Origin of the sequence: Glacieibacterium arshaanense (genome assembly GCF_004681125.1) — a bacterium.
In the GTDB taxonomy this organism is placed as follows: Bacteria; Pseudomonadota; Alphaproteobacteria; order Sphingomonadales; family Sphingomonadaceae; genus Polymorphobacter_A; species Polymorphobacter_A arshaanense.
On record NZ_SIHO01000003.1, the window covers coordinates 390,021 to 504,327 of the forward strand.

The 114,307-nt window shown below is 65.7% G+C and carries 103 protein-coding genes and 1 tRNA gene (2 of these 104 only partly in view); 50 read left to right on the forward strand and 54 right to left on the reverse strand.

Annotation, left to right across the window (positions count from 1 at the left end):
• Positions 1-178: the final stretch of a nucleoside deaminase gene (locus EUV02_RS13855; protein ID WP_424022198.1), read on the forward strand. Its footprint begins 302 nt before the window's first position; the window shows 178 of its 480 coding nt (coding positions 303-480); its start codon lies off the left edge, out of view; the stop codon is at positions 176-178.
• On the opposite strand, the gene EUV02_RS13860 is transcribed toward EUV02_RS13855, so the two are convergent.
• Entirely contained in the window at positions 169-1,086 is a 918-nt protein-coding gene (locus EUV02_RS13860; RefSeq protein WP_135246872.1) for an SMP-30/gluconolactonase/LRE family protein, read from the reverse strand. The two genes, EUV02_RS13855 and EUV02_RS13860, sit on opposite strands and share 10 nt — an antisense overlap.
• 237 nt (positions 1,087-1,323) lie before the next feature.
• On the opposite strand from EUV02_RS13860, the gene EUV02_RS13865 reads away from it, so the two are divergent.
• Positions 1,324-2,706, forward strand: a complete 1,383-nt coding sequence (locus tag EUV02_RS13865; RefSeq protein WP_243445926.1) for a DNA recombination protein RmuC — start codon at positions 1,324-1,326, stop codon at positions 2,704-2,706.
• Here EUV02_RS13865 and cuyB read toward each other — a convergent pair.
• The 8 genes from cuyB to EUV02_RS13905 form a co-directional block, all read right to left on the reverse strand.
• A complete protein-coding gene (gene cuyB, locus EUV02_RS13870; RefSeq protein ID WP_135246874.1) occupies positions 2,703-3,395 on the reverse strand; it encodes a cysteate racemase in 693 nt (230 codons plus the stop codon). The two genes, EUV02_RS13865 and cuyB, sit on opposite strands and share 4 nt — an antisense overlap.
• The gene (gene cuyA, locus EUV02_RS13875) at positions 3,392-4,402 is read right to left on the reverse strand and encodes a D-cysteate sulfo-lyase (protein ID WP_135246875.1); all 1,011 of its coding nucleotides are present in this window, start codon (positions 4,400-4,402) and stop codon (positions 3,392-3,394) included. Before cuyA ends, cuyB begins: the two co-directional genes overlap by 4 nt.
• A 43-nt stretch (positions 4,403-4,445) precedes the next feature.
• Positions 4,446-5,333, reverse strand: coding sequence for a copper resistance protein B (locus EUV02_RS13880; RefSeq protein WP_135246876.1), 888 nt, complete (start codon positions 5,331-5,333; stop codon positions 4,446-4,448).
• Positions 5,330-7,012, reverse strand: a complete 1,683-nt coding sequence (locus EUV02_RS13885) for a copper resistance system multicopper oxidase (protein ID WP_135246877.1) — start codon at positions 7,010-7,012, stop codon at positions 5,330-5,332. The genes EUV02_RS13880 and EUV02_RS13885 overlap by 4 nt, the downstream gene beginning before the upstream one ends.
• A gap of 66 nt (positions 7,013-7,078) precedes the next feature.
• Positions 7,079-7,321: a DUF2188 domain-containing protein gene (locus EUV02_RS13890; protein ID WP_135246878.1), complete on the reverse strand. Its 243-nt coding sequence runs from the start codon at positions 7,319-7,321 to the stop codon at positions 7,079-7,081.
• A gap of 41 nt (positions 7,322-7,362) precedes the next feature.
• Positions 7,363-8,175: a TrmH family RNA methyltransferase gene (locus EUV02_RS13895; protein WP_135246879.1), complete on the reverse strand. Its 813-nt coding sequence runs from the start codon at positions 8,173-8,175 to the stop codon at positions 7,363-7,365.
• A gap of 84 nt (positions 8,176-8,259) precedes the next feature.
• The gene (locus EUV02_RS13900; RefSeq protein WP_135246880.1) at positions 8,260-9,033 is read right to left on the reverse strand and encodes a PEPxxWA-CTERM sorting domain-containing protein; all 774 of its coding nucleotides are present in this window, start codon (positions 9,031-9,033) and stop codon (positions 8,260-8,262) included.
• A 126-nt stretch (positions 9,034-9,159) separates the two neighbouring features.
• Positions 9,160-9,777: a DNA-3-methyladenine glycosylase family protein gene (locus tag EUV02_RS13905; protein WP_135246881.1), complete on the reverse strand. Its 618-nt coding sequence runs from the start codon at positions 9,775-9,777 to the stop codon at positions 9,160-9,162.
• 90 nt (positions 9,778-9,867) lie between these two features.
• Here EUV02_RS13905 and EUV02_RS13910 point away from each other — a divergent pair, with 90 nt between their 5' ends.
• Genes EUV02_RS13910 through EUV02_RS13920 form a run of 3 tightly spaced genes read left to right on the forward strand, consistent with a single transcriptional unit; the run spans position 9,868 to position 12,204 of the window.
• Positions 9,868-10,185: a 2Fe-2S iron-sulfur cluster-binding protein gene (locus EUV02_RS13910; protein WP_135246882.1), complete on the forward strand. Its 318-nt coding sequence runs from the start codon at positions 9,868-9,870 to the stop codon at positions 10,183-10,185.
• A gap of 45 nt (positions 10,186-10,230) precedes the next feature.
• Positions 10,231-11,382, forward strand: coding sequence for a sensor histidine kinase (locus tag EUV02_RS13915; RefSeq protein WP_135246883.1), 1,152 nt, complete (start codon positions 10,231-10,233; stop codon positions 11,380-11,382).
• A gap of 21 nt (positions 11,383-11,403) precedes the next feature.
• Complete coding sequence (locus tag EUV02_RS13920; RefSeq protein WP_135246884.1) at positions 11,404-12,204, forward strand: LytR/AlgR family response regulator transcription factor; 801 nt, start codon at positions 11,404-11,406, stop codon at positions 12,202-12,204.
• A gap of 48 nt (positions 12,205-12,252) precedes the next feature.
• Here the strand turns inward: EUV02_RS13920 and EUV02_RS13925 are convergent, their stop codons facing one another.
• On the reverse strand, positions 12,253-13,656 hold the full coding sequence (locus EUV02_RS13925) for an APC family permease (protein WP_135246885.1): 1,404 nt from the start codon (positions 13,654-13,656) through the stop codon (positions 12,253-12,255).
• A gap of 97 nt (positions 13,657-13,753) precedes the next feature.
• Between EUV02_RS13925 and EUV02_RS13930 the strand changes: the two genes are divergently transcribed.
• Together EUV02_RS13930 and EUV02_RS13935 are read left to right on the forward strand one after the other, a co-directional pair.
• A complete protein-coding gene (locus EUV02_RS13930; RefSeq protein WP_135246886.1) occupies positions 13,754-15,016 on the forward strand; it encodes a chromate transporter in 1,263 nt (420 codons plus the stop codon).
• A gap of 94 nt (positions 15,017-15,110) precedes the next feature.
• A complete protein-coding gene (locus tag EUV02_RS13935; RefSeq protein WP_135246887.1) occupies positions 15,111-15,740 on the forward strand; it encodes an RcnB family protein in 630 nt (209 codons plus the stop codon).
• Here the strand turns inward: EUV02_RS13935 and ubiG are convergent.
• The gene (ubiG, locus tag EUV02_RS13940) at positions 15,737-16,492 is read right to left on the reverse strand and encodes a bifunctional 2-polyprenyl-6-hydroxyphenol methylase/3-demethylubiquinol 3-O-methyltransferase UbiG (RefSeq protein ID WP_135246888.1); all 756 of its coding nucleotides are present in this window, start codon (positions 16,490-16,492) and stop codon (positions 15,737-15,739) included. The two genes, EUV02_RS13935 and ubiG, sit on opposite strands and share 4 nt — an antisense overlap.
• 109 nt (positions 16,493-16,601) lie before the next feature.
• Between ubiG and EUV02_RS13945 the strand changes: the two genes are divergently transcribed.
• From EUV02_RS13945 to EUV02_RS13960, 4 genes are all read left to right on the forward strand, one after another.
• Entirely contained in the window at positions 16,602-17,825 is a 1,224-nt protein-coding gene (locus EUV02_RS13945) for an aspartate kinase (RefSeq protein WP_135246889.1), read from the forward strand.
• Between the two features lie 26 nt (positions 17,826-17,851).
• Positions 17,852-18,835 carry an NAD(P)H-dependent flavin oxidoreductase gene (locus EUV02_RS13950; RefSeq protein ID WP_135247029.1) on the forward strand — a complete coding sequence of 328 codons (984 nt, stop codon included), beginning with the start codon at positions 17,852-17,854 and terminating at the stop codon, positions 18,833-18,835.
• Positions 18,836-18,848: 13 nt separating this feature from the next.
• Entirely contained in the window at positions 18,849-21,116 is a 2,268-nt protein-coding gene (gene ptsP / locus EUV02_RS13955; RefSeq protein WP_135246890.1) for a phosphoenolpyruvate--protein phosphotransferase, read from the forward strand.
• Between the two features lie 328 nt (positions 21,117-21,444).
• On the forward strand, positions 21,445-24,333 hold the full coding sequence (locus EUV02_RS13960) for a TonB-dependent receptor (protein WP_166430636.1): 2,889 nt from the start codon (positions 21,445-21,447) through the stop codon (positions 24,331-24,333).
• Positions 24,334-24,538: 205 nt separating this feature from the next.
• Here the strand turns inward: EUV02_RS13960 and EUV02_RS13965 are convergent, their stop codons facing one another.
• Together EUV02_RS13965 and EUV02_RS13970 are read right to left on the reverse strand one after the other, a co-directional pair.
• On the reverse strand, positions 24,539-25,300 hold the full coding sequence (locus tag EUV02_RS13965) for a crotonase/enoyl-CoA hydratase family protein (protein WP_135246892.1): 762 nt from the start codon (positions 25,298-25,300) through the stop codon (positions 24,539-24,541).
• A 27-nt stretch (positions 25,301-25,327) separates the two neighbouring features.
• Complete coding sequence (locus EUV02_RS13970; RefSeq protein ID WP_135246893.1) at positions 25,328-25,612, reverse strand: YciI family protein; 285 nt, start codon at positions 25,610-25,612, stop codon at positions 25,328-25,330.
• A gap of 181 nt (positions 25,613-25,793) precedes the next feature.
• Here EUV02_RS13970 and rpmB point away from each other — a divergent pair, with 181 nt between their 5' ends.
• Positions 25,794-26,102 carry a 50S ribosomal protein L28 gene (rpmB, locus tag EUV02_RS13975; protein WP_135246894.1) on the forward strand — a complete coding sequence of 103 codons (309 nt, stop codon included), beginning with the start codon at positions 25,794-25,796 and terminating at the stop codon, positions 26,100-26,102.
• 88 nt (positions 26,103-26,190) lie between these two features.
• On the forward strand, positions 26,191-26,805 hold the full coding sequence (locus EUV02_RS13980; RefSeq protein WP_135246895.1) for a GNAT family N-acetyltransferase: 615 nt from the start codon (positions 26,191-26,193) through the stop codon (positions 26,803-26,805).
• A gap of 111 nt (positions 26,806-26,916) precedes the next feature.
• Here the strand turns inward: EUV02_RS13980 and EUV02_RS13985 are convergent, their stop codons facing one another.
• On the reverse strand, positions 26,917-27,951 hold the full coding sequence (locus EUV02_RS13985) for an esterase-like activity of phytase family protein (RefSeq protein WP_166430637.1): 1,035 nt from the start codon (positions 27,949-27,951) through the stop codon (positions 26,917-26,919).
• Positions 27,952-27,998: 47 nt separating this feature from the next.
• Here EUV02_RS13985 and recQ point away from each other — a divergent pair, with 47 nt between their 5' ends.
• Positions 27,999-29,795 (forward strand): DNA helicase RecQ, encoded by a 1,797-nt coding sequence (gene recQ / locus EUV02_RS13990; RefSeq protein WP_135246897.1) that lies wholly within the window; start codon positions 27,999-28,001, stop codon positions 29,793-29,795.
• Here recQ and EUV02_RS13995 read toward each other — a convergent pair.
• Entirely contained in the window at positions 29,792-30,649 is an 858-nt protein-coding gene (locus EUV02_RS13995) for a hypothetical protein (RefSeq protein ID WP_135246898.1), read from the reverse strand. The two genes, recQ and EUV02_RS13995, sit on opposite strands and share 4 nt — an antisense overlap.
• Before the next feature lie 208 nt (positions 30,650-30,857).
• Between EUV02_RS13995 and EUV02_RS14000 the strand changes: the two genes are divergently transcribed.
• Entirely contained in the window at positions 30,858-31,466 is a 609-nt protein-coding gene (locus EUV02_RS14000) for a PEPxxWA-CTERM sorting domain-containing protein (RefSeq protein ID WP_135246899.1), read from the forward strand.
• 147 nt (positions 31,467-31,613) lie between these two features.
• Positions 31,614-31,748: a hypothetical protein gene (locus EUV02_RS16030; protein WP_279379524.1), complete on the forward strand. Its 135-nt coding sequence runs from the start codon at positions 31,614-31,616 to the stop codon at positions 31,746-31,748.
• Here EUV02_RS16030 and EUV02_RS14005 read toward each other — a convergent pair.
• Together EUV02_RS14005 and cobT are read right to left on the reverse strand one after the other, a co-directional pair.
• Positions 31,745-32,590 carry a hypothetical protein gene (locus EUV02_RS14005; protein ID WP_135246900.1) on the reverse strand — a complete coding sequence of 282 codons (846 nt, stop codon included), beginning with the start codon at positions 32,588-32,590 and terminating at the stop codon, positions 31,745-31,747. The two genes, EUV02_RS16030 and EUV02_RS14005, sit on opposite strands and share 4 nt — an antisense overlap.
• A gap of 185 nt (positions 32,591-32,775) precedes the next feature.
• Complete coding sequence (gene cobT, locus EUV02_RS14010) at positions 32,776-34,647, reverse strand: cobaltochelatase subunit CobT (RefSeq protein ID WP_135246901.1); 1,872 nt, start codon at positions 34,645-34,647, stop codon at positions 32,776-32,778.
• Between the two features lie 176 nt (positions 34,648-34,823).
• Here cobT and EUV02_RS15815 point away from each other — a divergent pair, with 176 nt between their 5' ends.
• Positions 34,824-35,417, forward strand: a complete 594-nt coding sequence (locus EUV02_RS15815) for a glycine zipper 2TM domain-containing protein (protein WP_207790194.1) — start codon at positions 34,824-34,826, stop codon at positions 35,415-35,417.
• On the opposite strand, the gene EUV02_RS14020 is transcribed toward EUV02_RS15815, so the two are convergent.
• The 3 genes from EUV02_RS14020 to EUV02_RS14030 are packed head-to-tail and all read right to left on the reverse strand — an operon-like array spanning position 35,414 to position 37,465.
• Positions 35,414-35,863, reverse strand: a complete 450-nt coding sequence (locus EUV02_RS14020; RefSeq protein WP_135246902.1) for a DUF3291 domain-containing protein — start codon at positions 35,861-35,863, stop codon at positions 35,414-35,416. The genes EUV02_RS15815 and EUV02_RS14020 overlap by 4 nt on opposite strands.
• 2 nt (positions 35,864-35,865) lie before the next feature.
• Positions 35,866-36,879: a cobaltochelatase subunit CobS gene (gene cobS / locus EUV02_RS14025; RefSeq protein ID WP_135246903.1), complete on the reverse strand. Its 1,014-nt coding sequence runs from the start codon at positions 36,877-36,879 to the stop codon at positions 35,866-35,868.
• Positions 36,880-36,883: 4 nt separating this feature from the next.
• Positions 36,884-37,465, reverse strand: coding sequence for a J domain-containing protein (locus EUV02_RS14030; RefSeq protein WP_243445917.1), 582 nt, complete (start codon positions 37,463-37,465; stop codon positions 36,884-36,886).
• Between the two features lie 67 nt (positions 37,466-37,532).
• On the opposite strand from EUV02_RS14030, the gene EUV02_RS14035 reads away from it, so the two are divergent.
• From EUV02_RS14035 to EUV02_RS14045, 3 genes are all read left to right on the forward strand, one after another.
• Positions 37,533-37,805 (forward strand): BolA family protein, encoded by a 273-nt coding sequence (locus tag EUV02_RS14035; protein WP_135246905.1) that lies wholly within the window; start codon positions 37,533-37,535, stop codon positions 37,803-37,805.
• 147 nt (positions 37,806-37,952) lie between these two features.
• Positions 37,953-38,945, forward strand: coding sequence for a TerC family protein (locus EUV02_RS14040; RefSeq protein ID WP_135246906.1), 993 nt, complete (start codon positions 37,953-37,955; stop codon positions 38,943-38,945).
• A 43-nt stretch (positions 38,946-38,988) separates the two neighbouring features.
• Positions 38,989-39,064, forward strand: a tRNA-Thr gene (locus EUV02_RS14045).
• Between the two features lie 78 nt (positions 39,065-39,142).
• Here the strand turns inward: EUV02_RS14045 and EUV02_RS14050 are convergent.
• The 12 genes from EUV02_RS14050 to EUV02_RS14105 all read right to left on the reverse strand — a co-directional run bounded on the left by EUV02_RS14050 (position 39,143) and on the right by EUV02_RS14105 (position 52,193).
• Entirely contained in the window at positions 39,143-40,864 is a 1,722-nt protein-coding gene (locus EUV02_RS14050; RefSeq protein ID WP_135246907.1) for a complex I subunit 5 family protein, read from the reverse strand.
• 15 nt (positions 40,865-40,879) lie between these two features.
• The gene (locus EUV02_RS14055; RefSeq protein WP_135246908.1) at positions 40,880-41,212 is read right to left on the reverse strand and encodes an NADH-quinone oxidoreductase subunit K; all 333 of its coding nucleotides are present in this window, start codon (positions 41,210-41,212) and stop codon (positions 40,880-40,882) included.
• Positions 41,209-42,138: a hydrogenase subunit MbhD domain-containing protein gene (locus EUV02_RS14060; protein ID WP_135246909.1), complete on the reverse strand. Its 930-nt coding sequence runs from the start codon at positions 42,136-42,138 to the stop codon at positions 41,209-41,211. Before EUV02_RS14060 ends, EUV02_RS14055 begins: the two co-directional genes overlap by 4 nt.
• Positions 42,135-42,431, reverse strand: coding sequence for a monovalent cation/H(+) antiporter subunit G (locus tag EUV02_RS14065; protein ID WP_135246910.1), 297 nt, complete (start codon positions 42,429-42,431; stop codon positions 42,135-42,137). The genes EUV02_RS14060 and EUV02_RS14065 overlap by 4 nt, the downstream gene beginning before the upstream one ends.
• On the reverse strand, positions 42,428-42,703 hold the full coding sequence (locus EUV02_RS14070) for an MrpF/PhaF family protein (RefSeq protein ID WP_135246911.1): 276 nt from the start codon (positions 42,701-42,703) through the stop codon (positions 42,428-42,430). Before EUV02_RS14070 ends, EUV02_RS14065 begins: the two co-directional genes overlap by 4 nt.
• The gene (locus tag EUV02_RS14075) at positions 42,696-43,211 is read right to left on the reverse strand and encodes a Na+/H+ antiporter subunit E (protein ID WP_135246912.1); all 516 of its coding nucleotides are present in this window, start codon (positions 43,209-43,211) and stop codon (positions 42,696-42,698) included. Before EUV02_RS14075 ends, EUV02_RS14070 begins: the two co-directional genes overlap by 8 nt.
• Positions 43,208-43,765, reverse strand: a complete 558-nt coding sequence (locus tag EUV02_RS14080; RefSeq protein WP_135246913.1) for a hypothetical protein — start codon at positions 43,763-43,765, stop codon at positions 43,208-43,210. Before EUV02_RS14080 ends, EUV02_RS14075 begins: the two co-directional genes overlap by 4 nt.
• Positions 43,765-46,836, reverse strand: coding sequence for an efflux RND transporter permease subunit (locus EUV02_RS14085; RefSeq protein WP_135246914.1), 3,072 nt, complete (start codon positions 46,834-46,836; stop codon positions 43,765-43,767). The genes EUV02_RS14080 and EUV02_RS14085 overlap by 1 nt, the downstream gene beginning before the upstream one ends.
• The gene (locus EUV02_RS14090) at positions 46,833-47,936 is read right to left on the reverse strand and encodes an efflux RND transporter periplasmic adaptor subunit (protein ID WP_207790195.1); all 1,104 of its coding nucleotides are present in this window, start codon (positions 47,934-47,936) and stop codon (positions 46,833-46,835) included. Before EUV02_RS14090 ends, EUV02_RS14085 begins: the two co-directional genes overlap by 4 nt.
• Positions 47,937-47,948: 12 nt before the next feature.
• Complete coding sequence (locus EUV02_RS14095) at positions 47,949-49,409, reverse strand: Na+/H+ antiporter NhaC family protein (RefSeq protein ID WP_135246915.1); 1,461 nt, start codon at positions 49,407-49,409, stop codon at positions 47,949-47,951.
• 92 nt (positions 49,410-49,501) lie between these two features.
• On the reverse strand, positions 49,502-50,737 hold the full coding sequence (gene arcA, locus EUV02_RS14100; protein WP_135246916.1) for an arginine deiminase: 1,236 nt from the start codon (positions 50,735-50,737) through the stop codon (positions 49,502-49,504).
• A gap of 37 nt (positions 50,738-50,774) precedes the next feature.
• Positions 50,775-52,193 (reverse strand): basic amino acid/polyamine antiporter, encoded by a 1,419-nt coding sequence (locus tag EUV02_RS14105; protein WP_207790196.1) that lies wholly within the window; start codon positions 52,191-52,193, stop codon positions 50,775-50,777.
• A gap of 398 nt (positions 52,194-52,591) precedes the next feature.
• Between EUV02_RS14105 and EUV02_RS14110 the strand changes: the two genes are divergently transcribed.
• The 6 genes from EUV02_RS14110 to EUV02_RS14135 all read left to right on the forward strand — a co-directional run bounded on the left by EUV02_RS14110 (position 52,592) and on the right by EUV02_RS14135 (position 61,142).
• A complete protein-coding gene (locus tag EUV02_RS14110; RefSeq protein WP_135246917.1) occupies positions 52,592-53,773 on the forward strand; it encodes a TonB-dependent receptor in 1,182 nt (393 codons plus the stop codon).
• Positions 53,773-55,230, forward strand: a complete 1,458-nt coding sequence (locus EUV02_RS14115; RefSeq protein WP_207790197.1) for an efflux transporter outer membrane subunit — start codon at positions 53,773-53,775, stop codon at positions 55,228-55,230. The genes EUV02_RS14110 and EUV02_RS14115 overlap by 1 nt, the downstream gene beginning before the upstream one ends.
• A 91-nt stretch (positions 55,231-55,321) precedes the next feature.
• Complete coding sequence (purL, locus tag EUV02_RS14120) at positions 55,322-57,505, forward strand: phosphoribosylformylglycinamidine synthase subunit PurL (RefSeq protein ID WP_135246918.1); 2,184 nt, start codon at positions 55,322-55,324, stop codon at positions 57,503-57,505.
• A gap of 90 nt (positions 57,506-57,595) precedes the next feature.
• Positions 57,596-58,021 (forward strand): DUF4112 domain-containing protein, encoded by a 426-nt coding sequence (locus EUV02_RS14125; RefSeq protein ID WP_135246919.1) that lies wholly within the window; start codon positions 57,596-57,598, stop codon positions 58,019-58,021.
• 48 nt (positions 58,022-58,069) lie between these two features.
• Positions 58,070-59,344: an MgtC/SapB family protein gene (locus EUV02_RS14130; RefSeq protein ID WP_135246920.1), complete on the forward strand. Its 1,275-nt coding sequence runs from the start codon at positions 58,070-58,072 to the stop codon at positions 59,342-59,344.
• A 76-nt stretch (positions 59,345-59,420) separates the two neighbouring features.
• On the forward strand, positions 59,421-61,142 hold the full coding sequence (locus EUV02_RS14135; protein ID WP_135246921.1) for a DUF885 family protein: 1,722 nt from the start codon (positions 59,421-59,423) through the stop codon (positions 61,140-61,142).
• On the opposite strand, the gene EUV02_RS14140 is transcribed toward EUV02_RS14135, so the two are convergent.
• The 3 genes from EUV02_RS14140 to EUV02_RS14150 are packed head-to-tail and all read right to left on the reverse strand — an operon-like array spanning position 61,108 to position 64,540.
• Positions 61,108-62,562: a sodium:solute symporter family protein gene (locus tag EUV02_RS14140; RefSeq protein WP_135246922.1), complete on the reverse strand. Its 1,455-nt coding sequence runs from the start codon at positions 62,560-62,562 to the stop codon at positions 61,108-61,110. The two genes, EUV02_RS14135 and EUV02_RS14140, sit on opposite strands and share 35 nt — an antisense overlap.
• Positions 62,559-62,744: a DUF3311 domain-containing protein gene (locus EUV02_RS14145; RefSeq protein WP_135246923.1), complete on the reverse strand. Its 186-nt coding sequence runs from the start codon at positions 62,742-62,744 to the stop codon at positions 62,559-62,561. The genes EUV02_RS14140 and EUV02_RS14145 overlap by 4 nt, the downstream gene beginning before the upstream one ends.
• Entirely contained in the window at positions 62,744-64,540 is a 1,797-nt protein-coding gene (locus tag EUV02_RS14150) for a DUF885 domain-containing protein (protein ID WP_135246924.1), read from the reverse strand. The genes EUV02_RS14145 and EUV02_RS14150 overlap by 1 nt, the downstream gene beginning before the upstream one ends.
• A gap of 117 nt (positions 64,541-64,657) precedes the next feature.
• Between EUV02_RS14150 and EUV02_RS14155 the strand changes: the two genes are divergently transcribed.
• The 8 genes from EUV02_RS14155 (at position 64,658) to EUV02_RS14190 (ending at position 80,924) form a co-directional block, all read left to right on the forward strand.
• Positions 64,658-66,451: a DUF885 domain-containing protein gene (locus EUV02_RS14155; RefSeq protein ID WP_243445918.1), complete on the forward strand. Its 1,794-nt coding sequence runs from the start codon at positions 64,658-64,660 to the stop codon at positions 66,449-66,451.
• A gap of 24 nt (positions 66,452-66,475) precedes the next feature.
• Positions 66,476-66,826 (forward strand): TIGR04076 family protein, encoded by a 351-nt coding sequence (locus EUV02_RS14160; RefSeq protein ID WP_135246925.1) that lies wholly within the window; start codon positions 66,476-66,478, stop codon positions 66,824-66,826.
• On the forward strand, positions 66,823-67,896 hold the full coding sequence (locus EUV02_RS14165; RefSeq protein ID WP_135246926.1) for an aldo/keto reductase: 1,074 nt from the start codon (positions 66,823-66,825) through the stop codon (positions 67,894-67,896). The genes EUV02_RS14160 and EUV02_RS14165 overlap by 4 nt, the downstream gene beginning before the upstream one ends.
• Before the next feature lie 159 nt (positions 67,897-68,055).
• Positions 68,056-72,654 (forward strand): glutamate synthase large subunit, encoded by a 4,599-nt coding sequence (gene gltB / locus EUV02_RS14170; protein ID WP_135246927.1) that lies wholly within the window; start codon positions 68,056-68,058, stop codon positions 72,652-72,654.
• 23 nt (positions 72,655-72,677) lie between these two features.
• Positions 72,678-74,126: a glutamate synthase subunit beta gene (locus EUV02_RS14175; RefSeq protein ID WP_135246928.1), complete on the forward strand. Its 1,449-nt coding sequence runs from the start codon at positions 72,678-72,680 to the stop codon at positions 74,124-74,126.
• 75 nt (positions 74,127-74,201) lie between these two features.
• Complete coding sequence (locus EUV02_RS14180) at positions 74,202-77,525, forward strand: transglutaminase family protein (RefSeq protein ID WP_207790198.1); 3,324 nt, start codon at positions 74,202-74,204, stop codon at positions 77,523-77,525.
• Positions 77,515-80,043, forward strand: a complete 2,529-nt coding sequence (locus EUV02_RS14185) for a circularly permuted type 2 ATP-grasp protein (RefSeq protein ID WP_135246929.1) — start codon at positions 77,515-77,517, stop codon at positions 80,041-80,043. The genes EUV02_RS14180 and EUV02_RS14185 overlap by 11 nt, the downstream gene beginning before the upstream one ends.
• Positions 80,040-80,924 carry a transglutaminase family protein gene (locus EUV02_RS14190; RefSeq protein ID WP_135246930.1) on the forward strand — a complete coding sequence of 295 codons (885 nt, stop codon included), beginning with the start codon at positions 80,040-80,042 and terminating at the stop codon, positions 80,922-80,924. The genes EUV02_RS14185 and EUV02_RS14190 overlap by 4 nt, the downstream gene beginning before the upstream one ends.
• Before the next feature lie 64 nt (positions 80,925-80,988).
• On the opposite strand, the gene EUV02_RS14195 is transcribed toward EUV02_RS14190, so the two are convergent.
• Positions 80,989-81,816 carry a transglutaminase-like domain-containing protein gene (locus EUV02_RS14195; RefSeq protein WP_135247035.1) on the reverse strand — a complete coding sequence of 276 codons (828 nt, stop codon included), beginning with the start codon at positions 81,814-81,816 and terminating at the stop codon, positions 80,989-80,991.
• A 140-nt stretch (positions 81,817-81,956) separates the two neighbouring features.
• Between EUV02_RS14195 and EUV02_RS14200 the strand changes: the two genes are divergently transcribed.
• Complete coding sequence (locus EUV02_RS14200) at positions 81,957-82,763, forward strand: N-formylglutamate amidohydrolase (RefSeq protein WP_166430638.1); 807 nt, start codon at positions 81,957-81,959, stop codon at positions 82,761-82,763.
• Between the two features lie 138 nt (positions 82,764-82,901).
• Here EUV02_RS14200 and EUV02_RS14205 read toward each other — a convergent pair whose 3' ends face one another.
• From EUV02_RS14205 to EUV02_RS14225, 5 genes are all read right to left on the reverse strand, one after another.
• Positions 82,902-84,926, reverse strand: coding sequence for a M3 family metallopeptidase (locus EUV02_RS14205; protein WP_135246932.1), 2,025 nt, complete (start codon positions 84,924-84,926; stop codon positions 82,902-82,904).
• A gap of 169 nt (positions 84,927-85,095) precedes the next feature.
• Positions 85,096-85,521, reverse strand: a complete 426-nt coding sequence (locus EUV02_RS14210; protein WP_135246933.1) for a PaaI family thioesterase — start codon at positions 85,519-85,521, stop codon at positions 85,096-85,098.
• A 68-nt stretch (positions 85,522-85,589) separates the two neighbouring features.
• Positions 85,590-86,681 carry a DNA-processing protein DprA gene (gene dprA, locus EUV02_RS14215; protein ID WP_243445919.1) on the reverse strand — a complete coding sequence of 364 codons (1,092 nt, stop codon included), beginning with the start codon at positions 86,679-86,681 and terminating at the stop codon, positions 85,590-85,592.
• Positions 86,678-87,265, reverse strand: a complete 588-nt coding sequence (gene plsY, locus EUV02_RS14220) for a glycerol-3-phosphate 1-O-acyltransferase PlsY (RefSeq protein ID WP_135246934.1) — start codon at positions 87,263-87,265, stop codon at positions 86,678-86,680. The genes dprA and plsY overlap by 4 nt, the downstream gene beginning before the upstream one ends.
• A gap of 111 nt (positions 87,266-87,376) precedes the next feature.
• Positions 87,377-87,763 carry a DoxX family protein gene (locus EUV02_RS14225; RefSeq protein ID WP_135246935.1) on the reverse strand — a complete coding sequence of 129 codons (387 nt, stop codon included), beginning with the start codon at positions 87,761-87,763 and terminating at the stop codon, positions 87,377-87,379.
• 177 nt (positions 87,764-87,940) lie between these two features.
• On the opposite strand from EUV02_RS14225, the gene EUV02_RS14230 reads away from it, so the two are divergent.
• The 11 genes from EUV02_RS14230 to EUV02_RS14280 all read left to right on the forward strand — a co-directional run bounded on the left by EUV02_RS14230 (position 87,941) and on the right by EUV02_RS14280 (position 99,838).
• Positions 87,941-89,593 carry an NAD+ synthase gene (locus tag EUV02_RS14230; protein WP_135246936.1) on the forward strand — a complete coding sequence of 551 codons (1,653 nt, stop codon included), beginning with the start codon at positions 87,941-87,943 and terminating at the stop codon, positions 89,591-89,593.
• A gap of 125 nt (positions 89,594-89,718) precedes the next feature.
• The gene (locus EUV02_RS14235) at positions 89,719-91,074 is read left to right on the forward strand and encodes a glutamate--tRNA ligase (RefSeq protein WP_135246937.1); all 1,356 of its coding nucleotides are present in this window, start codon (positions 89,719-89,721) and stop codon (positions 91,072-91,074) included.
• A gap of 42 nt (positions 91,075-91,116) precedes the next feature.
• Positions 91,117-91,584, forward strand: a complete 468-nt coding sequence (locus EUV02_RS14240; protein WP_135246938.1) for a hypothetical protein — start codon at positions 91,117-91,119, stop codon at positions 91,582-91,584.
• Positions 91,581-92,576 carry a bifunctional diaminohydroxyphosphoribosylaminopyrimidine deaminase/5-amino-6-(5-phosphoribosylamino)uracil reductase RibD gene (gene ribD, locus EUV02_RS14245; RefSeq protein ID WP_279379525.1) on the forward strand — a complete coding sequence of 332 codons (996 nt, stop codon included), beginning with the start codon at positions 91,581-91,583 and terminating at the stop codon, positions 92,574-92,576. Before EUV02_RS14240 ends, ribD begins: the two co-directional genes overlap by 4 nt.
• 10 nt (positions 92,577-92,586) lie before the next feature.
• The gene (locus EUV02_RS14250; RefSeq protein ID WP_135246939.1) at positions 92,587-93,192 is read left to right on the forward strand and encodes a riboflavin synthase; all 606 of its coding nucleotides are present in this window, start codon (positions 92,587-92,589) and stop codon (positions 93,190-93,192) included.
• Positions 93,193-93,256: 64 nt separating this feature from the next.
• Complete coding sequence (gene ribB / locus EUV02_RS14255; protein WP_135246940.1) at positions 93,257-94,534, forward strand: 3,4-dihydroxy-2-butanone-4-phosphate synthase; 1,278 nt, start codon at positions 93,257-93,259, stop codon at positions 94,532-94,534.
• An 11-nt stretch (positions 94,535-94,545) separates the two neighbouring features.
• Positions 94,546-94,965, forward strand: coding sequence for a 6,7-dimethyl-8-ribityllumazine synthase (gene ribH / locus EUV02_RS14260; RefSeq protein ID WP_135246941.1), 420 nt, complete (start codon positions 94,546-94,548; stop codon positions 94,963-94,965).
• Positions 94,966-95,004: 39 nt separating this feature from the next.
• Entirely contained in the window at positions 95,005-95,472 is a 468-nt protein-coding gene (gene nusB, locus EUV02_RS14265; RefSeq protein WP_135246942.1) for a transcription antitermination factor NusB, read from the forward strand.
• A gap of 164 nt (positions 95,473-95,636) precedes the next feature.
• The gene (thiL, locus tag EUV02_RS14270; RefSeq protein ID WP_135246943.1) at positions 95,637-96,578 is read left to right on the forward strand and encodes a thiamine-phosphate kinase; all 942 of its coding nucleotides are present in this window, start codon (positions 95,637-95,639) and stop codon (positions 96,576-96,578) included.
• A 118-nt stretch (positions 96,579-96,696) separates the two neighbouring features.
• Positions 96,697-98,832, forward strand: a complete 2,136-nt coding sequence (locus EUV02_RS14275) for a sodium-translocating pyrophosphatase (protein WP_135246944.1) — start codon at positions 96,697-96,699, stop codon at positions 98,830-98,832.
• Positions 98,833-98,953: 121 nt separating this feature from the next.
• A complete protein-coding gene (locus tag EUV02_RS14280) occupies positions 98,954-99,838 on the forward strand; it encodes a PaaI family thioesterase (protein ID WP_166430639.1) in 885 nt (294 codons plus the stop codon).
• Between the two features lie 92 nt (positions 99,839-99,930).
• Here EUV02_RS14280 and EUV02_RS14285 read toward each other — a convergent pair whose 3' ends face one another.
• Positions 99,931-100,440: an outer membrane protein assembly factor BamE gene (locus tag EUV02_RS14285; RefSeq protein WP_243445920.1), complete on the reverse strand. Its 510-nt coding sequence runs from the start codon at positions 100,438-100,440 to the stop codon at positions 99,931-99,933.
• Between the two features lie 145 nt (positions 100,441-100,585).
• Here EUV02_RS14285 and EUV02_RS14290 point away from each other — a divergent pair, with 145 nt between their 5' ends.
• Together EUV02_RS14290 and EUV02_RS14295 are read left to right on the forward strand one after the other, a co-directional pair.
• On the forward strand, positions 100,586-101,131 hold the full coding sequence (locus EUV02_RS14290) for a ubiquinol-cytochrome C chaperone family protein (protein WP_135246946.1): 546 nt from the start codon (positions 100,586-100,588) through the stop codon (positions 101,129-101,131).
• The gene (locus tag EUV02_RS14295) at positions 101,128-101,664 is read left to right on the forward strand and encodes a YceD family protein (protein WP_135246947.1); all 537 of its coding nucleotides are present in this window, start codon (positions 101,128-101,130) and stop codon (positions 101,662-101,664) included. Before EUV02_RS14290 ends, EUV02_RS14295 begins: the two co-directional genes overlap by 4 nt.
• A gap of 100 nt (positions 101,665-101,764) precedes the next feature.
• Here the strand turns inward: EUV02_RS14295 and EUV02_RS14300 are convergent, their stop codons facing one another.
• The 3 genes from EUV02_RS14300 to ssb form a co-directional block, all read right to left on the reverse strand.
• The gene (locus tag EUV02_RS14300) at positions 101,765-102,283 is read right to left on the reverse strand and encodes a hypothetical protein (protein ID WP_135246948.1); all 519 of its coding nucleotides are present in this window, start codon (positions 102,281-102,283) and stop codon (positions 101,765-101,767) included.
• Positions 102,284-102,388: 105 nt separating this feature from the next.
• Positions 102,389-102,790, reverse strand: coding sequence for a GFA family protein (locus EUV02_RS14305; protein WP_135246949.1), 402 nt, complete (start codon positions 102,788-102,790; stop codon positions 102,389-102,391).
• Positions 102,791-102,793: 3 nt separating this feature from the next.
• A complete protein-coding gene (ssb, locus tag EUV02_RS14310; protein WP_135246950.1) occupies positions 102,794-103,321 on the reverse strand; it encodes a single-stranded DNA-binding protein in 528 nt (175 codons plus the stop codon).
• Between the two features lie 159 nt (positions 103,322-103,480).
• Here ssb and EUV02_RS14315 point away from each other — a divergent pair, with 159 nt between their 5' ends.
• A complete protein-coding gene (locus EUV02_RS14315) occupies positions 103,481-104,617 on the forward strand; it encodes a DUF3667 domain-containing protein (RefSeq protein WP_135246951.1) in 1,137 nt (378 codons plus the stop codon).
• A 109-nt stretch (positions 104,618-104,726) separates the two neighbouring features.
• Here EUV02_RS14315 and dksA read toward each other — a convergent pair whose 3' ends face one another.
• From dksA to EUV02_RS14350, 7 genes are all read right to left on the reverse strand, one after another.
• Positions 104,727-105,191, reverse strand: coding sequence for an RNA polymerase-binding protein DksA (dksA, locus tag EUV02_RS14320; RefSeq protein WP_135247039.1), 465 nt, complete (start codon positions 105,189-105,191; stop codon positions 104,727-104,729).
• Positions 105,192-105,414: 223 nt separating this feature from the next.
• Positions 105,415-106,254, reverse strand: a complete 840-nt coding sequence (locus tag EUV02_RS14325) for a C40 family peptidase (RefSeq protein WP_243445921.1) — start codon at positions 106,252-106,254, stop codon at positions 105,415-105,417.
• Positions 106,255-106,318: 64 nt separating this feature from the next.
• Complete coding sequence (locus EUV02_RS14330; protein ID WP_243445922.1) at positions 106,319-106,693, reverse strand: MarR family winged helix-turn-helix transcriptional regulator; 375 nt, start codon at positions 106,691-106,693, stop codon at positions 106,319-106,321.
• A gap of 89 nt (positions 106,694-106,782) precedes the next feature.
• Entirely contained in the window at positions 106,783-108,171 is a 1,389-nt protein-coding gene (locus EUV02_RS14335; RefSeq protein WP_135246953.1) for a leucyl aminopeptidase family protein, read from the reverse strand.
• On the reverse strand, positions 108,168-109,496 hold the full coding sequence (gene rimO, locus EUV02_RS14340; RefSeq protein WP_135246954.1) for a 30S ribosomal protein S12 methylthiotransferase RimO: 1,329 nt from the start codon (positions 109,494-109,496) through the stop codon (positions 108,168-108,170). Before rimO ends, EUV02_RS14335 begins: the two co-directional genes overlap by 4 nt.
• Positions 109,497-109,678: 182 nt before the next feature.
• Complete coding sequence (locus tag EUV02_RS14345; protein WP_207790199.1) at positions 109,679-111,712, reverse strand: NADPH-dependent 2,4-dienoyl-CoA reductase; 2,034 nt, start codon at positions 111,710-111,712, stop codon at positions 109,679-109,681.
• An 80-nt stretch (positions 111,713-111,792) separates the two neighbouring features.
• Positions 111,793-112,599: an enoyl-CoA hydratase/isomerase family protein gene (locus EUV02_RS14350; RefSeq protein WP_135246956.1), complete on the reverse strand. Its 807-nt coding sequence runs from the start codon at positions 112,597-112,599 to the stop codon at positions 111,793-111,795.
• A gap of 241 nt (positions 112,600-112,840) precedes the next feature.
• On the opposite strand from EUV02_RS14350, the gene EUV02_RS14355 reads away from it, so the two are divergent.
• A complete protein-coding gene (locus EUV02_RS14355; RefSeq protein ID WP_135246957.1) occupies positions 112,841-113,461 on the forward strand; it encodes a 2-hydroxychromene-2-carboxylate isomerase in 621 nt (206 codons plus the stop codon).
• Here the strand turns inward: EUV02_RS14355 and EUV02_RS14360 are convergent, their stop codons facing one another.
• Positions 113,462-114,277 (reverse strand): phytanoyl-CoA dioxygenase family protein, encoded by an 816-nt coding sequence (locus EUV02_RS14360; RefSeq protein ID WP_135246958.1) that lies wholly within the window; start codon positions 114,275-114,277, stop codon positions 113,462-113,464. It lies immediately after the preceding gene.
• On the reverse strand, positions 114,274-114,307 hold the 3' portion of the coding sequence (locus EUV02_RS14365) for a phytanoyl-CoA dioxygenase family protein (RefSeq protein ID WP_135246959.1). 812 nt of this gene lie beyond the right edge of the window; only the last 34 of its 846 coding nucleotides appear in the window; its start codon lies off the right edge, out of view — the gene reads right to left on this strand; the stop codon is at positions 114,274-114,276. Before EUV02_RS14365 ends, EUV02_RS14360 begins: the two co-directional genes overlap by 4 nt.

Sequence of the window (114,307 nt, forward strand, 5' to 3'; positions counted from 1 at the left end):
GCGGCTCGAACGGCTCTATTACGGCGCCCCCGACCCGAAAGGTGGCGGCGTCGACCACGGCGCCCGCGTCTTCAGCCACGCGACCTGCCACCACGCGCCGCAAGTCTATGGCGGCATCGCCGAAACCGACGCGGCGACGCTGCTTCGCGACTTTTTCGCGGCGCGGCGTCAGGCGTAAAACGCCAGCTTCAGGCCCGGCCGCGGCCAGCGGCACTTCGCCAGCTTGCCGGTGGTCGACAGGCAGACCCAGGCGTCCATCATGTCGGCGCCGCCGAACACGATGTTGGTGGTCAGCAGATCAGGGAAATCGAACCATTCGTGCGCGCCGGTGGTGGGGTGAATGCTGCAGATGCCGGGGTGATCGAGCAAAGTTGCCTGCGCGATATTGCCGTTGGCCTCGATCGCCATCGAATCGAGAAACACGCGTGTCGCATAGCCGGTGACGATGCGGCCCGGCGCAGCACCGAGCGGCGACGGCGCGACGGTACCCGGCCCGGTGATGTCGAACGCCAGCACCAGCCGCTCGGTGGTCAGCGCGGTGTAGACAGTCTTGCCATCGGGCGATAGGCCGACACCGTTCATGTTGGGTCCGCGCACCGCGCAGGTGATGCTGCTGCCATCGGCCTTGGCATAGTAGAGCCCGCCGTAGGTGGTGCCCATGTCGTTGTGCTTGCCGAGGTCGGTGAACCAGAAGCCACCGGTCGAATCGAAGACGATGTCGTTCGGGCCGCTCAGGCTGCCGCCCTCGATCTTCTGGTACAGCCGCTCGATCTTGCCGGTCGACAGGTCGATGCGTTCGATGCGGCCGGTTTCATAATCTTCGGCCTGGGCGCCGGGAATCCGCAGCCCGTCCATCATCGACCATTTGAAGCCGCCGTTATTGCACACGTACAGCGCGCCGTCGGGACCTATCGCTGCACCGTTGGGACCGCCGCCGGGCTTGGCAATGACCTGCTTGCGGCCGTCGGGCAGCACCCGCGTCACCTGCCCGAGCGCGATTTCAACGAGCACGATCGAGCCGTCCTCCATCCAGATCGGGCCTTCGGGAAAAGCGAGATCTTCGGCGACGATGCTGTGCGGATACATGGTGGTTCCTCCCAAGGTGTTGGTTTTTTTTCGATAGAAGCGGCGCAGGCAGGCGAGTGCAAGCAGATTCGACGAAAGAGCCTCCGGCGGGCAGGCCAGAGGCCTGCACCCGATTGAAGAGCGTTCAAAAATCGGGTGCAGGCCTCTGGCCTGCCCGCCGGAGGCCCTTCCTTCGTCTGCCGATCTGCATTAACTTAGTTCACGTTACGTTCGCATGAAGGATGCCCGTTGGACCCGATGATTTTGATTGCCGTCGCTGTCGTACTGGCGGTGACCGCGCTGGCCTGCTGGCTGCTGTGGGGTCGCCCGCTCGCCGCCGCACGCGCCGACACCGCGCGCCACGTCGCGACGATCAGCGCCGCTGCAGTCGCCGAGCGCGGCTATGAGGTCGAGCTGGCCAACTTGCGTGGCGTCGGCGAGCGGCTGACCAAGGTCGATAGCGAACGCGCCGCGCTTGCCGAGGAATTGGCGGGGTTGAAGGCGCAGGCCGACGAACGCGACCGCCAGCACCTGAGCCAGCTGGCATTGCTCAACGAGAAGTTCGCGGCAGTGGCGACACAGGCGCTTGATGGCGCGCAGGCGAAGTTTGCAGCGGCGGCCGAGGAAGCGCTGCTGCGTCACCGCGAGGCCGCCGGTGCGGGCCTCGAAATCAACCGCAACCAGATGGCCGAGCTGATCGCGCCGATGCGCGAGACGCTGGGCAAATATGAGGAGCAGCTCGCAGCCATCGAAAAGACCCGCGCAGAGGGCTACGGCCAGCTGACGCAGCTGCTCGACCAAGTGGCGCGCGGACAGGACCGCGTCGCTGGCGCGACGCAGAAGCTCGAAAACGTCCTGCGCTCGTCGGGCAAGGCGGCGGGGCGCTGGGGCGAAGAACAGTGCCGCAACGTCCTCGAGTTGGCGGGTCTGGTCGACGGCGTCGATTTCACCGCACAGACCTCGGTCGAAAGCGAAGGCGGCCGCCAACGACCCGATTTCACCGTCACGCTGCCCGGCGGCCGCAAGCTGGTCATCGACGTCAAATGCTCGCTCGACGCCTATGTCGCGGCGGTCGAGGCCGAAGACGGCCCCGAACGTGCGCGGCATCTGAAGGCGCATGCCGCCGCGGTGCGCACCCACGCCACCGGCCTTGCCAGCAAATCCTATGAAAAATCGGTCGAAGGCGCCGTCGATTTCGTCGTGCTGTTCGTGCCCGGCGAAAACTTCCTGTCGGCCGCGCTCGAACAGGACCGCGCGCTGATGAACGACTTCATGACGCGCCGCCTCGTGCTCGCTGGCCCGATCAACCTCATCGCCGTCGCGCGCACCGTCGCCGCGATGCGCGACCAGGCGCGGCTCGCCGAACAGGCCGCCGAAATCGCCAAGCTGGGCCGTGAACTCTACGACTCGCTGCGCATCATGGGCGGCAACTTCAGCGCCGTGCAGAAAAGCCTCGATGGCGCAGTGATGAACTGGAACAAGCTCGTCGCGCAGGTCGACAGCCGCGTCATGCTGCGCGCCAAACGCTTCGAACAACTCGGTGCGACCACTGGCCTCGAAGCAATCGCCGAGCTGAAGGCCATTGAAGCCGTGCCGATGTTGCCGACGCACACCGAACTGCTGCCACCGGCGAGCGACTAGCCGATTCGCGCCGCTGCCAGTGTCGCGTTGACCAGTGCATCGGTGGCGTCGACCAGCGGCACGGGCGCCTGTGTCAAAATCAGCGGCACTTCGGTGCACGCCGCGATCAGGACGTCGGCGCCCTGTGCGGCCAGTGCGCCGGCAATCGCCGCCATGGCTGCGCGCGTCGTATCATCATGGCGGCCAGCTTTGACGGCTTCGATGCAAGCGCCAAACGCCTCGCGCTCGGGCTCGAGGACTTCGATTCCAGCTGCCTGCAACGGTCGATGGTAGAGCCCGGCATCGAGCGTCGCCGCAACACCGAGCACGCCGACACGGCGCGCACCAAGCGCGAGCACGCGTGCCACCGCGGCATCGACGAGGTTGACGAAGCGTGCGGCGGGCGTTTCGGCGATAGCCCCGATAATGGCGTCGGCCCAGCCATGCGCCGCGTTGCACGGCATCGCCAGAACCTGTGCACCCTGCGCCACAAGGCCACGCGCCATTGCGGCAAGTGCCGGACCAGGCGATGCACCGCCGTGGCGGGCGGCGTTGCGATCGGGGACGTGGGGGTTCGAATCGAGCAGCAGACGCGGATAATCGCAGTCGCGCGTCGCGCCGCAGCCCAGTACCAGACGCGTGATGAAATCGGCGCTGGCGAGTGGCCCCATGCCGCCGATCACGCCGATCGGCCGCCAGTTGCCGGTCATTGCGGCTGCAGCACCGGGTCGCGCAACGCCGGCGCATAAGCGTGCAGCGACGGGCTGCCGCCGGTATGGATGAAAAGCACACGCTCGCCGCGACGCAACACACCTTCGCGCGCCAGCCCGATTAGCCCGGCCATCGCCTTGCCGGTGTAAACGGGGTCGAGCATAATCCCTTCGACCGACGCCAGCAGGCGCACCGCTTCGACCATCGACGGCGTCGGCAGTGAGTAGCCCGGCCCGACCCAGCGATCGAGCGCGCTGACGGCGCTGCGGTCCGGCACCGGCGTGCCCAGCAGTGCCGCGGTCGTCACCGCGAGCGCATGAACATTGGCTTCCTGCTCGGCCTGCGGGCGCCGCACATTGATGCCGGTGAGCGGGATGCCGGCATTGAGCGCGGTCAGCCCGACGAGCAGCCCGGCGTGGGTGCCGGCGCTGCCACTGGCGACGATGATCCGGTCGATTGCCACGCCCTGATCGAACGATTGCGCCATGATTTCCTGCGCACACGATGCATAGCCGAGTGCACCCAGGGGATTGGAACCGCCGCCGGGAATGACATAGGCGCGCCGGCCCAACGCTGCGACCGCTGCCGCTTCGGCGGCCATCGCTGCGCCGAGGTCACTGCCGAGCGCCACCGGCGTGATGCTTTCAACACCCATCAAATCGAACAGCAGGTTGTTTCCCAGCGCATCGGGGCTGTAAGTACCGGGCACACGTTCCTCGATGATCAGCCGGCAGTGCAGGCCTTCGCGCGCCGCAGCTGCCAGCGTCAGCCGACAGTGGTTCGACTGTGGTGCACCCACCGTGACCAGCGTGTCTGCCCCTTCGCGGAGCGCCTCGGCAACAAGGAATTCGAGTTTGCGGGTCTTGTTGCCGCCGCCGGCCAGCCCGAGCAGATCGTCGCGCTTGATCCACAATTCGGGGCCAAGCAATGCCGAAAGGCGCGGCAGCGGTTCGAGCGGGGTGAAGCCGGCGGTGTAGCGGCGACGCGGAAAACGAGCAAGGTTCATCAAGGTATCCTGCCTGCCGGGCGGGCAGCGCGCAACCTTTGAGTCAGAACCAGCTCCGCACCCCGACGACAAACCGCGTCGCCGTCGGCGCCTCGCCGTCGGCGCGGGCGTAGCTGGCCGTGGTGCCGGTCTTGCCGTCGAACGACAGGCCGATGTAGGGCGCGAATTTGCGGCTGATTTCGTAGCGCAGTCGCAGCCCGAGTTCGGCATTGACGAGGCCGGCGCCGACGCGCTGCGCCGGCATGTCCTGCGCCGATAGGTTGAACTCGGCGCGCGGTTGCAGGATCAATTTTTGCGTGATGCGCTGGTCATAGCTCAGCATCAGGCGGCCGAGCACGTCGCCGCCGGTGGATACAAAGCCAGAGGCTTCGACGTCGAACCAATAGGGGGCGAGGCCTTCGATGCCGAACGCGGCGTAAGTCAGTGGCGGGCCGGGTTCGAAGTCGTGGCGGACGCCGGCTTGCAGGTTCCAATACGGGTCGATAGCACGGCTGTAGAGCGCCTGGACTTCGCCGCTGTCGAGTGTCGCGGCACCTTCGCCCTCGCTCTTGATGACGAGCCGATTGATGTCGCCGCCGAACCAGGCTTGCGCGTCCCAGCGGTAGCCGGTCTGCCCATCGCCGAACTGCGCTTCGGCGAGGTTGAAGATGATCTGCGCGAAGCTGCCGCTGTGTTCGCGCATCATGTTCGCGCGGGCGGCTGCCATTTCGGCGGGCGGGAAGTCGCGGTCGGCCCAATGGTCGGTGGGCGGCGCGGGGGCGGGCGCATTGCCGACCGCGGAGGCGGGCGGCGGCGCGGCGGGTTCGGGCGCGCTGACCTCCATGTCCATTTCGCTCGGCACGGGGGTGGGCGCCACCGTGTGCCCGGCATGCGGATCCTGCGCCTGTGCGGCGGTGGCGGCGCAAAGCAGCAAGGCTGCGAGCACCCTCATGCCGGGCGCACGCTGACGATGCGCATCATGCCGGCGTGCATATGCAGCAGCATATGGCAGTGGAATGCCCAGTCGCCGAGCGCATCAGCGGTGAAATCGAAGCTGACCAGCCCGCCGGGTTGGACGTTGACAGTGTGCTTGCGCGGCGCATGGTCGCCATGGCCGGTCACCAGCTCGAAGAAATGCCCGTGCAGGTGGATCGGGTGGTTCATCATCGTGTCGTTGACCAGCGTGATGCGGACGCGCTCGCCTTCGATGAACGGGATCGGGTGGCGCGCGTCGGTGAAGGCGACACCGTCGAACGACCACATATAGCGTTCCATGTTGCCGGTCAGGTGCAGCTCCAGCGCCCGCGACGGCGCGCGCGTGTCGGGGTTGGGCGTCGCGGCCTTGAGGTCGCGATAGGTAAGCACCTTGTGCCCGACATCGGTCAGGCCGGTGCCGGGCTCGCCGGTGCGGTCGGTCGGCATCGGCGAGATCATCTGCACGCCGGGCCCCATCTTGACCTGCGGCGCGAAGCTGCCGTCGCGCATGTCGTGTTGCATTGAACCATGGTCCATGCCGGCCATGCCACCCATACCCATGTCGGTCATCGTCAGCAGCGGCCGCGCGCGCAGCGGCGGCACCGGCGCCACCATGCCGGGGCGCGGTGCCAGCGTGGCGCGCGCCATGCCTGACCGGTCGATGGTTTCGGCGACGATGGTGTAGGCGGTATCCGCGGCCGGGGTCACGATGATGTCAAAGGTTTCGGCCACCGCAATCTGCAGTTCGTCGACGGTCACCGGCTGGACATCGAGCCCGTCTGCTCCGACCACGGTCAGCGCTAGCCCGGGGATGCGCAGGTTGAAGATCGTCATGCCCGCCGCGTTGATGACGCGCAGCCGGACGCGCTCGCCGGGCTTGAACAGCGCCGTCCAGTTGTCTGCGGGGCCGTAGCCATTGACGACATAGGTGAAGGTCGTGGCGGTCGCGTCCGAAATGTCGGTCGGGTCCATGCGCATGCCGGCCCAGCCGAGGCGCTCGACCGCGGGCTGGTCCTTGCCGGCGAGCAGCCCGGCGAGCGTCTGCTTCTGCTCGTTATAGTAGCCCGGCTGGAGCTTGAGGTTGCGGTAGATGCTGTGCGGGTGCGTCACGCTATGGTCCGACAGCACCAGCACATGCTCGCGGTCATAGGGCGCGCGGTCGGCACCGGCGGGATCGATGACGATCGGGCCATAGTGCCCCATCATCTCCTGCAGCCCCGAATGGCTGTGATACCAATAGGTCCCCGACTGGCGGATGGGGAATTCATAGACGAACGTCGACTTGGGCTTGATGCCGGGGAAGCTGACGCCGGGCACGCCGTCGAACTGCGCCGGCAGCAGCAAGCCGTGCCAGTGGATCGAGCTGTCCTCGTCGAGATGGTTGGTCACGCTCAGCCGGACGTTCTGGCCTTCACGCAGCCGTAGCAGCGGGCCGGGCACACTGCCGTTGACGGCGACGGCGTGTGTGGTGCGGCCATCGACGCTGACCATAGCATGGCCGATGTCGAGCTTGATGTCGGTGCCGCTGACGCTGGTCAGCGCGGGGGCATCGAGGCCGGGACTGACGCGCTGCGCCCACGCCGGCAGTGCCAGCGCCCCGCCGGCGAACATGGCGCCGCGCAGCAGGTCACGTCGGTTGGGGGGGAAGCGGGTCACGCCCGGTCAAATAGTGACGAACGCGCAGCAACGCCAGCGACAGCGGTGCCGCACGTGCGTCGTGGCTCAGTTGTCCTTGACGACGGCTTCGGGGCGATCGTCGCCGTCGGCGGTTTCGTCGTGCCAGCGGCCCGCGGCATCTTCGAATTCAATCGGCACGGTATCGCCCGACAGGCCATGTTCTATCGCAGCGGCTTCGGCAGCGCGCGTTGCTTCGGCGTGCGTCGCATAGGTTTCGGTGAACACGTCGCCGACCTTGTAGGTCCAGCCGCCATCATGTTCGACAACTTCATAAACGATTCGGGTCATGTACGCGTCCTTGCAGCGGGTTGACCCGTTCAACGCTGCAACTACGCCACGGTTCCGCGGCGCTGCTGGTTGAGCACTTCGTAGAGCAGCACCGCGGTCGCCACCGCGACATTGAGCGAATCGGCCTTGCCGCGCATCGGCAGCTTGACCAGCGCGTCGCAGGCTTCCTCATATTCGGGCGGCAGCCCCGACTGCTCGTTGCCCATGAATACAAAGGTCGGCGCGGTGTACGTCACCGCCTGATAGTCGGTGTCGGAGTTTAGCGAGGCACCGACGAGCATGCCGGGGCCTTGGCGCAGCCAGCGGAAAAATCCTGGCCCGTCGCTCTGCACGATCGTCTGCGTGAACAATGCGCCCATCGAAGCGCGCACCGATTCGACGCTGAACGGATCGCACGATGCATCGAGCAGGATGACGCCGCCGGCGCCGACCGCATCGCAGGTGCGAAGGATGGTGCCGAGGTTGCCGGGGTCCTTGAGCGATTCGCAGACCACCCAGATCGACGCGCTGTTGCGGTCGACCGAGGCCAGCAGCGTCGGGTTCTGGCGATAGACGCCGACGACCGCCTGCGGATTGTCCTTCTCGGTAATCTTGTGGAGGATGTCGCGGCTGGTTTCGATGACCTGCCCGCCTGAGGCTTCGACGGCGCCGATCAGCGCCTCGACCAGCGGGTGGCCGTGTGCGCCCTCGGCAAACACCAGGATTTCGGGGACGACGCCGGCTTCGAGCGCTTCGGTCAGGATGCGCAGCCCTTCGGCAAGGAAGCGGCCCTCGAGGCGGCGGAACTTTTTGTCGCGCAAGGCGCGGATACGCTTGATGGTAGCGTTCGAATGGCTGGCGATGCGGTCGATCATGGCTGCTGTCCTGCACATAAAACTGCGGCGTGACCAGACCGGTCACGCCGCATGGATAGGACAGAAGCTGTCAGCCCGCGAAAATCAGGCGGTAACGACCTGCTTGCGGCGACGGCGCAACGCGACACCAAGGCCGCCGAAGCCGGTCACCATCAGCGCCCAGCTGGCGGGTTCGGGGATGGTCGCGGTGACCGTTGCCGAATCGCTGCCGAACGAGCCGCCGGTGGCGCCGCGGAAGCTATTGAGTGCCTTCTGAGCATTCGTCACGCCGAACGGGCTGGTCATCGCGTTGAAGCCGATCGAGAAATCGAAGTTGGTCGCGCCGCTGAAATCGAGGAAATCAGACGCCAGCGCGATGATGCTGCCGGCGCCGGTCGACGCCGAGAAGCTGCCCGAAGTGCCGCCGGTGCCGCCGACGATGGTGGCGTTGGTGAACGTTCCGCTGAGCAGGTTGGCGCCGGTGTTATACGTCGTAAAGCCCACGGTCAGCGGCGCTGCGCCGGCATAGGTGAAGGCAAAGCTGCCGTTCACCGGCGTCTGCGCGAGGAACGACGCCACCGGCGTCGCGGCGACCGACGACGTTGCGGTCAAGGTCAGCTTGGAGGCAACCGGGCCCAGTGCTGCGAGCACCGGCTTGAGGAAGCTGAAATCCACCGACGCGGCACCCGGTGTCGTGCTGCCCGATGAGGAGATAGTGTACAGCTGTCCGCCAACACCGCTGGGCGCGCGCACCCAGCGCATCGTCGAGCCGGTGACGACCTGATTGTAGATGGCAATCGTCGCAACCGTGGCGGTTGCCGGCGTGTATGCGACCGTTGACGAAGCCAACGCCGATGCGATCAAAATACGTTTACGCACAAATAACCCCTCCGTGATTCGAGCGCTTTTACGGTGGCATGATCAATCCACCGTGTAAATGCATGTTATCGTTAATATGATTTTACGGCGACCTGTGGCAAAGAGTCTACAGCCGCAAAATGTCGTTCATATTACCGCGGTCTTGTAGTGATGCCACATAAACACCGCGACCGATCCGCGGTGGGGGGCCCAGCTTTCGGCCAGCGTGCGCGTTAACTTTTCCGACGGTTTCGCATCGAGTCCGAGGATACGGCCGGTCTCGATCTGCACCGCCAGATCGCCCGCCGGCCAGATGTCGGTGCGGCCTTCGGAAAACAACAGATAGATCTCCGCCGACCAGCGTCCGATGCCTTTAACTTCAACGAGTTGCGCGATGGCAGCCTCGTCATCGGCGGGCAGTGCATCAAAGTCGAGTGCGCCACTGGCGGTGGCGTGCGCGAGGCTCTGCATATAGCCGATTTTCTGCCGCGACAGCCCGCCGGCGCGCAATTCCTCGTCGCTGCGCGCCAGCCAAGCGGTCGGATCCTCGACGTCGCCGACGATGCCGGCGCATTTCGCCCAGATGCTGTCGGCGGCCTTGAACGACACTTGCTGGCCGACAATCGTGCGCAGCAGCGTCACCATGCCACGGCCGCGGATACGTTCTTCGGGGTAGCCGACGCGGGCGATGGCGGCGGCGATTCGCGAATCGTCTGCCGCAACAGCATCGAGTCCGGCGCGCAATTGCGCAGCAGTCAGTCCCATCGGTCAGCCCTCGTTTGACTTGGCGACTTGAACAAGCCGCCCCGCGCGTTAATAGGCAATGCGCAACTTGCAGTCGACAGGACACCGAGCATGACCAAGATCACCGTCGTCAACCGGGGCGGCGCCGCCACCGAAGTCGCCGCGCAGCCGGGCCTGTCGGTGATGGAGATCATCCGCGACGCCGGCTTTGACGAATTGCTGGCGCTGTGCGGTGGCTGCTGCAGTTGCGCCACCTGCCATGTCGTGGTCGACCCGGCGTGGTCGGAACGCGTCGGCAAGCCGAGCCCTGACGAAGACGAGTTGCTCGGCAGCTCCGACCACCGCACCGCGACGTCGCGGCTGTCGTGCCAGATCAACTTCACGCCGGCGCTCGACGGCCTGAAGGTCACCATCGCCCCCGAAGACTAAGTCCGGGATTGGGCATTTCGGGCGTTTAGCTGCTAGCATTGCCGGATGGCGCTCGAACAGCTTCGCAACCAGGGCTTTTTCGCCGACAAGAACCGTGCGTTCTGGATCCTCCAGGGCGGCGGATGGTCGGCGTATCTACTGTTGCGCGCGCTGGGCGGGCTCGCCAACCGCATGGGGCTTACTTTCATCCTGCCGACGATCATCGTGACCGCGACGGGGTTTTCGCTGACGCTGTTGATGGCGGCCGCCTATCGCCGCATCATCCGCATGAAGCCGGTCTATGTGTGGACGCTGTCGCTGCTGATTCTAGGTGGCGCCTCGGCGCTGTTCTCGGTGATCGAGGTCTGGGCGCACGCGACCTTCTATGAGCCCGGCTGGCGACCGCAGGGCATCGAGTTTCTCGGCGCCATCCTGCTCGACTTCTCGGTGCTCGGCGCCTGGACCGGGCTCTATTACGGCATCAACTATTACCTGCTACTGTCGGCGCAGTCCGAGCGCATGCTCAAGGTCGCGGCGCAGGCCAACTCGGCGCAGCTCGAAATGTTGCGCTACCAGCTCAACCCGCATTTCCTGTTCAACACGCTCAATTCGATCTCGACGCTGGTGCTGCTCAAGGATACGGCGCGCGCCAATGCCATGCTGTCGCGGCTGAGCTCGTTCCTGCGCTACAGCCTCGTCGGCGAACGCGAGGGGCTGGCGACGGTGGCGCAGGAGATCGAGGCGCTCAAACTCTACCTCGAAATCGAGCGCACGCGCTTCGAAGATCGGCTGCGCACGCGCTTCGATGTCACCCCCGAAGCCTTGGAAGGCCGCATCCCGTCGCTGCTGCTCCAGCCGATCGTCGAGAACGCCATCAAATATGCGGTGACGCCGATGGAGGAGGGCGCCGAGATCCATATCGATGCCCGCGTTATGGGCGAACGGCTGATCGTCACTGTCACCGACACCGGCCCGGGCCTGGGCGAAGCGCCCTTGCAGGACGAGCTTCCCGCCACCACTTCAGGGACTGGTGTTGGCCTCGCCAACATTCGCGACCGTTTGCAGCAAGCCTACGGCAGCGACCAACGCTTTGAAATTGCGGAGAATGTGCCGCACGGTCTGATCGTGCTCGTCGATATTCCGTACCAAATCTTGGACACGCGGCCGAATTCGGCTAGTGTGGCCGCTGCAACGACCCCGGGGGGCAAACCCGAGTAACTGCACCCAAGGACGTCAATCATGCCAATCCGGACGATCCTCGTCGATGACGAGCGACTGGCCATTCAAGGGCTCGAACTGCGCCTCGGCGCATTTGAAGACATCGAAATCGTCGAACGCTGCGCCAATGGCCGTGAAGCGATCCGCGCCATCCGCACGTTGAAGCCCGATCTGGTGTTTCTCGACATCCAGATGCCGGGCTTCGACGGCTTTTCGGTGGTCAGCGGCCTCGCCGACATCGAGCCGCCGCTTTTCGTTTTCGTGACCGCCTACGGCGAGCACGCGCTCAAGGCATTCGAAGCCCATGCCGTCGACTATCTGATGAAGCCCGTCGACGAAGACCGGCTCGCCGCGACCATCGAGCGCGTCCGCCAGCGCCTGACCGAAAAGCGCAGCTGCGAGGAAAGCGGCCGGCTCAAGGAAATCCTCGAAGCCGTCGCTCCCGAAGCGCTGCCCGAAGACATGGCCGCCGCCGCCGACGAACCGGCATCGAGCCGCTTCGAAAAGGTCATCAACATCAAGGACCGCGGCCAGATCTTCCGCGTCGAAGTCGCCGACATCGAACGCATCGATGCGGCGGGCGACTATATGTGCATTTACACCGCCGACCAGACGCTGATCCTGCGCGAAACGATGAAGGACCTCGACAAGCGCCTCGACCCGCGCAAATTCCAGCGCATCCACCGCTCGACAATCGTCAACCTCGACAACGTCAAATCGGTCAAGCCGCACACCAATGGCGAATGCTTTCTGGTGCTGGGGTCGGGCACGCAGGTCAAGGTTAGCCGCAGCTACCGCGACGTCGTGGCGCGCTTCCTGTAAGGTTTAAGGGCTTCCGGCGGGCAGGGGCTTGCCCCTGCACCCGATAGTTTAGCGCCTTGCGCGGGCTGACAGCAGTAGCACGCCCAGCCCGATGACCTGCCAGCCGAGGATGCGCGCGACCGCATAGCCGCCCATGCTGGCGAGCAGGAACAGGCACGCGGCGATGCCGAGCGGCACGACGAGACCGACCAGCGGCACGCGGAACGGCCTTGGCCGATCGGGCTGGGTGCGGCGCAGCCACAGCACCGCGGCGCAGACGGTGGCGAACGCCATCAGTGTGCCGGTTGAAATCAGCTCGCCGAGCAGGCTGATCGGCAAGGTGCCCGCGACAATCATCGCCAGCACGGCGGTCAACCACAGGCTGGCGCGCGGGACTTTGCGCACCGGATCGATGGCGCCGATGCGCGCCGGCAGCAGGCCGTCGTTGGCAAAGTACATCAGCAGCCGTGAAAGCGCGAAGACCACCGCCCACAAGCCCGCCCACAGCCCGATCGTCACCGCGACGCCGACATAGGTCTTGAGCCAGGCGAGCGACGGTCCGGCGGCGGCAATCGCGGTGGTAATCGGCGCGTCGGTGCCCAATGTGCGGAAATCGGCTAGCCCGGTCATTGCGGCGGAAACCCCGATATAGAGCAAGGTCGAAATGCCGAGCGTCGCCAGAATCGCGATCGGCAGGTCACGTTGCGGGTTGCGTGTTTCCTGCGCGGCCGTGCCCAGTGCATCAAAACCGAGATAGGCGAAGAACACGATACCGGCGGCGGCAAACACGCCGCTTAGCCCATACGCGGTGCTGCCGTCGGGGTGCGTTTCGAGCGACGGCACGAACGGCACCCAGTTGTGAGGATCGGCATGCGCCAGCCCGAAGCCGATAAACAGCAGCACCGCCGACAGCTTGATCCACACCATGATGACGTTGAGCTTCCCCGACTCGCGCGTCCCCGCCAGATGCGACAGCGTCACCGCAAGGATGATCAGCACCGCTGGCAGGTTGACGATGGCGCCGGTCAGGCGCAGCGACTGGCCCTCCATCGTCAGCGGCGAACTCGCCCAGGCGGCGGGCAGATGGATGCCGAAATCGCCGATGACGCCCTGCATGTATGCCGACCAGCCGATGGCGATCGCGCAGCCGGCAAACAGATATTCCGCCACCAGTGCCCAGCCGATGAACCAGCCGGTGGCCCGGCCAAAGGCCTCCTTGGTGAAGGCATAGGCCGAGCCCGCGGTCGGCACCATCGCCGTCATTTCGGCGTAGCACAGGGCGCTGAACACGCAGACCAGCCCGGCGATGATGAAGCTGACCATGATCGCCGGGCCGGCATGCGCGGCGGCGGCCTGCCCGGTGATAACGAAGATGCCGGCGCCGATGACCGAGCCGATGCCGATCAACGTCAGCGCCCCTGCGCCGAAAACGCGTTCGAGTTCGGCCGGCTGTGCCGCAGTCTTGTTTGTCATGTGGAGCCCCCGCTGCTGACGCGAGACTGACTGCCGGCGCGACCGAAGTCAAATCGCCATCATGGCTCTGTCATCATTGCTGTGCCATGTCAGGTGCATGACCCGACCGTCACTTTCGGCGCTGACGCGCAGCTTCTGGCGCATCGGCTGGCTGAGCTTCGGCGGGCCGGCGGGGCAGATCGCGCAGATGCAGCGCGAGCTGGTCGATGGCCGCGGCTGGATTGAACAGGCGGCGTTCCTGCGTGCGCTCAATTTCTGCATGCTGCTGCCCGGCCCCGAAGCGCAGCAACTCGCGACATGGTGCGGCTGGCGTCTGCACGGGGTGCGTGGCGGGTTGATTGCCGGCGGGCTGTTCGTGCTGCCCGGTGCAGCGGTGATGGCGCTGCTGACCTGGGCCTATCTCAGTTTCGGCACGCTGCCGTGGGTAGCAGCGCTTTTCTACGGCGTGCAGGCGGTGGTGCTTGCGGTGGTGGCGCAGGCGCTGCTGCGGATTGCGCAGCGCGCGCTGCACGGTGTGCAGGGCTGGGCGCTCGCGGTCACGGCGTTTGTTGCGCTGTTCTTCTTCGATGCGCCATTTCCGCTGGTGGTGCTCGCCGCGGCACTGATCGGCGGCTGGCGCGGCCGTGGCAATCTGCATGATCCGACGCCGCTGCCGCCGGCGTCGTGGCGTGCGTCGCTCGCCACGGCGCTCGGCTGGGGCGCGGTATGGGCGGCGCCGATTTTGATGTCGGCGCTGGTGTTCGGGCCGGCGCATCCGCTGACTCAGATCGGCAGCTTCTTCGCGCGAATGGCAGCGGTGACGTTCGGCGGCGCCTATGCGGCACTGAGCTATGTCGCGCAGCATGCTGTGGAAGGGCAAGGCTGGCTGACGCCGGCACAGATGCTCGATGGCCTCGGCCTTGCTGAAACCACGCCAGGGCCGCTGGTGCTGGTGTTCCAGTTTGTCGGCGGCATTGCCGGCGCGGGGTTCGGTATCGCAGGCGGGCTATGGCTCGGCATGGGCATGGTGTTGTGGGTGACGTTCGCGCCGTCGTTCCTGTGGATTTTCACGCTGGCGCCGCACCTCGACCGGCTGACCGCGCGACCGGCGTTGGCGGCGGCGTTGGCAGCGATTACCGCGGCGGTGGTCGGCGTCATGGCCAATCTGGCGGTATGGTTCGCGCTGCATGTGCTGTTTGCCGAGGTCGATGCGCTGCGGGTCGGGCCGTTGCGGCTGTGGGTGCCGTCGGGTGGGTTCGACTGGGTTGCCGGTGCTCTGGCGTTGGCGGCGTTGCTGCTGTTGACACGCACCCGGCTCGGCATGGGCGCGGTGCTCGGCTTGGGCGCATTGGCGGGGGTGCTGATCAACTACGCTGGCTGACGGAACCGAATCCGGCATGGTGCGTTGAGCGCGAGCCGGCTGGCACAGGCGTGTCGCCATGGCACGCAACTGGCCGGCAGCTTCGGAGTATCCCATGCGTAAGATTTTCATTTCGGCGCTGCTGCTGACGACGATGGCCAGCCCGGTGCTCGCGCAGATCACCTATCAGGTCGGTCCTAACGGCATCCAGCAGGTCGATCCGCGTCAGAACGACCAGCGCGACCAGCAGCGTGACCAGCAGCGTGACGCCCAGCGCGATCCGCAGCGCGATGCCCAGCGTGACGCGCAGCGCGACCCGCAGCGTGATGCCCAGCGCGACGCGCAAGCCGATAGCGAGCGCCGCGCGCAATATCAGGCGCAGCGCGACCGCAACAATGACGACCGCAACTATAATGACGGCAACTACAATCAGGGCCGCAACGACCAGCGCGTCTATGGCTACAGCAACGACAACAAGCAGCGCGACTGGCGCTATGACGGTAACCGCTACCAGGTCGGCGGCTATTCGAAGCCGTTCGGTTATACCGAGCGCGTCTGGGTTTCAGGCGTCTATCTGCCGCGCGCCTACCGCGACTCATCGCGCTACTGGATCGCCAATCCGACCCAGTATCGCCTGAGCCCGGCGTGGACCGGCACGCGCTGGATTCGCGTCGGTAATGATGCGTTGCTCGTTACTACTGCCAACGGCGTCATCGCCAGTAGCGTGCGCGGGCTGTTCTACTAGGCGGAGCGCACCGCCGTTCCGAAATAGTCGACCGATACCTCGCGGCCGAGGACGAAACCCGTCCCCGGCCGCCATGTCATGCCCTGCACGTCGGTGACCGACAGCCCGGCTTCGGCCAGCGCATCGGTCACCTCGTCGGGCGTCATGAACTTTTGCCAGTCATGGGCGCCGCGCGGAATGCTGCGCAGCAACCATTCCGCACCGACGATCAGAGTCGCGTGCGACAGCGGCGTGCGGTTGGGCGTCGAAAATACCAGCAACCCGCCGGGTGCAAGCAGCGTCGCAATCGCCGCAAAGAACGCAGCGCGGTCATCAACATGCTCGATGACTTCGAGGCAGGTGATCAGGTCGAACTGCGCGCCGGTGCCCGCGAGAGCCTCGACCGAGGTGGCGCGGTAGTCGACGGCGAGCTGCATCGCCGCTGCATGGCTGCGCGCCACGGCGATGTTTTCGGGTGCAGCATCGATGCCGGCGACGGTCGCGCCCATACGCGCCAGCGGCTCGGTGACCAGTCCGGCGCCGCAGCCGATGTCGAGCGCGAGCAGGCCGGCCAGCGGCGTGCGGTCGCGCGTGCTGCGCCCGAACTGACGGCACGCCGCGTCACGGATGTAGCCCAGCCGCAGCGGATTGACGCGGTGCAGCATTGCCGAACTGCCCGCGGGATTCCACCAGTCATCGGCGAGCTTGCCGAAGAACGCGGCTTCGGCAGGGTCGATGCTGGTGGCGCCGTCAGCAGATGAATTCGACTGCATTGGGGTGTTCCTGCCTTCGGGCGTTGCTTGCCATGTTGCGGCCATCTTTCTATCAGGAGCCGCAACTGTTCAAGCACCCCAATCGCCGCAGAGGAATCGACAGACCACCATGGCGCGTATCGTGATGAAATTTGGCGGCACGTCGATGGCCGGGATCGAACGAATCCGCGGCGTGGCGGCGCGCGTCAAACGCGAAGTCGAAGCCGGCAACGAAGTCGCTGTCATTGTCTCGGCGATGGCGGGTGAAACCGACCGGCTGGTGGGGTTCTGCCGCGAGGCTTCGGCGCTCGCCGACCCGCGCGAGTATGACGTCGTCGTCGCCAGTGGCGAGCAGGTGACGTCGGGGTTGCTGGCGATTGCGCTGCAGTCGGCGGGATTGAAGGCGCGGTCATGGCTTGGCTGGCAGCTGCCGATTTCGACCTCGGACGCGCACAGCTCGGCGCGCATCCAGGATATTGATACGACGGCCGTGCTCAAGGCGATGGCCGGCGGTGAAGTCGCGGTTGTGCCGGGGTTCCAGGGGCTGACGGCGGACAACCGGATCACCACGCTCGGGCGTGGCGGCTCGGATACCTCGGCAGTGGCATTGGCGGCGGCATTGAAGGCCGACCGCTGCGACATCTACACCGATGTCGACGGCGTCTACACGACCGACCCACGCATCGTGCCGCGCGCCCGCAAGCTCGACCGCATCACCTATGAGGAAATGCTCGAACTCGCCAGCGTCGGTGCCAAGGTATTGCAGACGCGCTCGGTCGAGCTCGCGATGAAGGAAAAGGTTCGCGTCCAGGTGCTGTCGAGTTTCTCGGACGCACCCGGTACCATGGTCGTAGATGAGGATGAAATCGTGGAACAGGAACTGATCGCGGGCGTCGCCTACAACCGCAACGAAGCTAAGGTCACCGTCGTCGGCGTGCCCGACAAGCCCGGTGCCGTCGCGGCGATTTTCGGCCCGCTGGCGGACGCCAGCATCAACGTCGACATGATCGTGCAGAATATCGCGCACGCGTCGAAGACCACCGACGTGACTTTCACCGTGCCGCGCACCGAACTGGTGCGCTCACTCGATGTGCTCGCGGCAATCAAGCCCGAAATCGGCTATGCCGAGGTGCTGTCGGACGATGCGGTGGCGAAGATTTCGGTCGTCGGCGTCGGCATGAAAAGCCATGCCGGAGTCGCCGTCACCATGTTCAAGGCGCTCGCCGATCGCGGCATCAACATCCAGGCGATCACCACGTCCGAAATCAAGGTCAGCGTGCTGATCGCCGAGGAATATACCGAACTCGCGGTGCGCGTGCTGCACACCGCCTACGGTCTGGACGCGGCAGCTTGAACCCGACCCCGCACCTCGATGCGTTGATGGCGCGCGGCACCGCGTTCCTCGGCAGCCGCTATGCGATAATGGCGGGCGCGATGAGCTGGGTCAGCGAGCGGCATCTGGTAAGCGCGATCTCGAACGCGGGCGGCTTCGGTGTCATCGCCTGCGGCGCGATGCCGGTCGAGCTGCTCGACAAGGAGATTGCGGCGACCAAGGCGCTGACCACCAAGCCGTTCGGGGTCAATTTGATCACCATGCATCCGCAGCTGATCGAGCTGATCGGCGTCTGCGCAGCGCACAAGGTCAGCCACATCGTGCTGGCGGGCGGCCTGCCGTCGGCACCTGCAATGGAGGCGATCAAAGCCTCTGGTGCCAAGCTGATGTGCTTTGCGCCGACTGCCGCGCTGGCGAAGAAGCTGGTGCGCACCGGCGCTGATGCACTGGTCATCGAAGGTTCCGAAGCCGGCGGCCATATCGGCCCGGTCAGCACCTCGGTGCTGGCGCAGGAAATCCTGCCGGTCATCACCGATGTGCCGGTGTTCGTCGCGGGCGGCATCGGCCGCGGCAATGCTATTGCGGCCTATCTCGAAATGGGCGCGAGCGGCGTGCAATTGGGGACGCGCTTTGCCGCGTGCAGCGAAAGCATCGCGCATCCGGCGTTCAAAAAGGCCTTCATCCGTGCTTCGGCGCGCGAAGCCGTGGCATCGGTGCAGCTCGACCCGCGATTGCCCGTCATTCCGGTGCGCGCATTGAAAAACGCCGGCACCGAAGCCTTCACCGAAAAGCAGCGCGACGTCGCCGCGCGCATCGACGCGGGCGAAATGGATCTGGCCGCCGGCCAGCTTGAAATCGAGCACTATTGGGCGGGCGCCCTGCGCCGCGCGGTCATCGACGGTGATGTCGAAGGCGGCTCGCTGATGGCGGGCCAGTCGGTCGGCATGGTCACCGCCGAAGTCCCCGTCGCCGATGTCATCGCAGAGCTGGTCACCGACGCCGAAGCGGCGCTGGCAAGGCGCGCCGCATGAACGGTGCCACGTCATGATCGCTGCAAGCGGCGCGCGCGAGATTCTGCGGCGGCTGCATGATGTCATGGCCTCGAAGGCCGGGGCGCAGGCCAAGCTCAACCAGGTCGTTGCCGTCGTCGCTGAACAGCTGACGTCCGAAGTTGCGTCGATCTATCTGCTGCGCGACGGCGTGCTTGAGCTCTACGCCACCAAGGGGCTGGCGCAGGATGCCGTGCATGTTACCAAGCTGGCGCTCGGGCAGGGCCTTGTCGGTACCATTGCCGCGAGCCGCGAGCCGCTTAATCTGGCGGAGGCGCGCGAGCATCCCGACTTCGCCTATCGCCCCGAAACCGGCGAAGATATTTTCCACAGCTTTGCCGGCGTGCCCATTGTCCGGCGCGAAGCCTCGGTCGGCGTGCTGTGCGTCCAACACCGCGAGCCGCGCGACTATGACGATGTCGAAATCGAGGCACTGCAGACCGTCGCGATGGTGCTGTCCGAACTCATCGCCGGTGCCGGGCTCGTCGATGACGCGCAGGTGGCGCGCGCCCGCGCACAGGCGACCGGCTCGGTGCGGCTTGGCGGACTCAAGCTGGTCGACGGGCTGGCGCGCGGCGTCGCGGTGCTGCACCAGCCGCGTGTCGTGGTCGAGCATACGGTCGCCGAAGACGTCGAAGTCGAGCGCGCGCGCGTCTACAATGCCTTCATCCGGATGCGCGAGCAGATCGACAAGATGATGGGCCAGGCCGAATTCAGCGCGGCGGGCGATCACGACGAGATCCTCGAAACCTACAAGATGTTCGCCTATGACGAAGGCTGGTCGCGGCGCATCAACGAGGCGATCGATTCCGGCCTGACCGCCGAAGCCGCGATCCAGCGCGTCCAGCAGCGCACCAGCGCGCGCATGCGCTCGATCGACGATCCCTATCTGCGCGAGCGGCTGACCGACCTCGACGATCTGTCGAACCGGCTGCTGCGCATTGTTTCGGGGCAGCTGGGCACGGCTGCGCAGCTCGGCCTGCGCACCGAAACCATCCTGTTGGCGCGCAACCTCGGCCCCGCCGAACTACTCGAATATGACAAGCGCTACCTGAAGGGCGTCGTGCTCGAGGAAGGCTCGCTGACCGCGCACGTCACCATCGTCGCGCGCGCCATGGGCATCCCGGTGCTCGGCCGCGTCCGCGACCTGCGCACCACCATCGCCGACGGCGACGAGCTGCTGCTCGACGGCGGCGCCGGTGCGCTGTTTGTACGGCCGAGCGCGCAGATGCTGCGCTCGTTCGAAGCGACGAGCGCGCTCAAGGCCAAGCGCCAGGCCGAGTATGCGGCGCTGCGCGAGCTGCCGGCGGAAACGCTCGACGGCACGCGCATGACGCTGCTGATGAACGCCGGGCTGCGCGATGACGCCGCGGCGCTCGAACAGACCAACGCCGACGGTATCGGGCTGTTCCGCACCGAGTTCCAGTTCCTGGTCGCCGCGACATTGCCGCGCCGTGAGCGCCAGACCGCGCTGTATCGTTCCATTCTGGAGACGGCAGGCGACCGCCCGGTGACGTTCCGCACCGTCGATATCGGCGGCGACAAATCGGTGCCCTACATGCGCGAGGAGACCGAGGCCGAGGAAAACCCGGCGATGGGCTGGCGCGCCATCCGGTTGGCGCTCGGCCGCGACGGGCTGATGAAGGTGCAGGCGCGCGCGCTGCTCGATGCCGCCGCCGGCCGCACGCTCAACATCATGTTCCCGATGATCAGCGAGCCGTGGGAGTTCGATGCGGCCAAGGCGCTGGTCGAGGAACAGCGCAAATGGCTAGAGCGTTCGGGGCGGCCGCAGCCGGCGAAAATCCGCTACGGTGCGATGCTCGAAGTGCCGGCGCTCGCCGAATGCCTCGACGTGCTGTTCCCGAAGATCGATTTTCTGTCGATAGGCACCAACGACCTGACGCAGTTCCTGTTCGCCGCCGACCGCGCCAACCCGATGCTCGCCGACCGCTACGACTGGTTGTCGCCTGCCATCCTGCGCTTCCTGCGTCGCGTCGTGCGTGCCGGTGATGCAGCAGGAATTCCGATCACCGTCTGCGGCGAGATGGGCGGGCGGCCGTTGGAGGCGCTGGCGCTGGCCGCCATCGGCGTCGAACGGCTGTCGGTGACACCCGCCGCCATCGGCCCGCTCAAAGCCATGTTCCGCTCGGCCAAACTGGCGCCGCTGCGTGCGGCGATGACCGAGTGGCTCGATGCTCCCGGCGTCGACGTGCGTGAGAGGCTGGGTGGCGCGGTGCACGCTCAGGGCATCATCTGCGGCTAGCTGAAAAAAACAAGTCGTTGTTTTACAATGAAATATTTCGGCGCGCGATGAGCAAAACCATATACAACCGGCATGTTACAATAAATGTTCAATCCGTATTGTCGTCTGCGAATTATCCTCTACACTCTCTCCAGTTCAGGCCACTTCGGTCTGGATGACACGGGGACTTAAAGCTCCGTCACGGCGCGCCAAAAACGCGGCGTAGAAATTGGAGCACTGTCCCCAAACAGGTTCATCCTGGGGGAGACACTCTATGACACTGCGCCAATCTGGCATTACATCACCGTCGGCATCTTCCATGCGGCTCGCGCTGATCGCGAGTGCTTCGATGTTTGGGCTTCTGGCTGCATCTTCGGCGCTGGCGCAGACGCCGGCACCCGATGCACCCATCGGCAAGGCTGCGGCCGCTACGGAAACAACAGGCATTTCCGAAATCATCGTCACGGCAACGCGTACCGCTCAGAACCTGCAATCGGTGCCAATCGCGGTGACGGCATTCAATGCCCAGGCGCTCGAGGCACGGCAGATTACCGATACGCAGCGACTGGTCCAGTCGATCCCCAACACCACCTTCACCGCCACCAACTTCGGTGGCTCGAACCTCGCCATTCGCGGCGTCGGCACCACGGCGGTATCGACATCGGGCGATAGCGGCGTCGGCATCCACATCAACGATATGCCGCTGGTTGCACCCGGCCTGGTCACCACCGAAATCTTCGACATGCAGCGCGTCGAAGTGCTGCGTGGCCCGCAAGGCACGCTGTTCGGCCGCAACGCCACCGCCGGCGTCGTCAACTTCATTACCAACAAGGCCAGCACCAAGGGCCTGCAGGCGTTCGGCGAGTTCGAATACGGTAATTACAACAGCATCAAGCTGACCGGCATGTTCAACTTCCCGATCAACGACAAGCTCGCGATCCGCGCCGCCGGCATCTACATCAAGCGCGACGGCTACACGACCAACCTGTGGAACAACGAGGACATCGACGGTCGTGACAACTACTCGCTGCGCGGCTCGGTGCATTGGGAACCCACGGAAAAGCTGACGGTTGACGTAATGGTCGGCTACGGCTCCGAAGACTCAAGCCGCACGCGTGCGCAGAAGCAGCTTTGCGTCAACGATCCGACCGGCGTGCTCGGCTGCTCGCCGAACGGTCTGGCCTATCAGCCGGTTAATGCCAACGCCACCGCCGGCTCGATCCTGGCCAGCCAGGAAGCGCTGGCCAGCGTCTTCGGCGGCTTGGCCCCGCTTGTCGCGCTCGGCAGCCTTTACGGTCCGAACATCAAGACCAACGCCATCGTCCCGACGAGCGACCGCGAAGTCTACACGCTCTATACGCCGACCTATCAAGGCAACGGCCTGACGGTGATGGGCAATGTCGACTATGCCTTCGAAAAGGCGACGCTATCGCTGATCGGCGGCTATTCGCAGAACTCGTTCGATTCGCGGATGGACTACAGCCTGAGCGTCAACGACGTCCAGACGACGATTGCGAAGAACAAATTCTGGCTCGACACGGTCTTCCCCGGCAAGTCGCAGGCGATCTTCAACAATCAGGGCCAGATGTGCCTGTCGCAATATGACCAGACCATGGTCGGTTATATCGGTGGCAAGTACAACAGCTGCTATGATCGCCAGAACCAGTATGACGTCGCCAGCGGTACCAGCCACCAGTGGTCGGGTGAAGCCCACCTCAATTCGACGCTCGATGGTCCGTTCAACTTCCTGATTGGCGGCAACTATCTGAACTTCCAATCGAAGGGCGACTATGCGGTCATCGCCACCGGGCTCGATTATGCCTCGCTGCTGTTCACCGGCGCCGCCAAGGCTGGCCTAGGCGCGCCGTACTTTGATAGCCGTACGCAACTCTACACGCTCAACGCCTGGGCACTGTTCGGCGAAGGCTATTGGCAGGCAACCGAAACCCTCAAGCTGACCATCGGGGCGCGCTACACCTCCGACAGCAAATATGTCGAGGATGCCCAGCCCAACCCGCTGTTCAACCTTGGCGCCACGCCGCTCGGCACGCAGGACATTTCGAACAAGATCACCTATCGCACGCCGCACCTCGACCAGACGGCGGGCACCGGTCGCATCTTGCTGCAATGGACGCCGACGCTCAGCTGGACCGACCAGACGATGGTCTACGCCTCGTATTCGCGTGGCTACAAGTCGGGCGGTATCAACCCGGGCTTCAACCCGGCGGTCATCACCGACGCAAAGGTCAACTTCGGTGCAGAGCACGTCAATGCGTTTGAAATCGGCTGGAAGAACCGGGCGTTCAACGGCACGCTGCAGGCTAACCTGACCGGCTTCTACTATGACTATCAGGGCATGCAGATCAGCCGCATCATCGCGCGTTCGTCGTTCAACGACAACACCGATGCGACGGTTTACGGCCTCGAAGCCGAGTTCGTCATCCAGCCGTCGCCGGCGCTGCAGCTCAACGCCAACTTCAGCTACCTGCACACGTCGATCAAGGATCTGGCGATCCCCGATTCGCGTGATCCGAGCGGCGGCCGCAGCGATACCGTCATCATCAAGGATGCTTCGCTCGCGGGTGCCGGTGCCAACTGCATCGTCCAGCCGACAGTCTCGGGCAATGCTGCCGGTGCCAACCTGCTGGTCAACACCGTCAACGCAACACTGCCCGGCGGCTTCAAGGGCACCACGCCGGTTCCCGGCACGCAGACCACGGGCGCGTTCAGCTATTGTTCGGCGCTCGCCAGCGCCATCGCCAACCCGTCGCCGGCACTGCGGACATTGTTCAACGCGCCAACCGGCCCGCTGCCGTTCCACTACATCACCCAGGGTGACGGATCGGTCATCGTCCCGACGGGTGTCGATGTCGATCTCAGTGGCAACCAGCTGCAGAACTCGCCAGAGTTCAAGTTTGCAGTTGGTGCGCAGTACAACTTCGACATCGGCGCGAACATGAATGGGTGGGTGCGCGGTGACTTGAACTTCACCGGCAACGCCTACGGCCGAATCCAGAACAGCTTTGCTGACCAGATGCCGGCTTACACCACGATCAACCTGCAAGCGCAGATCAACGGCGCCAACAACCGCTGGTACATCCGTGGCTTTGTCCAGAACCTCCTCGACAATTCGGCGATCACCGGTATCTACGTGACCGACGCCTCGTCGGGGCTGTTCAGCAACATCTTCACGGTTGATCCGCGTCGCTACGGCGCTGCGGTCGGCTTCAACTTCTAAAACGCCGCGCCGGTCTGCCGGCGCTGCATCTGGCCGGCCTTGCCCCATGGGGGCAAGGCCGGCTTTTTCTTGGGCACGACTTTGACAAATCACGCCAAATAGGTTGTGTGATGGTTGCGCATTTGAAACTGGTCTGCGGCCCGCGACGAAGTTTTCGGGCAAGACTGTAAACTTCGCCGCGCGCCAAGCGGCCATTCAACACAGACTAGAAGCGCCCCGAACGGCCTTCGCCGCGGCTGAAGCGCTGCGCCCCGGCGACCGATTCGCCGCTCGCCAACGTCGCAGCGCCAAGCGCGAACTCGGCGGCAATCGCGTCAGCTTCGTTAAGCGTCCATTGGCCATGCGCCGAGGCAAGGTCGCCGCGCAGGCAGGTCTGCGGGAAGGCGGCGATCTGCGTCGCGAGTTCAATGGCCGCGTCAAGCGCGGTGCCGTCTTCAACGACGCGATTGGCCAACCCCATGGCGAAGGCTTCCTCGGCGCCGACCGCGCGGCCGGTCAGGATCATGTCGAGCGCGCGGCTCGCGCCGATCAGCCGCGGCAGTCGCACCGTGCCGCCGTCGATCAGCGGCACGCCGAAGCGCCGGCAGAACACCCCGAACACCGCCGAACGCGCCGCCACCCGCAAATCGCACCAGATCGCCAGCTCGAGCCCGCCGGCGACGGCATGGCCTTCGACCGCGGCAATGACCGGCTTCGACAGCCGGAGCCGCGTCGGCCCCATCGGCCCGTCACCATCGGGCGCGGCACGGTTGCCGCCGCCGGTGGCGACGGCCTTTAGGTCGGCGCCGGCGCAGAAGTTGCCCTGCGTGCCCGCCAGCACCGCGACCGACAGGCCATCATCGGCATCGAAGGCGCGGAAGGCATCGGAGAGCGCCGCCGCAGTGGCGCGGTCGACGGCGTTGCGGGCCTGCGGCCGGTCAATCTGCACGACGAACACCGGGCCGTGGGTGGAGGTGATGATGCTCATCGGTTCGGCCCTCCCGCCGTGACCGGCTCAATCCGCCGGAAAGACCTTCTTCCACGCGGTGACGGCGACGCTGGCGAACAGTCCGGCCAGCGCGTAAGGGTCGTCGGCGGCGAACTGGATCGCAGCCTTGCGATCGGCAAAGTCGATGATCAGCAGTGACCCGATCGGCGCACCGTCGAGTCCGAGCAACGGGCCGGCGACGAGCACCGAATCGACGATCTTGCCGATGTAAGCCAGATGTTCGGGACGCGTCGCAGCGCGCAAATCGGCGCTGTCGGGCTTGTCGATGCAATGGATGGCGAAATAGGACATGCGCACTCCGTCACGAACCCGGCGCAACGACTGCGCTTGTGCGTCATGTCTAGCGACTTGGCGGCGGGGGTGAAAGAGGCAGATGCTCGAGCACTATCACCGCGTCGCGGGTTGACCTTCACGCGCACCTACCCTATACGCGCGCCTTTCCGCAGATACATCAGGTTCAAGGACTTCCATCATGTCGCGCGTTTGCGAATTGACCGCCAAGGGTCGCCAGGTTGGAAACAACGTTTCCCACGCCAACAACAAGACCAAGCGGGTTTTCCTGCCGAACTTGCAGAACGTCACGCTGATGTCCGAAGTTCTCGGTCGTTCGGTGCGCCTGCGCGTCTCGATGAACGGCCTGCGTTCGGTCGAACATGTCGGCGGCCTCGACAACTGGCTGATCAAGACCAAGGCTGAAAAGCTCAGCGACCGTGCCGTCAAGCTCAAGCGCGAGATCAAGAAGAAGATCGCCGCTGCTGCCGAAGCTGCGACCGCCGCCTAAGCCGCGCTGAAACGCTGTTCTGCAAGCCGGCCGGGGTCATTCCCGGCCGGCTTTGCGTTTGCCCGCCATTGCGTTCTAGGATGGTGCCATGCAGCGCCCGCCGATCCAGATTCGCTCCGCCAGTCTCGACGACCGCGCCCGCGTCGCCGCGATCATGGCCGACGCCTTTGCCGATGACCCGGCGCTGAGCTTCATCTTTCCCGACGCCGGCACGCGTCCCGAACGCCTGCGACGCTTCTTCATGCTGATCCAGCGCACCGAGAATGATCCGGCACTGACCAACATCGCCGGCGATGCTGATACAGCGACGGGGGCAGCAGCGGCAATCTGGCGCCGGCCGGGCGAGTGGCAAACGCCAACACTGACGATGCTGCGACTGGCGCTGCCGATGCTGACCACCTTTGGTGGCGCGCTGTCACGGGCATTGCGGCTGCAAAGCCTGCTCGAATCGCATCACCCGCGCACACCGCACTGGTATCTGGCGTTCCTTGGCTGCGAACGGCAATTTCAGGGCAAGGGCTATGGCGGGGCGGCGGTGCGCGCGCGGCTCGCGCAATGCGATGCAGCAGGCCTGCCCGCCGCGCTCGAAACCGCGACCGAATCGAACCTGGCGATCTATACCGCGATGGGCTTCCGCATCACCGACACCTTCAAACTCGCGGACGGCCCGCAGTTCTGGGGCATGTGGCGCGATCCGGCCTGATTTAGGCTTCAAGAGCCTCCGGCGGGCAGGGGCTTAGCCCCTGCACCCGGTTGTTGAGCGCCAAACAAATGGGTGCAGGCCTCAGGCCTGCCCGCCGGAGGCCCTAAATCCTCACTCGGGCAGCAGCTCGAACTTGAGCAGGATCGTCCGCTGCATCGGATTGAAATTGTCGTCCGACACCAGATAGACGAACGTCCGGCCGCCTTCACGACGCAGCGCGATGCCCTCCATGTTATCGACCGTCAGCGGCTTCGCGAGCCGGGCGACCGGCTTTTGTGCGCTGCCGGCGACGCCCGAATCGGGCAGCTTTGCCAGTGCGCCGATATCGAGAATCTCGAGGACGGCGGTGACACCGCCGAGCGGGCTGTAGCTGCGGTTGACGACCAGGATCGTATCAGGCCCGCTCAGCAGGATGGCGTCGGTCGGCCGCGTGCCCTTGGGCGACACATAGCCAAGGCGACGGGTGGTATTGCCGGTGATGAGCAACAGATCGTGGCGGTCGTAATTGTCCATCGCGTCTTCGCTGAGCAGCGCCAGCGTGCCGCTCGCCAGTCGTGCCAGCGCCTCGCCACCGGCATTGTCGGGCCATTTCGCCGTCGCCGGGTCGCGGCGCACCTGCGTCGCGGCTTGCATCAGCGTATCGGGCTTGGCGGGGTCGATGCCGCGGTAGAATTGCAGGCGGTGGTCCTGTTCGAAGCTGACGATGGCGTCGCCGGTTGCCGGATCCCATTCGAGCGCTTCGGCATCGCCGGCTTCCTTGTCGGCAGGGGGCATGCCGGCCCCGTCGAGGATCGGCGTGATGTTGCCGTCGCTGACGCCGACCAGCCGCCCGTCGCGTTCGATTGTCGTGAAGGTCACCCAGTTGCCGGTGTCGCTGACCGCGAGCAGCCGGTTGTCGGGGCCGGCGCGCAGCCCTGACAGGCCGCCGAAGCCGTCGTTGGTCGATTTGATCACCAGCCCGCCCATGTAGCGCAGCCGGCCGACCTGCTGCTGGTTGGGGTCGTCGGGGTTGAGCGCGATGCTGGTCGCGGTCAGCGGCAGTGGCTGCATCGCCGCGACCCGCGGCGGTGCCAGCAGGAAAACCACCGCGGCAAGCACCACGGCGATGCTGGCGACTACATAATAGCGGGTTTTGGTGCGTTTCATGCTGTCGCCCATAGCAGCGGCGCGCCGTCGTCGCTATCGCTGTCCGCATGTTGGCCAGCGCCCCCAGTCCCGAGACGATCCTCCACGAGGTTTTCGGCTTTCCGAGCTTCCGCGGCCACCAGGCTGAAATCGTCGCCGATGTCTGCGCCGGCCGCGACGTGCTCGCGGTGATGCCGACGGGGTCGGGCAAGTCGCTATGCTATCAGGTGCCGGCGCTGGTGCGGCCGGGCTGCGCGCTGGTCATCTCGCCGCTGATCGCGCTTATGCAGGATCAGGTGCGGGCATTGCGCAGTAACGGTGTCCGCGCTGCCGCGCTCAACAGCCAGTCGCTCGATTCGGGGGCGACGATTGCCGCACTCGAAAACGGCGAGCTCGACCTGCTGTATGTGGCGCCCGAACGCGCTACCTTGCCGGGGTTCCAGACTTTGGTGTCGCGTGTCGAAATCGCGCTGATCGCTATCGACGAAGCGCATTGCGTCAGCCAATGGGGCCATGATTTCCGCCCCGAATATCGCAAACTGCGGGCGCTGTGCGACCAATTGCCCGGCGTGCCGCGCGTCGCGCTGACCGCGACTGCTGACGCGACGACGCGCGCCGACATTCTCGACCAACTCGGCATCGCGCCCGGCCGGTTGGTGGTCGCCGGGTTCGACCGCCCCAACATCCGCTACGAAGTCGCCGCCAAGACCGACGAGACGCGCCAGCTTGCCGACTTTCTCGCCACCCAGGCCGGCAACAGCGGCATCATCTACGCGCTGACCCGCGGCAAGACCGACCAGATTGCTGCGCGGCTGGTGGCGCAGGGCATCAACGCCTTGCCGTATCACGCCGGGCTTGAAGGCGGCGAGCGCGCGCACAACCAGGAGCGCTTCATCACCGAGGACGAGGTGGTGATGGTCGCGACGATCGCGTTCGGCATGGGCATCGACAAGCCCGACGTGCGCTTTGTCGCGCACGTCGGCCTGCCCAAGTCGATCGAGGCCTATTATCAGGAAACTGGCCGCGCCGGCCGCGACGGCGAGCCGGCGGTGGCGCATCTGATTTACGGCGCCGATGACATCGCGCGCCAGCGCAGCTTCATCGATGGCAGCGACGCCAGCGAGGAGCGCAAGCGCTTCGAACATGGCCGATTGGGCGCGCTGGTGCATTTTGCCGAAACCTCGAAATGCCGCCGCATCGACCTGCTGCGCTATTTCGGCGAGGACGCGACGCAGCCGTGCGGCAACTGCGACAACTGCCTCAACCCGCCGGTGCTCAAGGACGCGCGCGTCGCGGCGCAGATGCTGCTGTCCGCGGTACAGCGCACTGGGCAGATGTTCGGGCTGGGGCATCTGGTCGACGTGCTGCGCGGCTCGGGCGCCGAGAAAATCCGCAAGTTCGGCCACGACCAATTGTCGGTGTTCGGCATTGGCAAGGATGTCGAAAAGCCCGATTGGGAAGCACTCGCCCGTCAGTTGCTCGCCGCCGATGCACTGGCACGCAACGAACATGGCGGGCTGGTGTTCGGCCCGAATGCACGGACCTATCTGCGTGGCGAAGTCGAGGTGAATGTTCGCGCCGAAACCGCTGCGCCGCGCGCGCGCGGCAACAGTCGCAGCAGCCCGGCAACATCAGCGGTGGCGCCTGCCGATGCGGCGCTGTTCGATGCGCTACGAGCGCTGCGCCGCACGCTTGCGGTTGAGGCAGGGCTGCCGCCTTATGTCATCTTCCACGACAGCACGCTGCGCGCGATGGCGGAGGTGCGGCCGACGACGCTGTCCGCGCTCGGCGAAATCAGCGGTGTCGGCGCCCGCAAGCTCGAGGCCTATGGCGCAGCGTTTCTGGCGGTGCTGCGCGGCAGTTAGCAGCTGGCGATGGCGCCACCGGCAATGGCGCCGAGCACGCCGCCGATGATGAGGCCAGCCGGGTCGCCGGGCACGTTGGTGACAGCACTGCCGATCAAGCCGCCGGTCACCGCGCCGAGCGCGACACCCGCGCCAGTGTTGCAGCCATAACCATAGCCGTTGCCATAGCCATAGGCGTAGGGCGCATAGGCTACTGGTGCATAGCCACCCCAATAGCCGCCATAGGCGACCGGGGCGGCATAGCCCCAGCCATACGCCGGATACCCATAGCCGTAGCCATAGGCGGGATAGGCATAGCCACGCGGCGCATAGTAAGCGGCACCGCGGTAGCCATAGCCATAGGCGGGTTGGACATAGCCGCCGCGCCCGTAGCCATAGCCCTGGGCAGGGTAGCCCGGACGGCCATAGCCCTGCGCCGGATAGGGTCGGCCATAGCCTTGCGCATAGCCCTGTTGCGGCGCGCCCGGGCGGCCATAATTGCCGTTCTGGGTGTAGCCATTGTAGCCGGCCTGACCGTAACTGCTCTGACCGCGATAGCCTTGTCCCTGATAACTCTGGCCTTGATAGGCCTGGCCCTGATAACCCTGCCCCTGATGACCTTGGTTGCCGGCGTAACCGCGACCGCCGTAGGATTGGCCGCCGATATAGCCTTGACCGCCACTGCGCGCATAACCTTGACCGCCGTAGCCCTGGCCGCCGTAGCCCTGGCCGCCGGAGTTCTGCCCGCCATAGCCTTGTCCGCCGCCGCGGTTGCCGCCCTGATAGGTTTTGTCACCGCCGTAGCCATGGCCGTCGGCGAACGCCGGTGCGGCGAGTATGGTTGCCACCGTGAAGAGGGGAAGTACACGCAACATGTCCAGTTCCTTTCCGAACCAGCCTGTGATGGTGGGAAACTCGGCCATCAACGCTTTTTTACCAGATCGAGATTGAACCGTCACTGAATGTGAAATCTGCCTGACTTCGGCCGATATTTCCCGACAGCGCCAATACTGTCAATTGGCATGGATGTTGCAGAACATGGAGCGGACCAACTGACGGCCGTGAATATTCTAGGACCTCCGCATGAAGAATGCCCTGTTAGCTTCGGTGCTTGCTGCGACTGTTTTCGCCGCGCCGGCGAGCGCCGTTACCCTCAAGTTTGATAATCTGCCGGCCTGGACCAGCATCGACGCGGCCTATCACGGTTTCGATTTCGTCAACCTCTACACGCTTGATACGACGCAGTATGAGCCGTCGGGCTACGTCAACGGTGTCCTCAGCCTGAACAATGTCGCCTATAACGGCGGCGGCGAAGCGGCATCGATTTCCAGTATCACCAAGTTCAAGCTAACCTCGGCCTATCTGACCGGCGCGTGGAACGATGGGCTGACCGTTCAGGTCAAGGGCTTCAAGAATAACGCATTGATTTACTCACAGAATTTTCTAGTCAATACCGCGGGCCCGGTGCTCGTGCACTTCAACCACGCGCTTGTCGATACGGTCATTTTCAGCAGTTCCGGTGGCAATGCATCCCGATATGAAGGTGCCGGCGAACATTTCGTGATGGACGATCTGAGCATCAACGAAGACGAGGCCGTTGTACCTGAACCCTCCAACTGGGCGCTGATGATTGTCGGCTTCGGTGTGGTCGGTGGCACGATGCGTCGCCGCGCCGGCGCCGGCGCCGCCTAAGTTTCTCAGTCGCGCCAAGCCGCTGTGACAATCTGACCGCGCCCATTTGGTTGGCGTGGGAAGCGGCTGCCAACGGCGATGCGTCAACTGGCATTCTGCAAATGTCTACCGCAATCCGCGACGCATTTTGCAGAATGCAATCGGGCCGTGCAACTTGCGTTGCGCGCCGCGTGGCAGTCTTTTGCCGATGGTGACGATCAGGCGATGTTGGTCACCACGCGCGTCACCCGGCGACGCATCGCCGTACGGACCATTGCGAAGCCGGCGATCATCATCGCCTAGCTTGCCGGCTCGGGAACCAGCGAACCGCGGCTGCCGCCGGCAAAAGCGAAGATGAAGGTCGAGCCATTGCCGCCACTGATGTCGGCGTTGTTCTGACCGAACGAATAAATGTTCGAGCCAACCGCCGAGAGCGCGGCATAGGCGGCGCGCTCGGTGGGCGCTGCGCCGTAGAAGATCGAGAAGTTGAGCGACTGGCCGGCGGCTAGCGGCGAGAAGGTGATGTCGAAATTGGCGCCATGATCCCAAGGGCCAGAATCGACAAAGTTGCCCGAAGCCAAAAGCGGGTCGCAGACAGACAGCGGGTCTGACGAGCAGAAGCCGTTGTCGTTGGCGACGATATTGTCGCCGGTGCCCTGCACGGTCGAATATTCGCTGAACGGCGTCGGTTCAATGTCCCAGTCCATCGTGCGGCGATAGACGAGAACCCCCGATTGCGTCGCGCTGTTGTTGGTGAGCGTCACCAGCACCTTGTACAGGTTGGGTGATGCCGAAGGGGTGAAATCATGCGTGCCGGTGCCGCCCGATGTGAACCTGACAAAGTTCAGCCCGCCGGTGCCCGCCGAATTGTTGGCATAGCCCGACGTGTTCGAACCGAGATCCGCGATGCCCCAGCCTTCGCACAGGCAGCCCGGCGACGTCGATTCATAGCCGGTACGCAAGTCGCGAAGCCCGACCGGCAACGTGCCGCCGGCGCTGTAATAGGCGTTGTTGTAGATGTTGAGCTGGGCAAGCGAGTCGACGCCGATCTGGATGGTGCCGTTGTCGATAATCATTTGCGCCGTAGCGCTGTTGGCTGCCAGCGCCGCAGCGCCAGATGCCAGCAGGACCAGAAGTTTGTTCATGAACAGTCTCCCCTGATCAGATTCTGCAAGAAAAACACTGCATACTCTGAAGGGGAAAATGTACAAACCATGTCGAAATGATTAATTTACGTAAATTCAATAATTTGCCGGCGTTCCGGTGAATAGAAACTATAAGAAGTGTAAAGAATCTTGACAGTTTTGATCCTAAAAAGGCCGGCAATGGGCTAACCTCGCCCTGCCTTGCGGCGCTTGGCGGTAGCGCTAACGGTGTCATCCTCGAACAGCTGCGCCAGCTGCTCGATCAGCGTGCCGCCGAGCTGTTCGGCATCCATGATGGTGACGGCGCGTTTGTAATAGCGCGTCACGTCATGGCCGATACCGACAGCGATCAGCTCGACGCCCGAACGCGCCTCGATCCAGTTGATGACCTGCCGCAGGTGGCGTTCGAGATAGTTGCCGGTGTTGACGCTGAGCGTTGAGTCGTCGACCGGCGCGCCGTCCGAAATCACCATCAGGATGCGGCGGTCTTCGGGGCGGCCGAGCATGCGGTTGTGCGCCCACAACAGCGCCTCGCCGTCGATGTTTTCCTTGAGCAGACCCTCGCGCATCATCAGCCCGAGGTTCTTGCGGGCGCGGCGCCAAGGCGCATCGGCCTGCTTGTAGACGATGTGGCGCAGGTCGTTGAGCCGGCCGGGCTTGACCGGGCGACCATCGGCCAGCCACTTTTCGCGCGCCGAGCCGCCCTTCCAGGCGCGCGTCGTGAAGCCGAGGATCTCGGTCTTGACGGCGCAGCGTTCGAGCGTGCGCGCCAGAATGTCGGCGCAGATCGCCGCGATCGAAATCGGCCGGCCACGCATCGAGCCGCTGTTGTCGATCAGCAGCGTGACGACGGTGTCGCGGAACTTGGTGTCGCGTTCGACCTTGTAGCTTAGCGCGTGCGTCGGGTTGGTGACGACGCGGCCGAGGCGCGCAGCATCGAGCTGGCCTTCTTCCTGATCGAACTCCCAAGCGCGGTTCTGCTGTGCCAGCAGGCGGCGCTGCAGCCGGTTGGCGAGCTTGGTGACCGCGCCCTGCAGATGAACGAGCTGCTGGTCGAGGTAGCCGCGCAGCCGTGTCAACTCCTCGTCGTCGCACAGCTCTTCGGCGGCGACGATCTCGTCATAGGCGTTGGTGTAGGCGTGATAGTCGAAGTCGCGCGGCAGGTCGCCCATCATCGAATTGGGGCGCCACGGCACCATGCCCTCTTCGCCTTCTTCACCCATCTCCGAATCGGCGGACATTTCTGTGTCCATCTCGACTTCGCGGGTGTCGGCGTCGTCGCCCTGTTCGGACGATTCTTCGGGGCGGGTTTCGGTCGAGCTGTCGGTGCCCGCTTCGCCTTCCTGATCGTCGCCCTGCTCGCCGTCCTGCTGTTCGTCGGGCTGGTCTTCCGATTCGCTGTCGTCATCTTGCGGCTCGGCATCCGGGTCAGTGCCGAGGCCGAGATCGTTGAGCACGCGCCGCAGCACATGCGCGAATGCCGCCTGATCCTCGACGTTGGCGGCAAGGTCGTCGAGGTCGGCGCCGGCGCGCTCCTCGATATCGCGGCGCACGAGATCGATTGCCGAAGCGGCGAGTGCCGGCGGCGGCGTGCCGGTCAGCCGTTCACGGACGATGAGCCCCAATGCCGTCGCCATCGGCACCTCGTCGGGGGTGCGCGCGCGGACGATGGGATCGCCCTTGATGCGGTTTTCGGTCATGCGGTCGAGGTTGCGCGCGACGCCCAACATTTCGGCCGAGCCGATGGCTTCGATGCGCGCCTGCTCGACGGCGTTGAAAATGTCGCGCGGCAGCCCGGCTTCGGGCAAGTCGGCGGCGAACAGCTTGGGATCGTGGTGGCGCTTGCGCAGCGCAAAGGCGTCGGCCCAGCCGCGGACTTCGGCGACTTGGTCGGCGGGCAAGGCACGCGCCGGTTGCGGCACACGCGCCTGATCGCCGAAGCACGACGGCTTGTCGGCGGTATAGGCAAGGTCGAACGCCGGATCATGGCCGAGCGCGCGCATCGTCGCTGCGAGCGCCTGGCGGAAATCTTCGAGGGGGTTTTCGGGATTGGTCATCGTCGACAACCTTTGCCGACAGTCCGTGCAATGCGCAAGATGGACGGGCGCCCCGCGACGTTATCGGAACCTCTTGGTCGCCCGCGTGTTCAAGCGATGTTCACGGCTGTCAACAGACCTGTGGGCAACGGGCCAGCGCCACACTGCGGCGCACTGGGCCCCCAAGGAGATCACCGATGTTCCGCGTACTCACCACCTGCCTGTCGCTGGCACTGCTCGCCGCCCCCGTCGCGGCGTTCGCCGACGATCATGGCAAGGGCAACAACGGCCACCACAACGGCAAGCACGACAACGGCAACCACTACGGCTATGGCGGCAACAGGGGTAACGAGCACAGCTACTACGGCGATAACGACCGCCATGACGAGCGCCGCGATTATGGCGGCTCGAACCGCTACGACGCGCAGCGCTATGCGTGGCAGGGCTCGACGTCGAATGCCGGCAGCTGGAAAAACTACCGCAACTACAATTACAACCGCCCGGCGCCCGGCCAGACGCGCTATTACGCCAACCAATATTACCGCGATGGCCGTTACTACCAGCCGCGCTATGTCTCCAGCAACGAGCGCATCTACCGCGGCCAGGACAACCGCTACTATTGCCGCCGTTCGGACGGCACCACCGGCCTGATTATCGGTGGCTTGAGCGGCGGTTCGCTCGGCGCGGCGCTAGCGCCCGGCGGCTCGCAAACACTCGGCGCGCTGCTCGGCGGCACGCTGGGCGCGGTCATCGGCAGCTCGATCGACAAGGGACAGGTGACTTGCCGCTAGCCTTCGGGTGGGAACTGCGTCTTGAAGGTGAAGGCCTGTGCGCTCGGCCCGTAGCGGTCGAGCAACCAGAGTTTGGCAAAGCCTTCGTCGGGGCTCGGCCGGTGTCCCGCCGGCACCCACCACAGCGCGGTATAGGCGCCGCCGAATCGTTCGAACCAGTCGCTCCGCGCCATCATCACCGGCGTGTGCGCGCTCTGGTATACGAACGCGGCGAGCGCCTCGGCGCTTTCCCACACTGACAGGTTGATCAGCAGGCAGTCATCGGGTGCTGGCTTGATGCCGGTGGCATTGCCGCCGTCACCGACCAGCCGCCAGACGAACCCCGGCGACGCGTCGGCAACGGCGTTGATCGCATCGAGCTGGTCAAAAAACGCCGCGACGCGCGGATCGCCTTCGGGGGCAATCAGCCGCCCGACGTTAATCTGTGCGAGCTGCCAGCCCGCCACGCTTAGCGCCGGGTTTTGACCGCGACCGACTCGGGCAATTCTTCGCCGAACACACGCTGGTAATACTCGGCGACAATGCTGCGTTCGGCTTCATCGCACTTGTTGAGGAAGCTGACGCGGAACGCGAAGCCGAGGTTCTTGAAAATCTCGGCGTTCTGCGCCCAGGTCAGCACGGTGCGCGGCGACATGACCGTCGAAATGTCGCCGGCGATGAAGCCTTGGCGCGTCATGTCGGCGACCTTGACCATGTTCGCGACCTGCTTGCGGCCGGCTTCGGTGTCGAGGCCCTTGACCTTGGCGACGACGATCGAGGTTTCGACTGGTGCCGCCAGATAGTTGAGCGTCGTGACGATGTTCCAGCGGTCCATCTGGCCCTGGTTGATCTGCTGCGTGCCGTGATACAGGCCGGACGTGTCGCCAAGCCCGATGGTATTCGCGGTGGCGAACAGCCGGAAATACGGATTCGGGCGAATCACCCGGTTCTGGTCGAGCAAGGTCAGCTTGCCGTCGGTTTCGAGCACGCGCTGGATAACGAACATCACATCGGGACGACCGGCGTCATATTCGTCGAACACCAAGGCCGTCGGCGTCTGCAGCGCCCAGGGCAACAGGCCTTCGCGGAACTCGGTGACCTGCTTGCCTTCGCGTAGCACGATCGCGTCCTTGCCGATCAGGTCGATGCGGCTGATGTGGCTGTCGAGATTGATGCGGATGCACGGCCACTTCAGCCGCGCCGCAACCTGTTCGATATGCGTCGATTTTCCGGTGCCGTGATAGCCCTGGATCATCACGCGGCGGTTGAACGCGAAGCCCGCGAGGATGGCGAGCGTCGTGTCGGGGTCGAACACATAGGTCGGATCGACTTCGGGGACGCGTTCATCGGCGATGGTGAACGCCGGAATCTGCATGTCGATATCGATGCCGAAGACGCTGCGCGCATCGACCGTCGTGTCGGGCGCATTGAGCGCGGTGTGGGTGTGCGGGCTGCTATCGGCAGAAAGGGCAGAACTGGCCACGGTGTTACGGCTCCTTGGGCGTGCGCGCGAAGGCGGGTATGGACTTTAGGTGCGTATAGGCTTGCACCGCGTCCTGCAACTGTCGCTCGGTCGATCGATCGCCGCCGTTGCTGTCGGGGTGGTAGCGACGGACAAGCGCCTTATAGGCGCGGCTGAGTTCGGCACGCGTCGCGGCGGGCGTCAGGCCGAGCGTCTTGAGCGCCTTCAGATCGGCATCGCCAAGCACATGGCCGTTGGCGCTACGCTTGGGCGCGGCCTCACCGTAGCGGCCGCGCAAGGCGCCGAGCGGATCGTTGAAACGCATCGTCGGATCGTGCGCGGCGCGTTCCCAGCCGGCCAAAGGCGATTGCGCGGCGGCGATGTCATCGGGGCTGAGGCCATCGAAAAAATTATACCTGGCATTGAATTCGCGGACATGGTCGAGGCACAGGAACTGCCAGCCACCGACGCTGCCGGGCTCGCGGTTCGACAGCGGCGCGCGGAACTCGCCCACCTCGGTGCAACCCGGCGCCGCACAGCGTTCGGGTTCGGGGCGTTCGACGCGACCGTGGAAACGTGGCCGCCGTACTGGAGCTTCTTCCGACAAATGCGCGGCCTTGGCTGGTGGTCCGCCTGTCCCTATACGAGGCGAAGCGGCTTTGGGAGTGGTGAAGATGGCGACGATGGCAGAGCAGATCGAGGCCCGTATTGTCGCAGCGCTGCATCCCGCCAGCCTCGAGATCATCGACGACAGCCATCTGCATAGCGGCCACGCCGGCCACCGCGCCGGTGGCGAGAGCCATTTCACCGTCATCGTCAAGGCCGCGGCGTTCGAAGGCCTGTCGCGCGTGGCGCGCCAGCGCGCGGTCTATACCGCGCTTGGCGACCTGATGGCGCCCGACCGCATCCATGCGCTGGTCATCCGCGCCGATACCCCCGATACATAAATAAAGCTCATGACACTTGTCAGGTGTTGTTGGGCTTCCCAATTAGCGGCGTAGCCGGGCCCCTCTGGCGCACGAGACGTCGTGCGTGATGTCGGCGCTTCCCTTGAAAAAGGATGCGCGCCGACGGGTGTGCGGGGTGAATGATACATGGAATTTCTGCTATTCGACTTTCTGGGCAAGCCGCTGTGGATGTGGCTGGGCTTTCTCGGCATCGTGTTCACGCTGCTGGCGCTCGATCTGGGTGTGCTGCACCGCGACGAGCATGAGATCAGCGTCAAGGAAAGCCTTTGGCTTTCGGCGGGCTATATCACGCTCGGCCTGGCGTTCGGCGCTGTGGTGTGGTGGCAGCTCGGCATCGTCGCGGCCGAAGAATATGTGACGGGCTATGTCATCGAAAAGAGCCTGGCGATGGACAACGTCTTCGTCATCGCGATGATATTCAGTTATTTTGCGATCCCCCGGCTCTACCAGCACCGCGTGCTGTTCTGGGGTATACTCGGCGTCATCGTGCTGCGCGGCATCATGATCGCGCTCGGCACCACCATCGTCGAACAGTTCCACTGGGCGCTCTACATATTCGGCGCGTTCCTGATCTACACCGGCGTCCGCATGTGGATGATGGCCGAGCAGGACTATTCGGTCGGCGATTCGAAAATCCTTGCCTACATCCGCGGCCACTTCCGCATCACCGACGAGCTCCACGGCCATGACTTCACCGTCAAGAAGGTCGATCCCAAGACCGGCAAGCTCGCGACCTTCGCGACGCCGCTGCTGCTGGCGCTGGTGATGGTCGAGTTCGTCGACCTGGTGTTCGCGGTCGATTCGATCCCGGCGATCTTCGCGATCACCACCGACCCGTTCATCGTCTACACGTCGAACATCTTCGCCATCCTCGGCCTGCGCGCGCTGTATTTCGCGCTGGCGGCGATGGTCCACCGCTTCCACTATCTGAAGTACGCGCTGAGCGTGCTGCTGGTGTTCATCGGTTCGAAGATCTTCGTCGGCGACTTGCTCGGCTTCGAAGGTGGCAAGTTCCCGGCGTCGCTGTCGCTCGCCATCACCGTCGGCATTCTGGCGGCCGGTGTCGGCTGGTCGCTGTGGAAAACCCGCAACGACCCCCCTGTCGAATCGGCGACTTGAACCGCAAGCGCGCGCGGCGCATAAGGCGCCGCGCGCGACGTGCGCCGGCTTAGCTCAGTTGGTAGAGCACCTGATTTGTAATCAGGGGGTCGCGGGTTCGATTCCTGCAGCCGGCACCACAACCCAACCAAATGACAATCAGGCCGCTGATCGGCCCGCCAGCGCGAGCCGCGGCAGCTACCGGCCGTTGTTTTCGGTCAAGCCGGGTTGCCTGTGTGCAGTAACCAGCCAAACGCTGCCGCCAGAATGATCAGAGCCAGGCTGGCGGTGGGCCACCGCCGCAACAAAGCATCGGCATTTTCAAAGCCGGTGCCCGCCGCCGTCATCAGCCGCCGCCATGGTCCGTCGCCGAACAGCGGCCGCCGTGCCAGCGTTGCCGCCAAGGCAAAGCCACCGGCGACCACGAGCAGCGTCGGCAGCAGTTCCTTCGGCGCGAGCGGGTTGGAAATCAGCCCGGCGGGCAATCCTGCAGCGGGAACGACAGCAGCCACGCCGAGCAGCAGCGACAATAACGCCAGTCCCAGTGCCGAGAATTCGGAAAGCCGCGACACCTTGGTCGCGAGCTGCAGCGGCGCCGGCAGCGAACGCAACGCGCGCGTCAGCACCAGCACGACATAGCCTGCCGTGAACGCTGCGCCGCCTTGCAGCACGGCCGTCCACCACCATTGCTCGCTGCTTGCGGCAGCGCCGAGCAGCAGCTTCTTGGCGAGATAGGCACCGCTCGGCACCAACCCCATCAGCGCCAGCCCGGCCACCGCGAACGCCAGCACCGTCACCGGCAGCGCACGCGCGACGCCGCCCAGATCGGCGATGCGGTCATGGCCTAGCGCCGCGTAGATCAGCCCCGCCGCCATGAACATGCCGGCCTTGGCGGTGGCGTGCGATGCTGCTTGCAGCAGCCCGCCGGTCAGCGCGTCGCCGTGGAGCATCGCGCCGGTGGCAATGTCGAACGCCAGCGGGAACATCAGGAACAGGTAGCCGATCTGCGCGATCGTCGAATAGGCGACGAGCAGCTTGAGGCGCTTCTGGCGTAGCGCGACAATGCTGCCGAAAACAATGGCGGCAGCGCCAAGCCCGCCGAGCAGCTGCGCTGCATCGAAGGTCACCACAGCGGGCATGACGTCGAACCACAGCCGTACGACCAGGAACCATGAACCTTTGACGACCAGTGCCGACAGCACCGCGCTTGCGGCGGCGGGCGCACCGGCGTGCGCGGGCGGCAGCCAGATGTGCAGCGGGAACAGTGCGGTTTTCGCCAGCAGCCCGACCGTCATCAGCGCCAGCACCGTCCAGGTGACGATGCCGGGTTGTACGAGATGTGCCAGCATCTCGATATCGAGCGTGGCATAGGCGCCGTAAATCAGAACCGCACCGAGCAGGTAGAGCAGCGAGCCCAGAAGCGCGAACAGCAGGTAACGCAGCGCCGCGCGCAAGGTTTCGCCGCGACCGTCGAGGCAGACCAGCGGCACCCCGGCAAAGGTTAGCAACTCGAGCCCGACATACAGCGTGAACAGGTCGCCGCTGACGAACACCAGATTGAGCGAGCCCCAGACCGCGAGCAGCAGCAACCAGAACGCCAGTGGCGCGCGGGCCTCGGTCACCCCCGGCGGCGTCGCAAAATCGCGGCGCGCATAAAGCCCAATGCCGGCAATCACCGCCGCGACCACGACCATCATCGCTGCCGCCAGCCCGTCGGCGCGCAGCGCGACCCCGAGTGGCGGCGCCCAGCCGCCGAGCAGATAGACCTGTGATGCGTCGAGGACGGTACGCGCGGTCGCGAAGGCTATCGCGAGGCCGGCGACGATGACCAGCGCTGCGACCCGCGCGGCATGGCGCCCGCCGGCGACAAGTCCTACCATCATGCCGATGAACGGCAGCAGCACCGCCGCGACCAGCAGCCAACCGGATGGCGTCGTCATCGCGGCACGTCTCGGCTAGTCATTGTCATCGGTAGGTTCAGCCGGTGGTTCGGCCAGCGTGACGTCACCGGTAACCGCATTTAGCCGCAGCACCAGCGCCACCGCCAGCGCGGTCGCCGAAAACGCCACGACAATGCCGGTAATCAGCAGTGCCTGCAGCACTGGGTCGCCGCCGAAGCCCGCCGCAGCCCCGCGCCGCGCAACCGCCCCGGCGAGCAGGAAGACGCCGCTGCCCGCGATGTTGAACGCTAAAATCTTGCGCAGCGGTGCCGGGTTGGCGATCAGCCCGAACACCCCGAGTCCGATCAATGCGCAGGCTGTCAGCCCGTAGAGCAAAGTGTCGTTCATGACGACGTTCGCTGCGGCGGGCCGGGGAGCAACAGCGCGAGAATCAGCGTCAACGTCGGCATCAGTGCGATTTCAATGGCGAGTATCAGCGGCTTGGCCGCTTCGGGCGGCAGTGCCAGGAACGCGCCGGCACTGTAGCTGCCAAACACGCCGACCGCGATGAATCCGAGCGGCCCGGCGACCAGCGCCGCGCGCAGCCAGCGCGACCCGACGCGCGGCGCATCGGTCAGCCCCGCCGCCATCGTCAGCAGCCATATCGCGGCAAGGATGGTCGCGCCCTGGAACTTGCCGCCGGGATTGTCGGCGCCGGTCCAGAAAATATAGACGCCGATGACCAGCCCGATCGGTGGCAGGATGCGCGCCAGATAGGCGAGGATGCCGTTGGGCGGTGCGCTTTGCGCGAAGCCCGGCCGGCCTGGCCAAGCACTGTCGGCACCCAGCGACCAGGCTCCCACCAGCGCGAACAACAGCACGATGGCTTCGAGCAGCGTGTCCATCGACCGGAACGCCAGCAGCACCGCGGTAATCGCATTCTCGACCCCCGTCACCGCGATGTTGTCGGCAACCAAGGGCGCAAGCGTCGGGGCAGGGTCGGGCAGTGCCAGCACGCAGGCGGCCAACACTGCAGTTGTTGTCGCAGCGGCGATGGCCGCCAGCGCCAGCGTCATTGATGTCGCCGGTGCAGCAGGCGGTGCAGTACGCAGCCGTATCACCGCACCGATCAGCAGCGCGCCGGTCAGTCCGCCACCAATAGCCGCTTCGGTCAGCGCGATATCGATGCCGTGGAGCTGCAGCCATGCCAGCGTCAGCAGCAAGCCATAGGCGATGAATGCCGCGACCGCGGCAAAGGCGTTGCGCGCCAGCACGACCCAAGCCGCCAGGCCGAGCAGCACCACCACCAGCGCGGCATCGAACAGGAGCGTCATGGCGCCGGATCGCTGCCGTGTCGGACCAGTCGTGCGATCAACTGCGCGACGCATGCCCCCGACACCATGACGAGCAACCAGACCGCGACCAGCTTGATGCCGATGATGACGCCGCCGACCTGCGGCACCAGCCCGAGCACGACGAGCCCGAGCCCGAGATTGTCAGCTTTGGTCAGCGCATGTAGCCGCGTCAGTGCATCGGGAAAGCGCAGCAGCCCGACGGTGCCGGCGAGGTAGAAGACCGCACCGGCGCTCACCAGCACGACCGTCCAAAGATCGAGCAGCGCGCTCACTGGCTATTGTCCGGCGGGCGACGCGTGGTGCTGGCGCGCACCAGCGCCACGCCGGCAAATGCCGCGAGCAGCGCCAACGTCAGTGCGACATCGATCAGCGCCGGTGACGCGCTGACAACGCCGATCAGCAGCACCAGCGCAATGCTGCCGGTGCCGAGCAACTGCACCGCCATCAGCCGGTCGGCATCACCCGGCCCGCGCAGCAGCCGCACCAACCCGACCGCAACAACCAGAAGGATGAAACACGCCGCGCCGGTCAGGAATTCAGCCATGCCGCCGCCCTGCGGTCAGCGCGCGCGCCAGCCGGCGTTCCTCGGCCCAGAGCGACTCAACCACCGGCTCGCGGATATCGAGGCAATGATATTCGAGCACGCCATCAATTTCGCCGCACGGCACGGTACCGGGCATCATGCTAGTAATGGTGGCGAAGGTGTTGCGCGCGATGCCTTCGGGAAAATCGAGCGGGCACATGACGAACCCCGGTTGCAGCGGCAGCCGCGGGTCGAACGCCCGGCGCGCTACATCGAACCCGGCGAGCACCGATTGCCAGATAAAATGCGGCATCAGTGCCAGCAGGCTGCGCAGGTGGATGCTGCCCGCCGCCGGCGCATAGAGCCGCAGGCTGACCAGCGTCGCCGCGACAACCGCAAAGGCGCCGACGGCGAGGTCGCCCGGCTTGGCGCTCGGCATCAGCAGCAGCCAGATCAGCGCCAGGGTGAAGGCGCGGCCCAGCGCGGCGGCGCGCGGCGATGGCAGTGCCCGGAGAGCTTGCGCCGTCACGGCTGCCCCCGCTCGGAGCCCGACAGCTGCACGTCGGCGCGGCTCAGCCGCTCGTAAAGCTTCGTCGACGCGCGGATCGGCCACCAATCATAGAGGAAGATATTGATCGGGTGCCACAGCGCCACCCAGCCGCCGATGACGACGCTTTCCTGCACCAGCAGCGCATAATGTTCGTTGGCAATCAGCCCGCCGACCGCCTCGCTGATGGCGATGGCAATCGCCAGAAAGCCGAGGCCGATGGCGAGGCTGATGCGGCCATCGCGAAACAGCCGGCGCAGTTCGCGGCGTGTGCCGGCGACGCGGCGGTTGAAGTTTTCGTGCACGGCGGCGCGTAAAAGTGCTGCATCGTCGGCGCTCGCTGGCTCGTCGGTCAGCGTAACGCGCAGCCCCAGCGTGGCGCGCAGCGGCGCCTCTTCGGCCCAGTCGACGATGTACGCCGACACCACCGGATCAAGGTCACGCTTGCGGAACGGCGCCGGGTCCATCGAGTTGAACAACTGCTTCTGCACCGCGACGTGCAGGTCGAGCCAGAGCGTTTCCGCCGATTCTTCCATTATGTGGCCTGCGGTGCAGGCTCCGGCGTCACTTCGCGGTCGCCGCCGAAGACCAGCACATAGAGCACCGGCAGGAACACCAACGTCAGTAGCGTCGCGACCAGCAAGCCGCCCATGATGGCAATCGCCATCGGCCCCCAGAAAATCGTCGGGGCAATGGGCACAAGACCCAGCACGGTTGAGATTGCGGTCAGCATCATCGGTCGCAACCTTCCCGTTGCCGAGGTCACGACAGCGTCGAGGACGTTCGCACCGGCCGCGCGCTCTTCTTCAATCGAGACGATCAGAATTACCGCATTCTTGGCGATCATGCCAAGCAGTGCAAGGATGCCGAGGATAGCAACAAATCCCAGCGGCTGATTGAACAGCAGCAGCGCCATCACCACCCCGATCAGCCCGAGCGGCATGATCGCGACGACCATCGCCAGCCGGCGGAAGCTGACCAGCATGATCATCATCGCGCTCAGCATCAGCACGATCATGATCGGCACGACATTGAACACCGCCTCGCTGGCTTCTGCGCTCGATTCGTACATGCCGCCAGTGACGACCTTGTAGCCATCGGGCAGCTTGGCGTTGAACGCTTCGACTTTGGGGGCCAGTGCGCCCACCACGACGTCGGGCAAGACGTCGTGCGCGACATCCGAACGCACCGTCAGTGTCGGTACGCGGTCGCGGCGCCAGACCAGCGGGAACTCCTGTTCTTCGGTGAATGTCGCAAACTGTTGCAGCGGCACCATGCGGCCGCTCGCCGTCGGCACCTGCAGCGAACTCAGCGTGCCGAGCGAGGCACGGTCGCTGTCGGTGGCGCGGACCACGACATTCACCAGATAGATGTCGTCACGCACCTGGGTAATCGTTGTGCCGGTCATCGCCGCGTTGAGCAACCCCGACATGGCACGCGAGCTGATGCCCAGCCGCCGCGCTTCGTCCTGGTTGATGTGGACGCGGACCTGTCGCGCTGGCTCCATCCAGTCGTAGTTGATGTTGCGCGTGCGGGTGTCGCTGCCCAGCACCGTAGCGAACTGCAGCGCGATCTTGCTGACCTTGTCCTTGTCGGGGCCCGACACGCGGTACTGCAGCGGCCAACCGACCGGCGGGCCCATTTCGAGCGGCGCGACGCGCGACACGACTTCGGGGAATTGCACCGCCAGCGTCTTTTCGAGCGACAGCTGCAACCGGTCGCGCGCTGCAATGTCCTTGGCGACAATGACGATCTGCGACACGAACGGATTGGCGAGCTGGACGCTGAGCGGCAGGTAAAAGCGGATCGCGCCGCGCCCGACATAAGTGCTGAAGTGACCGACATCGGGGTTGTTCTTGAGCAGTGCCTCGACACGTTCGGCAGTCGCCGCACTCGCCTGGATCGACGCATTCTGGCGCAACGTCAGGTCGACCAGAAGCTCGGGCCGGTCGGACGCCGGAAAAAACTGCTTGGGCACGAACTGCAGCGCGAACAGCGAAAACGCGAAAGCGCCGATCGTCAGCCCGATCGTTAGCCATTTTGCCGCCAGTGCGCCGCGCAGCAGCCGGTTGAAGCCATCGAGCAGCTTCGACGGCTTTTCGTCGGTGCTGGCGCCGGGCTCGGGGGCCTTGAGGATGAACTTGCCCATGATCGGCGCGAAGATCACCGCGACCAGCCACGACACGATCAGAGAGATAGCGACGACCGAAAACAACGAAATCAGGAACTCGCTCGCCGCACCCTCGGCAAAGCCGATCGGCACAAAACTGGCGATGGTGACCAAGGTGCCGATCAGCATCGGCGCTGCCAGCGTCCGATAGGCAAAGGTTGCCGCCTGGTCCTTGGTGTCGCCCGCCGCCAGCCGGCGGATCATCGCATCGACGGTCGTCATCGCATCATCGACCAGCAAGGTCAGCGCGATGATCAGCGCGCCCAGCGAGACGCGCTGCAAGTCGATGTGCATGGCGTTCATCACCGCGAAGGTGATGGCGAGCGTCAGCGGGATCGACAGTGCGACAACCGCGCCCGGCCGCATGCCCAGGCTGACGAAACTGGCAAGCAGGATGATGGCAATCGCCTGCCACAGCGAGGTCATGAAATCATCGATGGCCACATCGACAATTGCCGACTGGTCGGCGACCAGCGTCGTCTCGACACCGACGGGCAGCGTCTTCTGGATCGCTGCCATTTCGGCGCGGACGTTCTTGCCGAGCGCGAGGATGTCGCCCGAATTGCGCATCGAAATCGCCAGGCCGATGGCGGGCTTGCCGTTGACGCGGAACATCGGCTGCGGCGGATCGACGACCCCGCGGCGCACGGTGGCGACGTCGCCCAACCGGATGATGCGGTCGCCGAAAACGAAATTGACCGATTCGATGTCTTCGGCCGAATCGAAAGCGCCGGTGACGCGGACATAGACGCGCTCGCTGCCGGTCTGGATGACACCCGCGGGGCGAAGCACGTTCTGCGCCTGCAAGGTGGCGATCATGCCGTCGAGGTTGAGCCGCAGCCCGGCGAGTTTCTCGGTCGAGAACTCGATGTAGATGCGCTCGTCCTGCGTGCCGAGCACCTCGACGGCGGCAACATCGGGGACATTGAGCAGCTGCGACCGTGCCGCTTCGGCGTAGTCGCGGAGCTCGCGGAAGCTGAAGCCGTCGGACTGGAAGCCGTAGATGATGCCGTAGGTGCTGCCGAAATCGTCGTTGAAGAACGGGCCGATGACGCCCGCCGGCAGCGTCTGGCGCATGTCGCCGATGTCCTTGCGGACGGTGTACCAGACGTTGGCGACTTCGGAGAGCGGCGTCGTTTCGTCGAGGTCGACGAAGATCGTCGTCTGCCCGGCGGTGGTGTAGCTGCGCACCTGCCCGAAATTGTGCGATTCCTGGAGCGTGCGCTCAAGTCGTTCGGTGACCTGGTCAAGCGTTTCGTCGACCGTTGCCCCCGGCCAAGCGGCAGCGATGATCATCGTCCGCACGGTGAACGACGGGTCCTCGTCGCGCCCAAGGCGCGTGAACGCAATCGCACCGGCGATCACCGCGACGATCATCATGAAGACGACCAGCGAGCGCTTCGACAGCGCCCATTCCGACAGATTCGGCCCGATCACTTCACCGACCCGAGCAGGCTGACTTTCTGGCCGGGGCGCAGTACCTGCACGCCGGCGGTCACCACGACATCACCCGGATTGAGGCCCGACTGGACCTGCACCATCGTCGCGTCGTTCGAACGGATTTCGATGCGGCGCAGCGCCACGGTGCTGGTCTTGGGGTCGACCACCCACACCGCCGGTTTGCCGTCGACCTGCGTCAGCGCGACCGCTGGAATGGCGATGCCCGGCACCGCGTCAAGTTCCAGTCGCCCGGTGACGGTGCTGCCCAGGCGCATCGCAGCCGGCGCGTTGGCGAGGCTGACGCGGACGCGGAAGGTGCCGGTTACAGGATCGGCGCGCGGCGAAACCTCGCGGACACTGCCCTTGGCGCGAATGCCGGGGTCGCTGGTCAGTGCCACCCAAATGGTGGCGGCGCGCGAGGCGCTATCCTTGACCGGTGCCGGAACGTCGAAAATCGCATCGGCGGCGCCCGACTGGGCAATCTGGACGATCATCTGCCCCGCCGCGACGACTTCGCCGACTTCGGGGCCGCGCGCGGTGACCACGCCCGACACATCGGCGCGCAGCCGGGTGAAATCGAAGCGGCTTTGCGCCAAGGCGAGTTGTGACTGCACCGCCTTGACCTGCGCTTCGGCTGTGCTCTGAAGTGCCTGCGCATGGTCGTAGGAGGCGCGCGACACGGCGTTGTCGACAATCAGGTTGCGCATCCGCGTGAAGTTATTGCGCGCGTCGGCCAGTTGCACCTGCGCTGCCACCAGTTGCGCTTGGGCCGCCTGTAATCCGCTGGCTTCGTTCTGCGAATCAAGCCGGGCGATTTCCTGACCGGCGCGCACGCTGTCACCGACATCGACGCGCCGCTCGATGAGTTGCCCCGGCAAGCGGAACGATTGGTTGACCTCGGCGCGCGCCTGGACGCGGCCGGTCAGTGCGACGGTGTTGCTGCTGACGCTGTTGGCGATGGTGATCGTGCGCACCGGGCGCACTTCGGGCGCCACGGCTTCGGGCTCGCGCCCACACGCCGCGAGCAGCACAAGCGCTGCCAGCGCGAGAAGTTTGGCTGTGCCGGAAGCCGGACGCTTGATCTGTAAGGCGGGCACAGTGGGCTCCAATCAATGCAGCGTGTTGGCGGGGGCAGGCGGCGCGGTGTGCATCATCCGGATGCCGGCATAGGCAATCGCGACGGTGATGATCGGGCTGACGAAACTGAAGATCGCGTACGGCGCGTAGCTCCATGTCGCGACCCCCAGCGTTGCGGCCATATAGGCGCCGCAGCTGTTCCACGGGATCAGCGCCGATGTCGGCGTCGCAGTATCGCCGACGGCGCGCGACAGCACGACTGGCGCCAGCCCGCGTTTTTCGAACGCGCCCTTGAACATCCGGCCGGGCAGCACGATCGCGATATACTGGTCGGCGGTGATGATGTTGGTGGCGATGATCGAGCTGACCAGCGACGCCACCAGCGCGCCGTCGGACTTGGCGCGATTGATGATCGGCGTGATCAACCGGTCGAGCACGCCGGCCTTTTCGACGACTCCGCCGAACGCCAGCGCGCTGACAATGAGCCAGATCGTGTTGAGCATGCTGTCCATGCCGCCGCGCGACGCCAATTGGTCCATCGGTTGGAACCCCGATGTCGAGGTATAGCCGCTCGCCAGCGCCCGCCAGACGCCTTTGAGCATCGCCAGTGCGGTCGGCATATCGGGCCCGACATCGGCAAAGCGCAGTACCCGATCGGGCGCGATAAGCACCGCCAGCACGCCGCCGGCAATCGCACCGAGGAAGATCGAGGTGAACGGCGGGAACTTGAGCAGCGCCAGCCCGATGACGACCACCAGCGGCACGAACATCCATAGCGTGACGCCGAACGAATTTTGGATCGACGCCATCTTCTCGGTCGAATCGAAATCGCCCGGCTGGCCAAGGAAGAAGAATACCGCCAGCGATATCGCAAGCGACGCAATCGAGGTCAGCAGCGTCTCGCGGATATGCGTGTAGAGCGGCACGCCCGCCGCCGCCGCCGAAAGATTGGCCGAATCCGACAAGGGCGAGGATTTGTCGCCGAAATAGGCGCCCGAAATTATGGCGCCGGCAGCGATTGCCGGGTTGAGGTCCATGCTGACGGCGATGCCCATGAAGCCGACACCGATGGTGCCGACCACGGTCCACGAGCTGCCGATGCTGAACGCCACGACAGCGCTGATCGCGCAGGCGGTAAAGTAGAAATAGTTCGGGCTGAGCAACTGCAGCCCGTAATAGACCATCGCCACAAGCGTGCCGCTGAGCGCCCAAGTGCCGATCAGTGCACCGACTGCGAACAGGATGAAGATGGCGCCGATGCCAGTGGCGACGCTGTCGGACGCCGCCTTGCCGAGCTCGTCGACGGCATGGCCGCGGCGCCAGCCAATGAACACCGCAATCATCGTCGCAATGACCAGCGCCACCTGATTGGGGCCGCCCGCGCCGCCATCACCGAACAGGAAGTAGGACAGGCCGACCAACGCGATCAGCGCGACGACCGGAATGGCGGCCTCCGGCAGCGATAGCGGCTCGGGTTGTTTCGGCCTGATCATTGCCCCTTGCTCACGGTCCTGCCCCCCGGCCTGTTATATCGGCACCGCGCTGCCGGGGGCGTCATTTGGCCCGGCAGCGCGGTGCGTCTCGATCAGAAGTCGACGGCGTCGCGGATGATCGGGCAGGTCATGCAATGCCCGCCACCACGGCCGCGGCCGAGTTCTGCACCGACGATCGTCACGACTTCGATGCCCTGCTTGCGCAACAGCGTGTTGGTGTAGGTGTTGCGGTCATAGGCGAACACCACGCCGGGCGACGCGCAAACAAGGTTGGCGCCGCTGTCCCACTGCGTGCGTTCGCGCATATAGGCATTGCCGCCGGTTTCGACGACGCGCAGCTTCTTGAAGTTGAGCGCTTCGGCGACGACGTCGGTGAACTTGCCCTTGTCCTTGGTCAGCTCGACACCGCCGGGCTTGGCGCTCGGGCGATACGAATAGGTGCCGACATGGTCCATGATGTCGGGATAGAGCAGCACGCAGTCACGATCAGCGAACGTGAAGACCGTATCGAGGTGCATCGCGGCGCGCAGCTTGGGCATGGCCGCGACGATGACGCGTTCGGCGGCACCCTTGGCGAACAGCGCGGCAGCGAGCTGGCTGATGCCCTGGCGCGACGTGCGCTCGCTCATGCCGATCAGCACATTGCCGTTGCCGATCGGCATGACATCGCCGCCTTCGACGGTCGCCATGCCATGGTCTTCGGTCGGGTCGCCGTACCAGACGTTGACCTTGCCGGCGAAGTCCGGATGGAACTTGTAGATCGCGGTGGTCAGGATGGTTTCTTCATGCCGCGCCGGCCAATACAGCGGGTTCAGCGTCACGCCGCCGTAAATCCAGCAGGTCGTGTCGCGCGTGTACAGCGTGTTGGGCAGCGGCGGCAGCAGATATTCGGTGCCGCCGGCGGCTTCGCGGACGATGCAGATCGTGCCCTTGCCATTGGCTTCGGCGAACTCATCGAGCGACAGGCCGCCGATCAGTGTTTCGGCGAGATCGCGCGGGGAAAGGCCTTCGAGGTAGCTGCGGATTTCCTCGACGAGGCCAAGTCCGACCTGGTTGGCGACGACCTGGTTGTCGAGAATCCACTTCTTGCCTTCGGGGATCGCCACGGTTTCGGCGAGCAGGTTGTGCATTTCGAGCACTTCGATGCCGCGGTCGCGCATCTTGGTCATGAAGTCGAAATGGTCGCGCTTGGCATTTTCGACCCACATCACGTCATCGAACAACAGATCGTCGCAGTTGCTCGGGGTCAGGCGCTGGTGGGCCTTGCCGGGCGCGCACACCATGACCTTGCGCAGCTGGCCGACTTCCGAATAAACGCCAAAATTCATATCGATACCCTCGTTTCAGCTTGGGGTTGGGACGGATCTAGATTTCGATGGCGCCGGTGGCGATGCCGTAGACGCCGTAGACGGCACCCGCGACCAGCAGGCCGAAGATGACCCAGTCGGAGGTCTTGGCGAACACCGGCTTGCCCTGTTCGCGCCGCGCGATGAAATACAGGATGGTGCCGGGCGCGAAGATGACCGCCGATAGCACGATGAACTTGAAGCCGCTCGCGTAGATCATGAACAGCGTATAGGCGACGGCGAGCGTTGAGATGATGCGGTCACGCCCGAGTTCCTGCGGCCGGACCTGATAGGTTTCACCGCGGCGCGCCAGCAGGAAGCCATAGGCGGCGACGAAGAAATACGGGATCAGCGTCGTCGCACTGGTCAGGTTGAGCATCAGCGCAAAGGCGTCGTTCGACCAATAGGTGCTGATGATGATCAGCTGGATAACGATGCTGGTGGCCCACATCGCCACCACCGGGGTTCCATTCTTGTTGAGCTTTGAAAACGCTGCAGGCATGTCCTTCGACTTGCCGGCCGCGAACATCACTTCGGCACAGATCAGCGCCCAGGCGAGATAGGCGCCGAGTACCGACACCAGCAGCCCGGCGCTGATGAAGATGCTGCCCCACGGCCCGACCACCGATTCAAGCATGCCGGCCATCGACGGCTGGCGCAGCCCGGCGATCGAAGCACGATCCATGACGGCGTAAGGCAGCAGCGTCACCAGTACCATCAGGCTGGTAACGATGATGAAGCCCAAAATGGTCGCGGCACCGACGTCCTCGCGCTTTTTGGCGAAGCGCGAATAGACGCTGGCGCCTTCGATGCCGATGAACACGAACACCGTCACCAGCATCGTCGCGCGCACCTGCTCGAATAGTCCACCGGTCAGGTCGCCGCCGTAGAAATTCATGCTGAACATGTCGATTTTGAACGCCACGAACATCAGCACGATGAACAGCATGATCGGAATGACCTTGGCCACGGTAACGATGCTGTTGATGAACGCCGCCTGCTGGACGCCGCGCAGGATCAGGAAATGGAACATCCAGATGCCCAGCGAGGCAAAGGCAATCGCGATGGCGGTATTGCCGTCGCCGAACATCGGGAAGAACGCCCCGAGCGTCGACTTGATCAGCACCCAGTACGACACGTTGCCGATGCAACTGCCGATCCAGTAACCAAACGCCGATATGAACCCTGGATAGTCGCCGAATGCCGCCTTGGCATAGGCGAACACACCGGCATCGATATCGGGCTTGCGTTCGGCGAGTGCCTGGAACACCCGCGCCAGCATGTACATACCGGTACCGGCGATGATCCACGCAATGACCGCACCAAGCGGCCCGGTGGCCGAAGCAAAGGTGCGCGGCAGCGAGAAAATGCCGGCGCCGACCATGCCGCCGACCACCATGGCCGTCAGCTGCAGCCGCGACATCTTTTGCTCAGCCATGCCAGTCCCCCTTGCCTTGCGCTTGCACTGCGCAATTCAACTCTGCCGATTAGACGTCAACGCGCGCGTTACTGAGCCCTGTCCGGCATCCGGTCCGGACCTGTTGTAACGGTGACCGACACTCCCTGCCGGCACCATTACACATGCACGACTATGCGGTTTTTTGAAGCAAGATCAAGTGCGTGCTTTGGAAGAAGGCGTTTTGTCGCAGCCGGTTGATATATATCAGAGTGCGCTGTAGGCTCCGCGCAGTAATTGCCTTGCGAACCAGTTTTGAAACTGCGCCCGCGCTAGGTAGCTTGCATTATTTTTGCATTCGGACCGCCTTTAGGCTGTAACAATTTGGGGCAACGTCACAGGGGGTGGCCAATGCGCAACCTATACGCGGGCGGGGCTGGATGAATACTGTCGCCGCGCACAAGCCGTCGCCAGCTGCATTGGGCGTGGTCCGCGTCGCTGCGGCGTTCACCATTTTTGCGACAGCCTGTGCACCTGTCGTCGCCGCAGAGCCGGCCGCGGCGCCGCCTGTCGCCGCCGACCCGGCTGCCGAGCACCTGCGCCGCGGGCTCGAGCTGATGGCCAAGGGCGACTATGCCGGCGCCAAGCTCGAATTCGAAACCGTGCTGCGGCTCGACGACTTGCCCGCCGACCTGCACGCGCAAGCCGAAGTCTATGCCGATGCGGCGCGCGCCTATCTGGGCGGCAGCCGCTGGTTGCCGAGCGGCTATGCGCTGCTCGGTGTCGGCAATTATCACGAAAACGATACCGTCGCCGGCAGCGGCGATACCAATGACATGTTCTTTAGCGCCCGCGTCGGCGGCCGCCTCAACTATGTGATGACCGACGCAAACGCGCTCAATTTCAGCCTCGATTACCGCCACCGCAACTATGACAACGCCAGCCGCCGCGACGATTCGGATCTGCGCTGGAACGCCAATTTCAGCCACGGCTTCGGCGACAATAATCTCGCGGTCGGCGTGCGTGGTCGCGCCAGCTACCGCGGCAACGGCCAGACCCGCAACGACTACGGCGTGTTCGGCACGGTGCGCTTTCTTGGCGACCCGACCGACCAGTTCAACCTCGGCGTCGAGTTCCGCCGCCGCAACTATCCGCAAGGCCCGCTGCGCGCCCGGTCGCGCAACATCCTCGAATTCACCGGCGGCTGGACGCATACGCTGGCGGACGGCAAGGCGAGCTTCAGCCTCGCCGCCGGCGGTGGCCGCGAATTCGCCACCGACAACCGCCCCGACGGCGACTCGAACTTCTTCAACCTGTCACCGACGTTCAATTTCACGCTGAGCGATTCCTGGGGCGGCTATGTCTTCGCCTGGTGGCAGACCGATCGCTATAACGTCGAACGCATCAATTCCGAAGGCGCCGACGGCGTGGTCGGCATCACCACGCGCAACGATGACCTCTGGGAAATCGGCGGCGGCCTGACGTGGGAGTTCGACTTGGGGGAATTCGGGCGCGGCTGGTCGCTCAATCCCGAAATTCTTTACACCGAGGACAAGAGTAATATCCTCGCGCTCAACTACAGCTCGACCGAACTGCACCTCACCTTACGCAAGGATTTCTGATGAGCGCGCGGCTTGCAATGCTGACCCTGGTATTCGTTGGCCTTGGCGGCTGCACGCTGGGGCCTGATTACAAGCGCCCCGACGTCGCGGCGCCCGCGGCGTGGCGTACCGCGCCAGTCGCCGATCCGGTCGCCGTCGCCGATGCCGCCAACACGCAGTGGTGGCAGCAGTTCGGCGATCCGGTGCTCGACCAGCTCGTCGCCGAGGCACTCGGCGGCAACCTCGATGTCCAGATTGCCGCGGCGCGCATCGACCAGTTCATCGGCGCGCTCGGCACGACGCGGTCGCAGCTGTTCCCGCAAATCGGCTACGGCGCCGATGCCAGCCGCGCGCAGGCCAGCCGCATCGGCCAGCCGCCGCTGCCGCCGGGCGCCGACGCGACCTTCTCGCTATTTCAGGCGTCGCTTGGTGCCAGCTGGCAGATCGATTTGTTCGGCCGTGTCCGCCGGCAGTCGGAGGCGGCGCAAGCGCAGGTGTTTGCCAGCGAACAGGCGCAGCGCGGCGTCGTGCTGACGCTCGTCAGCAACCTCGCCACCAGCTATGTCGCGCTGCGCGCGCTTGACCGTCAGCTCGAAATCGCCCGCGCCACCACCGCCAATTTCGAAAAGACCGCGCACATCTTCGACCTGCGCTACAAACAGGGCGTCGTCTCGAAGGTCGAGGTCATGCAGATCACCTCGCAGGTCCAGCAGGCCAAGGCGGCAATTCCGCTGTTCGAACAGGCGATTGCAGCGCAGGAAAACCTGATCTCGCTGCTGCTCGGCCGCAACCCCGGCCCGATTCCGCGCGGCAAGACCATCGATCAGCTGCTGGCCCCGGCGATTCCCGCCGATCTGCCGTCGACCTTGCTCGAACGCCGCCCCGACGTGCTGCAGGCCGAGCAAAATCTCGTTGCCGCCAACGCCAATGTCGGTGCGGCGCGCGCACTCTATTACCCCAACATCTCGCTGACCGGCTTGCTCGGCACCGTCAGCACGACCTTCTCCGACCTGTTTACCGGTCCGTCGCAGGCATGGCGGGCAGGGGGCAGCATCGCCGGCCCGATTTTCACCTTTGGAGCGGTCAAGGGCCAGAACGCCTCGGCTGACGCGGTGCGCGAACAGGCGCTGCTCGGCTATCAGCAGACCATCCTCAACGCCTTCCGCGAAACCAATGACGCGCTGACCGGCTCGACGCTCAAGGCCAACGAACTCGCCGAGCAGCAGGCACGCGTCGCGGCGCTGCGTGACTTCGCGCGACTGTCCAACCTGCGCTTCGAAAACGGCATGACCAGCTACATCGACGTGCTGGTCGCCGAAAACGAGCTGTTTGCCGCCGAGCTGGCATCGGTGCGGATCAGCGCGGAACGTCAGGCGCAGGTCATCAACGTCTATCGCGCCATGGGCGGCGGCTGGGTCACCACCGCAACCAACCAGGCGAACAACGCCCCGGTCAAAGCCGGCGCATCGGGCAGCTAATCGCGGCCAATCACCGCCAAGCCCGGGATGACAGCGCCGACACACTCGGCTAGAAGCCGCCGCACGCCGACACCAGCAGGACCCGCGCTCCATGTCTCACGCCGAGATCACCCCCGCCATTGTTGCCGAACACGGCTTCACGCCCGACGAATATGACGTGCTGGTCGCGTCGCTGGGGCGCGTGCCCAACATGCTCGAACTCGGTATCTTTTCGGTGATGTGGTCGGAGCACTGCAGCTACAAGTCGAGCCGCATCCACCTCGCCAAATTGCCGACCAAGGCGCCCTGGGTCATCCACGGTCCCGGCGAGAATGCTGGCGTCATCGACATCGGCGCCGGCCCCGACGGCGCGCCGATGGCCGCCATCTTCAAGATGGAAAGCCACAACCACCCGAGCTTCATTGAGCCCTATCAAGGCGCCGCGACCGGCGTCGGCGGCATCCTGCGCGACGTCTTCACCATGGGCGCGCGCCCCGTCGCCAACATGAACGCGCTGCGCTTCGGCCGCCCCGATGCGCCGAAGATGCGACACCTGATCAAGGGCGTTGTCGCCGGCATCGGCGGCTACGGCAATTGCGTCGGCGTGCCCACCGTTGGCGGTGAGACCAATTTCCACGCGAGCTATGACGGCAACATCCTCGTCAACGCGATGACCGTCGGCACCGCGCGGCAGGACAAGATTTTCCTGTCGGCCGCCGCCGGCGTCGGCAACCCGATGATTTACGTGGGCTCGAAAACCGGCCGCGACGGCATCCACGGCGCGACGATGGCATCGGCCGAGTTCACCGAGGAGTCCGAGGACAAGCGCCCCACAGTGCAGGTCGGCGACCCGTTCACCGAAAAGCTGCTGATCGAAGCCTGCCTCGAACTGATGGCGTCCGACGCGATCGTCGCCATCCAGGACATGGGCGCCGCCGGGTTGACCTCGTCGTCGGTCGAAATGGCCTCGAAGGGTGGCGTCGGGCTGCGCCTCGACCTCGACAAGGTGCCGTGCCGCGAAGACCGCATGACGCCGTATGAAATGATGCTCAGCGAAAGCCAGGAGCGCATGTTGATGGTCTTGAAGCCCGGCCGCGAGGCGTTTGCCGAGGCGATCTTCCACAAATGGGAACTCGATTTCGCGGTGATCGGCGAAGTCACCGACACCGAGCGGCTGGTGCTGACCTTCCACGGCGACACGGTGGCGGACATTCCGCTCGGGCCGCTTGCCGACAATGCCCCCAAGTACGACCGCGCGCACGTGCCGACGCCAAAGCGCGCGCCGCTGGGTGCAGTTTCTGAATCGACCGATCTCGGTGCCGATCTGCTCAAGCTGATGGCGTGCCCCGACCTCGCGTCCAAGCGCTGGATCTGGGAGCAGTACGACCACATGGTCGGCGCCGACACCCTGCAGCGCCCCGGCGGCGATGCGGCGGTGGTGCGCCTCCACGGCACGCAAAAGGCGCTGGCGATCACCACCGATTGCACCCCGCGCTACTGCTTCGCCGACCCCTATGAAGGTGGCAAACAGGCCGTCGCCGAGACTTGGCGCAACCTGATTGCGGTCGGCGCGCTGCCGCTGGCGATCACCGATTGCATGAACTTCGGCAACCCGCAGCGCCCTGAAATCATGGGGCAATTCGTCGGTTGCATCGAAGGCATGGCGGCCGCCTGCAAGGCTCTCGACTATCCCGTGGTCAGCGGCAACGTCAGCCTGTACAACGAAACCAACGGCACCGGCATCATGCCAACCCCCGCGATCGGCGGCGTCGGGCTGATCGAGGACTATACCAAGTCGATGAGCCTGGCGTTCAAGGCAGTCGAACAGGACATCTGGCTGATCGGCGGCGGCGACACCGACACCCACCTCGGCCAGTCGCTGTACCTGCGCGAATGTCTCGGTCGCGAAGACGGTCCGCCGCCGGCCGTCGATCTCGCCGCCGAACGCGCCGCGGGCGATTTCGTCGCGATGCTGATCGGCACCGGCCAGCTGACCGCCGTCCACGACATTTCAGACGGCGGCCTGCTGGTCGCAGTCACCGAAATGGCGCTCGCCGGCAACATCGGCGCAACCTTGTTCGACCTCGATACCGGCGGTGCCTTTGGCGAAGGCCAGGGGCGCTATCTGGTGACGCTGCCCGCTGCAAACGTCGTGGACGCACCGGTGCCGATGCGCCGCGTCGGCCGCACCGGCGGTGACAGCATCATCATCGGCGCCAAGACCAAGGTGAAACTCGCCGACCTGCGCGCCGCGCATGAAGGCGCTTTTCCGGCAATGATGCGCGACGAGATTTAGCGCGCGTCTACAGCGGGCACTGCTTGAAGGCGCCTGCCTGCACCCCATATTGCGTGATGCGACTGGGTTCGCGAGGAGTGTTTCGCATCGATGGCTGCAGCTGCTGCGCGTAGCTTTGACCAATTCACCATGGCGTTGCCGCAGCTCGGCAATGACCCCGCTGCCGTGCGCAAGCGTATCGAGATGCTTGAGCTGGTGCTCGAACGCGCGCTGGTCGTGCCGGGCACGCAAATGCGCTTCGGGCTCGATTCGGTGATCGGCCTGGTGCCCGGCGTCGGCGACATCATCAGCGGATTGATGGGTGCCTATATCGTCTGGGAAGCGCGCAACCTCAAGATGTCGAAGTGGACGCTATGGCGCATGGCCGGCAACGTCGGCGTCGACACGGCACTCGGCGCGATCCCGTTCGTCGGTGACCTGTTCGACGTGGTGTTCCGGTCGAACACCCGCAACCTGCGGCTGATCAAGCGCCACCTCGATCGCCACCACCCGGCAAGCGCCACCATCAACGCCTGAAGCCAAGCCGGTTGCGCCGCCGCGTCGGGGCTGCGATGACGGGCGGCAATGGACAATTTGCACCCCATTGTTGCGCTGGCGCTGTCGCTCGGCATCGGGCTGATCATCGGCACCGAGCGCGGCTGGCAGCTCCGTGACGAGCCATCGGGTGGCCGGATCGCCGGCATCCGGACTTATGCCGTCATCGGGCTGATCGGCGGGATCACCGGGTTGCTCGCCGCGCCGGTGCTGCCGACCGCGCCATTGCGCTGGGTGGCCATTGCGGCTGCGGCGGGTGTCGTTGCGGCGCTGGTGCTCGGCTATCGCGCCCGGCTCAAGCAAACTGCCAGCGTTTCGGCAACGGGCACGCTGGTATCGATACTGACCTTGCTGCTCGGACTGCTGGCGACGACCGGATATGCTACGGCCGCGGTGGTCATGGGCGGTGTCGTGACGCTGCTACTGTCGCTGCGCGACACGCTGCACGGTTGGCTACGCGCACTTGGGCCACGCGACATGCGCGCGGCCGTACAATATGTCGTCATTGTCTGCGTGATTTGGCCGTTGCTGCCCGACCGCGCCTTCGGGCCGTATGACGCGTGGAACTTGCGGACGCTGTGGCTGGTCGTGGTGTTCGTCACCGGGCTGTCATTCGCCGGCTATGTCGCCAGCAAGCGGCTTGGCACCACGCGCGGCACGGTGGCTGCAGCCGCCATCGGTGCGACCTACTCCTCGACCGCAGTCAGCGCCGAGCTGGCGCGGCGGCTGCGCGACCCGACTGAAACCGTCGACATTCTGCGCGCCGGCATCGCGGCCGCCACCGCCGTCATGGCGCTGCGCGTCATCGTGCTCGCCGGCGTGCTGGTGCCGGTAGCGCGGCTGTCGTTCTTGGCGATTATGGCACCCGCGGCGCTATTTGCCTGTGTCTATGCGCTGGTGTCCGCGCGTTATGCCGATGCAAAGGACGGCAAGCCGATGCCGGCGCGCAACCCTTTCGATTTCTGGCCGGCACTTGGCTTTGCCGCGCTGATTGCAGCCGTCATCCTGTTGTCGCGCTGGGCCATCGACCGCTACGGTGGCACCGGGCTGACCAGCGTCGTCGCGCTGACCGGGCTGTACGATGTCGATGCGGCGATCATCATGCTGGGCAGCCTGCCCGCGACCACGATGCCGGCGCGCAACTTCGGGCTGTTGCTGGCGCTGCCGATCCTGATCAACACGCTGTGGAAGGCCGCGATTGTAGTGACGCTCGGCGGCTGGACACAGGGCTGGCGCGCCGCACTGCCGCTGTTCGGCGTCGCAGTGTTGCTCGCCGCGACGATTGCATTGGTCTGGCTGCAGTAAGCGCTTGGGCAGCGCCGATTGACGCCGCGGCGGCCTTCTGTGCACCTTCGCTGACCGGCGATTTCAAGGGGGAAGCATGATGTTCAAGGCGGTTCGGACGACAGGCTGGCGCCATGCATTTGTCGTCGCGTTGCTCGCCTGCACCGCGCAGGTCGCTACCGCCGCGCCGGGCTTCGTGCCGCCAACCGCTGCCGAACGCGCAGCCGCAATGCCGGCGAACTACCTGCAACTGGTCAAGCTGTTTGATGACTGGCGCGCCTTCGCCCAGCCGACTGTGACCAACGGCGTCGCCGACTATGGCGCCGCCGCCATGGCACGCCAGGCCGCCGCCTTGCCGGCGTGCCGCGCCCGGCTGGCAGCCATCGACCAGACCGGCTGGCCCGAGACTGCGCGGGTCGATGCACGCTTCATCGCCGCTGAAATGAACGGCCTCGATTTCTTCCAGCGCGTGCTCAAGCCCTGGGCGCGCGACCCATCCTTTTATGCCAACATCTTTGCCGAATGGAGCGACGTCCCCGCGCACGAAGGCTCCAGCGCCGCCCCGAACATCAATCTCTACGACTATAGCTACCCGCTCAGCGCCGCCGATGCGCGCAAACTGACCGCTGCGCTTGCCGCGGTACCCGCCAACCTCGCGGCGGCGCGCGTCAACCTCGCCGGCAGCAATGCCGCCGACCTATGGCGCTACGGCGACCGGGCCTATCGTGAACAGAGCGCGGTGCTCGACGCCTTCGCCAAGGGCACGCTGATACTCAACACGCTTCAGGGCCGGCGTCCCGCAACAATGGCAGGCGGCGGCCCCGAACTGGCGCGCGCCGTCGCTGCAGCCAAAAGCGCGACCGATGACTTTGCCGCCTGGGTCGCCGCGCAGGCACCCAGTAAGACCGGCCCGTCGGGCGTCGGCAAGGACAATTACAATTGGTATGTCGCCAACGTCGAACTGCTGCCCTGGGACTGGGACCAGCAGGTCACCTTGTTGCGCCGCGAACTCGACCGTTCGATTGCCTCGCTGCGGCTTGAGGAAGTCCGCAACCGCGACGTGCCGGCGGTGGTGCCGCTGACCGACCCGGCGGCGTTCCGCGCGCAAATCGACGCCAAATCGGCGCGGTTGAGCAGCTTTCTGGCGGCTGCCGGGGTCATCCCCGATACCGACTGGGCGCGGGCCGCGATTGCCGCGCAGCAGATCGACTATGTCGCACCCGGCGACCGCAACTTCTTCGCGCACGTCACGGCGCAGGACCCGATGCCGCTCAAATCGCACATGACGCACTGGATCGATCTGGCACGGATGCAGGTCGCACCCAACGCCAGCCCGATCCGTCGCACCCCGCCGCTGTTCAACATTTACGCCAACCGTTCCGAAGGCTTTGCCACGGCGTTCGAGGAAATCGCCATGCAGGTCGGGCTGTATGACGATGTCCCGCACGGGCGCGAGCTGGTGTGGATCATGCTCGCCAACCGTGCCGCGCGCGGGCTGGCGTCGCTGCACGTCCAGGCCAACCAGATGGACCTCGCCCAAGCCGGGCGTTTCCATGCCGAATGGACGCCGCGCGGCTGGTCGGACCCGAACAGCAAACTCGTCGGCTTCGAACAGCTGCTCTATCTGCGCCAGCCCGGCTACGGCCCGAGCTATGTCACCGGCAAGCTGCAGCTCGACCGGTTGATGGCGGATGTCTCGCACGCCGACGAACAGGCCGGAAAGCCGTTCGTGATGAAGGATTTCATGGCGCAGGTCATGGCGTCGGGTATCATCCCGATCACGCTTATCGAGGACGAGATGTTGCCGCCGAAGCGTTAGGCGACAATGCGCAGACCAGCACCACCGTCGCCGCATTGACCGCCATCGCCAGCAGGCCGTGCTCCCAGCCGGGGAAATGCGCCGACCAGAACGCATCGGCGGTAGGCAGCAGCAACGCGGCGTAGCCGACGACAATCCCCGCGAGCACGCCCGCGGCATTGGCGCGCGGCCACAGGAACGCGAAAAACACGCCGGGCGCCAGCATGCCGATCGCCGCATACGCCGACAGCCCGATCTCGACGAGCGACTTCGACCCGCCGAGTGCCAGCCATACCGCCGCACCGGCAAAGCCGATCATCGCCACTCTCGACACCAGTAGCAGCGCGCGCCCGTCCATCGCGGGCCGCAACGGCAGCACTACGTTGCGGCCGAAAATCGTCCCCGCGGTCAGCAGCAGCACCGACCCCGGCACCAGCGCCAGCAGGCAAGCCGTCCCCGCGAACAGCCCGGTCACCCATGCCGGATAATGCGCCACAACAAAGCTTGGCAGCACCGCATTGGTGTCACCATCCGGCGGCGCCACGCCCGCCAGCAGCGCCGCGAACCCCAGTGCGATGATGAAGAAGTACGACAGCGAATAGATCGGTTGCCAGATGGCGTTGCGGCGGATCGTCTCGGCACTGTCGGCGGAGAAACACAACTGGAACAGGTGCGGTAGGATCCAGTTGCCGAGCGCGACGTTGAGCGCCGAGGTCATCAGCCAGACATTGGTCAGCCCGGCGTCGGGCTGGCGGCCGGGGAAGCTGCCGATGCCGGGGAAGGCGGCTTCGGCCTGCGCATAGACGTCGAGCAGCGACGTCGCGCCGACCTTTGCGGCGACCGTCGCGCACAGCCCGATGACGATGACCACCATCAGCACATCCTTGACGCCCGCCGCGAACGCCGCCGAGCGCAAACCGGCAGTGAACACGAACGCCAGCATCACCGCCGCGGCAATCAGCGCCGCTGCCAGTGGCGCGATCTGCGGCCCCAAGGTCAGCCGCACGATCAACCCGAGCGCGACGATCTGGATCTGCACATAGATGACCAGTGCCGCGATGCCTGCCATCGCGACCACCACGCCGAGCAAGCGGCTCTGGTAATGGTCGGCAAAGAAATCGGCCTGCGTCAGCAGGTTGCGCGCGCGTCCCGCCGCCCAGATGCGCGGCATCAGCCAATAGCCCAGCGTTGCTGATAGCGACACTGACGTCAGCGCCAGATAGGCGGGCGCCCCGTAAGCCCAGGCGTAACCCGAAATGCCGAGCACCGCGAAGGTCGTGTAGACCTCGCCGGCGTTGAGGAACCAGAAGATCAGCATTCCGAAGCGCCGCCCGCCGATCGCCCATTCGGTGACGTTGACGGCGCGCGCCTGCTGCCGCCCATAGAGCAAAGCGCCGGCGACAGTGCCGAGCACGACGGCGAGCGCCAGCGCCAAAATCATCGGCGCGCCGCGCGCTTATCGAGTACGTGCACCAGCGCGATGACCAGCGATGCGAAAACTACGCCCGCCAGCTGCCAGACCAGCGCGAACGGCAGGCCGAGCGGCCGCCACGCCACATCATTGGCGAACGGCACCAGTGCCACCTGCCAGACGAACGGCAGCACCAGCAGCCAGCGATGCATCAACGCGCACTCCACTGCGCGACGCTGGCTTCGAGCACCGCGAGCGGCACCGGGCCGGACAGCAGCACCAGATCGTGGAAATCCTGCACGCGGAAGCGCGTCCCCATCGCCGACTGTGCCGCCGCGCGCGCCGCCAGAATGCGGTTGGCGCCGACCTTGAAGCTGCACGCCTGCCCTGGATAAACGCTGTAGCGCACGACTTCGCGGGTGGTGGATGTGACCTGCTCGCCGGCATTTTCGACCATCCACGCCACCGCCTGCGGCAGGCTCCAGCGCTTGTAGTGGATGCCGGTATCGACAACGATTCGCGCCGCGCGGAACAGTTGCGACTGCAGTGCGCCGATGCGGCCATAGGGGTCATTGTCGAACACCCCGAGCTCATCGGCGACCTGCTGCGCATAGAGCCCCCAGCCTTCGGTCCATGCCGAAAAGCGCACGATGCGGCGAAACAGCGACAGGTCGCCCGCCGTCGCCAGCACGCTCGCCTGAAAGTGGTGGCCGGGCACCGCTTCGTGGTGCGTCAGCGTCGGCAGTCGCCACAGCGGATGCTCGCCGGGGTTGCCGAGGTTGAGCGAATAGACGCCGGGCGCACCATTGGCGCCCTCGCTGTAGAAGGCGCCGGGCGAGCCGGCTTCGATGGCAATCGGCGTGCGCTGGACGATCAGCGGCGCCACCGTGGTGTTGCCGAACGCCTGCGGCAGTCGCGCGGTGACATCGGCAATCGCCGCCTTTGCCGCCGCCATCAGTTGCGCGCGGCCGGCGTCATCATTGCTGACGCGGAAGCGCGGATCATCATCGAGTGCCTTGATGCGCGCCGCAATCGACCCCTGTGTCAGGCCCTGCTTGCGCAGCAACGCGTCGATTTCGGCGCTCAGTGCCGCGCATTGCGCCAGCCCGTCGCGGTGCAGCGCGTCGGGGGAAATGTCGGCGGTTGTGTTGGCGCGCAGCGCGGCGGCGTAATAGGCGTCGCCGTCGGGCAGGTGCCAGACGCCGGCGATATCGACCGCGCGCGGCACCACCGCCATCAGCGCCGCCATCTGGCGATCGAGCGCCGGGACGATCTGGTTGCGGAATATCGCCACCGCCTGTGCCGACATGTCGGGCAGGCCGGCCGCCTTGGCGCGCACCAGCGCCGGCGCAATCAGCGCCGACTCGAGCGGCGGCCCGTCACGCAGCGCACGCAACTGCGACAGCGTCCGCGACAGCACGAAATCGGGCGGGATGACACCAATCCCCGCGTCATGCGCGATGCGCGCGGTTTCCTGGTCGAGCGCCACTGCCAGCGCTGCCAGCCGCGCCAGCCAGTCGGCGGCGTCAGCACGCGTGACCAGCGGCGCACGCGAGCCGATGAATTCGGGCAGCCAGTAATAGGCGCCGTTCATCTGGCTGACGACATAGGGGCTGGGGCGCAGGTTGATATCGACATATCCCGGCCGCGCCAGCAGGTCGGCGAGCGTGTCGCAGACAAACACCGCGACCTGCTGGTCAAGTCGCGCCGCCGCACCGAGCTGTGCGACATCGACACGCGCCAGCAACGCGCGCGCCTGTTCGACGCCGGCGCGATCGGTGACGCGCGCCGCCAGCGACCGGTCATCGAGCCGCGCCCGCAGCCCGGCATTGGCACCGACATCGAAACCGAAGCCGGTCGCTTCTTCGGGCGAACGCCGCAGGAAGGTTTCGGCGAAGTGCTGGAGCAGCGCGGCATGTGCGGCGTCGGCGCTGGTCGCGGCACGCGCCGGCAGCCCGGTCAGCGCCAGCGCCGCAGCGCCTGCGGCAAATGCGCGGCGGCTCAGCATCGTAGCCCAGCGTCCATAATATCCCCTGTCCCGCGGCGAAAACGCCCGCCGCACGCTTTCACCGTTGCCATTGCCGCCGATGCTTAGCAACAGTGCGACAGCGGCCGGGAGACTTACGTGCAAATCAACGACTTCGCCGACATTTCGCGCCGCGCCACCTTGGCATTGCTGGCCGTGCTCGCCGCGCCGCTACGCGCTGCATCCGGCGACGCCTCGGCCCGGCTGCGCGCGCTGTTCGACGCCAGCGCTGCGGCCGAGGCGGCGCTCGACCCGCTCGGCGAACCCGGCGAACGCCGCGTGCCGGTGTTCGTCGATCCGCTCAGCGACAGCTATGCGGCGCGCTTGGAATCCGACAAGCGCCGCGAACTTGCCGAGTTGCGCAGCATCGACCGTGCCGCGCTCGGCCCCGTCGACCGCATCGCCTATGACGTTTTCGCCTATCGCACCGCGCAGACGCTGGCGTTGTTCGATGACGGGCTATTCACCATCCAGCGCCAGGTCGCGCTCAATCCGTCGTTCGGGCTGCAGGTCGAATTGCCGGACTTTGTTGCCGGTGCCGGTGCGCCGTTCGCCACCGTGGCCGACTATGAGGCCGGGCTCGACAGGCTGCGCGGCTTTGCCGGCTATATGGACATGACCATCGTGCGACTGCGCGAGGGGCTGGCGGCGGGGCACGTCCAGCCGCGCATCATTGTCGACAATATCCTGAAACAAGTCGACGCCATGCTGGCGCTGCCGCCGACCGCGACGCCGTTCTACGCCGCGATCAAGCGCATGCCGCCGACGCTGCCCGCCGCCGATCGCGAACGGCTCAGCGTCGCCTATGAAGACGTCACTGCCACCGTCGTGCTGCCCGCCTATGCGCGCTGGAAGTCGTTCCTGACCGACACCTACCGCCCGCGCGCCCCCGAAGCGCCGGGGCGTTCGGCGATGAAGGATGGCGCGCGGCTCTATGCCGCCGAACTGGCGCGCCACACCACCACGACGATGTCGGCGAGCGAAATCCACGCACTCGGCGTTGCCGAAGTCGCGCGGATCCGCGCCGAAATGGAAGCGGTTCGCGTTGGGCTGGGTTTCGACGGCGACCTAAAGGCGCTGTTCGCCCATGTCCGCAGCGACCCCAAATTCTACTGTAAGTCCGAAGCCGAACTGCTCGGGCGCTTCGCCGCTATCGAAGCGCGCATCTGGCAGGGCATGCCGGCGCTGTTCCGCGACCGGCCGGGCGCGCCGTTCCGCGTCGCGGCGCTGCCGACGCTCGGCGGCGCGCGCGGCACTGGTTACTATAAGCCCGGCCCGCCCGACGGCGTCTCGCCGGGCACGCTGTACTTCAACATGGCGATGCTCGACACGCGGCCGATCCCGACGCTCGAGACGCTGACGCTGCACGAAGGCATCCCGGGCCATCACTATCAGATCAACCTGGCGCGCGAGAACAAGGCGCTGCCGCCGCTGCTGCGCGATGGGTCGAGCACTGCCTATTCGGAAGGCTGGGGGCTGTATTCGGAGTCGCTGGGGCGCGAGCTCGGCATGTTCACCGACCCGTGGCAGTGGTTCGGCCATCTCGACATGGAAATGCTGCGTGCGGTGCGGCTGGTCGTCGATACTGGCATCCATGCCTTTGGCTGGAGCCGCGACCGCGCGATGGCGTACATGCTCGAAAACACCTCGATGGCGCCGCGCGACGTCGCGGTCGAGATCGACCGCTACATCGCCTATCCGGGGCAGGCGTGCGCCTATAAGATCGGTGAGCTGACCTTTGCGCGGTTGCGGCGTGACGCACAGGCGCAACTCGGCCAGCGGTTTGATATCCGCGATTTCCATACGCAATGCCTCAACACCGGCGCACTGCCGATGGCGGTACTCGAGGCCAAGATGCGCGACTGGGTGGCGCGCGGCGGCGGTCTGGCCTAGTGCATTGGCGGCAAGACGGAGACGATGATGCAGCCCGCCGATGACAGCTTCGAACTCTACGACTTGCGCGTCGAGGTGGTCGCCCCGCCCGGCGCGACGCTCTATTGCTCGGCAACGCCCGGCGACTGGTTCGAACTGCGCGGTGAAAACTTGTATCTGCCTGAGGGTCAGGGCTTTTCGATTTATTCGCTCGCAGCCGTGCTGCCGCTGCTGGCCGCGAAACAGCGCGTCACCGATGCCAATGACTGGATGTCGACCGATGCCGAGGTTGCCTGCCCCGACCCCAATTGCCCGTCGCGGCTGCGCATCACGCGCCTTGGCCGGCGGACATTCCGCCACAGCGAAACCACCGCAACGCCGCGGACTACGTCATGAGCTTTGACGAACGCGCCGAACTGGCGCCGGGCTACAGTATCTCGCGGGTCATTCGCGGTGGCTGGCAGCTCGCTGGCGACCATGGCGAGGTGGCGCGCGACGCGGTGAATGACGATCTCGCCGCGTTTTACGACGCCGGCATCACCACATTCGACTGTGCCGACATCTACACCGGCGTCGAGGAGATGTACGGCGACTTCCGCGCCGCAATGCTGCAAAAGCGCGGCGCCGATGCACTGGCGCAGCTGCGCATCCACACCAAATATGTCCCCGATCTCGATGCGCTCGCCACGCTCACCGCTACCGATGTCCGCCGCACCATTGACCGCTCGCTGCAGCGGCTGCGCATGGAGCGGCTCGACCTCGTGCAGTTCCATTGGTGGGACTACGACAAGCCGCGCTGGCGCGAGACCGCGCAGGTGCTGGGAGCGCTGCAGGCCGAGGGCAAGATCAAGCTGGTTGGCGGCACCAACTTCGATACCGCGCATGTGCAAGCGCTCGCCGAAGCCGGCGTGCCGTTCGCCAGCCTGCAGGTGCAATATTCGCTGCTCGACCGCCGCCCCGCGGCAGGGCTGGTCGAGACTTGCGCCGCGCTCGGCACGCGATTGTTGTGCTACGGCTCGCTCGCCGGCGGATTTCTCAGCGATGCGTGGCTGGGCCAGCCCGAACCGGTTGGCGCGCTCGCTAACCGCTCGTCGGTCAAATACAAGCTCATCATCGACGAATTCGGCGGCTGGGCGCTGTTCCAGGCGCTGCTCGCCACGTTGCGCGCGGTGGCCGACCGGCATGGCAGCAGCATCGCGGCGGTGGCGTCGCGCTGGGTGCTCGATCGCGGAAACGTCGCGGCGGTGATTGTCGGCGCGCGTCACGCCGGCCACCTGCCGGCAACGCTCGCCATCGGCACCTTGCGGCTGACGCCCGCCGACCAAGCCGCCATCGACGCGGTGCTGGCGCACGCGCAGGGGCCGGACGGCGAGGTCTATGCGCTCGAACGCGACCGCACCGGCCGCCACGGGTCGATCATGAAATACCATCTCGGCGAGGGGTCGGCCACAGGCGGTGCCGCGTAATAATATTACGCGGAATGCGCAAAAAATGCCGCATTGCACCATGAAATTGGCCTTGCGATAGTTTTAGTGACTCGCACAGCGGCGCATGGCCTGTATAGGCGGGTGTGCAAAAAGCGTCGGGCATCGTGCCGCGGCGCGTTTTCAGGATGAGCGCTTTCGATGACCACGCCGGTGAAGCAAGGCCTTTATGATCCCCGCAACGAGCACGACGCGTGCGGCGTGGGCTTCATTGCCAATATCAAGGGCAAGAAAACCCATGATATCATTGCGCAGGGCCTGCAGATCCTGATCAACCTCGACCATCGTGGTGCTGTCGGCGCCGATCCGATGGTCGGCGACGGCGCTGGCTGCCTTATCCAGATTCCCGATGCGCTGCTGCGCGACTGGGCGGCCACGCAGAATCTGACGCTGCCGGCGCCCGGCGACTATGCGGTCGGCATGTGCTTCCTGCCGCGCGACGACCGCGCGCGCGCCATGGTCAAGGCGCAGTTCGAACATTTCATCCGGGTCGAAGGCCAGACGCTGATCGGCTGGCGCGACGTGCCCGTCGATACCTCGGTGCTCGGCGCCGCGGTGCTCGCCGAGCTGCCGGTCATCCGCCAGGCCATCGTCGGCCGCGGCCCGAACACCAAGGACCAGGACGCATTCGAACGCAAGCTGCTGACCATCCGCAAGCAGACGCAGAACCCGCTCGTCGACCAGGCCGAAAAGCGCGACATTCCGGCGCTCGCCGACTTCTACATGCCGTCATTCTCGAGCCGCACCGTTGTCTACAAGGGTCTGCTGCTCGCTGACCAGGTCGGGACTTTCTATCTCGACTTGCAGAACCCGCTGACCACTTCGGCGCTGGCGATGGTGCACCAGCGCTTTTCGACCAACACCTTCCCGTCGTGGAAGCTGGCCCATCCGTACCGCTTCATCGCGCACAACGGCGAAATCAACACCGTGCGCGGCAACGTCAACTGGATGAACGCGCGCCGCCGCACGCTCGAATCGCCGCTGCTCGGGCCCGACCTCGACAAGATGTGGCCGCTGATCCCGCACGGCCAGTCGGACACCGCCTGCCTCGACAATGCGCTCGAACTGCTGCTCGCGGGCGGCTATCCGCTGGCGCATGCAGTGATGCTGCTGATCCCCGAAGCCTGGGCCGGCAACCTCCAGATGGAGGCCAAGCAAAAGGCGTTTTACGAATATTACGCCGCGCTGATGGAGCCGTGGGACGGCCCCGCGGCGATTGCCTTCACCGATGGCCGCCAGATCGGCGCGACGCTCGACCGCAACGGCCTACGCCCGGCGCGCTTCATCCTGACCGATGACGATCAGGTCATCATGGCGTCCGAATCGGGCGTGCTGCCGATTGCCGAAAGCAAGATCGTCCGCAAATGGCGTCTGCAGCCCGGCAAGATGCTGCTGGTCGACCTCGACCGCGGCGAAATCATCGACGACGCCGACATCAAGCGCGCGCTGACCGAAGCGCAGCCGTATGACGAATGGCTGACGCAGACGCAGTTCAAGCTCGAGGACCTGCCGGTCAAGGCCGACGGCGTCGCGCCGTTCGACGATCCGCAGACCTTGCTCGATCGCCAGCAGGCGTTCGGCTACACGCAGGAAGACCTGAAATTCTTCCTCGCGCCGATGGCGACCTCGGCCGAAGACCCGATCGGTTCGATGGGGTCGGACACGCCGATTGCCGTGCTGTCGGAGCGGTCGAAGTTGCTCTACGACTATTTCAAGCAGAACTTCGCGCAGGTCACCAACCCGCCGATCGACCCGATCCGTGAGGAACTGGTGATGTCGCTGGTGTCGATGATCGGCCCGCGCCCGAACCTGCTCGGCCACCACGCCGGCACGCACAAGCGCCTCGAAGTCACGCAGCCGGTGCTGACCAACGGCGACCTCGGCAAGATCCGCGCGATTTCGGAACTGCTCGACGGCGCTTTCCGCACCGCGACGATCGACACCACCTGGGCCGCCAGCGAAGGCGCCGCCGGGCTGGAGCTCGCGCTGCTGCAGATGTGCTGGGCGGCGACCGAGGCGGTGCTCGCCGACAACAACATCCTCGTGCTGTCCGACCGCGCGATGGGCCCCGACCGGATTCCGGTGCCCGCCGCACTCGCGACCGCGGCCATCCACCATCACCTGATCCGCCAGGGCCTGCGCATGCAGACCGGGCTGGTCATCGAAACCGGCGAAGCCCGCGAAGTCCATCACTTCTGCGTGCTCGCGGGCTACGGTGCCGAAGCCGTGAACCCGTATCTGGCATTCGAAACGCTCGAAGTGCTGCGCCAGAAGGCCGACATGCCGCTGACGGCGTACGAGGTGCAGAAAAACTACATCAAGGCGATCGGCAAGGGCATCCTCAAAGTCATGTCGAAGATGGGCATTTCGACCTACCAGAGCTATTGCGGCGCACAGATCTTCGACGCCGTCGGGCTGTCGTCGAAGTTCCTCGACAAATATTTCACCGGCACTGCGACCTCGATCGAAGGCATCGGGCTGCTCGAAGTCGCCGAGGAATCGGTGCGCCGCCACCGCGACGCTTATGCCGACACGCCGCTGTACCGCGACGCGCTCGACATCGGCGGCGTCTATGCCTTCCGCATCCGTGGCGAGGAACACGCCTGGAACCCAGACTCCGTGGCACGCCTGCAGCACGCGGTGCGCGGCAATCTGCCCGCCGAATATGCAGCGTTCGCCGCCAGCATCAACGAACAGAACAAGCGGCTGCTGACCATCCGCGGCTTGATGGAGTTCAAGTTCGCCGAAACCCCGGTGCCGCTCGACGAAGTTGAACCAGCGTCCGAAATCGTCAAGCGCTTCGCCACCGGCGCGATGAGCTTCGGCTCGATCAGCCGTGAAGCCCACACGACGATGGCGATCGCGATGAACCGCATCGGCGGCAAGTCGAACACCGGCGAAGGCGGCGAGGAACCCGACCGCTTCGTGCGGCTGCCAAATGGCGACTCGCTGCGTTCGGCGATCAAGCAGGTCGCGTCGGGGCGTTTCGGCGTCACCGCCGAGTATCTGGTCAACGCCGACGACATCCAGATCAAAATCGCCCAGGGCGCCAAGCCCGGCGAGGGCGGCCAGCTGCCCGGCCACAAGGTCGATGCCAACATCGCCAAGGTGCGTCATTCGACGCCGGGCGTCGGGCTGATCTCGCCGCCACCGCACCATGACATCTATTCGATCGAAGACCTCGCGCAGCTGATCCACGACCTCAAGAACGTCAATTCGCAGGCGCGCGTGTCGGTCAAGCTGGTGTCCGAAGTCGGCGTCGGCACGGTTGCGGCGGGCGTCAGCAAGTCGCGCGCCGACCATGTCACCATCTCGGGCTTCGAAGGCGGCACCGGCGCATCGCCGCTGACCTCGCTGACGCACGCCGGTAGCCCATGGGAAATCGGCCTTGCCGAAACGCAGCAGACGCTGCTGCTCAATGGCCTGCGCGGCCGCATCGCGGTGCAGGCCGATGGCGGGCTGCGCACGGGTCGCGATGTCGCGGTCGCGGCACTGCTCGGTGCCGACGAGTTCGGTTTCGCCACTGCGCCGCTGATTGCCGCGGGCTGCATCATGATGCGCAAATGCCACCTCAACACTTGCCCGGTGGGTGTGGCGACGCAGGACCCGGTGCTGCGCGCGCGCTTCACCGGCCAGCCCGAGCACGTCATCAACTATTTCTTCTTCGTCGCCGAAGAACTGCGCGGCATCATGGCGCAATTGGGCGTCCGGACGCTCAACGAGATGATCGGCCGCGTCGAACTGCTCCACGCGCGTCCGGTGGTCGAACAGTGGAAGGCCAAGGGCGTCGACCTGAGCAAGTTGCTCTACATGCCCGACATTCCCGCCGACCTGCCGCGCTGGAACAGCGAGCGCCAGGATCATGGGCTTGAGCGCGCGCTCGACCACAGCCTGATTGCCGCTGCCGCACCGGCGCTCGAACGCGGCGAGGCCGTCACCATCGAAAGCACCGTCTGCAACGTCAACCGCAGCGTCGGCGCGATGTTGTCGGGGCAATTGGCGCGGCGCTACGGCCATGCCGGGCTGCCGAACGACACTATCGGCATCACACTGACCGGCACCGCCGGGCAGAGCTTCGCCGCCTTCCTCGCGCACGGCATCACGCTGACCTTGGTCGGCGACGGCAACGACTATGTCGGCAAAGGGCTGTCGGGCGGCCGCGTTATTGTGCGCCAGCCTGAAGGCATCAAGCGCGACCCGACGGCGAACATCATCGTCGGCAACACCGTGCTCTACGGTGCGATCTCGGGTGAGGCGTATTTCTCGGGCGTCGCCGGTGAACGCTTCGCAGTGCGCAATTCGGGTGCCGTTGCGGTGGTCGAAGGCACCGGCGACCATGCCTGCGAATATATGACCGGCGGTGTCGTCGTCGTGCTCGGCAAGACCGGGCGCAACTTTGCCGCCGGCATGTCGGGCGGGGTCGCCTACGTCTATGATCCGGAACGCAAATTCACCGCGCTGTGCAATACCGCAATGGTCGACCTCGAACCGCTCGATGCCAGCAACATCGCGATGGCCGATGACGATGCGACGGTGACCGGCAATTTGCTGCGCTTCGATGCGGCGCGGCTGCGCGTGCTGATCGAGCGCCACCACCGCCACACCGGCAGCGCCCGCGCACGCGAAATCCTCGACAATTGGGCGACTGCGCTCGGCCAGTTCGTAAAGGTCATGCCGAAGGATTATCGCCGCGCGCTGACGGACATGGAAGCGTCCGCCACCCCCGTCGCTGCCGAATAGCCTGTAGTTCAGAGAGACAGATCATGGGCAAGCCCACCGGATTTCTTGAAATCGACCGTCGCGACCGCGTCTATGCCAAGCCGCAGGAACGCCTCAAAACCTGGAACGAGTTCGTCGTGCCGCAGGACGCCGCCGAAATCACGGCGCAGGCGTCACGCTGCATGGATTGCGGGATTCCGTTCTGCCACACCGGCTGCCCGGTCAACAATCTGATTCCCGACTGGAACGACCTCGTCTATCGTGACGACTGGCAGCGCGCGCTCGAAACGCTGCATTCGACCAACAATTTCCCTGAATTCACCGGCCGCATCTGCCCTGCGCCGTGCGAAGCCGCGTGCACGCTCAACATCCAGGACACGCCGGTCACCATCAAGACCATCGAATGCGAAATCATCGACCGCGGCTGGGCCGAGGGCTGGATCAAGCCGCAGCTTTCGGCGCGCGGCACCGGCAAGCGCATCGCCATCGTCGGCTCGGGGCCCGCGGGACTCGCCTGCGCGCAGGAACTGGCGCGCATGGGCCACAACCCGACGGTGTTCGAAAAGAACGACCGCATCGGCGGGCTGCTGCGCTACGGCATCCCCGACTTCAAGATGGAAAAGCACCTGATCGACCGCCGTGTCGCGCAGATGGAAGGCGAAGGTGTCATCTTCCGCACCAATGTCGAAATCGGCGTCACCATCACTGTCCAGCGCCTGCTCGATGATTATGATTTGCTCGTGCTCGCCGGTGGCGCCGAGCGGCCGCGCGACCTCGAAGTGCCGGGCCGCGACACCGCGGGCGTGCATTTCGCTATGGAATTCCTGATGCAGCAGAACCGCCGCAACGCCGGCGATGATGAAGCGACCGCGGCACCGACCGGCACGCTATCGGCAAAGGGCAAGCACGTCGTCGTCATCGGCGGCGGCGACACCGGGTCGGACTGCATCGGCACGTCGAACCGCCACGGCGCTGCCAGCGTCACCCAGCTCGAAGTCATGCCGGCGCCTCCGGTGCGCGAGAACAAGGCGATGACCTGGCCGAACTGGCCGCTCAAGATGCGTACGTCGTCGTCGCAGGAAGAAGGCTGCGAGCGCGACTTCGCGGTGCTGACCAAGTCGGTGATCAGCGAAAACGGCAAGGTTGCCGCGATCGAATGCGTGCGTGCCGACTGGCGCCCCGGCCCGGGCGGCCAGATGACCATGCAGGAAGTCCCCGGCTCGAGCTTCCAGATCAACGCCGATCTGGTGCTGTTGGCGATGGGCTTTCTCGGCCCGCGCACCGAAGGTCTGTTGGCCCAGGCCGGCGTTGAAATGTCGCCGCGCGGGGCGGTGGCGGCAGATTTTGCCGCGCACAAGACCAGCGCCGACCGCATCTTCAGTTGCGGCGACATGCGGCGCGGCCAGTCGCTGGTCGTCTGGGCCATCCGCGAAGGTCGCGAGTGCGCACAGGCTGTCGATGCCTATCTTTCAACGCATGCGACGATGCGCTGAAGCGGGCTAATTCAGGGTACCGGCCAAGCGGCCTTGTCGAATGGCTGCGGGTGTCGTTAGGGTAGCGTCTGCGCCATGCTGCGCTGCAACCAGGAGGCCACCCTGTCGGTCATTGCCGCACTGCACCATGTGACCCGCTACCGCTACGACCGGCTGGTCGAGCTGGGGCCGCAAGTCGTGCGCCTGCGCCCGGCACAGCATTGCCGGACCCGCATCCCGAGCTATTCGCTCAAGGTCACGCCGAGCAATCACTTCATCAACTGGCAGCAGGACCCGCACGGCAACTGGCTGGCGCGGCTGGTGTTCCCCGAACGCACCCGCGAATTCAGCATCACCGTCGACCTCACCGCCGAGATGGTGGTGGTCAACCCGTTCGATTTCTTCATCGAACCCTATGCCGAAACGCTGCCGTTCGCCTACACGCCCGACCTTGTCGCCGACCTCGCCGCCTATCTTCCCGTCGACGATGACGGCCCGCTATTGCGCGCTGCCGTCGCCGAACTGGCGCCCGACGGCGAGCGCACCGTCGATTTCCTCGTCGGCCTCAACGCCCGGCTGCAGCAGCGGATCCGCTATCTGGTGCGGATGGAATCGGGGGTGCAGACGCCCGATGAAACGCTGTCGCTCGGGTCGGGCTCTTGCCGCGACTCAGCGTGGCTGTTTGTCCAGATGCTGCGTCACCTCGGCTTCGCGGCGCGCTTCGTCTCGGGTTATCTCATCCAGCTCAAGGCCGACATCGACCCCGTCGAGGGCCCGCTCGGCACGCAGACCGACTTCACCGACCTGCACGCCTGGGCCGAAGCCTATATCCCCGGTGCCGGCTGGATCGGCTTCGATGTCACCTCGGGGCTGCTGACCGGCGAGGGCCATCTGCCGCTCGCCGCTTCGCCACACTACCGCTCTTCGGCGCCGATTACCGGTGCCGCGAGCGTTGCCAAGACCGATTTCGAATTCGAAATGGAGGTCGTCCGCGTCGTCGAGCCGATCCGCATCACCCGGCCGTTCGATGATGAACGCTGGGCAGCGCTCGATGCGCTCGGCGAGCAGGTCGAGGCCGATCTGCAAGCCAATGACGTGCGGCTGACGATGGGCGGAGAGCCGACGTTCGTGTCGATCGATGATTTCGAATCGGACGAATGGAACAACGCCGCATCGGGGCCGACCAAGCTGGCGCTGTCGGGTCAACTCATCGGCCGGCTCAAGGACCGCTTCGGCCCGGGCGGCATGCTGCATTACGGCCAGGGCAAATGGTATCCCGGCGAACCGCTACCGCGCTGGGCGCTTGGGCTTTTCTGGCGCCGCGACGGCCAGCCGGTCTGGTTGGGCACTGCGCCGGCCACCAAGCGCAAGGCCACTGCCGCCGATGCCAAGGCGCTGATCGGCCGGCTGGCAACGCAGCTCGGCGTCGATCCGGCGCATGTGCTGCCAGCGCGCGAAGACCCGCTGCACTGGATCCGCACCGAAAGCGACCTGCCGGCCGGCGTGAAGTTCAGCGACGAAGACCTCGACGACGGCAAGACGCGGTCGGGGCTGCACCGCGCGATGACCGGCGGGCTGTCGAAGGCCGTCGGCCATGTGCTGCCGCTGCGCCGTGCGCAGGGCGGTGACGAAGGCGAGGGCTGGCTCAGCGAGCGCTGGAAATTCCGGCGCGGGCAACTTTACCTTGTGCCGGGCGACTCACCGATCGGGCTGCGCATGCCGCTCGGCTCGCTACCGGTGGTCAAGCCCGAGGACTATCCGCAAATCGTGCCCGTAGACCCCTATGTCGATCGCGGCGCACTGCCGACCCATGCCGAACTCAGCGCCGTGCCGCCACCCGCGGTCCCCGACGCCGGCCGCCGCAAGCCGCCGATCGTCCGCACCGCGCTGTCGGTCGAGCCGCGCGACGGTTTCCTCTATGTGTTCATGCCGCCGCTGGCACGCGTTGAGGACTATCTCGAACTCGTGGCGCAGCTCGAAATCGCCGCCGGCGACCTGCCGGTGCGCATCGAAGGCTATACCCCGCCCGATGACGTGCGGATGGGCGTGCTCAAGGTCACCCCCGATCCCGGCGTCATCGAAGTCAATGTCCAGCCGGCACGCAACTGGCGCGAGGCGGTCGAAATCAGCACCGGCGTCTATGAGGACGCGCGCCACTGCCGGCTCGGCGCCGACAAGTTCATGATCGACGGCCGCCACTGCGGCACCGGCGGCGGCGCGCATGTCGTTATCGGCGGTGCCAGCCCTGACGATTCGCCGTTCCTGCGCCGCCCCGACGTGCTCAAGAGCCTGTTGCTCTATTGGCAGCGCCACCCGTCGCTGTCGTACCTGTTCGCCGGGCTGTTCGTCGGCCCGACCAGTCAGGCGCCGCGCGTCGATGAAGCGCGCCATGACACGCTGTATGAACTCGACATCGCGCTCGGCATGATCCCCCCGCCGCCGAAGGGCGGCAAGCCAAAAACACCGGCTGAGGATGGCGAGGCGCCGCCGTCGCCGTGGCTCGTCGACCGTCTGCTGCGCAACCTGCTCACCGATGTCGCGGGCAACACCCACCGCACCGAAATCTGCATCGACAAGCTCTATTCCCCCGACGGTCCGACCGGGCGGCTCGGCTTGCTGGAGTTCCGCAGCTTCGAGATGCCGCCCGACGTGCGCATGAACCTCGCGCAGCAATTGTTGATCCGCGCGCTCGTCGCCTGGTTCTGGAAGGTCCCGCAGACCGGCCGGCTGGTGCGCTGGGGCACGGCGCTGCACGACCGCTTCATGCTGCCGCACTTCGTCTGGCAGGATTTCATGGGCGTGCTCGATGACCTGAACGGCGCCGGCTATGCGTTCGACCCGGCGTGGTACGAGGCGCAACGCGCGTTCCGTTTCCCCGTCCACGGCAGCGTCGAATATGGCGGCGTCAGCCTCGAACTGCGCCACGCGCTTGAGCCTTGGCACGTGATGGGCGAGGAATCGACCGGTGGCGGCACCGTGCGCTTCGTCGATTCGTCGCTCGAACGCATCCAGGTCCGCGCCAACGGCTTCAACCCTGAACGCCACGCCATCACCTGCAACGGCCGCGTACTGCCGATGACCTCGACGGGCACCTCGATGGAGGTCATCGCCGGCGTGCGCTACAAGGCATGGAAGCTGTTCAGCGGCCTCCACCCGACGTTGCCCGTCCACGCGCCGTTGACCTTCGACATCGTCGACCGCTGGAACGGCCGCTCGCTCGGCGGCTGCGTCTATCACGTCACCCACCCCGGCGGCCGCAGCTACGACACCTTCCCGGTCAATTCGTACGAGGCGCAAGCCCGCCGCAAGGCGCGTTTCGAAGAGCATGGCCACAGCCCCGGGGTCATCGTGCTCCAGCCCGAAACGCCGACGGGCGAATTCCCGCTGACGCTCGACCTCAGGACGCCGGTTGGTCGCTGAGCGCGCCTCGACCCGGCGCCGCAACCGCGACGCCGCGACCGCCGAACGGCTGGCAGGCTGGCTGCGCGACTACCGGTCGTTCGAAGGCATTCCCGACGAGCTGTTCGACCGCAGCGGCATCCCACGCGACTATTGGCTCGATTTCCTTGGCGACGTTGCCGAATACAGCGAGGAGGAGTTCCGCGGCCGCTTCAGCCTCGCCACCCGCCACATCCGTGATACCGGCGTATCGTACCGCATATACGGCGAGGAAAACGAACGCAGCTGGCCGCTCAACCCGCTGCCGCTGATCCTGCCCGAAGCCGAATGGGCGCAAATCGCCGAAGGCGTCGAACAGCGCGCCAATCTGATGGAGGCACTGCTCGCCGACATTTACGGCAATGCGGCGCTGGTCCGTGACGGCGTTTTGCCCGCAGCCGCGCTGACCGGCAGCAACGATTTCCTGCGCGCCATGCGCGGCGTCAAACCCGTTGGTGGCCGCTACCTGCAAACCTATGCCGCCGATTTGGGACGCGGCCCCGATGGCCGCTGGTGGGTGCTCGATGACCGTGCGCAGGCGCCGTCGGGCGCCGGCTATGCGCTTGAAAACCGGCTTATTTTGTCGCGCGCCTACCCCAATCTCTACAACCGCATGAACGTCCACCGGCTGGCGCCGTTCTTTGACGATCTGCGCAAGGGCCTCGCCGCCGCCGCCGACCGCGCCGACCCGCGTATCTGCCTGATGACGCCCGGCCCCTACAGCGAAACCTATTTCGAACAGGCGCATCTGGCGCGCTACCTCGGCTTTTTGCTCGTTGAAGGCGGCGACCTCATCGTCCGTGACGGCAAGGTCTATGTCCGCACCATTTCGGGCCTCAAGCGCGCCGATGTCATCCTGCGCCGCGTCGATGCCGACTTCATCGATCCGCTGGAACTCAACGGCGCATCGCAGCTCGGCACGCCGGGGCTGCTGGAGGCCATCCGCGACGGCGGCGTCGCGATGGCGAACATGCCCGGCAGCGGCGTGCTCGAATCAAAATCGCTGCTCGGCTTCCTGCCGGTGCTGTGTCGCCGCCTGCTCGGTGAAGAACTCAAGATGCCCAATGTCGCGACCTGGTGGTGCGGCCAGCCGCGCGAGCGTGCGCATGTCGAAGGCAAGCTCGATACGCTGGCGATTGCCTCGGCGTTCGGTGCGGTCGACCCCGGCGGGCTGTTCCCGCAGCCGCGCTTGCTCAGTGACCTGTCACCGGCAGAGGCCGCCGATTTCCGCCAGCGCTTCATCGACCGGCCGTTCGATTTTGTCGGTCAGGAAGTGGCCCACCTGTCGACAACGCCGGTGCTGCGCGATGGACGTCTGGAGGCCGCGCCCTTTGTCGTCCGCGTCTATGCCACTGCGACGCCCGACGGCATGCGCATCATGCCCGGCGGTTTCGCGCGCATTTCGGACCGCGCCGACGCCCGCGCCATTTCGATGGGGCAGGGCGCCCGCACCGCCGATGTCTGGGTGGTCGGCGATGCGCCGGTGCCGCGCGTTACGCTGCTCGGCACGCAGGAAGATGTGAAGGTCCGCCGCGTCACCGGCATGCTGCCCAGCCGCGCCGCCGAAAACCTGTTCTGGCTCGGCCGCTATCTCGAACGTGCCGAATCGACGCTGCGGCTGATCCGCAGCCTGTGCACCAGCCTGATGGATGCCGAAGCCGGTATCCACACCACCGGCGAGACGCTCGAACGTGTCGAACGCCTGCTCATCGATGGCGGTGCGCTCGACAAGGATGCCGCCGGCGAACGCGCGCTCGATGCCGCCCGCGACGCGCTCCACGATGTCGATGCTAGTGGTTCGGTCATCCGCCTCGTCGGCATGGCGCGCCGTGCCGGCGCCAGCATGCGCGAACGGCTGTCGGCGGATTTCTGGGCGCTGCTGGTGCGTCTCGAAACCCGCCTGGTCGAAGGCCGCACCACCGTCCGCACCGAAGTCGATGCGCTAGAGCAAGTCGAATCGGCGCTGCAGATCATCGCCGCGCTGTCGGGGCTGGCGCAGGAAAACATGAACCGCACCGCCGGCTGGCGCTTCCTCGATACCGGGCGGCGCATCGAACGCGGCATCAATATCTGCCGCTGCACGCATGTGCTGGCGCGCAGCGGTGCCACCATCGATGATCTCGACCTGCTGCTCGACCTCGCCGACAGCCAGATTACCTATCGCGCGCGCTATCTTATCGGGCTGGCGCTGGTGCCGGTGCGCGACATGGTGATGCTCGACCCGTTCAACACCCGCGCGCTGGCGTTCCAGCTCGTCACGCTCAAGCAACACCTCGCGCTGCTGCCCGCGCTCGTTGATGACGGCATGCTCGAACCCCATGCGCGCATCCTGCTGGCGCTTGCCACGCAAATCGAAACCGGGGACGCTGCCTCGCTCGACGCCACCGCCATCCAAGGCTTCGAAACCGAACTCATGCGGCTGTCGGACGCCATCGCCGCGCGCTACTTCCTGCAAGGTGCCAACGCCGTGCCGACGATCAAGCTCGCTGGCCTCGCATGATCTACAGCGTCCGGCACAAAACCACCTACCGCTACGAAGCCAGTGTCGAATATGCCCGCTGCGTGATGCGGCTGACGCCCGCCACGTCGCGCACCCAGACCGTGCTCGAAAGCCGCATCCATGTGTCGCCGGTGCCGGCGCAAAGCGACTGGCGCATCGGCAGCTTCGGCGAACGCATGACCACCGTGCTCATCGACCGACCGCACAAGCTGCTGTCGATCGAAGCGCGCTCGCGCATCGATGTCCACAGCGTCCGCCCGCAACTACCGTTCGACAGCCCGAACTGGGAGGCGATCCGCGCGCTCGCCATGGTCGAAACCGGCCTCGGCCCCGATAGCCCGGCGTCGTACCTTTACCCTATGGCGCGCACCCCCGTGCTGCCGGCTATCACTGATTACGCCCGCACCAGCTTCAGCCCCGGCCGGCCGATCATCGCCGCCGCCGCCGAACTCACCAAGCGCATCCACGCCGATTTCACCTATGACCGCAAAGCCACCGATGTCGCGACGCCCGCCGCCGCGTCATTCGCCGCGCGTCGCGGCGTCTGCCAGGATTTCGCGCACATCATGATCGCCGGCCTGCGCGGACTCGGGCTGCCCGCAGCCTATGTCAGCGGCTACCTGCGCACAGTGCCGCCGCCCGGCCGCCCGCGTCTCGAAGGTGCCGACGCCACCCACGCCTGGGCCTCGGTCTGGTGCGGCAGCGACTATGGCTGGGTCGGCTTCGATCCGACCAACGCCTGCCAGGCGCAGGACGACCACCTCATCCTCGCCACCGGACGCGACTACGGCGACGTCGCCCCAATCGAAGGCATCATCCTCGCCCCTGGCCGACAGCTGCTCAAGGTCGAGGTCGATGTCGTGCCGCAGGACGAGGTTTGACGCGGGGGAAGATTGAAGGGCCTCCGGCGGGCAGGGGTGACCCCTGCACCCGATTGTTTGGCGCCTACGCCGGCACCGACAGGTCAACGTTTTCCACGACATAGCTATGCACTTCGAACCCCGCCAGTATCGCCGGGCCGAAGGTGGTGGTCAGGGCGGCGTCGGTGGCGTCGCGGCCGCGGGCCATCAGGATGCGGCCGATGCGCGGGGTGTTGTTGCGGGCGTCGAAGGTGAACCATTCGCCGCCGAGATAGACATCGAACCACGCCGAAAAATCCATCACGCCGACCACCGGCACGCCGATATCGCCGAGGTAACCGGTGCAATAGCGCGCCGGGATGTTCATGCAGCGGCATAGTGCAATCGCAAGATGCGCATAGTCGCGGCAGACGCCGAAGCGCTCGTTATGGACTTCCCACGCGGTTTTGGTGGCGCGCGCGTGTTCATAGCCGAATGTGATGTGGTTGTGCGTATAGTCGACGATCGCCTGCACCAGCTGCCAGCCGGGCTCGATGCCGCCGAACATCGCCCAGGCCGCCGCCGACAGCCGGTCGGTTTCGCAGTAGCGGCTGCCGAGCAGGTAGACGAGGATGTCGTCGGGCAGTTCCTCGACCGGCACCTGCAGTTGGCCGGTCGCGTCGCGGTCGACTTCGCCCGAGTCCTCGATGATGAAGTCGGTCGACAAGGTCGATGTGCCCGCCGGAATCGTCAGCCGCGTGCAGATGTTGCCGAAGCCATCGACATAGTCATACACCGGCACGCCGGCCGGCGCGGTGATGCGGTGCGGCGTCCGCAAATCCTTGTTGCGCGACGGGTGGACGCTGAGCAGCGCGGTCAGCGGCGTCGGGCGGTCGGTGGTCAGGCTGATGTGGTAACCGGCGCGGATCAGCATATGCATTGAACCTTTCTGTCCAGCGCATGTTACGCTGTGACCGCAAGACGCACGGAACGCGGAACGGTTGCATGCAATGTTGCATCAATCGGCCGCAGCGTCACGGACTAATGCTGCAGCGCACAAAAGGGGTCGAACGGTTGGACAAGCGCACGCCGGACACGCCCGAAGTTGCATCGCCGACACTCGCCGCCGATGAACCGCCGCCGTTTGCGGTGCACAACGCGGGTGCGCGCGCGCCGTGGCTGCTGGTCGGCGACCATGCCGGCAACGCCGTGCCGCGCGGGCTGGACGCACTGGGACTGCCGCCGCGCGAACTGGAGCGCCACATCGGCTGGGATATCGGCGTCGCGGCGCTGGGAGTGAGGCTCTCCGACCGGCTCGGCGCGGTGTTTATTCACCAACGCTATTCGCGGCTGGTCATCGACTGCAACCGCGCCCCCGTCAGTCCCGAAGCCATCCCTGCGACCAGCGACGGCACGCACATTCCCGGCAACGCTGCGCTGTCTGCCGCATCGGCGGCCGCACGCGTCGCCGACATCCATACCCCTTATCACGCCGCCATCACCGCCGAAATCGCCCGCCGCACCGCCGCCGGCGTGCCGACGGTACTGATTGCGTTGCACAGCTTCACCCCGCAGCTGGGGGTGGAAGCGCGGCCGTGGCAGATCGGCGTGCTCCATGGTGGCGGCAATGCGGGGTATGCGCGGGCGCTGCTGGCGACGCTGCGCGCGGCGCTTGGTGAGGCGGTGGGGGATAACCAGCCCTACCAGATGGACGACACCGACTACACCGTGCCGCACCATGCGTTCGCGGCGGGGTTGTCCTATGCCGAGATCGAAATCCGGCAGGATTTGTTGGGTGATGCGGCGGCGATCGAACGCTGGTGTGACGTGCTGGAAGGTGCATTGACCGCAGCCCTGAACGCCAAAACACCCGCCACTTGATCCTCCCCGTCTTCGGGGAGGGGGACCGCCGCTTGGCGGTGGAGGGGTTGTGCCCCGCCCTAATGGTTGCGCCTGTTCTGCCCCTCCACCATGCAAGAGCATGGTCCCCCTCCCCGAAGACGGGGAGGATCAAGAGGGTCAGGCGGCCAACCCGCGCTGGCGCAGCAGCGCATCAAGCTTTGGCGGCCGCCCGGCAAATGCCGCGAAGCTCTCCGCCGCGGGTCGGCTGGCGCCCACCGAAAGGATCTCGCGCCGGAACGCCGAAGCGCCCGCGCCGTCACCGCTGGCAAAATGCTCGAACGCATCGGCGGCAAGCAACTCGGCCCAAAGATAGCTGTAATACCCCGCCGCATAACCACCCGCGAAGATGTGCCCAAAGGCGTGCGGGAAGCGGTTCCACGCCGGTGGCGCCAGCACTGAAACGTCGCGGCGCACCTGCGCCAGCGTTTCGAGCACGCGGGCGCCCTTCGCGGGGTCGAAGTCGCGGTGCAGCAGCAGGTCGAAGCGCGCGAACTCGATCTGGCGCAGCAGCATCAGCCCGGCCTGGAACTGTCGCGCCGCGAGCATCTTGGCGAACAGCGCGGCGGGCAACGGCTCGCCGGTTTCGCAGTGGCTCGACAGCGAGCGCAGCGCGTCGGCATCCCAGGCGAAATTCTCCATGAACTGGCTCGGCAGCTCGACCGCGTCCCATTCGACGCCGGCGATGCCGCCGATCGACGGCAGGTCGACCTCGGTGAACAGGTGGTGGAGGACGTGGCCGAATTCGTGGAGCAGCGTCACCACGTCATCATGCTTGAGCAGCGACGGCTTGCCGCCGGTGGCGGGCGCGAAATTGGTGGTGAGATAGGCGATCGGCCGGTGCAGCCGGTCGGCGGCACGGAAGCGCGGCCGGCACACGTCCATCCAGGCGCCGCCGCGTTTGCCGGCGCGCGCGCACAGGTCGAGGTAGACGCCGGCGATGACCGCGCCGTCATGGTCGGTCACATCATAGAACACCACATCGGGGTGCCAGACCGGCACATCGGTGCGCGCCACCAGCCGGACGTTGTACAGCCGCTCGATCAGCGCGCAGGTGCCCGCCAGCACGTTTGGTAGCGGCAGATAGGCCTTGATTTCGTCCTGATCGACGCCGTGCAGCGTGCGCCGCATCGCCTCCGCGACAAAGCCGGTGTCCCAGGGCTCGAGGTTCTCTATTCCGAAGTTCGCACGCGCAAAGTCGCGTGCCGCCGCCAGTTCGGCCTCCGCCACCGGCCGCGCGCGTGCGGCGAGGTCGGCGAGGAAGCCGAGCGCTTCGGCGCCGTCGGCCGCCATCTTGGTTTCGAGCGACAGCGCGACCGAGTCGCCAAAGCCGAGCAGCTGCGCCGATTCGTGGCGCAGCGCCATGATGGCTTCGATGCGCGCGCTGTTGTCTAGGTCGGGGTTGTCCGACTGGTCGGAGGCGCGCGTGCTGTTGGCGCGGTAGACGCGGTAGCGCAGGTCGCGGTCGTGCGCATGGCCGAGCACGGCGCTTATGCTGGGCTGGCGCAACGTCACCAGCCAGCCGGTCAGGCCCTTTTCGGCCGCATAGCCCGCGAGCATCGCCTTGTCATTGTCCGACAGGCCGGCGAGCGCGGCTTCATCGGTAATGTGCTCGTTCCACGCTTCAGTGGCATCGAGCACCGCGTTGCCGAACTGTGTGCCGAGCTTGCTGAGCTCGACACCGATGTCGAGGAAGCGCGCCCGCGCCGGGCCTTCGAGCGCGACGCCCGACAGCCGGAAACCGCGCAACGCCAGCTCGACCGCGCGGCGCTGCGCCGGGCTGAGCGTGGCGAAATCGGTACGATCGGCGACGCGCTTGATGGCTTCGTGCTGCGCGCGGTTCTGCCCGGCCTCCATCAGATAGGCGATCAGCGCCGCCTCGGCCTCGGCATGCGCGGCGCGCAGTTCGGGGGTGTCGGCAACGCCGGTCAGATGCGTCACCGGCGACCAGCCACGCGTCAGCGCGAAATCGGCGGCTTCGGCGGGCAGGATGACCGAACCGAAATCATCCGCATCGGCAATCGCCGCAATCGCCGCTCGATGATCGGCAATCAGCTGCAACGTCGCCGGCAGCACATGCTCGGGACGGATCGCGGCGAAATCGGGCAGGTCGGTGTCAGCCAGCAGCGGATTGGTGTCGGTCATTGTTACTCTCGCAAATGGTACACGTGACAAGTCGGACGCCGGAGGGTGGGTTGCAAGTCCAATCCGAAATAAGAGCCTCCGGCGGGCAGGCCTGAGGCCTGCACCCATTTGAAGAACGCCAAATTAGTGGGTGCAGGGCCCAAGGCCCTGCCCGCCGGAGGCTCTTCAACTACCCCGCCGCGACCTTCGCCGCGACGCGTTTGGCGTCGATCAGCCGGATCGTCGAGCTGGCCTTGGCGAGCACCTTGTCGGCGGCGTCGATGAGCCGGCCTTCCATGAACCAGGTCGAGCCGCCGCGCTGTTCGGCCCAGCCTTCGGCGCGGACCTTTCCCGGCATCGCGGGGGCGAAATAGCTGACTTTGAGTTCGAGCGTCATCGGCACGCGGTCGAAGCCGACTTCGGCGATGATGGCGTGCGCCATCGCTGCATCGATCCAGCCCGCGACGAAGCCGCCTTGCGCGACACCGCCCGAATGGCACATGTGCTGGCCGACTTCATATTCGATGACGGCGTGCCCCGGCTCCATCGTGATGACGCGTTGCTGGCCGAGCGTGCCGCCTAGGGTGCCGGGTTCGGAGGGCGTGTCGCGTTTCATGGGGCAAGCGTTCCTTATGATGGTTGCGCGGCGTTCCTAGCCGTGCGCGACGCAGGCGCGCAAGCTGTTCACATCGCAGCGACGCGCCCGCCGGCATGGCGCACCAGTTGCCCGCCCAGTTCGAGGTCGAGCAAAACCGTCGCGACGATCGCGCTCGGCAGCCCCGACAGCCGCACCAGTTCGTCGACCGGGCAGGGGGTGGGCGACAGCAGCGCGCTGACTGTCGTGTGCGCGCTTTCATCGGCTTCGAGCGCCAGCGGGGCGGCGTCATAATGCGCAGCGGGTGCGGCAAAGCGGCCGCCGATGCCGGCGGTGAAGCTGTTCAGCGCCTCCAACACATCGGCGGCGTTCTGGATCAGCGTCGCGCCTTCGCGGATGAGCTGGTTGCAGCCCTGTGCGCGCGGATCGAGTGGCGAGCCGGGGACTGCCATAACCTCGCGCCCGGCCTCGGCGGCGATGCGTGCAGTGATCAGCGAGCCCGATTTGAGCGCGCCTTCGACGACCACCGTGCCTGCCGCGAGCGCGGCGATGATGCGGTTGCGGCGCGGGAAGTGGCGCGCCTGCGGCTGCGTGCCGAACGGCTGCTCCGCGACAATCAGCCCGCGTTCGCCGATCTGCGCCTGCAAGTCGGCGGCTTCGGGCGGGTAGGCGACATCGAGCCCGCCGGCGATGACGCCGATGGTGCCGCCCTCCAGCGCCCCCCAGTGCGCCGCGGTGTCGATGCCGCGCGCCAGCCCCGACACCACCACCAGTTCCGCCGCCGCCAGCCCCGCCGCGAGCTCGCGGGCAAAGCGCGTGCCGGCGCCGCTGGCGTTGCGCGCACCGACGATGGCAACCGCCGGCCGTTCGAGCAGCGCAAGGTCGCCCTTGACCGCGAGCACCGGTGGTGCGGCCTCGCTGTGCGCCAGTAGGTGCGGGTAGAAGTCGCCGCCGATGAAGAGCAACTGCCCGCCGAAGCCACTTACCGCGTCGATTTCGGCTTCCGCCTCGGCGCTTGTCGCGATGCGCAGGTTGCGCCCGCCGCGCCGCGCCAGATCGGGCAGTGCATCGACCGCGGCAACGGCCGTGCCGAAGCGCATCAGCAATTGCCGGTAGGTGACGGGGCCGATGTTTTCGCTGCGGATGAGCCGGAGTTTCGCGACCGTTTCGGCCGCGCTCACTTGGCGCCGATCTTCGATTCGGTGCCGTTGGCCAGCCGCTTGATGTTATCGGCATGGCGCCACCACAGCAGCACCGCCATCACCGCGAACGCGATGGTCCATCCCGGCGCGCCGAGGAAATAGCCCGCGACCGGTGCCGCGACCGCCGCCGCCAGCCCGCCCGCCGACGAATAACGCGTGATCGCTGCCGCACCCAGCCACACCAGCGCGACGCACACGCCGATCAGCGGCGCGGCCGCAAACGCCACGCCGAGCAGCGTCGACACGCCCTTACCGCCATTGAACTTCAGCCAGACCGGGAAGCAATGCCCGGTAAATGCCGCGACGCCGGCAATCTGGGCTGCCTCGTATCCGGCGAAATGTTGCGCCAGCAGCACCGCCGCCGCACCCTTGCCGGCATCGAGCAGCAAGGTCGCCAGCGCGATGCCCTTGCGCCCCGTCCGCAGCACGTTGGTCGCGCCGATATTGCCCGAACCGACGCCGCGCAGGTCGATGCCCTGGCCGCGCGCCAGCAGCAGCCCGAACGGAATCGACCCCAGAAGATAGCCGATGACGGCCCAGATGAGCGGATTGGTCAGCATCATGGGCGCGATGCTAGCCGCGCGCCGCAAGCTTGGGTAGCGCGATTTGCACCGAATTGGCCGCGGCCCCACCGAAGCCCGGATGTGATGTCATCGCCAATGCCCCGCGACTATTCAGGCCACGAAGCCGGTGGCGGGCTTGAATCGCTTCCACACCAGCCAACCAATCCCGATGAACAGGAATTGCACAACGACGCGGATGATCGCCGCCGAATGCGGCGTGATGACCGGATCGTCGCGAAACAGGTCCCAGATATGCAGCGGCAAATAGGCCGTGCACAGCGCGGCAAACGCCAGCCCGGCCACACCGCGAGTGCGCGGCACGACCGCCGCAATAGCGATCACCAGCTCGAAGACGCCCGACGCATAGATGATCGGCAGCGCCGGCAACGACCAGGGAATGAACCCGAGCAGATACGTCGGATTCCTGAAATGCAGCAGCGTGCCGCTGCCCATCACAAAGGCAATCAGCGCGCTCATCAACCAATACAGGATCTTCATGCTTGCCCCCCAGAGCGCATCGCGGTGTTCGGCCAATCGCTGCGTGGTCGCCCGTCGGCAGCAATCGGCATCAAACCGAGTGGATGTTAGAGGCGCGCCGCGTCATTGGGTAGCAGCTTTGCGCCCGCATTGCCGGTCACAGTTGCCCGCCGCGCGCCACGCTCCTAAGACGGTGCCATGACCGACCGCCTCTCGATCGCCCTTGCCCAGTCGAACGCCAGCGTTGGCAATTTGCGCGCCAATGCCGATGCGATGCTGGCGCAGCGCGCCGCGGCCGGCGATGCAGATTTGCTGGTCACCCCCGAACTGTCGCTGATCGGCTATCCGCCCGAAGATCTGGTGCTGAAGCCGGCGGCCGTGACGGCGTGTGCCGAAGAGCTCGACCGGCTGGCGCAGGCGACCGCGACCTCCGGCCCGGCGATGCTCGTCGGACTGCCGTGGCGCGAGGACGGCAAGCTGTACAACGCCATGGCGCTGCTCGACGGCGGGCGCATCGCGGCGATCACCAAAAAGCACGATCTGCCCAACTACGGCACCTTCGACGAAAAGCGCGTGTTCTCCGCTGGCCCGCTACCCGGACCGCTGGCGTTCCGCGGCGTCCGGCTCGGCGTACCGATCTGCGAGGATATCTGGACGCCCGACGTCACCGAATGCCTGACCGAAACCGGCGCCGAAATCCTGGTGGTGCCCAACGGCTCGCCGTTCGAAGTCGGCAAGGATGACCGCCGCCTCAGCCTCGCGGTCAGCCGCGTCACCGAGACCGGGCTGCCGCTGATCTACCTCAACCGCGTCGGCGGGCAGGACGAACTGGCGTTCGACGGCGCGAGCTTTGTCTTGAACGCCGACCGCAAGCTGGCGTGGCAATTGCCTGATTGGGACGAGGCGCTGGTGCGGACCGACTGGACGCGCGGCGCAAATGGTTGGAGCTGCGCGCCCGGAAGCATCGCCAAACTCGATGACGACCCCGCCGATATCTATCACGCGATGCTTGTCGGCCTGCGCGACTACGTCAACCGCAACCGCTTCCCCGGCGTCGTGCTCGGGCTGTCGGGCGGCATCGATTCGGCGCTGTCGGCGGCGGTGGCGGTCGATGCGTTGGGCGCCGACCGCGTCTGGTGCGTGATGTTGCCGTCGCGCTTCACTGCCGATGATTCGCTCGAGGACGCCGCCGAATGCGCGCGCATGCTCGGCTGCCGGCTCGATACCGTGCCGATCCGCCCGGCGATGAATGCGTTCGACGATATGCTGGCGCCGCTATTCGAAGGCCGCGACCGCGACATCACCGAAGAAAACATCCAGTCGCGCATCCGCGGCCTCGCGCTGATGGGCATTTCGAACAAGTTCGGCCCGATGCTGCTGACCACCGGCAACAAGAGCGAGATGTCGGTCGGCTACGCCACCATCTACGGCGACATGGCCGGCGGTTATTCGGTGCTCAAGGACGTCTATAAAATGACGGTCTTCAAGCTCAGCGACTGGCGCAACCACAATTTCCCGCGCCTCGGGCTCGGCCCGCGCGGCCCCGTCATGCCGCAACGCGTCATCGACAAGCCGCCGACCGCCGAACTGCGCGAAAACCAGAAAGACCAGGACAGCCTGCCGCCCTACGAAGTCCTCGATGCCATCCTGCTCGGCCTGGTCGAGGATGAATTGTCGGTCGATGACCTCGTCGCCCGCGGCCTCGACGGCGATACAGTGCGCCGCATTGAACGCCTGCTCTACAACGCTGAATTCAAGCGCCGCCAGGCGCCCCCCGGCGTCAAGATCGGCCACCGCAACTTCGGTCGCGACCGGCGGTATCCGATCAGCAACGCGTTCCGCACGAGTTAAGGGCCTCCGGCGGGCAGGCTGAGGCCTGCACCCAATTATTGTGCGCTCTTCAAATGGGTGCAGGCCTCAGGCCTGCCCGCCGGAGGCCCTTCCGCATTACCTTTCTGGCTTGTATGAGCGCGGCGATGACCACAACCCGTTTCGCCCCCAGCCCGACCGGCAGCCTGCACGCCGGCAACATCCGCACCGCGCTGATCAACTTCCTGTACGCGCGTTCGCAAGGCGGGCGGTTCCTGCTGCGCATGGACGACACCGACCTTGCGCGTTCGACCGCGGCGTCGGCACAGGGCATTCGCGATGATCTCGCGTGGCTCGGGCTGATTCCCGACGCCGAGGTGAGGCAGTCGGAGCGGTTTGCGCTTTACGAAGCGGCGCTGGCAAAGCTGGCTGAAACCGGACGCGTTTACCGCGCTTACGAAACCCCGCTCGAACTCGACGTCAAGCGCAAGATCCAGCTGTCGCGCGGGCTGCCGCCGGTTTACGACCGCGCCGCACTGGCGCTGACCGACGCCGACCACGCGCGTTTTGCCGCCGAGGGCGTCGCGCCGCACTGGCGCTTCAAGCTCGATACCTCGGTGCCGATTTTCTGGCACGACCGCGTCCGCGGCGAATGCCATATCGATCCGGCGTCGCTGTCGGATCCGGTGGTCAAGCGCGCCGATGGCAGCTGGTTGTATATGCTGCCGTCAGTAGTCGATGACATCGACATGGGCGTCACCACCATCGTGCGCGGCGAGGATCATGTCACCAATTCGGGCGTGCAGATCCAGATGTTTGCGGCGCTGGGTGCCAGCTTGCCGGAATTCGCGCACCTGGCGCTGCTGACGGGTGCCGATGCGGCGCTGTCGAAGCGCATCGGTTCCGAAGGCACTGCCGTCTGGCGTCAAAGCGGCATCGAGCCGGTCACCGTGCTGGCGCTGCTCGCGCACATCGGCACCAGCCATGCCGTCGAGCCGGTCACCAGCCTGGCGCCGCTGATCGCCGGCTTCGATTTCGGCGCGTTCAGCCGCAACGCCGCGCGCTTTGACCCGGCCGATCTGCTTCACCTCAACGCCCGCGTTCTGCACCTAACCGACTATGACGCGGTCGCGCCGCGGTTGCCGGCGCGGGTCACGCCGGCGGTCTGGGCGGCCATCCGCCCCAATCTGACGACGCTCGCCGATGTGGCCGACTGGCTGGCAGTGATCGATGGCCCGGTGGCAGCACAGGCCGACGCGGGCGACGCCGAATACCTGCATGCCGCGCACGCCATTGCCGCCGATCTGACTTGGGACGATGCCGTCTGGCCGGCGCTGATCGCGGCGCTGAAAGACGCGACGGGTCGCAAGGGCAAGCCGCTGTTCATGCCGCTGCGCCGGGCGCTGACCGGGCTCGACCACGGTCCCGAAATGGCGGCGCTGCTGCCGCTGATCGGGCGTGACGCGGCACTTGAGCGGCTGGGTGCAGCCGCATCGCTGGCAAATGTCGCGCCGGCGTCCTAAATAGCCGCTACCTTCAACAGTCAGGCGACGCCTGTGCCCCGAATGCTCGGTCCCAAACCCATCGTCGTGCCGCCGCGCTTGCCGTGGGAGCCCGTCGAAGTCGAACCGACGTGGCGCGAGAAGCTGCGGACGCTGCCGCGCTCGCGCTGGGTCATCCTCGGGCTTTCGTTCCTGGTGACCGCGGTCATCGTCTTCGGCTTCGTGGTGGACGCGCGCAAAAATATGCCGACGCGCACGCTGACGCTGCGCTATTTCCAAAGCTGGCCGGCAACGCGCAGCGACAAGGATATCGCTGCCGACCGCGCCGCTGAAAAAGCCGACTACGCCCGCCAGTTCGCCGAATCGCGCGCCTATATCGCGACCTTGCCGCCCGCCGAACAAAAGGCGGCGCGCGACCAATATAATGCCTTTGCCGCGTCGCTGGGCCCGAGCCTGCGCCCCGACGATTATGTGGCGCCCAAGCCCATCGTGCCGGTTCCGAACGCAGCACCGGCAGCACCTGCAAAGTGAACGACGACGCGCGCTGGATGGGCGCCGCGCTGGCGCTGGCAGCGCGCGGGCGCGGCCGCACCGCGCCCAACCCCGCCGTCGGCTGCGTTATCGTCAAAGGCGGCCATGTTGTCGGGCGCGGCTGGACGCAGCCCGGTGGCCGGCCGCACGCCGAAGCCGGAGCTCTCGCCCAAGCCGGTGACGCGGCGCGCGGCGCAACCGCCTATGTAACGCTCGAACCCTGTGCGCATGTCTCGACGCGCGGCCCGGCCTGCGCCGACCTGCTGATTGCGGCGGGGATCGCGCGCGTCGTCATCGCCGCGACCGACCCCGACCCGCGCACCGCCGGCGCTGGCGCGGCGCGTATCGCCGCCGCCGGTATCGCGGTCACCAACGGCGTGCGCGCAGCCGAAGCCGCAGCCCAAAACCCCGGCTTCTTCAGCCGCATGGCGCGCGGGCGGTCGTTCGTAACGCTCAAGCTGGCGCTCAGCCTCGATGGCTGCCTGGCGCTGAACGATGGCCGCAGCCGCTGGATCACCGGCGCGGCGGCACGCGCGCATGCCCACCGTGAACGCGCGCTCGCCGACCTGATTGTCGTCGGGCGCGGGACACTCGAAGCCGATGACCCGGCGCTCGATGTGCGGTTGGCGGGCCTTGAAGACCGCGCGCCGCGTGCGGCGGTGCTCAGCCGTTCGTTGGGCGCGCTGCCATCGTCAAAGCTGGCGACAACGGGTGCGACACTGCTGCGCGACTTTGCCGACATCGATGCCGATGCGTCGGTGCTCGACGTGTTCGTCGAAGGCGGTGCGGCACTGGCGACCGAACTGCTCGTCGCCGACCGCGTCGACCGGCTGCTCATCTACCGCGCGCCGATCCTCATCGGCGGCAAGCCCGGCATCGGCGACTTGGGCCTCGCCGATCTGGCCGACGCGCATGGGCGCTGGCTGCCCGCGGGCGTCACCGATCTCGCGCCCGACCGCGCAGAGGTTTACCTGCGCGCGCCGGCCCGCTAGGTTCGCCGCCATGTTTACAGGCATCATCACCGACATCGGCACCGTGGAATCGGCGACGCAGCGCGCCGACCTGCGCGTCGTCATCACCAGCGGCTATGATATGACGGGCGTCGCCATCGGCGCGTCGATTGCCTGTTCGGGCGTCTGCCTGACCGTGGTCGAAAAGGGCGCCGGCTGGTTCGCCGTCGATGCCAGCCACGAAACGCTGTCGAAAACCGCGCCAGGGCATTTCGTCGCAGGGGCGAAGCTCAACCTCGAACGCGCGCTCAAGGTCGGCGACGAACTCGGTGGCCATATCGTCACCGGCCATGTCGACGCCGTCGCCACGGTCGCCAAGCGCTGGACCGACGGCGGCTCGATCGGCATCGAATTCGCCGCACCGCGCGCACAGGGCGCCTGCATCGCCGCCAAGGGGTCAGTTACTGTCGACGGCGTCAGCCTGACGGTCAATATCGTCCATGACCAGGCCGATTCGACGCACTTCACCGTCAACATCATCCCGCACACCGCCGAATGGACGACGCTAGGTGCGCTGGCGGTGGGCGATTCGGTCAATATCGAGATCGACGTGCTGGCGCGCTACCTTGAACGCATGCGGGAATCGCTGGCGAATTAGCTGTGCTTGACATTCCAATGTGACGGATGCACGAACCGCACATTGAAATGTCAGGACGTCTCGCATGAGCACCACCCTAATCGAACGCATCCGCGCACTGGTCGCCGATGGCAGCGAAACCCGCTCGGGCCTCGCGCGCGCCGCCGGGCTGCACGCCAATTCGCTGCGCAACCTGGACGATGACGACTGGAACCCGACGTCGGACACGCTCAAGAAGCTCGCGGCGATCATCGACGGCCGCCACCCCGGCAAGGTCATGGCGAGCGTCGAGGAAATCATCAACGAGGCCAAGAACGGCCGCATGTTCATCCTCGTCGATGACGAAGACCGCGAGAACGAGGGCGACCTCGTCATTCCGGCGCAGATGGCAACGCCCGATGCGGTCAACTTCATGGCGCGCTACGGTCGCGGGCTGATCTGCCTGGCGCTGGCATCCGACCGCGTCAAGCAGCTCGGGCTGCCGCTGATGGCGCAGCACAACGGTACGCGCCACCACACCGCGTTCACCGTGTCGATCGAAGCGCATGAAGGCGTCACTACCGGCATTTCGGCGGCCGACCGCGCCCGCACGATTGCCGTCGCCATCGATGCCAGCAAGGGTCGCGAGCATATCGTCACCCCCGGCCACGTCTTCCCGCTGGTCGCCAAGGACGGCGGCGTGCTGGTGCGCGCCGGCCATACCGAAGCCTCGGTCGATGTCGCGCGGCTCGCCGGGCTCAACCCGTCGGGCGTCATCTGCGAGATCATGAATGACGACGGCACGATGGCGCGGCTGCCCGACTTGCAGGTTTTCGCCGCCGAGCATGGCCTGAAGATCGGCACGATCCGCGACCTCATCGCCTACCGCCACCAGAACGACAATCTGGTGAAGTGCGTCGCCGAGACCAAGCTCGAGAGCAAGCATGGCGGCACCTGGACCGCCAAGACCTACGTCAACACCGCTGAGTATGCCGAGCATATGGTGCTGCAGAAGGGCCGTGTCGAACCCGGCAAGCCGACGCTGGTGCGCATGCACAGCATGTCGATGTTCACCGACCTGTTCGGCGAAGTCGGCGGCCGCGCCGGCCAGTTGCAGCGCGCGATGGACATCATCGGCGAAGAAGGCGCCGGCATCGTCGTCATCATCCGCGACGCCCGCCCCGACGCGATTTCGACGCAGATGAAGGCCAAGGACGCCGGTCAGAGCTTCGAACTGCGTGACTATGGCATCGGCGCGCAGATCCTCACCGACCTCGGCGTCAGCGACATGATCCTGCTGACCAACGCCCACCGCACGATCATCGGCATCACCGGCTACGGCTTGACCGTGGTCGGCGAACGCCCCATCCCCCTCGACGACTAAAGGACCTCCCCATGGCACATTTCCTCATCGTCGAAGCGCGCTTCTATGACGCCATCGCCAACGCGCTGCTCAGCGGCGCGCAGGCGGCGCTGACCGCAGCAGATGCGACCTACGAAGTCGTGTCGGTGCCTGGCGCGCTCGAAATCCCCGCCGCCATCGGGCTGGCTGCCGAAAGCGGCGCCTATGACGGCTATGTCGCGCTCGGCACCGTCATCCGCGGCGAGACTTTCCACTTCGAAGTCGTGTCGAACGAAAGCGCGCGCGGGCTGATGGCGCTGTCGCTCGACGGGCTGGCGATTGGCAATGGCATCCTGACGGTCGAAAACGAAGCGCAAGCCTGGGCGCGCGCCCGCGTCACCGAAAAGGACAAGGGCGGCGAGGCGGCCAAGGCGGCACTCGCGATGCTGGCGCTGCGCGAGAAGTTCGCCTGAAGCGTGACATGAACCGTGCGCGCCGCTACAGACGCGCGGATGACTTCAGCAAAACCCCGTAAAGCCGGCAAAGGCAGCGCGCGTGCCTCGGCGCGGCTCGCTGCCGTGCAGGCGCTGTACCAGCGCGAGATGTCGGGCGATCCTGTCGCCAAGCTGCTCACCGAGTTTCACAACCACCGGCTCGGCGCGACGATCGAGGGCGAAGAATATCGCAACGCCGACCCCGAGCTGTTCGACGACATTGTCGCGGGTGCCGTGGCGCGCGGTGACGAAATCGACGCGCTGATCACCGGCAACCTCGCCAGCGGTTGGGCGATTGACCGGCTCGACCGGCCGATGCGCGCGATTTTGCGCGCCGGGGTCTATGAACTGCTGGCACGTCCCGATGTGCCGACGCCGACGGTCATCAACGAATATCTCGATGTCGCGCATGCGTTCTACGACACCAAGGAAACCGCGTTCGCCAACGCGCTGCTCGACGCGGTGGCGCGGCTGACGCGGGGCTGAGTGCGGTCGAAGGGCCTCCGGCGGGCAGGGCCGCAGGCCCTGCACCCATATCTTGAGACGGTGCCAAACTGTCGGCGTTGGCGGTTGCAAACCCCCGCGCATTATTTGGTGCAGGGCCTGCGGCCCTGCCCGCCGGAGGCCCTGAAACCGCGATTGGACAAGATTTGCGCGAGCGCGATCTGATCGCGCAGCTGCTGGCGCCGCTCGCCATGCACAAGGCGGCGCGCGGCCTTGCTGATGACGGCGCCGTCTGGCTGCCGCCGCTCGGCCGCGAACTGGTGCTGACGCACGATACGCTCGCCGCTGGTGTGCATTATCTGCCTGATGATCCGCCGTCTGACGTGGCGTGGAAGCTGCTCGCCACCAACCTGTCCGACCTTGCCGCCAAGGGCGCGACGCCGTCAGGCATGTTGTTGTCGCTGGGGCTGAGTGCTGCCGAGGACGAGGCGTGGTTGCGGGGCTTCGTCAGCGGGCTGGCGCGCGGGCTTGAACGCTGGAACGTCGCGCTTTTCGGTGGCGATACCATTTCCGGGTTGGCGCAAGCCGTTCTTGGGCTGACCGCCATCGGTCACGTCGAACCGGGCATGGCGCGCGCCCGCAGCGGCGCACGGGCAGGCGATTTGCTGTGGGTCAGCGGTAGCATCGGCGACGCCGGGTTGGGGCTGGCGGTGGCACAAGGCCGACTGCCGCACGACAAATATCTACTCAACCGCTTCCGCCGTCCGGAACCGCGCCTTGGGCTCGGTGCGGCGTTGTCGCCTGTCGTGCACGCGATGATGGATGTTTCCGATGGTGTGCTGATCGACGCGCAGCGCATGGCCGCGGCCAGCGGGCTGGCGGTGACAGTGAATCTGGCCGCGTTGCCGCTCTCAGATGCCGCCGCCGCACACACGCCTGATGACGCCGCGCGCCTCCAACGCGCCACGGCTGGCGATGATTACGAGCTGCTGTTCGCTGCGCCGGCAGATGCCGATATCGCCGCACTGGCGGCGCTGCACCGGCTGCCGCTGACCTGCATCGGCGCGTTCGAAGCCGGCGCAGGCTTGCGCGTGCGCGCCTCGAATGGTGCCGATTGCACACCCGACCGGCTCGGCTGGGAGCACTGAAACGGCAGCTATTGCGCCAAAGGGTTGCATAAGCTGTGCGCATTTGCCACAAGCCGCCGCACTTATAACGTCTTGACCCGTGCGGCATGGCTGCCTGGGCGAATTAGGGGTAAAATTCATGGATGTCGTTCTGATATCGATTGTCTGCGGCGTGGCCGCAGTCATCTATGGTATCATCACCTCGCGGGCCATTCTGGCCGCGTCGCCGGGCAACGCCCGCATGCAGGAAATCGCCAAGGCGATTCAGGAAGGCGCCGGCGCCTACCTCAACAAACAGTACACCGCGATTGCCGTCGTCGGCGTCGTCATGGCAGCGCTCGTCGCGCTGTTCCTCGGGATCGTGCCCGCCGTCGCCTTCGTGCTCGGCGCGGTGCTGTCGGGTGTTACCGGCTTCATCGGCATGAACATCTCGGTGCGCGCCAACGTCCGCACTGCAGAGGCCGCACGCGGCTCGCTGCAGGGCGGTCTGACCATGGCGTTCCGTTCGGGCGCCGTCACCGGCATGCTGGTCGCCGGACTCGCGCTGCTCGCCATCGCCGGTTACTTCTACGCGCTGGTGTCGTCGGGTCTTGAACCGACCAGCCGCGCTGTCGTCAACGCGCTCGTCGCGCTGAGCTTCGGCGCTTCGCTGATCTCGATCTTCGCGCGTCTCGGCGGCGGTATCTTCACCAAGGCCGCAGACGTCGGCGCCGACATGGTCGGCAAGAACGAACTCGGCTTCGACGAAGATGACGACCGCAACCCCGGCGTTATTGCCGACAACGTCGGTGACAACGTCGGCGATTGCGCCGGCATGGCCGCCGACCTTTTCGAAACCTATGTCGTCACCATCGGCGCCACCATGGTGCTGATCGCGCTGCTCATCGGCGGCGGTGACGCTGCCAAGCTGATGACGTTGCCGCTGCTCGCCTGCGGCGTCTGCATCATTACCTCGATCATCGGCACCTATTTCGTCCGCCTCGGCGGCGGCTCGATCATGGGCGCGCTTTACAAGGGCCTGATTGTCACCGGCCTGCTGTCGGTTCCGGCACTGTGGTTCGCCACCGCCGCGATCTTCCCCGACATGAACGCCGTTATCGGTGCCGATCCGGCGATTGTCGCCGCGCAGGGCCGTGAAGCGGTTACCGTCGCCGGCGTCGTCGGCGGCTTCTCGGGCCGCGAGCTGTTCTATTGCATGCTCGTCGGTCTCGGCGTCACCGCGCTGATCGTCTGGATCACCGAATACTATACCGGCACCAACTACCGCCCGGTGCAGTCGATCGCCAAGGCGTCGGATTCGGGCCACGGCACCAACGTCATCCAGGGCCTTGCGGTCTCGATGGAATCGACTGCGCTGCCGACGCTCGTCATCGTCGCCGGCATCATCATGACCTACAAGCTCGGCGGCCTCATCGGTATCGCCTTTGCCGCGACCGCGATGCTCGCGCTCGCCGGCATGATCGTGGCGCTCGACGCTTACGGTCCGGTCACCGACAACGCCGGTGGTATTGCCGAAATGGCGGGCCTCGACGGTGAAGTGCGCCAGCGCACCGACGCGCTCGACGCGGTCGGCAACACCACCAAGGCCGTCACCAAGGGCTATGCCATCGGTTCGGCCGGTCTGGCGGCGCTCGTGCTGTTTGCGACCTACACCAACGACTTGAAAGAGTTCTTCACCTCGGTGACGATCGATTTCTCGCTGTCGAACCCCTATGTCGTCGTCGGGCTGCTGCTCGGCGCATTGCTGCCGTACCTGTTCGGCGGCATGGCGATGACGGCCGTCGGCCGCACCGCACAGGCAGTGGCACAGGACATTCGCGCCCAGTTCCGCGAAAACCCCGGCATTGCCGACCGCAGCGTGCGTCCGAACTACGCACGCACCGTCGGTCTGGTCACCGCCGGCGCCATCAAGGAAATGATCATCCCGTCGCTGCTGCCGGTGCTCGCACCGATCGTGGTGTACTTCGCGATCACTGCTGTCGCGGGTCAGGGTAACGGCTTTGCCGCCCTCGGTGCGTTGCTGATGGGCGTCATCATCTCGGGTCTGTTCGTCGCCATCTCGATGACCTCGGGCGGCGGCGCCTGGGATAACGCCAAGAAGGTCATCGAAATGGGTGCCTATGGTGGCAAGGGTAGCCCCGCGCACCAGGCAGCCGTGACCGGTGACACCGTCGGCGATCCGTACAAGGATACCGCGGGTCCGGCCGTCAACCCGATGATCAAGATCACCAACATCGTCGCGTTGCTGCTGCTCGCAGCACTCGCGGCACACTGATCGACCTCAGCGCAAGCTGAAGTCGCAACGACCCCGCTGGATGCAAGTCCGGCGGGGTTTTTGTTGCGCCACGTGCACGGCAGGGCTGGCAATTTGTGCCGGTTGCCCGCAGGAGGTGGATATGACTGCCACATCCCGACGCACGACATCAAACGCCGACCAGCAGCGCCGCATCGCCGGTTGCGTCACGCTCGGCCTGGACACCCATGGTGAACACGACAGCGCCGTGTCGAGCATCGACGGCACCTTGCCCGCGACGCACGATGCCGAAGGCCGCATGGCGCGCGGCGCGATGCTGGTGCTCGCCGACCAGGGCCTCGCGCGCGGCGTGTTCGCGGCGTTCGGTGAAGAACAAGCGATGCTGACGCTCGACCTGCGCGTCGACTGGCTGGCGCTGCCGCCGCCAGGCGCACTCGTCGAGGCGCAGGTCGAACGTGTCATCCGGCACGGTGCCATCGTCGAAGTGCAGGGGGTGCTGCGCGCCTATGCCGCCGATGCGGTCGTGCTGGTCGGCACGGCGTGCGCGCGCTTCCTGACCGGCAGCTTCCCCGGCGGCGGGGATGTCTTCGCGCATGTCGAACACAGCGACGCAGCCGCCTCGACGGCGCCCGATTTTAATGCGCTGCTGGCACTGCAACCGGTCGAAGACGGCACCGTCCTGCCGCCCAATCTGGCGCTGGTCGGGTCGCCGATGCTGCCGGCAATTCACGGCGGCTTCATCGCCGCAGCGCTCGAAGCCACCAGCACCGGGCTGGCTCCCGCCGACCTCGGCTGGTCACCGGTCGATGTCGAAATCCGCTACATCCGCCCGGCCAACGCCACCGAGCCGCTGCACATCGTCCCGCGCGTGCTGCGCGCCAGCCGGCGCACCGTCATCGTCGAAGCCCATGCGCTGCAAGGCGATGACCGTAAACTCATCGCCTCGGCCCAGATGCTGTTCTACCGCCATGTCGGTGAAGCTGCCGACCTTACGACCGAGACAGTGGAGTTTCCGCTACAGCGCTGAAGAGCCTCCGGCGGGCAGGCCTGAGGCCTGCACCCATTTGAGGAGCGCATAAAAATTGGGTGCAGGGCCTGAGGCCCTGCCCGCCGGAGGCCCTACTTGGGTCCGTCGCGACCCGTGCCGCCGCTGCTGCCGGCGGGGCCACCGCCGCTGCTGACCTGGCCGATGTTGCCGAACAGATCCTGGATCAGGCTGCTGTCGCGGCCCAGCGTCGGCGTCTTGTCGCCTTCCATCTTGACCGACACGATCTTGTCGAGGCCGTCGCGTTCGACCTTGGTGACACCGCCACCGCTATCGAAGCTGATGATGATGATGCTCTGCGACGTCGGCTTGGGGGTCAGGAACGCCAGCTGCGAGCTGTTGCGCGTCACATAATACCATTCGCCATTGTCGAATTCGGAGGCCCAGGTCGGGCGGCCCAGTGTCTTTTCGACCGAGGCGCGGTTGTCGACACCCGGCTGCACCGAAGCGACCAGCGTTTCGTCGACGATGTAGCCCTGCGTCTGCTTGATGCGCGACGATTCGCAAGCCGACAATGTCGTCAGCGCGAGCACCGCCAGCACGGGCAACATCGCCGCCGGCCTGCTGCTGTTCGTCAAACGCATAACCCACTCCCACCGCAGCACTGCTGCACTTTACCACACTGGCATCGCCACACAGGCGTTGCACCGGAAGGCAATCGCCTCAATATGCGGCATCACGACCCGTCACAAGCCCTACTGCTGCGTCTTCAGCCGAATCGAGTATCCGATGAACCCTTTCTCCAGCCTGACTCGCGCCGTCAAACATGCGGTGCAGCGCCAGTTTGCGGTCGAGCTGCCCGGCGACGCGCTCTACCGCAGCGTCGTCGAGCTGGCACGTCAGCCGCAAAGCTATATCGCCGGCGCCGTGCCCGACACGCTCGATGGCCGCTTCGACATGGTCGCGCTAGTCCTCGCATTAGTGCTGATACGGCTCGAATCGGCGGGTGAAATGCAGCTGACCAGCGACCTCACCGAACGCTTCATCACCGACATGGACGGGAGCTTGCGCGAAATCGGCATCAGCGACCAGGTTGTCGGCAAGCATATCGGCAACATGGTCAGCGCACTCGGCGGCCGGTTGGGCGCCTATCGCGACGCGCTGGCGCCCGACGCCGCACCGCAAGCGCTGCCCGAAGCACTGGCGCGCAACCTCTACCGTGGCGCCCCGGTTGCCGCCGACGCGCTGGCGTGGCAAACCGCGCACGCGCGCAGCCTCCACGCCCGCATCAACAGCGCCGCGCTCGATGCGCTCAAGGCCGGAACCATCGCATGACCCATCCCGAATTTGCCCGCACGCTACGCATCCACGAAATTGGCGCGCCGGTACGCCATGAAAGCCTGACCGCAACAAAGGCCGAATGCGCCGCACTCGCCAAACGCTTCGACCTCGTCGCGCTCGACGCACTGACCGCCGAACTCGATGTCCACCGCAGCGCCGGCGCCATTCGCGTCGCCGGCAGCTTCCACGCCGTCGGCGCGCAGCCGTGCGTGGTGTCTGCCGAACCCGTGCCGTTCGATCTCGATGATGTCGTCGAAGTCAATTTTAGCGACGGCGCCCGTGTCGCCGACGAGGAAATCGAACTCACCGACGATCAACTCGATGAACTGCCGCTCGAAGGCGACACGCTCGACCTCGGCGAACTCGTCGCGCAAAGCCTCGCGCTCGCGCTCGACCCCTGGCCGCGCGCCCCCGAAGAAATCCGCGCCGCTGCCGCGCGCCACCTGATCAGCGAAGCCGAAGCTGAGGCACTGGCGGCTGCCGACAAGGCGGCAGCGAACCCGTTCGCGGTGTTGAAAAAGAAATAGAGCAGGGAAGCCAAGGGCCTCCGGCGGGCAGGCCTGAGGCCTGCCCCCATTTGAATTGCGTCACAGTCTCCGCTGAGTTGGTAGTTTATTCTAGCACCGGTCAGGATATAGTGTCATCACCAGCGACGAAATCAAAGAGGTAGGTAACGCAGACTCCAAGTACAGCTGCTGCTCCGAATCTTATTACTGGATTCGGAATAGAATTGGTAAAATTCGAGGTCGCAAGTTGTACTGCTTTTCGAACTTTCTCATCGCGCGCTGCTCGCCGCGCTACGGCCCCGACATGCCGCCCCGTTACGGAAATGCCTAACTTGGCTGAATCCACTGCCACTGCAGCGGTTCTTCCGACTGCCTTGCCACCGTTGGCTACTGATTGGATAGCATCGCTGCCGGCTTCTGCGGCGCGATCTGAAAGATCGTTGAATGCATCGCCGGCAAGTTTGGCTCCAGTACCAGCAAGAAGCAAAGTTGATACAGTGGTTTGTGTCGACAATTCGGCAGCAGCAGCGCCTTGATCGCGCGCCAACTTTACGGCTGCATCTATAGCTGCCGCACCTGAATCAGCCAGCTTCGAAACTCCAGCTTGCAAGCCTCGTATGGCATCATCAAATTTGCCCACAGAGTTCCCCGACTAAAACGCCGAATGAATGATATCACTGCAATCCCTGCCGGCAATTCACAATGCATCCGAAACGGATTGCTGCCGCACTTTGCGGCAATTCAACTACCCGCGCCCGCGCGCAAAATGCACGTCGGTGAAGCCTACATCGACCCAGGCGTGGCGCGTCTGCTCCCACACAGAACGCACCGGCGCCGGAAAATCTGGGTCGGCGATGGCGCCGACAGTGATGCCGATGACGCCGGGTTTGAGCGGGCCGGTCAGCCATACCGAAGTCCCGCATTCGGGGCAGAAGCCGGTGGTGAACTCATTCCCTGAATCGGCGATGCGCGTATAGCGCTTCGAGGTGCCGGTCAGTTTGACACGTTCGACTGGATAATAGGCCGCGACACCGAACGGCGAACCCGAGCGCCGCTGGCAGGCGACGCAGTGGCACATGACCACCGCGTCGGGTTCACCGGATATTTCAGCGCTAAGCTGGCCGCACCCGCATTGCGCGCGCGTCATGGCTCAGAACGGCACATCGTCGTCGAGGTCGTCGCTGAAGCCGCCGCCCGGCCCAGCACCACCGCTACCGCCACCGAACGCCGGCTTCTTGGCGCCGCCGCCGAAGGCCGGGGCGCTGCTGCGCGGCGCGTCGTCATAACCGCCGCCGAAGTCGCCGCCACCGGCGCTGCCGCCTTCGCCGCGGCCATCGAGCAGCACCAGCGTGCCGTTGAAGCGGCCGATGACGACTTCGGTGGTGTAGCGATCGTTGCCGTCGCGGTCCTGCCACTTGCGCGTCTGCAGCGCGCCTTCGACATAGATCTTGCTGCCCTTGCGCAGGAACTTTTCGGCGATCGGCACCAGATTGTCGTTGTTGATGGTGACGTTATGCCACTCGGTCTTTTCCTTGCGCTCGCCGCTGGCCTTGTCGCGCCAGCTTTCGGATGTCGCGATGCGCATGTTGGCGATGCGGCCGCCATTGGCGAACGATTTGATTTCAGGGTCGGCACCCAGATTGCCGACCAGAATGACCTTGTTGACGCTGCCAGCCATGCGGCGATTTCCCCATCTTAAAATAGAACATATATAGAACGCGTGGCGTCCGTGCAACGACTCGATGTGCGGGCTCATGCTAGCACCGCGACAGCGGTTGCGCTTGTAAAAACCGGCACGCTGGGTCACCTTCGCGCACACTGTTCAGGGGGTTCAACAATGTCGGGTCAGATCGACGCATTCGGCAATCTCGCGACCGCCGCGCTGGCGGCGCAGGAGTTCGATCGCGGGCCATTGCACGACCCTGGCGCACCGGGGCTGTGCGCCAATTGCGAGGCACCGGTCGCCGGGCGCTTCTGCGCCAATTGCGGTCAGCCGTCGCACGTCCACCGCAGCGTGCTGCACGTTGTCGAGGAGTTCCTGCATGGGCTGACGCATTTCGACGGCAAGGCGTGGAAGACGCTGCCGCTGCTGCTGTTCCGCCCCGGCAAGCTGACCTACGACTATGTCCACGGCAAGCGCGCGCGCTACGTACCGCCGGTGGCGCTGTTCCTGCTCAGCGTGTTCATGATGTTTTTCGCGTTCAGCTTTGTCGAAGGCCCGCCCGATATGCAGCTCGACGCACCGGTCGTGGTCAGCGGCACGCCGGCCGAACGCGCCAAGCTGCGCACCGACGCCGATTCGGCGTTCGCCGAGCTTGAGCAGGAGCTGGCCGCCGCGCGTGCCGATCCCAAGCGTGCCGATGATGTCGCCGGCCTGGAGATTGCGGTGCGCGCCGGCAAGTCGGCGCAGGCGGCAGCGCACCGCGTCAGTGACGGCAAATCGCTGATCAGCGACGATGACAAGTCGAAGCTGTCGATCGAGGGCGCCGCCAAGATGCTGCGCGACGCTGACAAGAAGGGCGAACTGGGGCTCGATACCGGCAGCAAGGCCATCAACGACCGCATCCGCCACGCGCTCGATAACCCCGAACTCACCATCTACAAGGTCCAGTCGAAAGCGTATAAATTCAGCTTCCTGCTGGTACCGCTGTCGCTGCCGGTGCTGTGGCTGATGTTCATGTTCCGGCGCCACGTCTACCTCTATGACCACACCGTCTTCGCACTCTATTCGCTGAGTTTCATGTCGGTCGTGGTCATCGCGGCTTCGACGATGTTCGCGCTCGGCTACCGCGGCGCGCTCTATGCACCGTTGCTGCTGCTGGTGCCGCCGCTGCACATGTTCGCGCAGCTCAAGGGCGCCTATCAACTGTCGGTGTTCGGTGCGGCGTGGCGCGCCATTGTGCTGGCGACCGCGGCGGTCATCACGCTGGCGTTCTTCGCGGTGCTGATCGCGTTGCTCGGAATGGTCGACTGAACGCGCCTGACGCGGGCTGATTCAAGGGCCTCCGGCGGGCAGGGGTGACCCCTGCACCCAATTGAAGAGCGCCAAACAATCGGGTGCAGGCCTCAGGCCTGCCTTCAAACTATTCGTCGCGCGTGACCTTCTCGGCGCGTTCGTGGCGTTCCTGCGCCTCGAGCGTCATCGTCGCGATCGGCCGGGCTTCGAGGCGCTGCAGCGAGATCGGCTCGCCGCTGACTTCGCAATAGCCATAGTCGCCGGTTTCGATCCGGCGCAGCGCGGCGTCGATCTTCGAGATCAGCTTGCGCTGGCGGTCGCGAGTGCGCAGTTCGATCGACCAATCGGTCTCGCTCGATGCGCGGTCGGCGACATCGGGTTCGCGCAGCGATTCGGATTGCAAGGTCGCCAGCGTCTCGCGTGCTTCGCGGAGGATTTCATCCTTCCAGTCGAGCAGGCGGCGGCGGAAATACGCCAACTGGCGCGGGTTCATGAACTCTTCGTTTGCCGATGGCCGGTAACTGTCGGGCAAGTCGACATGCTCGACAATCGAGGGCGCTTCGCTCGATGCCGCGGCAATGACCTCTTCCATGTCGGCAACGGCATTTCGGACGGCTGTTTCTGGCATCGACCCGCAACTCCCACACGAGACCCCGGGGATATGGCGTTCCAGTCCACAGCGTGCCGGTTTCCGCCGGTCTCCCCACCGCGTTCCGGAAACCCTGTCGCCATGGCGCGGCCACGACAGCAGGCACCTTCCCCGCGGCGGGCTATAGCGACTGGCCCAACGCCCGACAAGGGGGAGTTGACGGTTGTTAAGGCTGATTTTTTCCGGGGCGGCGCAAGGATATCACAGTGCCCTCGGGCAAGCGCGCCAGCATGTCGGCGAGCGGCTCGCTGGCCGTGCGCATCCAGAACGCGTTGGCGTGCAGCAACCGGTCGTCATGGTCGATGAAGCCGACATGGCCGGGGATGAACAGCAGGTCGCCCGGCGCACGATCGGCGAGCGCCACCGCGTCGCCGATCCCCTGTGCCTGCTGGTCGCTATCGCGTGGCGCGAACTGACCGGCCGCCATCAGCGCGACCTGCACCAGCCCCGAACAATCGATGCCGGCGCGGCTGCGGCCGCCCCACAGATACGGCGTGCCGATGAACTGCCGCGCGACTTCGAGCGCGTCGGGGGCGAAATCGCTCAACGCCGCGACATGACGCCGGTGAATGAAGCCGTCGGCGGCAGCGATGAATTTCTCATCATGGTCGGCGGCAGCGAGCAGCGCCCCGAGCGGCAGGTCGGCCAGCACCGGCGCCTTGATGTCGGCGCGGGAAAACACCAGCGCCGATGGCGCGCTGACGCGGTGCGTGGCGGGCAGGGCGTCGGCAGTCAGCGCGGCGGCTTCGACATAGCCGACATAGCCGTCGTGCGCGCACTGGCCCCAAGCCCAGCCGTTATCGATGTCGAAAACCGCAAACGCCTCGCCGTAAAGCAGCGCACTGGTCGCGGTTGCGGCGGTGTCGGGCGCGCCGCGCAGCATCGCGACAGCGGTGGCGCAGTGCATCGGCAATGGCTGGACGTAGCGCGGAGCGATGACGCGGTCGGCAAGCGCAATGTCGGCGAGATCGTTGCGGACGGCGTTGATGCGGTGGTCGAGCTTCACCGATGGCCCGCGCAAATGCCCCTGACGTGGCACACCCGCCCATGTTGAGGCCGCCAGCGCTGCGCTAGTCCTTTGACTCCGGTTGGCGCCCATATCCCTCCAGCCGTTTGATCAGGCCGGCGAACGCCTCGATGAACGCCAGCCCCTCGGGCGTGCGTACAACGAAGATATTGCGCAGGTCACTCATGTCCTTCTGCCGACGGACATAGCCCAGTGCGCTCAAAGCATTCAATATGCGAGTGACGACGGGCTTCGAAACATGCAGGCGGGCAGCAATGCCGCGCACCGTATGCGGGCCGGGATCGAGATAGACCAGCAGCAACAGCGCCATCTGGCGGTTGGTGAGGTCAGGATGCCCCGAAGCAACATAGCCGGCCAAAACACTGAGCCAATTGGACAGCGGCACCACGGCTTCGGTGCTCGGGTCGATCTTCTCCATTGTCATTTCCAATGCACGCACGGTCGTCAATGCGCACTTCTAATGCTAACAGTGTGACTGGAGCAACAAAACTATACACGAACCGGACGCTATTTTAAAGATAATAGTGTCTTTACGGCCCCGAACCCCGCGGCGAGGGTCATGGCCGCGCCACCCTTGGGACGACCGGGCTTCGCCGCCGGGTTCCAGGCGAACAGATCAACATGCGCCCAACGCACGCCCTTATCGACGAAACGGTCGAGGAACAGCGCCGCGGTAACCGCACCGGCGAAGCCGCCTTCGCCGGCATTATTTATGTCGGCAATGGTCGATTTGAGCATGTCCTTGTAGGGCGCCCACAGCGGCATCCGCCACAACGGGTCACCCGCCGCGGTGCCCGCCTCGGTCATTGCCGCCGCCAGCGCATCGTCATGGCTGAACAGCGCCGGCAGCTCGGGGCCAAGCGCGACGCGCGCCGCGCCGGTCAGCGTCGCGAAATCGAGCAGCAGGTCGGGCTGCTCCTCACACGCCAAAGTCAGCGCGTCGGCGAGGATCAACCGGCCTTCGGCGTCGGTATTGCCGATTTCGACGCGAAGCCCGGCGCGCGACGCCAGAATGTCGCCGGGGCGGAAGGCGTTGCCCGAAATCGCGTTCTCGACCGCCGGAATGATCAGCCGCAGGCTGACCGGCAGCCGCGCCTGCATCACCAGCCGGGCCAGCGCCAGCGCGTGCGCCGCGCCGCCCATATCCTTCTTCATCAGCGCCATGCCCGACGCGGGCTTGATATCGAGCCCGCCCGAATCGAAGCTGACGCCCTTGCCGACCAAGGTCAGCTTCGGGTGCGCGGGGTTGCCCCAGCGCATGTCGACCAGCCGTGGCTGGGTCGCCGCCGCGCGCCCGACCGCATGCACCATCGGAAAGCCAGCGTCGCCGCTCGCCGGCAACAGCGCCTCGCCAACTGTCACGCGCACCTCGGCGCCGAACAGCCGCGCCTGCTCCTGCACCGCCGCGGCAATCGCATCGGGGCCCATATCGGCCGCGGGCGTATCGACAAGGTCGCGCACCAGCGCCGTCGCTTCGGCAAGCCGCACGGTTTCGGTCGCGTCGCCCGCCACCAGCAGCACCCGCGCCCCTTCGGGTTCGGGGGTCGAGCGGTAGCGGTCGAACCGGTGCTGCGCCATCAGCCAACCCAGCCCGGCCAAGCCCGTTGCGCCGTCAACGCGGTAAGTCCCTGCCGGCAGCGCCGTCGCCGCATGCGCCAGATCCCACGGCCCGAGGTCGCCCGCCGGCACACCGACCACCGCGTCCCAGTCGGCACCGTCACCCGGCACCACCACCAGAGTCGCCGGCTTGCCGGCAAAGCGCGTCGCGGCGACATGCGCGCGAACACGCTCGCCCTGCGCGCCAAGCCAGGCGTCGAAGCTGTCGGTCGTCACCAGCGTCAGCCGCTTGGCGGGCTGGCCGCCGTCGTGCAGCAGCAGAATGGCAAATTCCGTCATGCCTCCACCCCGAACAAATCGGTTTCGTCAGCGTCTTCGATCACCACGCGGACAATATCGCCCGGCGTCAGCCCGACCGCGTCGCGCAACAGCACCTGCCCATCGATTTCGGGGGCATCTGCCTTCGAGCGACCAGTGGCGCCGCCCTCTTCGTCAACCTCGTCGATAATCACGTCGAGCGTGCGCCCGACCTTCGCCGCGAGCTTTGCGGCCGAAATGCGCGCGCTCGCCGCCATGAAGCGGTGCCAGCGCTCTTCCTTGACCTCTTCAGGGACATGGTTCGGCAGCGCGTTCGCCGCCGCACCCGCCACCGCCTCGTATTTGAAGCAGCCGACGCGGTCGAGTTGCGCTTCTTCGAGCCACTCGAGCAGATAGTCGAAGTCGGCGTCGGTCTCGCCAGGGAAGCCGACGATGAACGTCGAGCGCAGCGCCAGATCGGGCACATCGCGGCGCCAGCGGCCGATGCGCTCCAAAACCTTCGCCTCGTTCGCCGGGCGCCGCATCGCCTTCAGCACGCTGGGCGAGGCATGCTGGAACGGAATGTCGAGATACGGCAGCACCAGCCCCTCGGCCATCAACGGAATCAGCGAATCGACGTGCGGGTAGGGGTAGATATAGTGCAGCCGCACCCACGCCCCGGTCTCGCCCAGCGCGCGCGACAGATCGGCGACATGCGCGCGGATATTTTGTCCGTTCAGCACCGATTCGGCGTGACCGATATCGACGCCGTAGGCCGACGTATCCTGCGAAATCACCAGCAGTTCGCGCGTGCCCGCCTCGACCAGCTTCTGCGCCTCGCGCACCACCGCATTCGCCGGCCGGCTGACCAGCTTCCCGCGCAAATCAGGGATAATGCAGAACTTGCAGCTGTGGTTGCAGCCCTCCGAAATCTTCAGATAGCTGTAATGGCGCGGCGTCAGCTTGAGCCCGGATTCCGGCACCAGATCGAGAAACACCGACGGCGTGAACGGCGCCGCGTCATGCACCGCGCCCACCACCTGCTCGTACTGCTGCGGCCCGGTCACCGCGAGCACCTTTGGGAAGCGCGCGCGGATCATCTCCGCCTCATGCCCCAGGCACCCCGTCACGATGACACGGCCATTTTCGGCAATCGCCTCGCCAATCGCCTCCAGGCTCTCGGCCTTGGCGCTATCCAGAAACCCGCACGTATTGACCAGCACCACATCGGCCCCGTCATACGACGGCGACATCTGGTAACCGTCACGCCGCAACTGCGTCAGAATCCGCTCGCTATCAACCAGCGCTTTCGGACAACCGAGTGAAACAATGCCGATCTTCGGCGGTTCAGGGAGCGTGCGTGCCATGCGGCGCTGCATAGGGATTTTGGCGACAAGAAGCGAGTCGAAGAGCCTCCGGCGGGCAGGGGTGACCCCTGCACCCATTTATTGGCGCGGTGCCGCAATCGCGACGACCGCGCCGATGGTACCGTTCCAACAATCGGGTGCAGGCCTCAGGCCTGCCCGCCGGAGGCCCTTAATCTTGGCCCTTAAGCCGCAATCGCCAACTCGGTCGCCTGATTGATCGCGCGCTTGGCATCGAGTTCGCTGGCCTCGAACGCGCCGCCGATCAGCGAGGCGTTGACGCCCTCAGCCACCAGCGCATCGTAAAGGTCACGCGCCGGCAGCTGCCCGGCGCAGATGATCACTGTATCGACATCGAACAGCACGGGTTCGCCGTTCACCAGCGTGTGCAGGCCTTCGTCATCGATGCGGACATATTCGACGCCGCCCATCATCTGGACGCCGCGGCGTTGCAAGGTCAGCCGGTGCGTCCAGCCGGTGGTTTTGCCGAGGCCCTTGCCGGGCGCGCCGGCCTTGCGCTGCAGCAGCGTCACTTCGCGGCCCGAGCTTTCGACGACCGGCTCGACGCCGGTGACGCCGCCGCGCGGGTGGTTCTTGAAATCGATGCCCCATTCCTTGGCGAACACACTGATGTCCATCGCCGCCGACACGCCCTTGTGGGTGATCAGTTCGGCGACGTCGAAGCCGATGCCGCCGGCGCCCATGATCGCGACCTTCTGGCCCACGGTCGCGCGGCCGGTGATGACATCGACATAGCTCACTGCCTTGGGGTGATCGATCCCGGCAATGTCGGGGCGGCGCGGTGCGATGCCGGTGGCAACGACGACTTCATCAAAGCCGCCGGCCTTAAGGCTGGCGGCATCGACGCGCATGCCGAGCTTGAGCGTGATGCCGTAGACATCGATCATGCGGCGGAAGTAGCGCAGCGTTTCGACGAACTCTTCCTTGCCAGGGATGCGCTTGGCGAGATTGAACTGCCCGCCGATTTCGTCGGCTGCGTCAAACAGCGTAACCTTATGGCCGCGCTGCGCCGCGGTCGTCGCATAGGCGAGGCCAGCGGGGCCGGCGCCGACGACGGCGATGCGCTTGGTGGTGGCGGCGGGCTCGATCTTGAGCTCGGTTTCACGGCAGGCGCGCGGGTTGACGAGGCAGCTCGTCATGCGGCCGGTGAAGGTGTGGTCGAGGCAGGCCTGGTTGCAGGCGATGCAGGTGTTGATTTCGTCCTCGCGGCCTTCGAGCGTCTTTTTGATAAGGTCGGCGTCGGCCAGCATCGGCCGCGCCATCGACACCAGATCGGCGTCGCCCGCCGCCAGCACCGCTTCGGCAACATCGGGCATGTTAATGCGGTTCGAGGTGATCAGCGGGATGCCGAGCTCCTTGCGCAGCCGGCCGGTGACGCCGGCGAACGCGGCGCGCGGGACCATGGTGGCGATCGTCGGTACCTGGGCTTCGTGCCAGCAGAAATGCGTGCTGATGATGCTCGCGCCGGCGGCCTCGATGGCCTTGCCGAGCGACACGACTTCGTCCCACGCCAGCCCGCCCTGCAGCATGTCCATCGCCGAAATGCGGAACACGACGATAAAGTTGGGGCCGACGGCCGCCCGCGTGCGGCGCACGATCTCGACGGCGAAGCGCATGCGGTTTTCCCAGCTGCCGCCCCATTCGTCGGTGCGCTGGTTGGTCTTTTCGACCAGGAAGGTCGAAATCAGATAGCCGGCCGAGCCGATGATCTCGACGCCGTCATAGCCCGCTGCCTGCGCCAGCGTCGCGCAGCGCACGAAGTTTTCGATCTGGCCTTCGACGCCGTCGCCGTCGAGCTCGTTGGGGACAAAGGCGCCGATGCGCGACTTGATCGCCGACGGCGCGACGCAGTCGGGCGTGCCCGCCAGCGCCCCCGAATGCAGGATCTGCATGACGATCTTCACGTCCTTGTCGGCGGCATGGACCGCGTCGGTGACGATGCGGTGCGTCGCGACTTCGGCATCGTTGGTCAGCTTGGCGCCGCGCCCACCCGCGGGCGACGGCGATATGCCTCCAGTGATGATCATCCCGACGCCGCCGCGCGCACGTTCGGCAAAGAACGCCGCCATGCGTTCACCGGCGTTTTCGACATCCTCGAGCCCGGTGTGCATCGACCCCATCAGCACGCGGTTCTTGAGCTGCGTGAAGCCGAGGTCGAGCGGCGCGAACAGGTGCGGATATTTGGTGAGTGCGTTCATCGTCGATCCTGCCATTCCATCAAACAATCGTACAAATGGGTGCAGGCCTCAGGCCTGCCCGCGCGGCGCGCTCTTAGTCTTCAATCCTGCACATAAACCGGCGGCCGCTTCTCGAGAAACGCGCGCATCCCCTCGGCGAAATTGGGCGAGCGGCTGGTCATCACCTGGTTGCGGTTTTCGATCGCCATTGCGGCCTCGAGGCTCGACGCGTCGATCGCCATCGCGAGGCCTTCCTTGGTCATGCGCAGCCCCATCGGTGAGGCCGCGAGCATTTCGCTGATATAGGGCTGGGCGGCGACTTCGAGCTGGTCATCTGCAACGACTTCGCTGACCAGACCGACGGCGAGCGCGCGCGGGGCATGGATGAAGCGACCGGTGAGCATCAATTCGGAGGCAATCGAGCCGCCGACGAGGCGCGGCAGGAAATAGCTGACGCCCATGTCGCACGACGACAGCCCGAGCTTGATGAAAGCCGCGTTCATTTTGGCGGATTCGCCGGCGATGCGGATGTCGGACGCCAGCGCGAACGCGAAGCCGCCGCCGCACGCCGGGCCGTGGATCAGCGAGATGATCGGCTGCGGGCAGCGGCGCATCTTGATGTAGACGTCGGCGAGATAGCCCTGGAAACCGAAGCCGCCGCCGAACGGTGTCTTGCGGTCATCGGCATTGTCGCGCTGGCGAATGTCGAGCCCGGCGCAGAACGCCCGGCCGGCGCCGCGCATGACAACGATGCGCACGCTCTGGTCATGGTAGAGCTTGCCGAAATAGTCGTTCAGATCATCGACCATTTCGAGCGAGATCGAATTCATCGCTTCGGGCCGGTTGAGCGTCAGCCAGTCAACCTGACCGCGCTTTTCGATGCTGATCGTCGTGTAGGGCTGCGGCATGGATTCAAAACTCCCCGTGGTGGTCATTCTTATATGGCTGCGCTTCTGCGGCGCAGGCTGTGGCGCTGGCGCCATGCGGGTGCAATATTGGCGCGCCGCCGACGGCTTGGCTAGCAGAGATTGACGTTAACGTAAACCAAGCCGCATTTTTGCCGGCGCGGCCGTCGACCTTGTCGCGAGTGGCGCCCGGCACTAGCCTGCAGCACGGCGGCACAAAGTCCGCGTCCGGGGAGTGTCGCGCATGGTCAAGGTAGAGTTTTTCTTCGATTTGTCGTCGCCGTGGACGCGGCTGGCGTTCCACAATATCGCACCGATCATCGCCGAGACCGGTGCGGCCATCCACTGGCGGCCGTTTCTGGTCGGCGGCGTGTTCAACGCGGTCAATCAGGCGGTCTATGCCAGCCGCACCGAAGCGGCCGCACCGCGCCTGCGCAAGAGCTTCGAGTGGCTGCGCGAATGGGCCGAACTGGCGGGGCTGCCGATGAATTTTCCATCGCCGCATCATCCGTTGAAGTCGGTCGCGGCGATGCGGTTCTGCTGCGCGCTCGAGGCCGATCAGGCGCAGTTGCACAGGTTCGCGGCGCAGGCGTTTCACGCCTATTTCGCCGACCAGCGCAATCTCGACGATGTGGCATGCCTGATTGCGGTTGCCGATGAATGCGGCTTGCCCGGCGCGGCCATTGCAGCGCGGGCACAGTCGGACGAAGTCAAGGCGGCACTGCGCGCCAATACCGACGAGGCGATTGCCCGCGGCGCCTTCGGCTCACCGACAATCTTCGTCGACGACAAGCACATGTATTTCGGCAACGACCAGCTGCCGCTGGTGCGGCAGCGGATTGAAAAGCAGCAGCGCGGCGGCTGATCAGGCCGGCGAGATGCCGTGCACCAGCCCCAGCCCTTCGGCGCGGTAGCCGAGCAGCACCAGCGCATCGTCGCTGGCGAATTGGCGGACTTCGGGGCGCAGCGACAGGAACCAGTTTTCCTGCGCGCGGTAGATCGGCTTGGTGTACCAGCCGAACACCCCGGCGCGGTGTTCGGACGCGGTGCGGTTGAAGCCGGTCTTGTGCCAGACGCGGCTTTCGAACACGACGATCGAGCCCGCCGGTGCGACCATCGCCACCGTCGGCGCATCGGCTTCGTCGGCGCGTGGCGCGCGGTTCAACTTGTGGCTGCCCGGCACGAAGCGCGTCGCGCCATTGGCTTCGGTAAAGTCATCAAGGCACCAGGCGACGTTCATCCCCTGCGGGTCGGCGGCCCAGGGCTCGGGCATGAAGATCTGGTCGGCGTGCAGCACCATCTCGCCACCGCCCGGCCCGGTGATGTTCGCCGACAGATTGCCGAGCAGTGCCGGCCAGCCGAGCAGTGCTTTGACATAAGCGATAGCGACGGGATGAAACGCCAGATCCTCGAACAGCGGATCACGGCTGAGCACGTTCCAGACGCGCTGGTTCGAGCTGTCATGCGCATAATCGAGGCCAAAATGCTGCTCACGACCCCGCGCGCGGTCTGACGCGGCGGCGCGGTACAGCGCGTCACGCGTTGCCGTCAGTGCATCGCCGGTCAGCACGTCGGGCACAATCGTGAAGCCGAAATCGGCAATGTTGCGTAGCCCCTGCGCGATGTCGCGCGTCGGTGGCGGCAGCACGGGCGCGGCGGTCACGGCAACGGTGGCGTTCATCGGGCAGGCCCTTCGTTCGGGTTGATGCGC

What these genes read in the sequence shown, in the direction of transcription:
- EUV02_RS13860 (WP_135246872.1), bottom strand. Translation starts at nt 1,086, where the DNA reads ATGTATCCGCACAGCATCGTCGCCGAAGATCTCGCTTTTCCCGAAGGC.
- EUV02_RS13865 (WP_243445926.1), top strand. Translation starts at nt 1,324, where the DNA reads ATGATTTTGATTGCCGTCGCTGTCGTACTGGCGGTGACCGCGCTGGCC.
- cuyB (WP_135246874.1), bottom strand. Translation starts at nt 3,395, where the DNA reads ATGACCGGCAACTGGCGGCCGATCGGCGTGATCGGCGGCATGGGGCCA.
- cuyA (WP_135246875.1), bottom strand. Translation starts at nt 4,402, where the DNA reads ATGAACCTTGCTCGTTTTCCGCGTCGCCGCTACACCGCCGGCTTCACC.
- EUV02_RS13880 (WP_135246876.1), bottom strand. Translation starts at nt 5,333, where the DNA reads ATGAGGGTGCTCGCAGCCTTGCTGCTTTGCGCCGCCACCGCCGCACAG.
- EUV02_RS13890 (WP_135246878.1), bottom strand. Translation starts at nt 7,321, where the DNA reads ATGACCCGAATCGTTTATGAAGTTGTCGAACATGATGGCGGCTGGACC.
- EUV02_RS13895 (WP_135246879.1), bottom strand. Translation starts at nt 8,175, where the DNA reads ATGATCGACCGCATCGCCAGCCATTCGAACGCTACCATCAAGCGTATC.
- EUV02_RS13905 (WP_135246881.1), bottom strand. Translation starts at nt 9,777, where the DNA reads ATGGGACTGACTGCTGCGCAATTGCGCGCCGGACTCGATGCTGTTGCG.
- EUV02_RS13910 (WP_135246882.1), top strand. Translation starts at nt 9,868, where the DNA reads ATGACCAAGATCACCGTCGTCAACCGGGGCGGCGCCGCCACCGAAGTC.
- EUV02_RS13915 (WP_135246883.1), top strand. Translation starts at nt 10,231, where the DNA reads ATGGCGCTCGAACAGCTTCGCAACCAGGGCTTTTTCGCCGACAAGAAC.
- EUV02_RS13920 (WP_135246884.1), top strand. Translation starts at nt 11,404, where the DNA reads ATGCCAATCCGGACGATCCTCGTCGATGACGAGCGACTGGCCATTCAA.
- EUV02_RS13925 (WP_135246885.1), bottom strand. Translation starts at nt 13,656, where the DNA reads ATGACAAACAAGACTGCGGCACAGCCGGCCGAACTCGAACGCGTTTTC.
- EUV02_RS13930 (WP_135246886.1), top strand. Translation starts at nt 13,754, where the DNA reads ATGACCCGACCGTCACTTTCGGCGCTGACGCGCAGCTTCTGGCGCATC.
- EUV02_RS13935 (WP_135246887.1), top strand. Translation starts at nt 15,111, where the DNA reads ATGCGTAAGATTTTCATTTCGGCGCTGCTGCTGACGACGATGGCCAGC.
- ubiG (WP_135246888.1), bottom strand. Translation starts at nt 16,492, where the DNA reads ATGCAGTCGAATTCATCTGCTGACGGCGCCACCAGCATCGACCCTGCC.
- EUV02_RS13945 (WP_135246889.1), top strand. Translation starts at nt 16,602, where the DNA reads ATGGCGCGTATCGTGATGAAATTTGGCGGCACGTCGATGGCCGGGATC.
- EUV02_RS13950 (WP_135247029.1), top strand. Translation starts at nt 17,852, where the DNA reads ATGGCGCGCGGCACCGCGTTCCTCGGCAGCCGCTATGCGATAATGGCG.
- ptsP (WP_135246890.1), top strand. Translation starts at nt 18,849, where the DNA reads ATGATCGCTGCAAGCGGCGCGCGCGAGATTCTGCGGCGGCTGCATGAT.
- EUV02_RS13960 (WP_166430636.1), top strand. Translation starts at nt 21,445, where the DNA reads ATGTTTGGGCTTCTGGCTGCATCTTCGGCGCTGGCGCAGACGCCGGCA.
- EUV02_RS13965 (WP_135246892.1), bottom strand. Translation starts at nt 25,300, where the DNA reads ATGAGCATCATCACCTCCACCCACGGCCCGGTGTTCGTCGTGCAGATT.
- EUV02_RS13970 (WP_135246893.1), bottom strand. Translation starts at nt 25,612, where the DNA reads ATGTCCTATTTCGCCATCCATTGCATCGACAAGCCCGACAGCGCCGAT.
- rpmB (WP_135246894.1), top strand. Translation starts at nt 25,794, where the DNA reads ATGTCGCGCGTTTGCGAATTGACCGCCAAGGGTCGCCAGGTTGGAAAC.
- EUV02_RS13980 (WP_135246895.1), top strand. Translation starts at nt 26,191, where the DNA reads ATGCAGCGCCCGCCGATCCAGATTCGCTCCGCCAGTCTCGACGACCGC.
- EUV02_RS13985 (WP_166430637.1), bottom strand. Translation starts at nt 27,951, where the DNA reads ATGAAACGCACCAAAACCCGCTATTATGTAGTCGCCAGCATCGCCGTG.
- recQ (WP_135246897.1), top strand. Translation starts at nt 27,999, where the DNA reads ATGTTGGCCAGCGCCCCCAGTCCCGAGACGATCCTCCACGAGGTTTTC.
- EUV02_RS13995 (WP_135246898.1), bottom strand. Translation starts at nt 30,649, where the DNA reads ATGTTGCGTGTACTTCCCCTCTTCACGGTGGCAACCATACTCGCCGCA.
- EUV02_RS14000 (WP_135246899.1), top strand. Translation starts at nt 30,858, where the DNA reads ATGAAGAATGCCCTGTTAGCTTCGGTGCTTGCTGCGACTGTTTTCGCC.
- EUV02_RS14005 (WP_135246900.1), bottom strand. Translation starts at nt 32,590, where the DNA reads ATGAACAAACTTCTGGTCCTGCTGGCATCTGGCGCTGCGGCGCTGGCA.
- cobT (WP_135246901.1), bottom strand. Translation starts at nt 34,647, where the DNA reads ATGACCAATCCCGAAAACCCCCTCGAAGATTTCCGCCAGGCGCTCGCA.
- EUV02_RS15815 (WP_207790194.1), top strand. Translation starts at nt 34,824, where the DNA reads ATGTTCCGCGTACTCACCACCTGCCTGTCGCTGGCACTGCTCGCCGCC.
- EUV02_RS14035 (WP_135246905.1), top strand. Translation starts at nt 37,533, where the DNA reads ATGGCGACGATGGCAGAGCAGATCGAGGCCCGTATTGTCGCAGCGCTG.
- EUV02_RS14040 (WP_135246906.1), top strand. Translation starts at nt 37,953, where the DNA reads ATGGAATTTCTGCTATTCGACTTTCTGGGCAAGCCGCTGTGGATGTGG.
- EUV02_RS14050 (WP_135246907.1), bottom strand. Translation starts at nt 40,864, where the DNA reads ATGACGACGCCATCCGGTTGGCTGCTGGTCGCGGCGGTGCTGCTGCCG.
- EUV02_RS14055 (WP_135246908.1), bottom strand. Translation starts at nt 41,212, where the DNA reads ATGAACGACACTTTGCTCTACGGGCTGACAGCCTGCGCATTGATCGGA.
- EUV02_RS14060 (WP_135246909.1), bottom strand. Translation starts at nt 42,138, where the DNA reads ATGACGCTCCTGTTCGATGCCGCGCTGGTGGTGGTGCTGCTCGGCCTG.
- EUV02_RS14070 (WP_135246911.1), bottom strand. Translation starts at nt 42,703, where the DNA reads ATGGCTGAATTCCTGACCGGCGCGGCGTGTTTCATCCTTCTGGTTGTT.
- EUV02_RS14080 (WP_135246913.1), bottom strand. Translation starts at nt 43,765, where the DNA reads ATGGAAGAATCGGCGGAAACGCTCTGGCTCGACCTGCACGTCGCGGTG.
- EUV02_RS14095 (WP_135246915.1), bottom strand. Translation starts at nt 49,409, where the DNA reads ATGATCAGGCCGAAACAACCCGAGCCGCTATCGCTGCCGGAGGCCGCC.
- arcA (WP_135246916.1), bottom strand. Translation starts at nt 50,737, where the DNA reads ATGAATTTTGGCGTTTATTCGGAAGTCGGCCAGCTGCGCAAGGTCATG.
- EUV02_RS14105 (WP_207790196.1), bottom strand. Translation starts at nt 52,193, where the DNA reads ATGGCTGAGCAAAAGATGTCGCGGCTGCAGCTGACGGCCATGGTGGTC.
- EUV02_RS14110 (WP_135246917.1), top strand. Translation starts at nt 52,592, where the DNA reads ATGAATACTGTCGCCGCGCACAAGCCGTCGCCAGCTGCATTGGGCGTG.
- EUV02_RS14115 (WP_207790197.1), top strand. Translation starts at nt 53,773, where the DNA reads ATGAGCGCGCGGCTTGCAATGCTGACCCTGGTATTCGTTGGCCTTGGC.
- purL (WP_135246918.1), top strand. Translation starts at nt 55,322, where the DNA reads ATGTCTCACGCCGAGATCACCCCCGCCATTGTTGCCGAACACGGCTTC.
- EUV02_RS14125 (WP_135246919.1), top strand. Translation starts at nt 57,596, where the DNA reads ATGGCTGCAGCTGCTGCGCGTAGCTTTGACCAATTCACCATGGCGTTG.
- EUV02_RS14130 (WP_135246920.1), top strand. Translation starts at nt 58,070, where the DNA reads ATGGACAATTTGCACCCCATTGTTGCGCTGGCGCTGTCGCTCGGCATC.
- EUV02_RS14135 (WP_135246921.1), top strand. Translation starts at nt 59,421, where the DNA reads ATGATGTTCAAGGCGGTTCGGACGACAGGCTGGCGCCATGCATTTGTC.
- EUV02_RS14140 (WP_135246922.1), bottom strand. Translation starts at nt 62,562, where the DNA reads ATGATTTTGGCGCTGGCGCTCGCCGTCGTGCTCGGCACTGTCGCCGGC.
- EUV02_RS14145 (WP_135246923.1), bottom strand. Translation starts at nt 62,744, where the DNA reads ATGCATCGCTGGCTGCTGGTGCTGCCGTTCGTCTGGCAGGTGGCACTG.
- EUV02_RS14150 (WP_135246924.1), bottom strand. Translation starts at nt 64,540, where the DNA reads ATGCTGAGCCGCCGCGCATTTGCCGCAGGCGCTGCGGCGCTGGCGCTG.
- EUV02_RS14160 (WP_135246925.1), top strand. Translation starts at nt 66,476, where the DNA reads ATGATGCAGCCCGCCGATGACAGCTTCGAACTCTACGACTTGCGCGTC.
- EUV02_RS14165 (WP_135246926.1), top strand. Translation starts at nt 66,823, where the DNA reads ATGAGCTTTGACGAACGCGCCGAACTGGCGCCGGGCTACAGTATCTCG.
- gltB (WP_135246927.1), top strand. Translation starts at nt 68,056, where the DNA reads ATGACCACGCCGGTGAAGCAAGGCCTTTATGATCCCCGCAACGAGCAC.
- EUV02_RS14175 (WP_135246928.1), top strand. Translation starts at nt 72,678, where the DNA reads ATGGGCAAGCCCACCGGATTTCTTGAAATCGACCGTCGCGACCGCGTC.
- EUV02_RS14180 (WP_207790198.1), top strand. Translation starts at nt 74,202, where the DNA reads ATGCTGCGCTGCAACCAGGAGGCCACCCTGTCGGTCATTGCCGCACTG.
- EUV02_RS14190 (WP_135246930.1), top strand. Translation starts at nt 80,040, where the DNA reads ATGATCTACAGCGTCCGGCACAAAACCACCTACCGCTACGAAGCCAGT.
- EUV02_RS14195 (WP_135247035.1), bottom strand. Translation starts at nt 81,816, where the DNA reads ATGCTGATCCGCGCCGGTTACCACATCAGCCTGACCACCGACCGCCCG.
- EUV02_RS14205 (WP_135246932.1), bottom strand. Translation starts at nt 84,926, where the DNA reads ATGACCGACACCAATCCGCTGCTGGCTGACACCGACCTGCCCGATTTC.
- EUV02_RS14210 (WP_135246933.1), bottom strand. Translation starts at nt 85,521, where the DNA reads ATGAAACGCGACACGCCCTCCGAACCCGGCACCCTAGGCGGCACGCTC.
- plsY (WP_135246934.1), bottom strand. Translation starts at nt 87,265, where the DNA reads ATGATGCTGACCAATCCGCTCATCTGGGCCGTCATCGGCTATCTTCTG.
- EUV02_RS14225 (WP_135246935.1), bottom strand. Translation starts at nt 87,763, where the DNA reads ATGAAGATCCTGTATTGGTTGATGAGCGCGCTGATTGCCTTTGTGATG.
- EUV02_RS14230 (WP_135246936.1), top strand. Translation starts at nt 87,941, where the DNA reads ATGACCGACCGCCTCTCGATCGCCCTTGCCCAGTCGAACGCCAGCGTT.
- EUV02_RS14235 (WP_135246937.1), top strand. Translation starts at nt 89,719, where the DNA reads ATGACCACAACCCGTTTCGCCCCCAGCCCGACCGGCAGCCTGCACGCC.
- EUV02_RS14240 (WP_135246938.1), top strand. Translation starts at nt 91,117, where the DNA reads ATGCTCGGTCCCAAACCCATCGTCGTGCCGCCGCGCTTGCCGTGGGAG.
- EUV02_RS14250 (WP_135246939.1), top strand. Translation starts at nt 92,587, where the DNA reads ATGTTTACAGGCATCATCACCGACATCGGCACCGTGGAATCGGCGACG.
- ribB (WP_135246940.1), top strand. Translation starts at nt 93,257, where the DNA reads ATGAGCACCACCCTAATCGAACGCATCCGCGCACTGGTCGCCGATGGC.
- ribH (WP_135246941.1), top strand. Translation starts at nt 94,546, where the DNA reads ATGGCACATTTCCTCATCGTCGAAGCGCGCTTCTATGACGCCATCGCC.
- nusB (WP_135246942.1), top strand. Translation starts at nt 95,005, where the DNA reads ATGACTTCAGCAAAACCCCGTAAAGCCGGCAAAGGCAGCGCGCGTGCC.
- EUV02_RS14275 (WP_135246944.1), top strand. Translation starts at nt 96,697, where the DNA reads ATGGATGTCGTTCTGATATCGATTGTCTGCGGCGTGGCCGCAGTCATC.
- EUV02_RS14280 (WP_166430639.1), top strand. Translation starts at nt 98,954, where the DNA reads ATGACTGCCACATCCCGACGCACGACATCAAACGCCGACCAGCAGCGC.
- EUV02_RS14285 (WP_243445920.1), bottom strand. Translation starts at nt 100,440, where the DNA reads ATGCGTTTGACGAACAGCAGCAGGCCGGCGGCGATGTTGCCCGTGCTG.
- EUV02_RS14290 (WP_135246946.1), top strand. Translation starts at nt 100,586, where the DNA reads ATGAACCCTTTCTCCAGCCTGACTCGCGCCGTCAAACATGCGGTGCAG.
- EUV02_RS14295 (WP_135246947.1), top strand. Translation starts at nt 101,128, where the DNA reads ATGACCCATCCCGAATTTGCCCGCACGCTACGCATCCACGAAATTGGC.
- EUV02_RS14305 (WP_135246949.1), bottom strand. Translation starts at nt 102,790, where the DNA reads ATGACGCGCGCGCAATGCGGGTGCGGCCAGCTTAGCGCTGAAATATCC.
- ssb (WP_135246950.1), bottom strand. Translation starts at nt 103,321, where the DNA reads ATGGCTGGCAGCGTCAACAAGGTCATTCTGGTCGGCAATCTGGGTGCC.
- EUV02_RS14315 (WP_135246951.1), top strand. Translation starts at nt 103,481, where the DNA reads ATGTCGGGTCAGATCGACGCATTCGGCAATCTCGCGACCGCCGCGCTG.
- dksA (WP_135247039.1), bottom strand. Translation starts at nt 105,191, where the DNA reads ATGGAAGAGGTCATTGCCGCGGCATCGAGCGAAGCGCCCTCGATTGTC.
- EUV02_RS14330 (WP_243445922.1), bottom strand. Translation starts at nt 106,693, where the DNA reads ATGGAGAAGATCGACCCGAGCACCGAAGCCGTGGTGCCGCTGTCCAAT.
- EUV02_RS14335 (WP_135246953.1), bottom strand. Translation starts at nt 108,171, where the DNA reads ATGACGGAATTTGCCATTCTGCTGCTGCACGACGGCGGCCAGCCCGCC.
- rimO (WP_135246954.1), bottom strand. Translation starts at nt 109,496, where the DNA reads ATGGCACGCACGCTCCCTGAACCGCCGAAGATCGGCATTGTTTCACTC.
- EUV02_RS14345 (WP_207790199.1), bottom strand. Translation starts at nt 111,712, where the DNA reads ATGAACGCACTCACCAAATATCCGCACCTGTTCGCGCCGCTCGACCTC.
- EUV02_RS14350 (WP_135246956.1), bottom strand. Translation starts at nt 112,599, where the DNA reads ATGCCGCAGCCCTACACGACGATCAGCATCGAAAAGCGCGGTCAGGTT.
- EUV02_RS14355 (WP_135246957.1), top strand. Translation starts at nt 112,841, where the DNA reads ATGGTCAAGGTAGAGTTTTTCTTCGATTTGTCGTCGCCGTGGACGCGG.
- EUV02_RS14360 (WP_135246958.1), bottom strand. Translation starts at nt 114,277, where the DNA reads ATGAACGCCACCGTTGCCGTGACCGCCGCGCCCGTGCTGCCGCCACCG.